The sequence below is a fragment of the Paenibacillus daejeonensis DSM 15491 genome, assembly GCF_000378385.1.
GTDB classification, from domain to species: Bacteria; Bacillota; Bacilli; order Paenibacillales; family Paenibacillaceae; genus Paenibacillus_D; species Paenibacillus_D daejeonensis.
Map to the genome: position 1 here is coordinate 329,774 of NZ_KB899663.1, position 110,912 is coordinate 440,685.

At 53.3% G+C, this 110,912-nt stretch carries 90 protein-coding genes; 63 read left to right on the forward strand and 27 right to left on the reverse strand.

The features are described 5' to 3' along the window. Window positions 1-248: 248 nt before the first annotated feature. Complete coding sequence (locus F556_RS0116555) at window positions 249-734, reverse strand: hypothetical protein (protein ID WP_020618098.1); 486 nt, start codon at window positions 732-734, stop codon at window positions 249-251. A 15-nt stretch (window positions 735-749) separates the two neighbouring features. Next, on the reverse strand, window positions 750-2,156 hold the full coding sequence (locus tag F556_RS0116560) for a PepSY domain-containing protein (protein ID WP_020618099.1): 1,407 nt from the start codon (window positions 2,154-2,156) through the stop codon (window positions 750-752). A 183-nt stretch (window positions 2,157-2,339) separates the two neighbouring features. Here F556_RS0116560 and F556_RS0116565 point away from each other — a divergent pair, with 183 nt between their 5' ends. The 13 genes from F556_RS0116565 (at window position 2,340) to F556_RS0116625 (ending at window position 19,711) form a co-directional block, all read left to right on the forward strand. Continuing rightward, a complete protein-coding gene (locus F556_RS0116565; protein ID WP_020618100.1) occupies window positions 2,340-4,103 on the forward strand; it encodes a sensor histidine kinase in 1,764 nt (587 codons plus the stop codon). Then, complete coding sequence (locus F556_RS0116570) at window positions 4,100-5,515, forward strand: response regulator (protein WP_020618101.1); 1,416 nt, start codon at window positions 4,100-4,102, stop codon at window positions 5,513-5,515. The genes F556_RS0116565 and F556_RS0116570 overlap by 4 nt, the downstream gene beginning before the upstream one ends. A 170-nt stretch (window positions 5,516-5,685) precedes the next feature. Then, complete coding sequence (locus F556_RS0116575) at window positions 5,686-6,663, forward strand: LacI family DNA-binding transcriptional regulator (protein WP_020618102.1); 978 nt, start codon at window positions 5,686-5,688, stop codon at window positions 6,661-6,663. Window positions 6,664-6,803: 140 nt separating this feature from the next. Continuing rightward, window positions 6,804-8,066, forward strand: a complete 1,263-nt coding sequence (locus tag F556_RS0116580; protein ID WP_020618103.1) for an ABC transporter substrate-binding protein — start codon at window positions 6,804-6,806, stop codon at window positions 8,064-8,066. Window positions 8,067-8,166: 100 nt separating this feature from the next. Then, window positions 8,167-9,042, forward strand: a complete 876-nt coding sequence (locus F556_RS0116585) for a carbohydrate ABC transporter permease (protein ID WP_020618104.1) — start codon at window positions 8,167-8,169, stop codon at window positions 9,040-9,042. Further along, entirely contained in the window at window positions 9,042-9,878 is an 837-nt protein-coding gene (locus tag F556_RS0116590) for a carbohydrate ABC transporter permease (protein WP_020618105.1), read from the forward strand. The genes F556_RS0116585 and F556_RS0116590 overlap by 1 nt, the downstream gene beginning before the upstream one ends. 19 nt (window positions 9,879-9,897) lie before the next feature. Beyond that, the gene (locus F556_RS0116595; protein WP_020618106.1) at window positions 9,898-11,586 is read left to right on the forward strand and encodes a glycoside hydrolase family 13 protein; all 1,689 of its coding nucleotides are present in this window, start codon (window positions 9,898-9,900) and stop codon (window positions 11,584-11,586) included. A gap of 763 nt (window positions 11,587-12,349) precedes the next feature. Continuing rightward, a complete protein-coding gene (locus F556_RS0116600) occupies window positions 12,350-13,345 on the forward strand; it encodes a Gfo/Idh/MocA family protein (protein ID WP_020618107.1) in 996 nt (331 codons plus the stop codon). A 189-nt stretch (window positions 13,346-13,534) separates the two neighbouring features. Beyond that, window positions 13,535-14,413 (forward strand): cell wall hydrolase, encoded by an 879-nt coding sequence (locus F556_RS36360; RefSeq protein WP_020618108.1) that lies wholly within the window; start codon window positions 13,535-13,537, stop codon window positions 14,411-14,413. A gap of 174 nt (window positions 14,414-14,587) precedes the next feature. After that, window positions 14,588-16,480: a molecular chaperone HtpG gene (gene htpG / locus F556_RS0116610; protein WP_020618109.1), complete on the forward strand. Its 1,893-nt coding sequence runs from the start codon at window positions 14,588-14,590 to the stop codon at window positions 16,478-16,480. A gap of 252 nt (window positions 16,481-16,732) precedes the next feature. Then, window positions 16,733-17,806 (forward strand): Delta(5) desaturase DesA, encoded by a 1,074-nt coding sequence (gene desA, locus F556_RS0116615; protein ID WP_020618110.1) that lies wholly within the window; start codon window positions 16,733-16,735, stop codon window positions 17,804-17,806. A gap of 127 nt (window positions 17,807-17,933) precedes the next feature. Beyond that, the gene (locus F556_RS0116620) at window positions 17,934-19,067 is read left to right on the forward strand and encodes a sensor histidine kinase (protein WP_020618111.1); all 1,134 of its coding nucleotides are present in this window, start codon (window positions 17,934-17,936) and stop codon (window positions 19,065-19,067) included. 44 nt (window positions 19,068-19,111) lie between these two features. Further along, complete coding sequence (locus F556_RS0116625; RefSeq protein WP_020618112.1) at window positions 19,112-19,711, forward strand: response regulator transcription factor; 600 nt, start codon at window positions 19,112-19,114, stop codon at window positions 19,709-19,711. A gap of 162 nt (window positions 19,712-19,873) precedes the next feature. Here F556_RS0116625 and F556_RS36365 read toward each other — a convergent pair whose 3' ends face one another. Beyond that, window positions 19,874-20,977 (reverse strand): copper amine oxidase N-terminal domain-containing protein, encoded by a 1,104-nt coding sequence (locus F556_RS36365; RefSeq protein ID WP_020618113.1) that lies wholly within the window; start codon window positions 20,975-20,977, stop codon window positions 19,874-19,876. A 436-nt stretch (window positions 20,978-21,413) separates the two neighbouring features. Between F556_RS36365 and F556_RS34290 the strand changes: the two genes are divergently transcribed. After that, on the forward strand, window positions 21,414-23,417 hold the full coding sequence (locus F556_RS34290) for a chitobiase/beta-hexosaminidase C-terminal domain-containing protein (RefSeq protein ID WP_169447604.1): 2,004 nt from the start codon (window positions 21,414-21,416) through the stop codon (window positions 23,415-23,417). Window positions 23,418-23,498: 81 nt separating this feature from the next. Beyond that, window positions 23,499-23,858, forward strand: a complete 360-nt coding sequence (locus F556_RS0116640) for a nucleotide excision repair endonuclease (RefSeq protein ID WP_020618115.1) — start codon at window positions 23,499-23,501, stop codon at window positions 23,856-23,858. Window positions 23,859-23,947: 89 nt separating this feature from the next. On the opposite strand, the gene bamE is transcribed toward F556_RS0116640, so the two are convergent. Then, window positions 23,948-25,129 (reverse strand): outer membrane protein assembly factor BamE domain-containing protein, encoded by a 1,182-nt coding sequence (gene bamE / locus F556_RS0116645; RefSeq protein ID WP_020618116.1) that lies wholly within the window; start codon window positions 25,127-25,129, stop codon window positions 23,948-23,950. Further along, window positions 25,122-25,676, reverse strand: a complete 555-nt coding sequence (locus F556_RS0116650; RefSeq protein WP_026297343.1) for an RNA polymerase sigma factor — start codon at window positions 25,674-25,676, stop codon at window positions 25,122-25,124. Before F556_RS0116650 ends, bamE begins: the two co-directional genes overlap by 8 nt. A gap of 173 nt (window positions 25,677-25,849) precedes the next feature. On the opposite strand from F556_RS0116650, the gene F556_RS0116655 reads away from it, so the two are divergent. Beyond that, window positions 25,850-26,257: a VanZ family protein gene (locus tag F556_RS0116655; RefSeq protein ID WP_020618118.1), complete on the forward strand. Its 408-nt coding sequence runs from the start codon at window positions 25,850-25,852 to the stop codon at window positions 26,255-26,257. Between the two features lie 388 nt (window positions 26,258-26,645). Here the strand turns inward: F556_RS0116655 and F556_RS0116660 are convergent, their stop codons facing one another. Next, window positions 26,646-27,806, reverse strand: coding sequence for a family 8 glycosyl hydrolase (locus tag F556_RS0116660; RefSeq protein ID WP_020618119.1), 1,161 nt, complete (start codon window positions 27,804-27,806; stop codon window positions 26,646-26,648). 458 nt (window positions 27,807-28,264) lie between these two features. Here F556_RS0116660 and F556_RS0116665 point away from each other — a divergent pair, with 458 nt between their 5' ends. The 10 genes from F556_RS0116665 to F556_RS0116710 all read left to right on the forward strand — a co-directional run bounded on the left by F556_RS0116665 (window position 28,265) and on the right by F556_RS0116710 (window position 38,808). Then, window positions 28,265-29,278 carry a LacI family DNA-binding transcriptional regulator gene (locus F556_RS0116665; RefSeq protein WP_040716870.1) on the forward strand — a complete coding sequence of 338 codons (1,014 nt, stop codon included), beginning with the start codon at window positions 28,265-28,267 and terminating at the stop codon, window positions 29,276-29,278. Between the two features lie 16 nt (window positions 29,279-29,294). Continuing rightward, window positions 29,295-30,242 (forward strand): ribokinase, encoded by a 948-nt coding sequence (rbsK, locus tag F556_RS34295; protein ID WP_020618121.1) that lies wholly within the window; start codon window positions 29,295-29,297, stop codon window positions 30,240-30,242. A 127-nt stretch (window positions 30,243-30,369) separates the two neighbouring features. Continuing rightward, window positions 30,370-31,881 (forward strand): sugar ABC transporter ATP-binding protein, encoded by a 1,512-nt coding sequence (locus F556_RS0116675; protein ID WP_020618122.1) that lies wholly within the window; start codon window positions 30,370-30,372, stop codon window positions 31,879-31,881. Beyond that, on the forward strand, window positions 31,878-32,840 hold the full coding sequence (locus F556_RS0116680) for an ABC transporter permease (protein ID WP_020618123.1): 963 nt from the start codon (window positions 31,878-31,880) through the stop codon (window positions 32,838-32,840). The genes F556_RS0116675 and F556_RS0116680 overlap by 4 nt, the downstream gene beginning before the upstream one ends. Beyond that, complete coding sequence (locus tag F556_RS0116685) at window positions 32,837-33,781, forward strand: ABC transporter permease (protein ID WP_020618124.1); 945 nt, start codon at window positions 32,837-32,839, stop codon at window positions 33,779-33,781. The genes F556_RS0116680 and F556_RS0116685 overlap by 4 nt, the downstream gene beginning before the upstream one ends. A gap of 5 nt (window positions 33,782-33,786) precedes the next feature. Continuing rightward, window positions 33,787-34,818, forward strand: coding sequence for an autoinducer 2 ABC transporter substrate-binding protein (locus tag F556_RS0116690; protein ID WP_020618125.1), 1,032 nt, complete (start codon window positions 33,787-33,789; stop codon window positions 34,816-34,818). Window positions 34,819-34,847: 29 nt separating this feature from the next. Beyond that, on the forward strand, window positions 34,848-35,360 hold the full coding sequence (locus tag F556_RS0116695) for an ureidoglycolate lyase (protein WP_020618126.1): 513 nt from the start codon (window positions 34,848-34,850) through the stop codon (window positions 35,358-35,360). 37 nt (window positions 35,361-35,397) lie between these two features. Beyond that, the gene (locus F556_RS0116700) at window positions 35,398-36,750 is read left to right on the forward strand and encodes an ArgE/DapE family deacylase (RefSeq protein ID WP_020618127.1); all 1,353 of its coding nucleotides are present in this window, start codon (window positions 35,398-35,400) and stop codon (window positions 36,748-36,750) included. A gap of 4 nt (window positions 36,751-36,754) precedes the next feature. After that, entirely contained in the window at window positions 36,755-37,492 is a 738-nt protein-coding gene (locus F556_RS0116705) for a glutamine amidotransferase (protein ID WP_020618128.1), read from the forward strand. A 236-nt stretch (window positions 37,493-37,728) separates the two neighbouring features. Continuing rightward, complete coding sequence (locus F556_RS0116710; protein WP_020618129.1) at window positions 37,729-38,808, forward strand: FtsW/RodA/SpoVE family cell cycle protein; 1,080 nt, start codon at window positions 37,729-37,731, stop codon at window positions 38,806-38,808. A 61-nt stretch (window positions 38,809-38,869) separates the two neighbouring features. Here the strand turns inward: F556_RS0116710 and F556_RS0116715 are convergent, their stop codons facing one another. Continuing rightward, window positions 38,870-39,919: a LacI family DNA-binding transcriptional regulator gene (locus tag F556_RS0116715; protein WP_020618130.1), complete on the reverse strand. Its 1,050-nt coding sequence runs from the start codon at window positions 39,917-39,919 to the stop codon at window positions 38,870-38,872. Between the two features lie 101 nt (window positions 39,920-40,020). Between F556_RS0116715 and F556_RS0116720 the strand changes: the two genes are divergently transcribed. After that, the gene (locus F556_RS0116720) at window positions 40,021-41,388 is read left to right on the forward strand and encodes an FAD-dependent oxidoreductase (protein WP_020618131.1); all 1,368 of its coding nucleotides are present in this window, start codon (window positions 40,021-40,023) and stop codon (window positions 41,386-41,388) included. A gap of 332 nt (window positions 41,389-41,720) precedes the next feature. Here F556_RS0116720 and F556_RS0116725 read toward each other — a convergent pair whose 3' ends face one another. After that, complete coding sequence (locus F556_RS0116725; protein ID WP_020618132.1) at window positions 41,721-42,518, reverse strand: Cof-type HAD-IIB family hydrolase; 798 nt, start codon at window positions 42,516-42,518, stop codon at window positions 41,721-41,723. A gap of 145 nt (window positions 42,519-42,663) precedes the next feature. On the opposite strand from F556_RS0116725, the gene F556_RS0116730 reads away from it, so the two are divergent. The 3 genes from F556_RS0116730 (at window position 42,664) to F556_RS0116745 (ending at window position 49,388) form a co-directional block, all read left to right on the forward strand. Further along, window positions 42,664-43,233: a hypothetical protein gene (locus F556_RS0116730; protein WP_020618133.1), complete on the forward strand. Its 570-nt coding sequence runs from the start codon at window positions 42,664-42,666 to the stop codon at window positions 43,231-43,233. 125 nt (window positions 43,234-43,358) lie between these two features. Then, the gene (locus F556_RS36370) at window positions 43,359-48,419 is read left to right on the forward strand and encodes an Ig-like domain-containing protein (RefSeq protein ID WP_051108724.1); all 5,061 of its coding nucleotides are present in this window, start codon (window positions 43,359-43,361) and stop codon (window positions 48,417-48,419) included. A gap of 384 nt (window positions 48,420-48,803) precedes the next feature. Then, a complete protein-coding gene (locus tag F556_RS0116745; protein ID WP_020618134.1) occupies window positions 48,804-49,388 on the forward strand; it encodes a P-loop nucleotide/nucleoside kinase family protein in 585 nt (194 codons plus the stop codon). 96 nt (window positions 49,389-49,484) lie between these two features. Here F556_RS0116745 and F556_RS0116750 read toward each other — a convergent pair whose 3' ends face one another. Further along, window positions 49,485-50,327: an Hsp33 family molecular chaperone HslO gene (locus F556_RS0116750; protein ID WP_020618135.1), complete on the reverse strand. Its 843-nt coding sequence runs from the start codon at window positions 50,325-50,327 to the stop codon at window positions 49,485-49,487. Between the two features lie 163 nt (window positions 50,328-50,490). Here F556_RS0116750 and F556_RS0116755 point away from each other — a divergent pair, with 163 nt between their 5' ends. After that, window positions 50,491-51,192, forward strand: a complete 702-nt coding sequence (locus F556_RS0116755) for a MerR family transcriptional regulator (protein WP_245583083.1) — start codon at window positions 50,491-50,493, stop codon at window positions 51,190-51,192. 1 nt (window position 51,193) lies between these two features. Here F556_RS0116755 and F556_RS0116760 read toward each other — a convergent pair whose 3' ends face one another. The 6 genes from F556_RS0116760 to F556_RS0116785 all read right to left on the reverse strand — a co-directional run bounded on the left by F556_RS0116760 (window position 51,194) and on the right by F556_RS0116785 (window position 59,225). After that, entirely contained in the window at window positions 51,194-52,795 is a 1,602-nt protein-coding gene (locus F556_RS0116760; RefSeq protein WP_020618137.1) for a response regulator, read from the reverse strand. Then, on the reverse strand, window positions 52,792-54,141 hold the full coding sequence (locus tag F556_RS0116765; protein WP_020618138.1) for an ABC transporter substrate-binding protein: 1,350 nt from the start codon (window positions 54,139-54,141) through the stop codon (window positions 52,792-52,794). The genes F556_RS0116760 and F556_RS0116765 overlap by 4 nt, the downstream gene beginning before the upstream one ends. 11 nt (window positions 54,142-54,152) lie before the next feature. Then, entirely contained in the window at window positions 54,153-55,856 is a 1,704-nt protein-coding gene (locus F556_RS0116770) for a sensor histidine kinase (protein WP_020618139.1), read from the reverse strand. Between the two features lie 118 nt (window positions 55,857-55,974). Next, entirely contained in the window at window positions 55,975-56,820 is an 846-nt protein-coding gene (locus F556_RS0116775) for a carbohydrate ABC transporter permease (protein ID WP_020618140.1), read from the reverse strand. Further along, complete coding sequence (locus tag F556_RS0116780) at window positions 56,817-57,779, reverse strand: carbohydrate ABC transporter permease (RefSeq protein WP_020618141.1); 963 nt, start codon at window positions 57,777-57,779, stop codon at window positions 56,817-56,819. Before F556_RS0116780 ends, F556_RS0116775 begins: the two co-directional genes overlap by 4 nt. Before the next feature lie 96 nt (window positions 57,780-57,875). Beyond that, a complete protein-coding gene (locus F556_RS0116785; RefSeq protein WP_026297348.1) occupies window positions 57,876-59,225 on the reverse strand; it encodes an ABC transporter substrate-binding protein in 1,350 nt (449 codons plus the stop codon). Between the two features lie 205 nt (window positions 59,226-59,430). On the opposite strand from F556_RS0116785, the gene F556_RS0116790 reads away from it, so the two are divergent. Together F556_RS0116790 and F556_RS0116795 are read left to right on the forward strand one after the other, a co-directional pair. Then, a complete protein-coding gene (locus F556_RS0116790) occupies window positions 59,431-59,871 on the forward strand; it encodes a VOC family protein (RefSeq protein WP_020618143.1) in 441 nt (146 codons plus the stop codon). Further along, on the forward strand, window positions 59,868-60,455 hold the full coding sequence (locus tag F556_RS0116795; protein WP_020618144.1) for a TetR/AcrR family transcriptional regulator: 588 nt from the start codon (window positions 59,868-59,870) through the stop codon (window positions 60,453-60,455). Before F556_RS0116790 ends, F556_RS0116795 begins: the two co-directional genes overlap by 4 nt. 467 nt (window positions 60,456-60,922) lie before the next feature. Here the strand turns inward: F556_RS0116795 and F556_RS0116800 are convergent, their stop codons facing one another. Then, window positions 60,923-61,690 carry a MerR family transcriptional regulator gene (locus tag F556_RS0116800; protein WP_020618145.1) on the reverse strand — a complete coding sequence of 256 codons (768 nt, stop codon included), beginning with the start codon at window positions 61,688-61,690 and terminating at the stop codon, window positions 60,923-60,925. A 223-nt stretch (window positions 61,691-61,913) separates the two neighbouring features. Between F556_RS0116800 and F556_RS0116805 the strand changes: the two genes are divergently transcribed. Next, complete coding sequence (locus tag F556_RS0116805; protein ID WP_020618146.1) at window positions 61,914-62,375, forward strand: hypothetical protein; 462 nt, start codon at window positions 61,914-61,916, stop codon at window positions 62,373-62,375. A 547-nt stretch (window positions 62,376-62,922) separates the two neighbouring features. Here F556_RS0116805 and katA read toward each other — a convergent pair. The 3 genes from katA to F556_RS0116825 form a co-directional block, all read right to left on the reverse strand. Further along, on the reverse strand, window positions 62,923-64,374 hold the full coding sequence (gene katA, locus F556_RS0116815) for a catalase KatA (protein WP_020618147.1): 1,452 nt from the start codon (window positions 64,372-64,374) through the stop codon (window positions 62,923-62,925). 195 nt (window positions 64,375-64,569) lie between these two features. Continuing rightward, window positions 64,570-65,682, reverse strand: a complete 1,113-nt coding sequence (locus F556_RS34320; RefSeq protein ID WP_020618148.1) for a PdaC/SigV domain-containing protein — start codon at window positions 65,680-65,682, stop codon at window positions 64,570-64,572. Window positions 65,683-65,725: 43 nt separating this feature from the next. Further along, window positions 65,726-66,946 (reverse strand): WD40/YVTN/BNR-like repeat-containing protein, encoded by a 1,221-nt coding sequence (locus F556_RS0116825; RefSeq protein WP_020618149.1) that lies wholly within the window; start codon window positions 66,944-66,946, stop codon window positions 65,726-65,728. 309 nt (window positions 66,947-67,255) lie between these two features. On the opposite strand from F556_RS0116825, the gene F556_RS34325 reads away from it, so the two are divergent. From F556_RS34325 to F556_RS0116855, 6 genes are all read left to right on the forward strand, one after another. After that, window positions 67,256-72,883 carry an S-layer homology domain-containing protein gene (locus F556_RS34325; RefSeq protein ID WP_211222602.1) on the forward strand — a complete coding sequence of 1,876 codons (5,628 nt, stop codon included), beginning with the start codon at window positions 67,256-67,258 and terminating at the stop codon, window positions 72,881-72,883. Between the two features lie 367 nt (window positions 72,884-73,250). Continuing rightward, window positions 73,251-74,045, forward strand: a complete 795-nt coding sequence (locus tag F556_RS0116835) for an ABC transporter permease (protein WP_020618151.1) — start codon at window positions 73,251-73,253, stop codon at window positions 74,043-74,045. Between the two features lie 15 nt (window positions 74,046-74,060). Next, entirely contained in the window at window positions 74,061-74,924 is an 864-nt protein-coding gene (locus F556_RS0116840; RefSeq protein ID WP_020618152.1) for an ABC transporter permease, read from the forward strand. A 44-nt stretch (window positions 74,925-74,968) separates the two neighbouring features. Continuing rightward, entirely contained in the window at window positions 74,969-76,777 is a 1,809-nt protein-coding gene (locus tag F556_RS0116845) for an FAD-dependent oxidoreductase (RefSeq protein WP_020618153.1), read from the forward strand. After that, a complete protein-coding gene (locus F556_RS0116850; protein WP_020618154.1) occupies window positions 76,774-77,109 on the forward strand; it encodes a 4Fe-4S dicluster domain-containing protein in 336 nt (111 codons plus the stop codon). The genes F556_RS0116845 and F556_RS0116850 overlap by 4 nt, the downstream gene beginning before the upstream one ends. 239 nt (window positions 77,110-77,348) lie before the next feature. Further along, the gene (locus F556_RS0116855; protein ID WP_020618155.1) at window positions 77,349-78,380 is read left to right on the forward strand and encodes an ABC transporter substrate-binding protein; all 1,032 of its coding nucleotides are present in this window, start codon (window positions 77,349-77,351) and stop codon (window positions 78,378-78,380) included. A gap of 934 nt (window positions 78,381-79,314) precedes the next feature. Here F556_RS0116855 and F556_RS0116860 read toward each other — a convergent pair. Together F556_RS0116860 and F556_RS0116865 are read right to left on the reverse strand one after the other, a co-directional pair. Then, entirely contained in the window at window positions 79,315-81,051 is a 1,737-nt protein-coding gene (locus F556_RS0116860; RefSeq protein ID WP_020618156.1) for a methyl-accepting chemotaxis protein, read from the reverse strand. Window positions 81,052-81,190: 139 nt separating this feature from the next. After that, entirely contained in the window at window positions 81,191-82,018 is an 828-nt protein-coding gene (locus F556_RS0116865; protein ID WP_020618157.1) for an AraC family transcriptional regulator, read from the reverse strand. Between the two features lie 157 nt (window positions 82,019-82,175). On the opposite strand from F556_RS0116865, the gene F556_RS0116870 reads away from it, so the two are divergent. Continuing rightward, window positions 82,176-83,588, forward strand: coding sequence for a family 4 glycosyl hydrolase (locus tag F556_RS0116870; RefSeq protein ID WP_020618158.1), 1,413 nt, complete (start codon window positions 82,176-82,178; stop codon window positions 83,586-83,588). A gap of 104 nt (window positions 83,589-83,692) precedes the next feature. On the opposite strand, the gene htpX is transcribed toward F556_RS0116870, so the two are convergent. Further along, window positions 83,693-84,577 carry a protease HtpX gene (gene htpX, locus F556_RS0116875; RefSeq protein WP_026297350.1) on the reverse strand — a complete coding sequence of 295 codons (885 nt, stop codon included), beginning with the start codon at window positions 84,575-84,577 and terminating at the stop codon, window positions 83,693-83,695. A 274-nt stretch (window positions 84,578-84,851) separates the two neighbouring features. On the opposite strand from htpX, the gene F556_RS0116880 reads away from it, so the two are divergent. The 9 genes from F556_RS0116880 to F556_RS0116920 all read left to right on the forward strand — a co-directional run bounded on the left by F556_RS0116880 (window position 84,852) and on the right by F556_RS0116920 (window position 94,093). Then, window positions 84,852-87,743 (forward strand): family 78 glycoside hydrolase catalytic domain, encoded by a 2,892-nt coding sequence (locus tag F556_RS0116880; RefSeq protein ID WP_020618160.1) that lies wholly within the window; start codon window positions 84,852-84,854, stop codon window positions 87,741-87,743. A 104-nt stretch (window positions 87,744-87,847) separates the two neighbouring features. Next, window positions 87,848-88,156 carry a hypothetical protein gene (locus F556_RS0116885; protein ID WP_020618161.1) on the forward strand — a complete coding sequence of 103 codons (309 nt, stop codon included), beginning with the start codon at window positions 87,848-87,850 and terminating at the stop codon, window positions 88,154-88,156. Between the two features lie 200 nt (window positions 88,157-88,356). Beyond that, the gene (locus F556_RS0116890; RefSeq protein ID WP_020618162.1) at window positions 88,357-89,154 is read left to right on the forward strand and encodes a Cof-type HAD-IIB family hydrolase; all 798 of its coding nucleotides are present in this window, start codon (window positions 88,357-88,359) and stop codon (window positions 89,152-89,154) included. Window positions 89,155-89,193: 39 nt separating this feature from the next. Further along, window positions 89,194-90,231 (forward strand): S1 family peptidase, encoded by a 1,038-nt coding sequence (locus F556_RS0116895; protein ID WP_020618163.1) that lies wholly within the window; start codon window positions 89,194-89,196, stop codon window positions 90,229-90,231. 162 nt (window positions 90,232-90,393) lie between these two features. Next, window positions 90,394-91,440 (forward strand): NAD(P)/FAD-dependent oxidoreductase, encoded by a 1,047-nt coding sequence (locus F556_RS0116900; protein WP_020618164.1) that lies wholly within the window; start codon window positions 90,394-90,396, stop codon window positions 91,438-91,440. Between the two features lie 150 nt (window positions 91,441-91,590). Beyond that, the gene (locus tag F556_RS34330; protein ID WP_020618165.1) at window positions 91,591-92,439 is read left to right on the forward strand and encodes a tetratricopeptide repeat protein; all 849 of its coding nucleotides are present in this window, start codon (window positions 91,591-91,593) and stop codon (window positions 92,437-92,439) included. Between the two features lie 73 nt (window positions 92,440-92,512). Next, window positions 92,513-92,887: a VOC family protein gene (locus F556_RS0116910; RefSeq protein ID WP_020618166.1), complete on the forward strand. Its 375-nt coding sequence runs from the start codon at window positions 92,513-92,515 to the stop codon at window positions 92,885-92,887. A 128-nt stretch (window positions 92,888-93,015) separates the two neighbouring features. Next, window positions 93,016-93,381: a DUF4180 domain-containing protein gene (locus F556_RS0116915; protein ID WP_020618167.1), complete on the forward strand. Its 366-nt coding sequence runs from the start codon at window positions 93,016-93,018 to the stop codon at window positions 93,379-93,381. Window positions 93,382-93,406: 25 nt separating this feature from the next. Beyond that, window positions 93,407-94,093: a formylglycine-generating enzyme family protein gene (locus tag F556_RS0116920; protein WP_020618168.1), complete on the forward strand. Its 687-nt coding sequence runs from the start codon at window positions 93,407-93,409 to the stop codon at window positions 94,091-94,093. A gap of 85 nt (window positions 94,094-94,178) precedes the next feature. Here F556_RS0116920 and F556_RS0116925 read toward each other — a convergent pair whose 3' ends face one another. The 3 genes from F556_RS0116925 to F556_RS0116935 all read right to left on the reverse strand — a co-directional run bounded on the left by F556_RS0116925 (window position 94,179) and on the right by F556_RS0116935 (window position 97,123). Continuing rightward, window positions 94,179-95,165 carry an aldo/keto reductase gene (locus F556_RS0116925; protein ID WP_020618169.1) on the reverse strand — a complete coding sequence of 329 codons (987 nt, stop codon included), beginning with the start codon at window positions 95,163-95,165 and terminating at the stop codon, window positions 94,179-94,181. Window positions 95,166-95,192: 27 nt separating this feature from the next. Next, the gene (locus F556_RS34335) at window positions 95,193-95,840 is read right to left on the reverse strand and encodes a hypothetical protein (RefSeq protein WP_020618170.1); all 648 of its coding nucleotides are present in this window, start codon (window positions 95,838-95,840) and stop codon (window positions 95,193-95,195) included. 596 nt (window positions 95,841-96,436) lie between these two features. Beyond that, window positions 96,437-97,123: a hypothetical protein gene (locus F556_RS0116935; protein ID WP_020618171.1), complete on the reverse strand. Its 687-nt coding sequence runs from the start codon at window positions 97,121-97,123 to the stop codon at window positions 96,437-96,439. A 543-nt stretch (window positions 97,124-97,666) separates the two neighbouring features. Here F556_RS0116935 and F556_RS37805 point away from each other — a divergent pair. Beyond that, the gene (locus F556_RS37805; RefSeq protein WP_157272791.1) at window positions 97,667-97,885 is read left to right on the forward strand and encodes a hypothetical protein; all 219 of its coding nucleotides are present in this window, start codon (window positions 97,667-97,669) and stop codon (window positions 97,883-97,885) included. A 125-nt stretch (window positions 97,886-98,010) separates the two neighbouring features. Here the strand turns inward: F556_RS37805 and F556_RS34340 are convergent, their stop codons facing one another. Further along, window positions 98,011-98,769 carry a hypothetical protein gene (locus F556_RS34340; RefSeq protein ID WP_020618172.1) on the reverse strand — a complete coding sequence of 253 codons (759 nt, stop codon included), beginning with the start codon at window positions 98,767-98,769 and terminating at the stop codon, window positions 98,011-98,013. A 239-nt stretch (window positions 98,770-99,008) separates the two neighbouring features. On the opposite strand from F556_RS34340, the gene F556_RS0116945 reads away from it, so the two are divergent. The 9 genes from F556_RS0116945 to F556_RS0116985 all read left to right on the forward strand — a co-directional run bounded on the left by F556_RS0116945 (window position 99,009) and on the right by F556_RS0116985 (window position 107,096). Then, a complete protein-coding gene (locus F556_RS0116945) occupies window positions 99,009-99,401 on the forward strand; it encodes a hypothetical protein (RefSeq protein WP_245583080.1) in 393 nt (130 codons plus the stop codon). 260 nt (window positions 99,402-99,661) lie between these two features. Then, window positions 99,662-100,225 carry an alkyl hydroperoxide reductase subunit C gene (gene ahpC, locus F556_RS0116950; protein WP_020618174.1) on the forward strand — a complete coding sequence of 188 codons (564 nt, stop codon included), beginning with the start codon at window positions 99,662-99,664 and terminating at the stop codon, window positions 100,223-100,225. Between the two features lie 265 nt (window positions 100,226-100,490). Beyond that, the gene (gene ahpF, locus F556_RS0116955) at window positions 100,491-102,020 is read left to right on the forward strand and encodes an alkyl hydroperoxide reductase subunit F (RefSeq protein ID WP_020618175.1); all 1,530 of its coding nucleotides are present in this window, start codon (window positions 100,491-100,493) and stop codon (window positions 102,018-102,020) included. Between the two features lie 218 nt (window positions 102,021-102,238). Beyond that, a complete protein-coding gene (locus F556_RS0116960; RefSeq protein ID WP_020618176.1) occupies window positions 102,239-103,186 on the forward strand; it encodes an ABC transporter ATP-binding protein in 948 nt (315 codons plus the stop codon). After that, complete coding sequence (locus F556_RS0116965) at window positions 103,183-103,914, forward strand: hypothetical protein (protein WP_020618177.1); 732 nt, start codon at window positions 103,183-103,185, stop codon at window positions 103,912-103,914. The genes F556_RS0116960 and F556_RS0116965 overlap by 4 nt, the downstream gene beginning before the upstream one ends. Continuing rightward, the gene (locus F556_RS0116970; protein WP_020618178.1) at window positions 103,911-104,597 is read left to right on the forward strand and encodes an ABC transporter permease; all 687 of its coding nucleotides are present in this window, start codon (window positions 103,911-103,913) and stop codon (window positions 104,595-104,597) included. Before F556_RS0116965 ends, F556_RS0116970 begins: the two co-directional genes overlap by 4 nt. A 27-nt stretch (window positions 104,598-104,624) precedes the next feature. Continuing rightward, a complete protein-coding gene (locus tag F556_RS0116975) occupies window positions 104,625-105,722 on the forward strand; it encodes a sensor histidine kinase (RefSeq protein ID WP_020618179.1) in 1,098 nt (365 codons plus the stop codon). Further along, window positions 105,700-106,305: a response regulator transcription factor gene (locus F556_RS0116980; RefSeq protein WP_020618180.1), complete on the forward strand. Its 606-nt coding sequence runs from the start codon at window positions 105,700-105,702 to the stop codon at window positions 106,303-106,305. Before F556_RS0116975 ends, F556_RS0116980 begins: the two co-directional genes overlap by 23 nt. A gap of 188 nt (window positions 106,306-106,493) precedes the next feature. Beyond that, window positions 106,494-107,096 carry a nitroreductase family protein gene (locus F556_RS0116985; RefSeq protein WP_020618181.1) on the forward strand — a complete coding sequence of 201 codons (603 nt, stop codon included), beginning with the start codon at window positions 106,494-106,496 and terminating at the stop codon, window positions 107,094-107,096. A gap of 72 nt (window positions 107,097-107,168) precedes the next feature. On the opposite strand, the gene F556_RS0116990 is transcribed toward F556_RS0116985, so the two are convergent. Further along, window positions 107,169-107,534 carry a winged helix-turn-helix transcriptional regulator gene (locus F556_RS0116990; protein ID WP_020618182.1) on the reverse strand — a complete coding sequence of 122 codons (366 nt, stop codon included), beginning with the start codon at window positions 107,532-107,534 and terminating at the stop codon, window positions 107,169-107,171. Between the two features lie 172 nt (window positions 107,535-107,706). Here F556_RS0116990 and speD point away from each other — a divergent pair, with 172 nt between their 5' ends. From speD to F556_RS0117005, 3 genes are all read left to right on the forward strand, one after another. Beyond that, window positions 107,707-108,513, forward strand: coding sequence for an adenosylmethionine decarboxylase (speD, locus tag F556_RS0116995; RefSeq protein WP_020618183.1), 807 nt, complete (start codon window positions 107,707-107,709; stop codon window positions 108,511-108,513). Window positions 108,514-108,530: 17 nt separating this feature from the next. Next, window positions 108,531-109,091 (forward strand): CYTH domain-containing protein, encoded by a 561-nt coding sequence (locus tag F556_RS0117000; RefSeq protein ID WP_342663311.1) that lies wholly within the window; start codon window positions 108,531-108,533, stop codon window positions 109,089-109,091. 305 nt (window positions 109,092-109,396) lie between these two features. Continuing rightward, window positions 109,397-110,218, forward strand: coding sequence for a hypothetical protein (locus F556_RS0117005; protein WP_020618185.1), 822 nt, complete (start codon window positions 109,397-109,399; stop codon window positions 110,216-110,218). The last annotated feature ends 694 nt before the right edge of the window (window positions 110,219-110,912 follow it).

The window sequence follows — 110,912 nt, forward strand, 5'->3', positions numbered from 1 at the left end:
CAGCGAAATAAGGTTGAAATTTCGTATTCGTTTCTAGTGGGGCCTTATCCGAAATGAAAAGGCTATCTAGTTACGGACGATGGGTCAGCTAGAGGAGGGAAGGCCGGAGGAGCAAAGGGTCCGTCTGAAAGGTTTTCGCAGAAAAGCTAGCTCCGAAAGCTTACGTTGTCTCAGGAATTCGGGACAACAGCGATCGTAGGCCCCTTTCCTCATAACAACAATACGATCGTTAGTTCAGGAGCGATCTCCTAGTGATGATGCCCGCCGCCCCCGGCGGCGGGCGCTTCTTGCGCCTGCGCGGCTTCAAGAACAGCCAGCTGCCTGACGGCATCCTCTCCGATTGCCAGCCACTTGGCAGGCATGACCTCCAATCCATCGGCTGCAACCTGAGCACGAACGACATAAATGCCTTCTTCCGGCAGTACCAAGTCGGTCTGATACCTTCCTTTGTCCTCGCTGCTAGCAGCAGCCTCCACGGCATTGCCCGGCTCACCCTCTGGCCAGTAAGCAAAGATTACCTCAGCCGTGATAGGATCACCAAGCAACGCCACATCCAAGGTTACTTGGCCGCTCTCACCTGGAGCTAGCTCGGCTGGCAGTTGCAGATCCACCGCCAGATGGGGCCTCAGACCCTGTTCATCCACCGTTCCCGTCTGGGCTGTACATCCACTTAGCAGCGCTGCCAAGCTCAACAGCAGGGCACCCGTCGTTCCAATCCATCGTTTTTTCTTCATGTTCTTCATCTCCCTCTATGCCGAGAACCAGTGCTTCAATCGGCCAATTCTGCGAATGACAAGCAGATCCAGCACCAACACCACAAGTAAGGACAATCCGACAAGCGGCATCAGGAGGCCGAAGACAATCATAATGGCTAGCACGCCCCAGGTTGCACGTGCATCCGCCGGTTTGCCGGGAGCGCCCAATTTGCCTGCGGGCTTGCGTTTCTTCCACATGACATAGGAGCTGAAGGCAATCAGAATAACGCCGAGGCAGGTGATCAATCCCAGCAGCTGGTTAGGCCACCCAAACAAACGTCCCTCATGCAGTGCAATGCCAAGGGTAATCGCCTTGGCCATAATCCCGTAGTCAGCGAACCGGACATCGGTCAGAACCGCGCCGCTATATTGATCGACATGCAGCGTCGCATTGTCTCCGGGTCTTGTGTGCGAGGTGGCGATGGTGTAGACGCCGCGCTCGCCCTGAGGCATGGAGATCGTGAACGGCATCGCGATCTGCTGACGTTCGGCAATCCCTGTCACTTCGTCCACTGTCAGTTTGACATAGCCGCCGGCAGCCGACTCCGGCACAGGCAGCTGTTCAGCCGCCCACGGTATATCCTCTGCCACGTCTTTGGTTACTGTCACGGACTCGGGTGTGCCTAGGAAGCTGAGGGCGTACGGCGGATAGTTCGTATGTGTGGCGTTGGCGACACGGTCGATTTGCGGACCCAGCACTCCTGACCAGGGCAGCCCGGTTGCAATCAGGATGACGATGCAGAGCGATAGCCAAAAAGCCGGCACAGCGTGGAGATCCCGCCAGAACTGTCGGCTGCCGGGTTTGCTCAGGCGGGGCAGCAGCGTGCCCCAGATCGCGGAGCGGTTGCGTGGCCACCACAGGTACAATCCGGTGATGACCAGAATGATGCCCCAGCAGGCGGCCAGCTCGACGAGACGGTTAGCCCACGTTCCGCCTACGACGAGTTCACTATGCATTTTTTTGAAAAACGCAGCAAAGGTCTTGTCGTTATCGAGCATGCCGCGAATGTTGCCGGTATAGGGATCTGCGTACATCGTCTGCGCAACGCCATTACGGACGGCCCCGAGCTTGACGGTAGCGCCAGGATCGTCCACAAACGTTACAGAGGAGACGCTGGTCCCTGGATAAGCCTGCATCGTACGCATGACGATTTCATCCGCTGGCAGTGCCTGCGTCCCGACCTCGCGCACCGTTAGCATATCCTTGTACAGGTACCCCTCAATTTGAGGCTTGAACAGATAGACCGATCCACTAAAGGCGAGAATGATTAGGAATGGGGCAAAGATAAGGCCAGCATAGAAGTGCCATCGCCATACCGAAGCGTACAAGGCGGACAGCAAACGGGATCCGGTGCTTTTTCGGGGGGCAGGGGCGGGATTTAGATTCGTCATTGGTTTCATTCCATTCTCCTAATTCATTCAAATTGCCTATCAGTTGCAAGTATATAGGGATTGGTCCTCCCGCGCCCATGGCTCTTTGGAGTTACATAGCTTCGGATTCGTGACCGTTTTGTGAGCAGGTGCCTGTTGCTTCTGGTATAATGGCAACTAACCTACTCTAGTTCAGCAGAGGTGTTTTTTTCCATGAGATCCTGGCTACATCGTCTGAAAGAATTGTTTTTTGAACAAATGACACTCCGCAAACGGATCATACTCATATTCGGTGCAGCCACACTGGTGCCATTTTTGTGTACCGTATTGTTGTCGCATCAGGCGATTACCACCATTATGAATAAGAACCTGACTTCCGGTGTACAAAGCAATCTGCACCAGGTCCAGTTATCCCTTGAGAACACCATCAGCAATTTGAATCATGTCTCACAGCAACTGGCTTACCCTGGCAGTGTCGGCAAACGGTTGGAGCAGTTTCTGATGGAGACCGAGCCCTATGAGCGGGCAAGTCTGGTAGAGGAGATCAAGACGGAATTGAATCTGGTTACGTTTACGAATCCCTCGACAGGTCTGGTTCTCTATTATTTCACCAATCAAGATCGTCATATGTTTGAAAATATGGGGTTGAGGCGTGATTTTTCTCTAAAAGATCTGCCTCGTCTGGCCGGGTACCACCGGATTACGTACTATGGACCGCACGTCAGCAACACGCTCTACAATGATCAGTTCGTGCTCTCTGCTATGCGTCAGGTCGATCTTCCCGATCAGAACAGCGTGTTTGTCTATATTGAATCCGATTTCAAGCTGACCCAGAACATCCTGGCAAGTGACCGGATCGCCAAGCATTCGCATCACCTGATTCTCGATAACGACCAGCGGATCGCTTACAGTGAAGCGAATGAGGCGTTCCCGCAGAATTCGTACTTTGGCGGAGAGCCGGACGTCGGGGGATACGGGGGGGAGATGATCTCCGGTCAGCTCAAAGGCTATTATTGGTTCAAGTCCGTCAGTAATCAGGGGTGGAGTATTGTCTCTCTGATTCCGTCTGCAGAGTACAATGAGGAACGCAATCGTTGGCTCCTGCAGATGGGCGGCTTGTTCCTGTTGTTTACGGTCATGGCCTTGCTCATCTCCTGGCTGCTGTGGAAGATGGTGTATAAGCCGCTGAATCAATTCAGTCTGGAAATGAAAAATGTGGTCGGCACCCGTGTCCTGTCGAAGCCTGCCAAGACGACGATTCCGGAATTTGTCCATCTCATTCATCAGTTCCACAATATGAAGGGGCAGATTGCCGCTTTATTCCAGGAAGTTGAGCAAAAGGAGAAGCGGCGGGCCGATCTGGAGGTAGAGAAACTGCGTCACCAGATCAATCCGCACTTCCTGATGAATACGCTCGACACAGCACACTGGCTGGCTGTGATGAACGGGCAGAAGGAAATTGACAAGCTCGTTCTCTCGCTAAATAAATTACTGCACTATAACCTTGGCAAGCTTGGCGAGAGCTCCACCATCCGCGAGGAAATTGATTCGCTTCGCCAATATCTCATTCTTCAGCAGATCCGTTACGATTTTGAGTTCGATGTCCGAATCGATGTCAATGATGCGGTATTGGATGTTGAGGTGCCGCGCTTCATTCTGCAGCCGCTGGTGGAGAATGCTCTCTACCATGGACTTGATGACGGCGGGCAGATTGTCGTACGGGTGGAGCTGGGTGAGGAAATCGAGATCAGCATTGAGGATAACGGCGCAGGCATCTCTGAAGATAAGATTATGGAGCTGCTCGATGAGAATCAGCGGGACAAAGATAAGGTTGGCATGGGCATCGGCATGAGCTATGTCAAACGCATCATTCAGTCCCATTATGAAGGGCAGGCAAGACTATTAATCCACAGCAAGGTCGGCGAAGGCACACTCATCCGTCTGCTGCTCCCTTACCGAAAGGAGGAACAAGCATGAATGTATTAGTCGTAGATGACGACAAGCTCGTCCGCAAAGGCTTGATCTCAGCCATGCCGTGGGACAAGTATGGGCTGCATGTGGTAGGGGAAGCCAAAAATGGCGAGAAAGCGCTGGAGCAGCTGGAGACGCTCCAAGTTGATCTGCTTCTGACGGATCTTGCCATGCCGGTCATGTCGGGCATGGAGCTGATGCGTGCGGTACGCAAGCAATATCCGCACATCTTTATTGTGGTGCTGACCTTGCATCAGGACTTCGAGTACATTCAAGAGGCGCTGCGTCTGGGAGCCATCGATTATATTGCCAAGGTGCAGCTGGAAGAGGAACAGTTCGACGAGGTACTGGCGCGCATCTGTGGGCGCATCGCAGAGGAGCAGCGTCGATATGTCGCGCCTGCAGCGGCTGTTGAATTAACTCCTACACTGGATACGCCCGATCGCGGACTGGCCGTCATTGACTGGGAAGAAAGTGGAGGGAACGGCGATAGCAGGTTGCAAAGCATGCTGGCAACTTGGTCCGCAGTCGCATCCGGTTTATATATGACGCTGGAGAAGAATGAGGAGGAGAGGCGGCAGGTGACGGCGCAGTTGAAGGCGTCAGGTGGACGGTCATCGGGGCTGGCCTTCTTAAGGCTGAGTAACATGAGCGGATTGGAGCCCGGACAACTGGAGCGTCGACTGATCGCTTACCGGTCACACGACTTCTTCTATGAATGGGACCCGCAGCAAGCCTGGTACGATGTCAACCTGGCTCAAGTGGCGGAGCAAGCCGAGTCGCTCTCCAAGCCGGAGCTGCTGGCGCTGCGCGAGCGCTGGCAATCGCTAGCCTGGCTGCACCTGGAGGAGCGGTTTGAGAAGCTGCTCAGCGAGCTGAAGGCTGTGCGAATGCCCCCGGCACAGCTCCTATCCGAGCTGGAGCTCTGGGTGATGGCATGGCATCGCTTCTATGCCCCGGATCGACTGGAGCTGCCCGATCGGCTGACGGCTTGGACAGACGTGTCATCGTGGCTTCGCGATGCCCGCGACCGGCTGGCCGCACGGCTTAGCAAGCCGCTCTATTCGCCAGAGGTGCGGGAAGTTATTCTTCAGGCGGCCTGGCGAGTGCACGAGCGCCTCGCAGAGCCTCTGCAGGCGACGACGATTGCGCGTGAGTCGCATATGAGCCGCAGTTATTTTAGCCAATGCTTCAAGGATATTCTGGGGATGCCCTTCAACGAATATGTTCGTTACCATCGGATGGAGCAGGCCAAGGCCTATCTGCGCGAAACGAACCACACCGTGCTTTGGGTAGCTGAGCAGATTGGTTATACCGATGAGAAATATTTTAGCCGCCGTTTTCGCGAACAGACGGGGGTGCTCCCCAGCGAGTACCGTCAGCAGTGCAAGCGGGAATCGGAGATGACCGACATTTAGTCATATGGAACCTCAGGCCGAAGGAATATGGGCAGCCGTCTTTTTGACGGCTGTCTTTTCTGTTTGAATTCGGTTTGATTTGTACAATAGGTAAATGAAGCTTTGTAAAACATACGAATTTTTACGTAAAATAAATCACTTTGGTTTTACTGAAAGAGGAGGAGCTTAGCATGGTCAGAATGGAGACAATCGCCAATCTGGCAGGCGTGTCGGTATCTACCGTCTCTAATGTCCTGAACGGGCGGTCCAATGTCGGGCAGGCAACGCGGGAGCGGGTCTTGCGGATTTGCGAAGAGCAGGGCTACCAGTTAAATACCCCTACCCGCAAGGAGCGTTCGAGCAAGTCTAACCGCATCCTGTTCGTATTCCAGGATTTCGATCGCGATTTTTACCTGAAGATCATTCATGGCATCAGTGATTATTTGACGGAGAACGGCTATGACCTGGTGATTTGTACGAACCGCTCGAGCGGGAGCTTCATGCGCAGCAGCTTTGCAGGAGGCGCGATCTGCCTCGACGGCAGCATGACCGACGAAGCGGTGCTTGCCGCCTCGACGCCCGAATTTCCAATTGTGGTGATGGACCGCATCATCCACGACGATTCAACCAATGTAAAAAGCGTGGTGGTGAACAACTATCCGGTGATGTGCGAGATGGTTCAAGCGCTGGTGGAGTCGGGCGTGAAGAAATTCGGATTTCTGGGTGGGCAAGAGTTTACGCTGGATAACAAAGAACGATTTGAAGGACTTGCGGACACCTTGGCTAAGAATAATCTGCCTTTTGACCGCAAATATTATTACCATGGCAATTACCGGGAACAAAGTGGCTACCAGGCCGCCAAAATTATGGCTCTCAGTCACGATCTCCCCGAAGCCTTGATTTGTGCAAATGACAATATGGCGATTGGTGCGATCAAGGCATTTGAAGAGAGCGGGATCCGGGTTCCGGAGCAAATTGCCGTAACGGGCTTTGATGATTCCGAGACCTCGGACATGGCGGGGCTGACGACCGTCACGATTCCCAGATACGAAAGCGGCTATCTGGCAGCCAAGGAGCTGCTGGAGATGATTCATGGCCAGGCAGACCGGACACCTTTCAAACTCAATGCATCCGTTACGTGGCGAAGCACGACACCAAGGGATGAATAATGGGATTGTAAGTAAAATTTTACTTGAAATATTTTTGTTTTACTATGAATAATATAATTTTTTATCTATGGAAGTGTTTACAATCGAAGAAAAGATGGTAATAAGAACTGAATATTATGATGACTAAGGGGGCGCGTACATTGAAAAAAGTAAAATCTATTTCCGGTTTACTGAGCGTAGTCATGCTATCTGCTGTTGTAGCGGCGTGTGGGGGCAACGGGGGCAATAACCCCGCACCGGGCACCAATAATCCTGATAACGCTGGGAACGGCGGCATGGAGCCGATCTCGATCTTCCAATCCAAGGTCGAAATTGCTGGTGAGCTGGAGGCCCTGGCTCGGACGTACACCGAGGAAACCGGCAACCAGATCGAAGTATGGGGCTCAGCTGGCGATGCTTATATTACGCAGCTGCAGGCTCGCTTGACTGCGAATGAAGGGCCGACAATTTTCAGCGTCCAGCCTGGAGAAGAAGCGGAGCGCTTCAAGTCTTATTTCTATGACATGTCCGGCGAGTCGTACATCGAGAACCTGGCACCGGATATGGGGCTGGAGATCGACGGCAAAATTGTAGGCATGCCCATCGGCGTCGAAGGCTTCGGACTCGTCTACAATGCGGACATGGTAGATCCTGCAGACGTAACGGACTTGGCGAGCTTCACCCAGACCCTGCAGCGTCTCAAAGCAGAGGGCGTGAACGGCCTGAGCCTCTCCGAGGAAGCTTACTTCCTGATCGGACATATTATCAACACGCCATTTGCTCTGCAGGAGGATCCGCAAGCGTATCTGACGCAGCTGGCAGCTGGCGAAGTGAAAACGGCAGAAACCCCGGAATTCCAAGAGTTTGCCGAGTTTCTTGAGGTAATCCGTGCGGAGACCACTAATCCGCTGGAGGTTACGTATGACAGACAAATGGGCGACTTCGCTACCGACCGCAATGCGATGGTTCACCAGGGCAACTGGAGCTACAGCATGCTGGAGGATTTCGGTGAATTGAACATTGGCATGATGCCATTCCCGCTGATGGGCAATGACAAGCTTGCCGTAGATATTCCTGCCGGCTGGGTGATTAACAATTCGGCCAGCGAAGGCCAGATTCAGGCAGCCAACGCGTTCATTGATTGGGTGTACAACAGTGAAACCGGACAAAATGCAATCGTGAATGAATTCAAATTCATTCCGGCCGTGACCAACATTGAAGCGACCGATATGGACCCGCTCTCCCAAGCGGTTTACGACGCTACACAAAGCGGAGATACCATCCCTTGGGCACTGACCTACTTCCCGCCGGGCATCATCGTCAATGACCTGGCACCGCTCGCACAGGAATTTTTCCTGACCCCATCCATGACGGGTGAGCAGTTCCTGGAGCGTTTGGACCAGGTGTGGGCGAACGCCGGATAAGCAATGATTGTATAGAAAACATGCGAAAGCCTGACTTGCCAGACATGTTAGGCTTTCGCTTTGTCTGAAGTTTAAAACACGGTGGAAAAGAGGCGCACGGATGAAAAAAAATAGAGACCGGGCATGGTATGCCCTATTTACCGTCCCGCTGCTGATTATTTTTTCGATTGTGGTCATTATTCCGTTTCTGATCGGGATCTATTATTCCTTCATCAGCTGGGACGGGATTGCCGCTAACCCCAAGGTGTTCGTGGGACTGGATAACTATGTACGGCTATTCCAGGATCAGCGGTTTATTCAATCGGGATGGGTCACCTTGCAATTTACGTTGCTTGCGCTGATCATCGTCAATTTGTTTGGTTTGGTTTTCTCCATGTTAGTTACCAGCAAGCTGCGGGTGCGCAATGTGGCCCGGACGATGCTATTCATGCCGAACCTGATTGGCGGCCTGATTCTGGGTTACATCTGGAAGTTTATTTTCACAGACGCCTTCCGCAATGTTGGTGAGGCTACGGGATGGACCGGGTTCTTCTTTAACTGGCTGCTTGATCCTCAGTATGCGCTGTTCGCACTGGTCGTTGTTTTTGCATGGCAGATGGCTGGTTATACGATGATTATTTATATTGCAGGCATTCAGGGCATCCCCGATGATGTGATGGAAGCGGCTCGAGTGGATGGAGCCAACCTCTGGCAACGGACGACGCGCATTGTGTTCCCGCTGCTGATGCCCTCCTTCACAATCTGTCTGTTCCTGACTCTGTCCGGGGCATTCAAGATCTTTGATGTCAACCTCTCGCTGACAGGCGGCGGACCGATTAACTCCACCGAGCTGCTGGCGATGAATATCTTTAATGAAATCTTTGGCTATAACCGGTACGGTCTCGGCCAGGCCAAGGCGATCATCTTCTTCATCCTCGTCGCCGCAGTCACCATCACTCAGGTGATTATCACGAAGCGAAGAGAGGTGCAGATGTAATGAACAAATCGGTCAAATGGCTGTTGGAAGTGCTGTTGCTTCTGGCAGCGGTGGTCTTCCTGTCACCGATCTACATTATGTTGGTCAATTCGTTCAAGAATCGCGCCGAGCTCTATGAGAACGTGTTGTCACTACCTTCTTCCTTCAGCTTCCAGTATTACAGTGAAGCCATTGATCGGATGAACTTTTTGACAGCCTTCGGCAACTCGTTGTATGTCACCATCACCTCTGTGGTCTTTATCGTCGTGCTTGCATCGATGACCGCGTGGATGCTGGTTCGCACAGACAATCGGCTTAGCCGTATCATTTTCCTGGTGTTCGTATCCACCATGCTGATCCCGTTCCAGACGCTGATGATGCCGCTGATGCAAGTCATGGACTGGATTCGTTCGAACACGGGCATTCCCATGCTTAATACGCATGAAGGCTTGATCTTCATGAACATTGGCTTTCATGCCAGTATGGCCGTCTTCCTCTACCACGGCTTCATCAAGTCGGTGCCGATTGCACTGGAGGAGGCGGCTACGATTGATGGCTGTACCAAGTTCGGTGTATTCTGGCGCATCGTCTTCCCGATGCTGAAGACCATCACGGTCACGGTGGCCATTCTCGATGTCATCATGATGTGGAACGACTATCTGCTGCCCTCGCTGGTCCTCTCGTCGACAGGTCTGCGGACAATCCCGCTGGCGACCTTCTACTTCTTCGGGGAGTTCACCATCGTGTGGAACCTGGCGATGGCTGGTCTGACGCTGACCATCATCCCGGTTGTCATCTTCTACGCGTTCGCGCAGAAGTACATTATCAAGGGCATTGCTGCCGGGGCGGTAAAATAAGGATGGAAGGGAGAGAAGCATGACAATTAAACATGAAACGCAGCAAGGCAATCCGTCTGCTACGCCAACCAAGGCCTGGTGGAAGGAAGCTGTGGTCTATCAGGTGTACTGGCGCAGCTTCTATGACTCGGATGGGGACGGATTTGGCGATATGGAAGGACTGATCGAGAAGCTGGATTATATTCAGGGCCTCGGTATCGACATCATCTGGCTTAACCCCGTGTTCGAATCTCCTGATCTGGACAACGGATATGATATTTCCGACTATGAGTCGGTCATGCCCAAGGCTGGAACGATGGAGATTTGGGAGAAGCTGCTGGCTGAGGTTCATGCTCGCGGAATGAAGCTGATTATGGATCTGGTCGTCAACCATACGTCAATGGCCCACCCGTGGTTTCTTGAATCTCGTTCCTCCCGTGATAATCCCAAGCGGGACTGGTATATCTGGCGGGACGGGCAAGATCTGCATCCGCCCAACAACTGGCGTTCCTATTTTACGCCTTCCACCTGGGAGTGGGACGTCGAGACCGAGCAATTTTATTTCCACTCCTTTGCCACAGAGCAGCCGGATCTGAATTGGGAGAACCCGGAGCTGCGGCAGGAGATCTACCGGATGATGCGGTTCTGGCTGGACAAAGGCATTGACGGTTTCCGTCTGGATGCGATTGCCTTGCTCGCCAAGCCGGAGTCCTTCGAAGATGCGCAGAACCCGGAGGATATTGCTTATCTGACCAATAATCCGGGACTGCATGATTACCTGCAAGAGATGCACCGTGAGGTATTCAGCCGTTATGATGTGGTGACGGTTGGGGAAACGGCCTTTGTCTCTCCAGAGGATGGGCTGAAGTTTGTCGATGAGGAGCGGGGCGAGCTCAACATGCTGTTCCACTTCGAGGTTTGCGACGAGATGCCCACTTGGGATATGCTCCGGTTCAAGCAGGTGCAGCGCCGCTGGTATGATGGGCTCTGGGGACGTGGCTGGGGCTCGCAATTTCTCAACAATCATGACCACACGCGGCAAGTGACCCGATACGGCAACGACGGAGCATTCCGTGTCCAATCCGCCAAGCTGTTGGCGACGATGCTTCATACATTGCCGGGCACGCCTTATGTGTATCAAGGCGAGGAGATCGGAATGACCGGGGTGCGCTTCCCCTCGATTAATCATTACAATGACATTGCGATGCGCAACCGGTATGAGGAGGAAGTGAGCAAGGGTCGTGATCCGCAAGAGGTGTTGGAGGAGCTGCAGCCGCTGAGCCGGGACAACTCGCGTACGCCCATGCAGTGGAATGATTCGGAGCACGGCGGTTTCTCCAGTGGCCCACCATGGATCTACCCGAATCCCAACTACAAGGACATTAATGTGGAAAAGGATGGGGCGAGTCCGGATTCGGTTTACCGTTACTATCAACGCCTCATCGCCCTGCGCAAGCAGTATGAAGTCATGGTGTACGGCAATTTCGAGGAGCTGGAGCCGTGGCGCGAGGATGAGCATTTGTACGTCTACACTCGGACGCTTGGTGAGGAGACGTGGCTGATTGTGCTGAATCATGCGGATCAGCCGGCCATTCTGGAGCTGCCTGAATCTTGGCGGAATCAGGAGCGTGTGCTGCTGCTGGACAATTATGCCGGAGCCGACGACGAGATCGGCGGTCCGTTGCAGCTCGGTCCGCATGAGGCGCGTATCTATCGGATGAATGGATAGGCGAGATTCCTGTTTATTAATGTGCAAAAGGAGCCTACGGTCACGGATCGATCTTACGATCGCTGTTGTCCCCGAATTTCTTGATTTACTAAACGCTCCAGCGGTTGAAATCCGGGGACAAAGGCGAACGCTTCGCAGCATATGCTCCCGAAGTCGCTTTCTTTCAGAAAGCGTTGACCAGATTCGATTCCGTGCCTCTTCGGCACTTTTATTACGTTAAATGGCGGAATCCCGGCGAGTGGTGCAATTCAAGTGACATTGTGCACCTAAATCGGTGGAATCCCGCCGAGTGGTGCAATCCAAGTAACATTGTGCACCTAAATCGGTGGAATCCGGCCAGTGGTGCAATCCAAGTAACATTTTGCACTTAAATCGACGGAATCCCGCCGAATGGTGCAATTCAAGTAACATTGTGCACCTGAATCGGCGGAAACCTACCGAGTGGCGCAATCCAAGTAACAAAGTGCACCTAAATCGGCGGAAACCTACCGAGTTGTGCGATTCAAGTAACATTGTGCACTTAAATCGGCGGAATCCCGTCGAGTGGTGCAATCGAAGTAACATTTTGCACTTAAATTGGCAGAATCCCGCCGAGTGGCGCAATCCAAGTAACATTTTGCACTTAAATCGGTGGAATCCCGCCGAGTTGTGCAATTCAAGTGACATTGTGCACCTGCATCCCGATACCCAGTCTCTGTCTGGTATTGCGTAACCGCTTCCTTTACAATGGAGGTGGAGCTTATTTGAAGGGAGCGGAGGGTGAATGAGCAAGCATCGAATCATCTTGATCGGCCATGGTACCATCAGTGAGCGCTACATCGTCGCCTTGGGGAAATTGCCTCACGCCGAGATTGTGGGTGTCGTTGGCCGCAACGAGGAGCGTGTGCGGACCTTTGCAGAAGCGCGGCACCTTGGCACATGGGGTACGAATCTTGCCGAAGTCGCGGCACGCTCAGGAGCTACGGCGGCGGTCATTTGTACGCCGAATGCGGCGCACGCTGAAGGCGTGCTGGCTGCCGCCGCGCAGGGACTGCATATTTTGTGTGAGAAGCCGCTGCACATTGATCCGGCTACGAGCCAGCGCATGATTCAGGCCTGTGAGCAGCAGGGGGTGAAGCTGGCGGTGTCCTACATGCGCCGCTTTACGCCACATATTCAGGCAGTCAAAGCATTCATCGATTCGGGAGGGCTCGGACGGTTAAAGGTGCTGGATGTGGTCCTGAAGCATTATCGCGACGCCACGTATTATGATTCATGGCATGGCACCTGGGCGGAGGACGGTGGCGGGCCATTCATGCAGCAGGGTAGCCATATGATTGACCTGGCCAATTGGCTGGGTGGCGGCTATGATGAAGTGCTTGGTGCGCATATGTTCCGGATTGCTCATAAGATCGAGACGGAGGACCACGGGTATGCCATCATTCGTTACCGCAGCGGGGCGGTCGGCATGATTGAAGCTTCCACAGGCTGCCCGGGCACGAGCAGTGATCGGATTGAGCTCTCGGGAGAACGAGGCAGCATTGCACTGGACTTCGACGGCATACTTAGCTGGGAGGTACCAGGTGTGGAACCGCCGTCGTCAGCCGATGCGCTTGACGAGATCCCAGCCGCATTATTTGAACGGCTGTGCGCCGATTTTCTGGAGAGTATCCAGGAAGGCCGATCCCCTTATGTGGATGGGAGAGAGGCTGCAGCTGCAACTGAGCTCATCGCTGCCATTTATGCCAAGGCAGGTGCGCCTCAGGACTTAGTAAATTAAGGTAAATAATTGGAAGAGGGATGCGGGAGCAACCCTTCTTTTTTATTGCTATATCGGGCATTTCGCCCAATCGATTCTCCCATTCATGACTTTACTTGGCTTAAGAAGGGAACCCCAGAGGTTAGATTTTCCATGGTTTCTATGAAACTATCTGTAGTAGAGTAGTCTACGGATAGGAGGAATCGATGGATGAAGTTTACAGGTAAGATGCTAGGCTGGTGTGTTTTGATGGCAAGTATGGTTGTCGCACCTGTCGCCGCAAGCGCGGCGCCGGTAACAGTCACGAAGATCACCGTAGACGGGACCGAGATTTCGACGCCTGCGGCGCTTCGTCATGACCGGATGATGGTGCCGGCGGTTCTGTTCAACCAATTGGGCGCTCAAGTGTCCTGGAACACGCAATACCGCTCCGCTGTGGTACGTCAAGGCTCCTTGACGCTCGCTTTTTCGGTGCATCGAAGCTACTCTAATTTCGTTCGGGGCCAAGGACAGTGGCAGAGCGATCCACTAGGTGCGCCAGCTTTCCTGCAGGGTGGACGGGCCTTTGTTCCGTTAGCGTATACGGCAGAGAAACTGGGCATGACTGCAACATACGATGCGGGCAGTCGGACCGTGTCGCTGCGGACAAGCAGCGGCAACTACAAGCCCCAATCGATAGCCAATATTAACCGCGTGTCCGCTACCGCAGAGGATATGAAGTGGCTGTATCGAATTACGGAGGCTGAAGCGGGCGGTGAGAGCTACACCGGCAAGGTGGCGGTAGCAGCTTCGATTATTAACCGTGTGCTGGATACGACAGGCTATTGGCCAGATACGCTCAAAGATACTATTTTTCACGTAACAACTTATAATGGCAAATCTTATTATCAATACTCGCCAGTGCTGGACAAACGGATTTATGACGCCGTACCGTCCGCTGAGACGATTCGCGCCGTGGATGAAGCGATGACTGGCAGTGACCCTTCCAAGGGGGCACTCGTTTTCTTCAACCCTGATAAAACCGACAATCAATGGGTGCGCAGCCGCCCGGTTACGATCGTCATTGGCAATCATGTATTTACAAAATAATATCGTTTGGACACGGGTCTCCACGCTGTTTTGCGTAGGAGGCCTGTTTTGCTTGGGACGGTTTGCCGAAAATGCAAAAAACCACTTGGCACTCATCTGCCAAGAGTGCTAAAATAACCATAGTCCAACCTTAACAACCATTGTTTTTTATTTGGGAAGGGAGAGAATGTGCAAGTGGAAAAGAAGCAATTCCAAGCAGAATCGAAACGTTTGCTGGAGATGATGATTAATTCGATCTATACCCAGCGGGAGATCTTCCTGCGTGAGCTGATCTCGAATGCCAGCGACGCCATTGACAAAATCTACTACAAGGCCTTGACCGACGATTCGCTCGTTTATGACAAGGACAGCTACTATATCAAAGTAACGGCGAACAAGGATGCCCGGCTCCTGACGATCTCCGATACCGGAATCGGCATGACCCAGGAGGAGCTGGAGAGCAACCTCGGCGTTATTGCCAAGAGTGGCTCGCTGGCCTTCAAGAAAGAGACGGAAATCAAGGATGGCCACGATATCATCGGTCAATTCGGTGTTGGTTTCTACTCCGCCTTTATGGTTGCCGACAGCGTGACAGTTGTCAGTAAAGCGATCGGCAGCGACACCGCTTATAAGTGGGAATCGGACGGTGCCGACGGCTACACCATCGAGCCGACATCCAAGGAGACCGTAGGAACCGAGATCACACTGAAGATCAAAGAGAACGGCGAAGAGGATAACTACGATGAGTTCCTGGAGCCTTACCGGCTGCGGGCCATCATTAAGAAATACTCCGACTTCATCCGTCATCCGATCAAGATGGAGATTCCGTCGTCCAGACTGCAAGAGGGCAGCGAAACGGAATACGAAGAGTACATCGAGGAGCAGGTCGTCAACAGCATGGTGCCGATCTGGAAGAAGAACAAAAGCGAGCTGACAGACGCCGACTACGAAGCGTTCTATCAAGAGAAGCGTTATGGCTTCGACAAGCCGCTCAAGCATATCCATATTAGTGCTGATGGCGCGGTCGTGTACAATGCGATTCTCTTCATTCCAGAGAACACACCATTTGATTACTACACCAAGGAATATGAGAAAGGGCTTGAGCTCTATTCGGCTGGCGTCCTGATCATGGATAAATGCGGCGACCTGCTGCCAGACTATTTCAGCTTCGTCAAAGGAATGGTCGACTCTGAGGATCTCTCGCTCAACATCTCACGGGAGATGCTGCAGCATGACCGTCAGCTCAAGCTGATTGCCAAGAACATCAAGAACAAGATCAAAAGCCAGCTGCAAACTCTGTTGAAGGACGAGCGCGAGCGTTACGAGACCTTCTACAAAGCGTTTGGCCGCCAACTGAAGTTCGGCGTGTACAATGAATACGGCCGCGACAAGGATCTGCTGCAGGATCTGTTGCTCTTCCACTCCTCGACGGAGAAGAAGCTTGTGACGCTCGACGAGTATATCGGCCGTATGCCAGAGGATCAGAAGTATATCTACTACGCTTCCGGTTCATCGATCGACCGGATCGAGAAGCTCCCGCAGGCAGAGATGGTTGCGGACAAAGGCTATGAGATTCTCTACTTCACGGACGACATTGACGAGTTCGCGATCAAGATCCTGACCAGCTATAAGGAGAAAGAGTTCAAGAACGTCTCCAGCGGTGATCTGGGTCTGGATGAGAACGAGCAGGAGAATAAGGACGAAGCCACCGAAAACGAGCACAAGGATCTCTTTGAAGAGATGAAGAGCATCCTGGGTGACAAGGTGAAGAGCGTCCGTATCTCTAAGCGTCTGCGCAGCCATCCGGTGTGTCTTACTACGGAAGGTGAGCTGACGATTGAGATGGAGAAAATCCTCGCAGCGATGCCGAACAACGAGAACGTCAAAGCCGACAAGGTGCTGGAGATCAACAGCAACCACGAGGTATTCGCTTCGCTCAAGAATAGCTACGAGAACGACAAAGAAAAATTGGGACTCTACACCAATCTTCTGTATCATCAGGCCCTGCTCATTGAAGGGCTGCCGATTGAAGACCCGGTACAGTTCACCAATGACATCTGTAAAGTCATGGTCACGCCGAGCGCGTAATAAGCCGCTGACCACTACATCAAAGCCCCCAGCAGCTTCCATTAGGAACTGGCTGGGGGCTTTTACTGTCATCAGGGACGGTTTGATCAGTATCAGCGACACATCTCAGACACAACCATGACAATTGTCATGGTGAGGAGATGACGTTTATGACTACGAGGGGATGACACTTTTCTTTATAATAAGGGAAGAAGATATTCGGGTGCTAATCGCGGCAGCCGCATAAGTTACCCCGAGGAGGCAAACGCTTAAATGAATTCATCCGAATCTATTAAGGAACTCAAGAAAACGGTCAAGCCTTATGAGAAAACCAACACGAAAGCAAGTCTGTTTCAGATGGCGAATACGCTAATCCCGTTGGTGCTGTTATGGTACCTTACGTATCTTAGTCTCTCGGTATCTTATTTTTTGACCTTGCCTTTAGCTCTGGTTACTGCAGGGTTTGTCATACGTACATTCATTATCTTTCATGATTGCTGTCATGGCTCGTTCTTCAAGAACAAGCGCGCTAATGATATCATCGGCACTATTACAGGTGTATTGACACTTGTGCCCTACCAGCAATGGAAGAATACCCATAACATTCACCATGCCACTAGCAGCAATCTTGATAAGCGCGGGATTGGCGACCTGTGGATTATGACGACAGACGAATATCGCGCCGCTTCGTTCTGGGGCAAAGCCTTTTACCGTCTGTACCGTTTTCCTTTGTTCATGTTTACTGTGGGACCTGTATTCGTCTTTCTCCTTCAGTATCGATTTAACCGTAAGGGTGCGCGCCGCAAAGAGCGTCTGCATACGTATTTGACCAATGTCCTGTTGGTTGTTCTGTATGGCTTGTTAATCTGGGCAATCGGTTGGCAGAGCTTCCTGCTCGTGCAGGGACCGGTATTCTTCCTCTCCGGCTTGCTCGGCATCTGGCTGTTCTATGTACAACATCAGTTCGAAGAATCGTATTTTGAGCACGACGATGAGTGGAGTTACGTCAAAGCTGCTGTTGAAGGCAGTTCCTATTATAAACTGCCGAAGGTACTGCAATGGATGACCGGCAACATCGGCTTTCACCATGTGCATCATCTGAGCCCTAAAGTGCCCAATTATTATTTGGAGCAGGCGCATAACGAGACGCCACCGCTGCACAAAGCGACAACAATTACATTGCTGACCAGTCTGAAGTCGCTTCGCTTCCACCTATGGGATGAAGAGCGCAAGAACTTCGTCACCTTTGGCAGCCTGAAGCGTGTGGCAGTTGCTGGAGACCGTGTCACCGACAAGCTCAAGATGGCCAGCGAACCGCTCCGTAAAAAGAGCACAGTCCGTCCTTAATCTTTGGTATAATGACAATTAAATATGTAAACAAACAATAAATAAGAGTGTGAAGATGCCGTAATGGACAGTTCGTTTCCGTGAAGGCTCTTCATCACTCTTTTATTGGGCAGAGGGGGACGACCGATTGAAATGGTATCAAATCTTGCAACGCAATACGGGACTCAGCCCGTATGTATGGGTCGTCTTCTACATTCTGCCTTTTTATTTTGTCTTCAGCTCGACCTCGATGTACCAAACCATCGTCGGCGGCATTATGATCGTCGGCTTTTTTATCTGTTATGTACTTTCCTTCATTTCCAGGGGATGGCTCGTTTACGTATGGACGACCATGCAGCTGATCATTTCCGTTACCATGACGCTGTGGTTCGGTTATGTTTACTTTGCAATATTCCTCGCCTTTTTCATTGGCAACATCAAGCATCGGGTAGGCTTCTACACGTTGTACTCGTTGCATCTGATGACAACACTGGCAACCATCAACTTCGGCTTGCTGGAGCGTAATCCCGTGATCATATCGCAATTGCCCTTCGTCTTGGTCAGTCTGATCGCCGTTATCCTGCTGCCGGTCACAACGTACCACCGCAACAAGAGCGATCAGTTGGAAGGCCAACTCCAGCACGCCAACAAGCGGATTTCGGAGCTGGTGAAGATGGAGGAACGGCAGCGGATCGCCCGGGATCTGCATGATACACTGGGGCAGAAGCTATCACTGATTGGACTGAAGAGCGATCTGGCCGGCAAGCTCGTGCACCGTCAGCCCAGCCGCGCCATGGCGGAGATGGCGGATGTAAGCCAGACCGCGCGCAGCGCGCTCAAAGAGGTGCGTAAGCTGGTGACGGAAATGCGCGGTGTCCGGCTGGAAGAAGAGGTCCATCGGATTCGCCAGATTCTGCTGGCCGCCGGCATCTCGTTCGAGCTGGAGGGAGATCCACGGCTCGGTGAGACTTCGCTGTTAAACGAGAATGTGGTTACGATGTGCCTGAAGGAAGCGGTCACCAATGTTGTCCGCCATAGTGAGGCGACGGCTTGCAAGGTGCGGATAGAGCAGTCGCCAACAGAGGTGGAAGTTGAGGTCCATGACAATGGCAGAGGCATAGAGCTAGGCGTTGACGACTATCGCGGTCACGGCTTGCAAGGCATGCGAGAGCGTCTGGAGTTCGTAAACGGACGACTGGATATTCGTTCAGAGGAAGGTACGAGCATTACCTTTACAGTACCGAATATTTTACAAGGGCAAAAAACGATTTCATCGTCCTAAGTGTATGCTGAGGATAGATGAGGGGAAAAAGGAGGCGTGAGCGGATGCTGCGCATCGTCATCGCAGAGGATCAGCGGATGCTATTGGGTGCCCTGGCATCGCTGCTGGACCTGGAGGAAGATATGGAAGTGGTCGGCAAGGCGGGTAACGGCGAAGAAGCCGTACAGCTGGTGCGGGAGCTGCAGCCAGATGTCCTGATCATGGATATCGAGATGCCGCTGAAATCGGGTCTTGATGCAGCGGAGGAGCTCAAGGGAGCGGGGTGCAAGATCGTCATTCTGACCACCTTTGCCCGCAGCGGTTACTTCGAGCGTGCTGTCAAAGCGGATGTCCATGGCTATCTGCTCAAGGACAGCCCCAGCGAGGAGCTGGCGGCTTCCATCCGCAACATTATGGCGGGCCGGCGCATCTATGCCTCCGAGCTGGTGGACGAAGGGTTCAGCGAAGAGAATCCGCTCACCTCGCGTGAGATTGAAGTGCTGGCACTAATCGCTGGCGGCAAGAATACCAAGGAAATCGCCAGCGAAATGCTTATCACTACAGGCACGGTCCGCAACTACATCTCCGTCATCCTCGACAAGCTGAACGTCACTAATCGAATTGAAGCTATCACACGTTTCAAGGAGAAAGGCTGGTTCAAGTAGCAGTTACATGGTGCGCAAAGACGCGCTGCGAGGAAGAGGGGGCTTCCGATCGCTGTTGGCCTCCCTCTTCCTCTCCGCTATCTGTGCATGAAACGCGAAATCCATGTAAAACGCCTGCCGTCCCCGAGGGACGGCAGGCGTTTTGTAGTGCAAAGAGCGAGTTTATTCAATCGGCTCGTTGTTGTCGATGACGATTTGGCTTTCGAAGACATAGGCGTTGTTCAGACCAACGACGTCTTTAAAGAAAGCAAGCGGCACATACGTGTTGCCTTCTACCAGCGAAGGTGCTGCGCCGAGGTCGATCGCATCATTGTCTGCGTTGGCATACAGATCTTTGCCGATAGCCAGTGTAATGTCCTCGTCGATGATAATGCCTTTCTCTGCAGCTACCCATTTGAGCTCCAGGTCGAGGGCTTCAACGATCGCACGCAGCGGCACCATGACATGATCTTCGTCAGACAAGTAAGCAGCCGGCGCATCGATGATCAAGTCGTTCACGACCAGATCCTTCTCGCCTACGTTACCGATGATATCAGAGATCGGTACGACTGGCTCGTCTGTATCGAGATCTTCACTTTCAGGCAGCTCAGGGTCGCCATAGACAGGAAGTCCCGGGTCATCCTCCAGTGCGACAATCTTCACAGGAGGCGTTTGTGGAGGCAAGCTTCTCGTCGTTATCGTATAGGATACGACAAGGACGTAGTCGCTGAGCTCGCCTTCAAATGGCGTACCATCGGCAAACGTAATATCTGTTTCGTCGGAGACGTTCAGAATCAAGTTGCCGTCTGCACTAAGCAGATTCTCGTCGAACCGGTCGACTTTGTAGTTGATGTCGTCACTGACTTCAGCAACAACTTCTGCCGTATATTGCGGCGGGTAGATCATAAGCATCGGCTTACCGGTATCATAGAAAATCACGAGCTTCTGGCCAACGGCCGGCTCCACATCGTCAATGAAATACGTGTCTTTGGTAATAACAGGATTGGCGATCTCGCCACCCTCCAGTTCGAGCGTGAGCATCTTCAGCTCGCCATCTGCCCCATGATCTTGAATCTGGGTCACAACTCCGGTGACGGCTGCATAAGGAGCCACCTCATCCTGAATTGGCGCGCTGATTGGCACGACGTCCTGCTGCGCTGGAGCCGAGATGGGTGCGCTGATGGGCACAACATTCGCAGGGCTCGCTGAGATGATGGATGCTGCGGAGAGAGAGAGTACGCTGACGGACAACAGACTGGTCAAGCCTTTTTTTACATTGCGTTTCATAATTGATGAATCTCCTTTCTGCTTTTGTCTTGCACCCTCTCTGACGCACGGGTCAGTGGAAAGGTTGCAGAGATTACAAAGTCACGGATAAAAAAGTTAAGATTGATGAATCTCACTTTACAATAATCCATATTCTTCCTATAATGACTTATAACCCATTTTCCCTCACTGAAACATTGATTTATGTTATAAAGTGATGGACTGGGCATCTGATAGTGGAGGAATAGACGTGAAGGTTAAGTCACCAGTGGTTTACCTGCTTCTCCTGTTGTGCATGCTGACTTTAACGGTCACTGGTTGTACAGCCGTAAGTAATGCATACGCAACGCCCGAGTCGATGACACCCATCTCAGAGACACACCCGCACAACGCGGCTCCGGACATTGAGCAAGAAAGGTGGAACCCTGAACATGCAGCTCTTCTTACACACACGAGTATGACTCATCCAGTTGATTTCAACAGGAATATGTACAAGCTTCAGCCGAAGTACCTCATTAACAATTTCTCCTTCGATATGATGGCGGCTACGGTTACCGAGGGCCACGACGTCGTTACGACTGGCAATTTTCGAACCACGCATGATTTGAGTGGATTGAGCTGGGAGACGGAGGACCTGCATAGCCACGCTGATTTCAAATACCCCACGAACCCTGACTTTTCCAATGTTCAGTTAAGCTATACCTACCAATTGTCGGGAGATGTCCCGGACATGAATGCTGGACAAGCTCCTGCACTAACGATCGAGACTCTCGATGGCGGCATTCATTATGTACGTTTGTGGAACTATGTTGTCAATCGTCCTGTGGATGATTGGGAGGCCGGCTCCAAGCAGGTCTATCCTGCCAATCGGACACCGGGTGAGGCAACCGGCAAAAGGGGACAAGTCGTGCTCTCCTTTAATAACCTATATGCAGGGTGGCAGCCTTACGTCTATGATAATAGCGGGCGGTGGGTGAGCAATCCGGATTGGGTAAAAATCCCCGTGCATAATATTAAGCGAATCGTGTGGCCCTTTGTATCCCAATCTTATGATGCATCCACCCCCAAGAAGTTTCTGCCGGGGTCTAACCGTTTTGAAATCCGTATGTCCAATTGGACGGTAACCGGAGATACATTCCTGCGCAGCGAGCCCTCCAGTCACCGCAAACATAACGTTCGTATGACAGATGACTATGACGACATCTATCATCTGACGCCGGAGCGGGTCGTCTCGGAATATATCAAGCTGGGTTATTCGGGCAGCGTCAACATGTATGTCGGCGCGTCTCATTTCTATGATAAGCAAGGGATCGACGGAACCATGACGCTGATTGACGAAGAGCCATTTAACGATGCCTTTACCCAGTGGTATTCCAACTATATCAAGCGGCTCAAGACCCATCACTTCACCTTAATTCATTCCATCTCCATGGAAAATGTGGATGCACCAGCGTCCTGGTGGCAGCGCTCATGGGATGGTACGCCAGCAACGAGCGGATGGATGCCCACGCCGCATTTCTTAAGCTTCACGCATTCGGAAGTTCAGGCGTACTACAAGAAATATACGCTCGGTTTGGCTCAAATGTCAGTGGATCATGGACTAAAACCTGTCGTACAACTGGGCGAGCCCTGGTGGTGGTTCATGGAGGGGACGACAGGACAGCCGCCGACCTTCTACGACGAGGCGACCAAGGCACTGTACAAGAAAGAGAAGGGCAAGGACATGCATGTATTCAAGTCGAGTCATGATTCTATTGAAGAACATGAAGACTTGATCCATTGGCTGCAGGATAAAAACGGGGATTTTGCCTTGATGCTGAGAGACGCACTCAAGCAAGCTTATCCGCAAGCGGAGTTCACGGTATTGTTCTTTACGCCTTCCGTTATTGATAAGGACCGGGTGCCGCACATGATGAGTATTGTGAATTTCCCGCAAAAGCAATGGGCCTATCCGAATTTGGATTTCTTCATGTTGGAGGATTACGACTATCTCATTGATGACCAGATGGAGAAGCATGCTGAATCCTTACGCTTTGTCCAGGCACAGTTGGGTTATCCCGAAAAACGAATTCATTACTTTGCTGGCTTTGTACCTGAACAGGACCAACGATGGATATGGAACAACATCAATCGAGCCATTAATAATGGATTCAATCAGCGGTTTCAAGAGGTGTATGTCTGGGCTTACGCCCAAATCAAGCGGGACAGCTGGACACCGCCTGATTTTGTCCTGGCGAACCGTCCTTCCGGACCTTATGTAGAGCTCTTCGATCTGACGCTGTCCAGTACAGCGGATCGGCTCGTCTACACCATAGACGAATCCACACCTACGTTGACCCACGGCACCGTATACCGTCAGCCCATCCCGATCAACCAGTCTACGCGTCTGCGGGTCGCAGCGATTTCAGGTGGTTCAGTTACTGAGGTGTATGATTTTAGCTATAAGATTGAGGTCGAATAGAGGGGCTGGTGTCCAGACTGTTCATCACCTCATAATTATGGTACAGTGAATCGGTATATTGAGAAGAGGAAGTGAGCATCAGTGATTCAGATCACCGTTCCAACACCGGACGTTACGATAACCAAGCAGCAGTCCCCAACCTTGAGCCATATCTACGGTTTTACGGATTTTCATCTGATCTCCCGCGAGAAGGGCGGGATCTTCATGTTCTATGATGCCAATGATCAACTATTATTCGTCGGCAAGGCCAGGAAGCTGCGCCCACGGATCAAGAAGCATTTTGAGGATAGCGTATCGGTTATGAAAAACCACCGCGAGGAAGTAGCTAAGATTGAGGTGTGTATCGTAGAAGATCCGGTACACAGAGAAATCTACGAAACGCACATTATCAATGAAGGCCGAGCAAAGTATAATGTAGAGAAGGCTTTCTTCAGAGGCTAACCGAAATATATGTAGTATAAGCAAAGAAAGTTGGAACGAAAACATGATGTTTTCGCGCCAACTTTTTTTTGTAGAATCATTCGGCTAAATTAATCTGCCGTCGTCATCACCACATACTGCACGACATCCCCGTCAAAATACAAATCGAGATCATCCCAATTGTCGACGTCGTACTTCCAGTTGAGGCTGGTTTGGATATGCGGCGTGCCCAAGAGCTCTTGTACCTCATCCTTGGTCATGCCGACACGGATGCCGTCACTGGTCTGGTATTCATCGGTTGTGAAGGCGACGAGCAGGTCCCAACTGATGATGGCTCCTTCATTATACGAGCGGACACTGTCCAGTCTGGACGTCTCCGTGTAGTAAGGGAGATCGACCTCTGCGGGCATCTCGGCCAGCTCCTCTGTCCAGCGATAGTAGGTTTTGCCGTCCACGGCGAGACGCTCGGCCTCATAGCTGTTGGAGCGGTCTTCGTCTCCAGTCTCTGAATTGGATAACACCGCATTGCGGGCCTGCACGAATTGAGCAATTGCAGAATCCGGGTAGATGGCGGAATAGACTGCCCTGGCTGTATTGCCATTCGCATAGACTTGGCCAGCACCAAGATCCATCACATTGGCCTGCGACGCATAAGGAATCGCGTAGAGGGTATCACCGGCCTGAAATCTCAGCATGGCATCCAACTGCGGTTCGTCACCCGTTGACGTCTCGTCGATGAGGCTCTCCGGCAAGAAGACCTGGCCCAGCAGAGTCAACAGGTTGTTGGGACCCTCCTGAGGCACTTCAAGCTCCTGTCCGTCTTCCGTGCGCACCGATACCTCAGTCACATCATCCATGGAGAAAGGCAAGGCTTCACTTAGCATCACATCATCAATGGAGGCCAGCTCTACCAACGTTTCGCTGTCGAGTGGCTCGATATCTGGCAGCGGTGGCGGGCCTTCAGGTGTCGGATCTGTTGGCGGCTCCACGGGGTCATTGGTGCCGACCGGTGGATCTACCGGATTGGTCACGCCGGGACCGGCGTTGCCTTCACTAGGACCCGGCCCGATTATCCCGGGAAGCCGGTCGAAGGTCAGAGTGATGCCGAGCAGCAGTACGATAGCGGTGGTGCTGAGCGCAGCGATTGGGAGCCAGCGTTTGCGCTTGGTTTTATTATCCTTGCGCGCCAGTTTCCGTTCAATCCGTGTCATGTTCTCGGTGGTGAACGTCTTTTTACGGTGCGGTCCGGTCTGGAGGTTTTTGTACCAATCCGGCTTGACGTCCTTAGTCATATTGCGCACTCCCCTTCCAATAGGTGTTCATTTTCTGTCTTGCCCGCGATAATCTGGATTTGACGGTGCCTTCGGGTAGCTGCAGTACGTCCGCAATCTCCTTGGTATTCAGATCGAACTTGGCATGCAGGATCAGAACCTCCCGCAGCTTGAGTGGCAGCTTCAGGACGACCGTCCAGATTTCATGCGTGAACTGATTCTCCATCGCTTCTTTCTCGGCCGAGGACGTATCGCCTTCCACCGTCACCCGGTCCATGAGCGTCACCCGACGGAGGAACGCGGACCGAAGATGGTTAATTGACATGTTGCGGGTGATCGAGAGCAGCCATGTCTTGATCGAAGACTTCCCGCGAAACGTATGGATGGAATGATATACTTTCAGGAAGACATCCTGTGACACATCATCCGCCAGGTCATGCTTTTTGGTTATCGTAAAGGCCAGGTTCCACACATCTTGACCGTAGAGTTCCATCAGGTGGCGGAAGCTGTCCGCATCCATTCGCTCGAGGTAGTTCCAGTTGATTTCCCCCACATTGTTCACCTCCATAAATTAGACAGCGCAGTTGCGAGATCCGTTCCATTCGCCGCAGTTAATGTTAAGTTAACCCAAAACCTGGATGTGTAAAAGCAAAAAAGGCCTGGAGAATGTGGAACAGAGGTCCGTGGTTGGACGTATAGCATAGGACGAGGTCTGTTTGGTGAGAAAGGAGGGGGTGCGAAATGACCACTCTGGCCCGGCTGGCGCTAGCCAGCTATACCTTGCTCTTGGCCTATTGGATGCTCATTGGATTCGGGCGAACGGCGGGCACGGAATATATGTACAATCTGCGACCGTTCGCGACGATCTCGCATTTTATGGATGTGGGCAGCATCAATACCCGAACATGGGCCATTAATTTGATTGGTAACATTGGCGTGTTCGTCCCTTTCGGTCTGCTGATTCCCGCCGCTGTTCGGACCGGATTCGGCAAATCGCTGGCGATCTTCCTCGCGGGACTGACGATATTGGAGCTGTCGCAGCTGCTTAGTCGCCGCGGCAGTCTGGATGTGGACGATTTTATTCTTAACTCGTTCGGGTTTGTGATGGGTTATGGTCTGCTGATGCTGTGGCGGCGGGTAGCGAGGTGAGCGAGTGGATGCGTGTGTGTGGGGCGCGAGTAGGAGCACGAATGTTGGGGAGCATTTTTTCCGCTAAACTGTCTGTATTGCGCATGAGATCAAAAATATGGCTTCTATTTTCCGCTATGTGCTGCTATTCATCAGATAATCAATGGTTAGTTAGCCAATAACGGAAAATATGCTCCACAATTCCGGCAGAACCCCCATTATGAAGCGGATAACGGAACATATGCACCCTATCATGAGCCATATTCATCCTAATCGCTCATCCTCTCTGATACTTCGCTAGTAGAATTGAGATTCGAGCGCTCCATCCACCACGACGCCCCCGCACAGAAAAAGAAGCTCCCCCGCCATAGGTACAATAGCGGGGGAGCTTTTTGCTGTTTCTAATGGGTTACGCCTCTTCGCGCGGGAGATAGATCCGGAAGCGTCCGCTGAGGGCGAGTAAGCTGAAGAAGTAGAGGCAATTGTCATAGTAGCGGCGCACGCCCTTGCGCAGCGGCGTGTCCCAGAACAGCCGGACGAAATGCTCCGCATCCGGTCCATCGGCTGCCAGAGAGGCCATGGCGTTGGTCGCAAGCAGGCCGACCGGGTGCAATGATGGCTCATCGAAGGGTTGGCCGTCGATGGTGTACCGGCGGTAATCCTCCACATCAATGGGACGGAAAAACTGCTGCAGCCGGTTAGATTGCTCGACCTGCCACGGGTCGGCACGGAACCATTCCCAGTCCAGGCCGATATTGGCGGCCGTGCGGTAAGCGTCGCTGAAGAAGTGGCGGAAATCCCCGTGTCGCTGCGGTTCAGCAGGCGTGCCATCGTAATTGGCGTATTCCGGAGACAATCCGGTCACCGGATGACAAGCCGTCTGCAGATAGGCACGACTTGCAGCAGCTGCTTCCCGCCAGAACGGACGGTCCTGCTCATCAGCCTGCAGGGCGAACAGCTCGTAGAAGTGTGGCAGGTGGTACGATGGATCGCTGAACGGGGATTCAGGGATGAACTTGATGAGCCGCGTCTCGTGATCCCACATCGGATCGCCCTCGCCGTCCTCACCCTGATGCAGACAGGCACGGAGAATGATGCGGGCCTGATCCGCATAGTCATACGGCGCTGGCCCGTCGCCCCAGCGGGCAGAGGCAAAAAACAATGCCATCGCGAAGAACTCTTCCCCATCAGGAGCCGGTCCCTGCGAAATTCGCGTCCCATCCGGTTTGCAGTGCCAGGCGAAATAATCCTTGTAGCGTCCTTCCGTGTGCTGCATATACGTTTTGGCGAACGTCCACAGCCGGTCGAACACCTCCTGGTCGTCCATCTGAACCGCCATCATCATGCCATAGCTCATGCCTTCTGTACGCACATCCAGATTCCCGGTGTCGAGGAAATAACCTTTGTCATCGCCAACCGGATAGTAGATCCGGACATCCTCATCTCCCGTCAGCAGATCAGACCAGGCTTGTTCGAGCCGCGCTGCAATCTCCTGCTCCGAGTACCCCAGTTCCTTGAAGCAATTGCGATAGTGTCCTGTATAAAAAGCGTCTTGCGTAGAAGTTGTCATCGATTGGCCGCCTCCATAGATTGGTTTCTCTCCTATCTTACCATCGGCGGCTTGCATGCGAGTTTAGGTTCTTCTTTGAAAACTATAGGACTTGCCCGCTAGTCCTGCGACATTCGGATGGCATCGGCTGGCGAGACTGTACTGATCCGCCGTGGGCAGGGGAGTAGTGCTCAGATTATTTGCGTAAACGTTTTTACAAGTTTTCGCAGGAGGTTAGACGGCGACGACTCAACAACAAATCAATTAGTGTTAGTTTAGATGACGCAAACATGAATAATTTTCCACTTTACTATTGGTTTTTTGAGATAAACCTAACACAAACGCGTTATATAATTAAAATGCAAGCGTTTTATCTTTGATTTTTTTGAAAAATGCTATTGTAATCTTTTAAATCGTGTAATAGAATAAAAACAGAAATTGCGTAAACGTTATGACAAAGAGTAAACGGCGGGGTGATTATGGCCAATAAGGAAATTACAATTAAAGATGTTGCCAAGCAGGCAGGCGTGTCTGTGGCAACGGTATCCCGGGTATTAAACGGACGCGACCGCGTGAGTGACGATACTCGTAAGAAGATCCTCAAAATTATTGAAGACATGAACTTTGTACCCAATACGATGGCGGCTTCCATGGTTAACAAGAAGACACGAATGCTGTCCGTCGTCGTACCAGAGATTCAGAATCCATTCTATACCGCAGTCATTAGCGGGACAGTGGAAGTAGCCAAAAAGGCGGGATTCGTAACGCTGGTCGTTTCGACCAACAATGAAGAAGCCGAGGAGGAAGAGTTCTTCGAAAGCTTCCTTGGCAAGAATGTGGATGGCATTGTACTAATCGGCACGCATCGACGTCCAGAGTTCTATCGCAGTATTCGGAAGCCGACGATTCTTGTGGACCGATACATTAACAATTGTGGTCATGACGGCGTTATGATTGATAATTTCCGCGGGGCGTACGAAGCGACCAGACACTTCCTTGATTATGGACACGAGCGTATAGCTATCATCGATGGCGATCATTACTTTAATGACGGCAAGGATCGCTACTGGGGCTACCATCAAGCCATGCATGAGAGCGGGTTATCGCCAGAAGCAAGGTATCACAAGCAGGGCACCTGGACAGAAGAGGATGGATACCGCTTTACTCGCGAGTTGCTACAGTCCGAGGAGCCGCCGACAGCGATTTTTGCTGCCAACAATGTGATCTGCACAGGGGCAATCAAGGCGATCCGTGATTTGAATTTGCGCATGGGCGAGGATATCTCGCTCGTCGGGTTCGACGACAACGAGCTTGCCCAGTTTGTCCAGCCCCGGGTAACGGTCGTTAGCAGACCGACCAAGGAAATGGGTGTGCAGGCAGCCGAAATGCTGATTCAGAAAATTACAGAAGAACCCAAGGAGCAAGCCAAGCTGAAAAAAACCATTTTGGATGTTGAACTGCTGATCTTTGGTTCTGTCAAAAAACTCAACTAGCTTCGGAGGAATCCTCATGGCTAACATCTTGGTCGTAGGCAGCATGAATATGGATATTGTTACTCAGGTGGCGCATCATCCGCTCCCAGGCGAGACCGTGCAGGGACTGGGAACCGCGTTCCATGCAGGAGGCAAGGGAGCTAATCAAGCTGTAGCCGCTGCTCGCTCGGGAGCTGCTGTGGCTATGGCCGGAGGCCTGGGCGCAGATGTGTTCGGCCAGGATCTAAGACAGCGGCTGATGGACGAAGGGATGGAACTCTCAGGCATTATCGAAATGTCCGATGCCGCTACCGGTGTAGCGCTGATTACGATTGAACGCGCTGGCGAGAATCGTATTATCCTCTCTCCCGGAGCCAACGGTGAATATGGACCGGCGGAGGCAGATGCCCTGGAGCTGAACAGCTATGAGGCTATCCTGTTGCAGAACGAGATTCCGCTCGCCACGTGTCGCCGTGTGATGGAGAGGGCAGCAGCGGAAGGCATTCCGGTATTTCTGAATCCGGCCCCGATTGCTGGATTTGATCCTGCGCTTATGGCACATGCCGATTACCTCGTCCTGAATGAGGTCGAGGCGGAGGTACTGAGCGGCTTGGCTATCCACGATGCGGATGCAGCAGCGCGTGCCGCCCGCAAGCTTCTTGAATCTGGGGTGTCCAGACTCATCTTGACGCTCGGCAGCCAGGGCTCGTTGTACAAGGATCAGGAAGGATTGCAGATTCGAATGCCTGCCTTCCGCGTCGAAGCTGTGGATACGACAGCCGCCGGTGATACCTTCATTGGCGCTTTCGCGGCAAGGAGAACGAATGGAGCTACTGTGGAGGAGGCGTTGCATTACGCAACCGCTGCTTCGGCCTTGGCGGTCACAGCGCGTGGGGCACAAAGCTCGATTCCCACCGAAGCTCAGGTAGCCTCTTTTCTCGCTGAGATTGGCCAATCGTTGGATCGCAGTGGACCTCGCCCCTGAATCGAACAAGAGCAGACTAGTCAATTAATAGGAATAGGAAAGACGGGCCCCCGTAGGGGAGGGACCCGTGTAGCTTCGCGCTTTTGTGATTTAACGCTGAGTCTTGTTAAAGATTGGAGGATAAGCCATGAGTCAGCCTGTATTGACAATGGAAGGCATCAGCAAAGAGTTTCCGGGCGTCAAGGCGCTCTCCGATGTCAACTTCGAGCTGTATCCCGGTGAAGTTCATGCGCTGATGGGGGAGAATGGCGCGGGCAAGTCGACTCTGATGAAAGTTCTCTCCGGCGTATACGAGCCGACGGCGGGTACGATTCGCTTGAAGGGTCAGGAGGTAGCGTTTGGAAATCCGCTGGAAGCCCAGCGCCAAGGGGTATCCATCATTCATCAAGAATTTAATCTCTTCACGAACCTCTCGGCTGCGGAGAACATCTATATCGATCGTCCAGAGATGGTTGGGAGATTCGGACGTATCCAGTGGTCCAAGATGTATGAAGAGGCGCAGCAACTGGTCGACTCAATCGGGGGCAGCGGCATCGATGTCAGGCAAGAGGTGCGTCATCTGGGGGTTCACAGCCAGCAGGTAGTGGAGATTGCCAAGGCGTTGTCTTTCCGTGCGGATGTCCTCATCATGGACGAACCCTCGGCTGCTCTGCCCGAGAATGAAGTGAAGAAGATGTTCGATGTGGTGAAGCGTCTGCGTGATCAAGGCGTAGCCATTGTGTACGTCTCCCACCGGATGAAGGAAATCTTCGAAATCGCAGACAAGGTTACGGTGCTACGGGACGGTGCCTGGATCGATACGCGTCCGATCGGTGAGGTCACCGAGCAGCAGCTGATCTACATGATGGTTGGTAAAGAGGTGAGCAAGCTCTATCCGGACCGGGATCATAAACCGGGCGGCGAGGTTATGCTGGAGGTTCAATCGCTCTCGCTTGATGCGACCCATGAGGTATCCTTTCAACTGCACAAAGGAGAGATTCTCGGCTTGTTCGGCATCCCTGGCTCCGGTACCCATACAATCGCTGAACGTCTGTTTGGCCTAAAAGGCGGTGCTGGCGACATTATTGTCGGTGGGATGCCTGCGGTGATTCGCAATCCCGGCGATGCCAAGGCGAGACGGATCGCTTATGTACCCCCAGATCGTCATCGCCAAGGCATTATCAAGCCGATGTCGATCCGGCAGAATCTGTCACTGCCGATCCTGCCCCGGCTCTCCAAGGGCGTCGTCATTGACGAATCGCGGGTCCGGGAGATGAGCAGCGAGTATATGGAGAGTTTGCGCATCAAGGCGCCAAACGACAGGCAAAGCGTCGATTACCTCAGCGGCGGCAACCAGCAGAAGGTTGTCATCGGCAAATGGCTGGCCACTCACCCGGACATTCTGATCTTGGAAGAGCCGACCCGTGGCGTAGATGTCGGGGCCAAGGCAGAGATCTACGCGATTATCAATCGGCTCGCACAGGAGGGGTTAAGCATCTTGTTGATTTCCTCCGAGATGCCAGAAGTGATCGGCCTGAGCGACCGGATCCTCGTGCTGCACAAGGGTGAGATTGTTCATGAATTTGCGCATGGCGAAGCAGATCAGGAACAACTGCTGCAGCGAGCTTCGCATCCGCTGACGGAAGGAGGCCGACTATGAAACGCCTATTGAATATGCATGAAGCGCCTATCATCATCTTTACCATTATTGTCACGCTGGCGTTTTCCTTATATTCTTCCGGTTTTTTCGGAATCGACAACCTGCAGATGATTCTGGATCAGAACATCTCCATGTTTATTGTGGCGATTGGTATGACCATGGTGATCTTGCTGGGTGGCATCGATCTATCGGTTGGCTCGGTACTCGCCGTGACCGCCACCTCTGTCGGGTTATTTCTTAGCCATGGCATCCACCCTTGGGTCGCTGCCTTGATGGGCATCGGTATTGGCGTTCTGTGCGGTATGGTCAACGGGTTCTTTATCGCCTATGTGAAAATTCCAGATATCATCGTTACGCTGGCGACCATGTACATTTTTCGTGGCATCGCAGTCGGGATTAGCGGCGGCACCTGGATGACCAATTTTCCTGCAGGATTCCGCTTTTTTGGACAAGGCACGCTGTTCGGACTATCGTTCCCTCTGCTTGTTGCCATTGTGCTTATCGCTATCTTCATCTATGGGCTGAAGTTTAGCCGGTTTGGCAGGCGCATCTATGCAATTGGAGGCAATGGGCCGGCTGCCAAGCTCGCAGGGATCAGCGTAGCCAAATCCAAATTCAAAGTTTATGTGCTCTCGGGCTTGCTAGTTGGTATCGCTGCTGTCATCTTTGCCTCCAAGGTAGGTAGTGTACAAGCTTCTACAGCAGGCAACAGTCTGGCGTTTGAAGTGATGGCAGCCGTCTTGATCGGCGGGGGCAGCATCTTCGGCGGCATAGGGACGATAGCAGGTACGATGCTCGGCGTGTTGTTTATGGGCATCATCAAAAACGGCTTGATTATCTCCAAGGTCTCTCCGTTCTGGGTAGATGCTACGACCGGTTTTCTGATTATTCTGGCTATTTCCATTAACACGTTGCAGCGATACCGCCAAAACAAAGGCAAAGAAGGTGATCTGGTATGAATGCCTGGACAAGCCGACTGTCGCTCCGATCCAATACGCTGCTCGTTCAACTGATTGTGCTGTTCTTTATTCTCGTCTTGTTCAGCATCCTGTCGCCCTATTTCCTGTCCGTGTCCAACTTCATGAATGTGTTCAATCAGATGGTCGAGATCGGACTGATTGCGATTCCGATGACGATGATCATCATCTCGGGCGCAATGGATCTCTCGGTTGGCTCGATGCTTGCTTTCTCCGCTGTCTGTATGGGCGTTGCCTTTGAGCAGGGTCTTAACATCTGGATCTGCGTGGCTATCGGCCTCATCGCGGGCATGCTCTGTGGAGCTTTGAACGGCTATCTGATTGCGAGGCACAGGATGCAGGCGATCGTGGTCACCATAGGGATGCTGGTCATGCTGCGGGGACTGGTCTATGTCATCAATGAAGGGCGCCCGATCAGCGGCTTCCCGGACGGATTTTATTTCCTGGGCCAGCAGTATATCGGTGTCGTTCCCTTCAATGCGATCGTGCTGATGATTATGTTTTTGCTGGCCCATTTCTTTATGAAGAAAACGAGGTTCAGCACCTACATTTACGGAATCGGCAACAATGAAGAGGTGGTCCGTTACTCCGGAATTTCCGTCGTCCGCGTCCGTTTTATTCTCTTCGTGCTTAGTGGTTTTTTCTCGGCATTAGCGGGTGTATTCCTGGTGTCTCGTCTGGCAAGTGCAGAGGCGACCTCAGGTACCAATATAGAGCTCGACGTCATCACGGCAACGCTAATTGGCGGTACGCATATTTTCGGAGGGAGGGGAAGTCTTGCCGGCACATTCGTCGGCTTGCTAATCATCGTGTTTTTACGCAATGGATTGAATCTGATGGGTGTCTCGGTATTGTATCAAGCCGTCATTTTGGGTGCTTTGCTACTGCTTGCTGTAGGGAATCAAAAATTTAATGGAGCGTGAGAACAATGAAAAAAATGATGACGACAGTAATTACTGGTGTGCTGGCACTGAGTCTGGCGGCGTGCGGAAACGCAGGTCCGGCTCCTGCAAACGGTGGAACGGAGGGCGGCGCGTCCGATCCGAATGCAAGAACCTACTTTATTAATCCCAAGTCCATTGGTCCAGCTTACTGGGCTGCAGCCGAGAAAGGCGCGGTCCAAGCGGGAGAGGACCTCGGCGTCAACATCTTGTACAATGCGCCGACGGAGGCCGATTCTTCCAAACAAATTAACATGATTCAGGATATGCTGACACGTCAAGTCGATGGTATCGGCATCTCGCCTAACGATTCCAAGGCGGTTGGGCCGGTATTCCGCAAAGCAATTGGCGAGGATGTCCAGGTCGTCACCTGGGACAGTGACGCGCCAGAGACGGAACGCCAATATTATGTAGCCCCGGCTACGGATGAGGAGATCGGCGAGCTGCTGGCCCAAACGATTGGCGAGGAGATCGGCGGTGAAGGCGAGGTGGCCTTTATGGTAGCCGGTCTGGGCTCGCAAAACCAGATTGCCAAGTCTGATGCGGCCAAAGCCTATTTTGCCGAGCATTATCCAGACATTGAGATTGTAACGACGGTCTCCAGCGATGACGATCAGCAAAAGGCGTACGCTAACGCACAAAACCTGATTCGTACGTATCCAGACCTCAAGGGTATCATCGGTTTTGCAGGCGGGGAGCCGCCGGCAGCGGCAGAGGTAGTGGAGCAAGCGATTCAGGCGGGTACGCTGGAAGCCGGCCAAATTGCAATCACGGGTATCGCCGTTCCGAGCGTCGTGAAGAACTACATCAAGAACGGTACGATCAATACGGATATTATCTGGGATCCAGGCAAGCTGGCTTATGCAACGGTCTACATTCTGGATCAGCTGGCGCAAGGCAACGAGATCACAGATGGGATGGAAATTCCGACGGTCGGGACAGTGACGGTGGACGGTCAGAGCGTATTTATCGGCATGCTGGAAGTGACCAATGACAATGTAGACAGCTTTGATTTCTAAGGTTGGTACAGGATAGGAGGCAATTTTAAATGGAACGCAATGTACACATCGAGGAGTTGACGGCGGAAGCTTTTGCTCCTTTTGGTAAAGTGGTTGATCTGCCAGCCGGCGAGCCTTCAAAGGAAGGAGAGGGTTGGGATTGCTGGAGCTACGTACAAATGCTGGATGTCTATGAGCCGATCGGGTTTGGACTCGTCATTACAAGACCACGGGAGTTCGTCGTCACTGCCATGGAACGGCATGTGAGCCGGGAAGAGCTGCTGATGACTTTTGACCGGGAGATCATCCAACCTGTCGCAGTATGCACGAACATCGAGGACCCGGATGAAGCACCGGATGCAACCACTGTAAGGTGTTTTCGCATCAAGCCTGGCCAAGCTATCGTCATCCACAGGGGAATCTGGCACAGTCCGGCTTACCCGGCTGCCGAAGAAGCACGTTATATGTTTGCTATTGAGAAGAAGAAGGACAAGTTCGGGGACGAGATGTTCAATCCTTGGGTTGATTTTGCAGAGGGTTATACGGTCCGGTTCCAATCATGATTGTGCAAGTACTGCAGCTAAAAAGGAGCAAACAGCTATGAATTCTGAACAGCAAGTGATGGCATGGATTGACGAGCATCAAGACGATATTATTGGATTTCTGCGGGAGCTCATTGAGATTCCGAGCGTGAATCCCTGGTTCTTCGAGGAGCCGGGACCGTCCAAGGAAAAGGATATCCAGGACTTCATCGCCCGCAAGCTCGAAGGACTGGGCGCGGAGATTGAGATGTGGGAGCCCGATGCAGACGAGTTGAAGCAATATGAAGGTATGGCCGGGTATTACCCCGGCCGGGACTTCACTGGCCGTCCCAACCTGGGAGCTACGTTTGGCAAGGGAGAGGAGGGCAAGTCTCTGCTCCTGTTCGGCCATATCGATGTGGTGATGGCTGGCTCCAAATGGACAGTCGATCCGTTCGAGGGCATGATCATAGACGGCAAGATGTATGGCCGGGGCACGGTCGATATGAAGGGCGGCGTCGCAGCGATGATCATGGCGGTCGAGGCGATTCTCAAGAGTGGCCTCAAGCTCAAAGGACCTGTCATCGTAGGCACTGTTGTGGACGAGGAAGCTGGCGGCATGGGCGCGCTCGACTTCATCCATCACGGCTACCGGGCGGATGCGTGCATTCTGACAGAGCCGACCTCACTGACGATTGCACCGCTCTGCCGGGGCATTCTCTGGGGCAAGATCAAAATTCAAGGTCGCAGCGGTCATATTGAGATGCCGCAAGCTGACTGGCAGGACGGGGGGGCCGTCGATGCAGTTAAGAAAGCAAGATACATTCTGGATCAGATTGATGAGCTGAATGAGGATTGGGCTGAGCGCAAAACGCACCCGTATCTGGCGATCCCATGCCAGGTTCATGTCGCGCAACTCAATGCGGGAGAGTATCCAACCTCTTTTGCCAATGAAGCGGAGATCGTCTTCAATGCGCAATACCTGCCGTCCGAGCGGGACGACAAGCTGGTTGGAGGCAATGTGAAGAAGGAATTGATAGAATTCTTGCGTCAAGCGGCTGAACAGGACCCTTGGCTGCGCGAGCATCCGCCGGAGATTGAGTGGATGGTGGACGCCGACTGCGCCGAGACGGAGGTTTCGCACCCCTTTGTACAGACCTGCGTGGCCTCATTGCAAGCCATTGGAGAGAGCGGCAAGATTGAAGGACTCGGATTCCATACCGATATGGGCTGGCCGGTTAATGTCGGCATCCCGACGGTTAACTTCGGTCCTGGCGACCCCAGCCTGGCTCACCACAGCGACGAATTTACACCAGTAGATGAAGTCATTCAAGCGGTTAAAATGATCGCCAAGACGATTATGGACTGGAGCGAGGTCGAAGAAGGCGAGCCTGCCACAGCACAAGCTACATCAACTAAAGGAGGTCTTTAGAATAATGAAAATTTTATTTGTAGGCGAATCCTGGGTCGTGCACATGATTCATACCAAGGGCTATGACAGCTTCACTTCAACGAAGTATGAGGAGGGCGCAACCTATCTGTTGTCCTGTCTGCGCGAGCAAGGCATCGATGTCACGTATATGCCAGCGCATGAGGTGCAGGTGCGCTTCCCGCAATCCCTTGAAGAGCTAAAGGCTTATGACGCGATCGTCATCAGCGATGTTGGGGCCAACACGTTCCTCCTGCAAAATCCGACGTTCTATCAAATGCAGATTATCCCGAACAGCCTGGATTTGATCAAACAGTATGTGGAGGAGGGCGGCGGACTGCTGATGGTTGGCGGTTATCTCACCTTCATGGGCATAGAGGGCAAGGCCAACTACAAGAATACGGTACTGGCGGATGTCCTGCCGGTGGTCATGATGGATGGCGATGACCGGGTAGAAATGCCAAGCGGGATATCGCCTGTAGCTGCAGGCTCCCACCCGTTGGTGGACAAGCTGGGCGAATGGCCGCGATTGCTGGGCTACAACAAGCTGTCGGTCAAGCCTGAGGCTGAGCTGCTGCTCCACAATGGGGAGGATGCCATTCTGGCAGTCGGTACGTATGGAAAGGGAAAGACGGCAGCCTTCGCGAGCGATTGCTCGCCGCACTGGGGCTCACTGGAATTCATGGAATGGGAGCATTACGCTTCCTTCTGGTCAGAGCTTGTCAAGTATCTCAAGCAAGCCTAATTTAAGTTTGTCGGCCCGGACCTTTCGTCCGGGCCGATTTTTTTGTTATTCGGGGCCCCCGCAAAGTTTCTGGCTCAGCTTCGTAGAAAAGTCTCCACTTTGTGGGTTTATTTTAGTATAGTAGAGTCTTACGGGTTGAGATTGAACTTCAACAGAGGCAATAACGTTCCATTTATAGGAAGAATAATGGGAAGGAGGAAGAGCTGATTGTACAAAAACTAGGTCGAATTGACTTCATGCTATTAGCAGTGTTATGCGCTCTCATTGCATTCGGAACAGGTGCGGTGTATCTGGCTACCACGGAATCGAACTTGGAGGGCCTTCACTATAGCAATCTGAAAATGTTTGCTGCGTTTTGCTTCCCAATGCTGCTGCTTGCTCTGATGGATTATCGCTTTCTTACAGGCAAATTGGCTTATATCGCCTACGGACTTGGCCTGGTGTCCCTCATCGTGGTCAAGCTGCAAGGCGTTGTCATCAACGGGGCTTCCCGGTGGCTAGTGATTGGCGGGGCCCAGTTCCAGCCGTCCGAGCTGGTGAAGCTGTCCACGATTATGATGGCTGCCCATCTCCTGGCACGAAGAGGCGGGGAAAAGCTTCGGATATTCAAGGACGTGCTGCCGTTAAGTCTGGTTTTTCTGGTGCCGACTTATCTGGTTTATGATCAGCCGGATCTGGGGACAGCGCTGGTATTTATCGGGATCTTCATCGGCATGCTGTGGATGGGGAATATTCGTACCCTCTATGTTCTTGCCGGAGCAGCGATTACGACGGCAGTCGTCTGGCTGGGGTACTGGATGATCCAGACCGAGAATGCCTTGTTGAATCTGGTTATCAAGAAGCATCAGATGGACCGGATTCAGACCTTTCTGGACCCGACTAGCGGCGGCGATTGGCATGTGGCCAATGCGATGCGGGCGATCGCTGTCGGAGGCAGTTTCGGGGATGAAGGGTATTACCTCAGGAATGGATTTATCCCATATGCCTATTCGGATTCCATTTACGTGGCGATTGCTGAGAATTATGGGTTCATGGCCTCGGCCGTGCTGCTGCTGCTCTTTTATCTGATGGTGTACCGGATGGTCATCACGGTGCACGAAAGCCGGGATTTGGCAGGCTCCTATCTGGTGGTGGGCATCATCTGCATGCTGGTGTTCCAGGTGTTCGTCAATATTGGTATGCACATCGGCCTGTTGCCGCTGACCGGACTGTCCTTGCCGTTTATCAGTTATGGCGGCAGCTCATTATTTACGAATATGATTGCCGTTGGCATTGCGCTGAGCGTTGGGATTCATCGGGCAAAAGCTAGACCTTGAGGTTCACTACCTCGAGGTCTTTTTTTTTATATTAAGCTTCGAAGAAAAGGCTCCACCTTCGCTACAGCCGATTCACCGTTGCGCCAGCGTGGAGGTCGCCCTGGAGGAGAATGGACTCGAAGGGCGCGGCGGGATTGGCGATCCGCCACAGCATCCGCTCGACGGCACGGTACCCGGTGGCTTGAACGGGCAGCAGGGGGCGGGCCAGATCGGGCATCAGACCGTGTAGTGCAGGCTCAGGCTCCAGCGCAACTAATGAATAGTCGTCCGGAATCCGCTGTCCTGTAGCCCCGCATGCTGTATATAACCGGACGACCGCATGCTGGGTGGCGCAGACGAAGGCTGTAGGACGCATGCGTTCCACCTTCTCTAACCAACGCCGCTGCCAGTCTTCGGCTTCGCCGTCCAGCTCCAGCATGCAGTGCTCCGGTTCAGCCTGCAGTCCCGCCGCTTCCAGGGCAGTGAGATAGGAGTGCCAGCGCACAGTGAAGCCCCGCACCGTATCGGTGGGCCCAATATACATGATGCGCTGGTGGCCAGACTGAACGAGCAGCCGGATGCACTGCTGCATGCTATCTGCAATATTCCAGATGACGCTGTCGAGATTGGCGCCGACTGGCGGGAAATTCAGCATCACTGCCGGGACGGGCAATTCAATCAGCCTCCGCTCCACTGCCTCTTTCAGATTAGGGCTCAGGAAAAGGCCGTCGGCATACACCAATTCATGCTTGGCCGCCCATGGCTCCCAGCCTGCTGCTCCGTCCAGCTCCTCCGGAACGAATAAGAGCTCAACCTTGTGCCCTGCATCCGTCAGACGGTGCTGTACACTCTCTAGCAGTGCCTGGTGCAGGGCGGAGTTCAAACCGATCTGGGATGGCAGCAGAAACAAAAAGCGGCGGGAACGGTTGGCATAGAGCGGCGTCCGTTCGAATAACATGCTGTTCTCCTGCTCCTTGGTACGATAGCCGCGGCGCATCGCCAGCTCTTGCACCCTATGACGGGTATCCTCAGACATCCCTGGCAGCCCCCGCAGTGCCTTGGAGACGGTATGCGCTGATAACCCAAGCTCGGCGGCCAGGTGGTGCAGCGTCACTTTTTTGGGCATTGGCATCGACATTCTCTCCTTCCAAAACGAAACAAAAACGAAACTAAACCCAAGCTTCGCTACATTATATACTAAGGAAAATGAGACGTAAATGGAGGCGAAGGAAGATGAAGACGATCACGATGCCGGCGCGTGAGGTGCCGGTCCGCCATGAAGTGGAAGTACTCGTTGTAGGCGGGGGGCCAACTGGGATTGCTGCCGCTGTGGCGGCTGCCCGTAATGGGGCGAGGACGCTTATCGTGGAGCAACGGGGGTTTCTTGGGGGGATGGGAACCGTGTCGCTTGTACCGGCTTTTTGCCCCTACACCGATCTGGAGAAGCCGGTCATTCGCGGCATTGGCTTGGAGCTGCTGGAGAAGATGAAGCAACGTGGCAGCGAGGCCTACCGGGCCCGATATGAGAAGCAGTTGGACTGGGTGCCGATTGATGCGGAAGCGCTAAAGCTGGTCTATGATGATGCGTTGCAGGAGAGCGGAGCGCAGGTGCTCTATCATACGTTTGTCAGCGAGGTAGCGATGGACGAGGCGGGCAAGCGCGTCAAGGGCGTCTTCGTGAGCAACAAGTCGGGCACCTCGTTTATCGCCTGTGACTACGTCATTGATGCGACAGGTGACGGAGATATTGCGGTGCGCGCAGGGGCCCGCTACCAGCAGGGCGGCGAACATGGCGAGCTGCAGCCGGGAACCATGTGTTATTTGCTGACCAACGTGGACCGGGGGCGCTTCAAGGCTTATCTGGAAGCCAGCGGCGACACGCATCAGATTCCACAGGCGGTCCAGAAGGCGCAGCAGGCCGGGGATTTGCCGGAAGGACGCAAGGAAGTATCCGGTTTTGCCTGGGTAGCCGATTATCTGGTAGGCGTCAACTTCGGCCATGTCTTCGGCATCGACGGCACCAAGGCGGAGGATCTGACACGCGGGGCCATCGACGGCCGGCGTGGCGTGCAGGTGCAGGTAGCCTTCCTCCGCAAGTATGTTCCCGGGTTTGAAGAGGCCCATGTGGTCACGACGGGAGAGCAGATCGGGATTCGTGAGACCCGTCGGATCGAGGGAGATTATACGCTGGTACAGGATGATTTTCTATCCATGCGCAGCTTCGCGGATGACATTGCCCGCAACAGCTACTTCATCGATATTCACATGGCCACCTCCAAAGACGAGGTAACGATCCGCCACCTGCCGCGCGGGGAATCGCATGGCGTACCTTATCGCTGTCTGCTGCCGATCGGGCTCGATAATGTCTGGGTAGCAGGGCGTGCCGCTTCCTCCGATCGTGTGGTCCAGGGCTCGCTGCGCGTCATGCCCAACTGCTTTGCCATGGGGCAAGCCGCAGGCACCGCCGCCTACCTGGCCAGCCGCAGCCGCCAGGGAATCAGCACCCGCGAGGTGCCGATTCGGGAGCTGCAGTCGCTGCTGGTGCAGCAAGATGCCTGGCTCGGGGAAGCTGTGCACAACGAGCTTCAAGCCGGGGTGTGAGGGTATTAGGCTGGTAGCAGTAAGGCGTGTGTGGCCAGTAAGTTACAATTTGTTCTAAAAGTGCGTGTTCAAAAAGGTCACAATTCAGCACCGAGAAGGTTGCGAGAACCTGCAGAAGGAGGAGCGGAGTGTAGGCAAACCTACATGAGCACCGGACTTCAAGGGTGAACGCAAGATTCGATGTCGATTAAGCTTCCTGATTTTCTTCGTGATCAATTGGGGGCTTTTTGAACAACCTCTAAAAGAAGGGCCTCTATCTTCACTTTGGTGTAAAGATAGAGGCCCTTTGGCGTGGAAGGGACGGTTGTGTTGCCCTTCCGAACGTGCAAACGCTACTTACCAGTGAGACTTCCATTCAAAATCTGCTCGACGACAGCTGCGACACTCGGCGTAGTGTAAGCGGCTTGGGCCTGCACATCTGGATGGCTGCCTTCAACAGCATAGCTGTTAGGCGTAATTTCGAACAAAGGGAGATCATTGAACGAGTCGCCAATGCAGACCACTTCGCCGACGGTGAGGCCCAGTTCAGCCAGCAAGGCATGGGCGCCAATTCCTTTGGAGATGCCGCTAGGCATAATGTCCAGACAATCAATGTCCGCAATATAGGCATCGATGGCGTCGCCAAACTTTTCTTTGACCAAGGGCAGATACTCCCGAAGCGCCTCCACATCGCCGAAGAACGACATTTTGCTGCTCAGAATCTCGGTTCCCAGCTTGTCCTCCAGATCAGGTACAATCTTCAGCGAAGCTTTCAGCCGGGGCTCCAGCTTGCGGGCGTGCTCGGTATCTTGCTCAATGACATAATATTCGGGTGCGCATAGCAGCATCTGGTACGGCGTGTTGCGTCCATGACGGATAATCTCCAACTGCAGCTCCCGGGGAAAATAGTCAGCTTTAATCCGTGTCCCATCTGCCAGATGCGCATAAGCCCCATTTTGGGATACCGCATGTACTTGCATGCCAATGGAGTTGGCCACCTCCTGAATCTCCGGGTACATCCGTCCAGAGGCAAAGGCCACCGCTACCCCATGCTCCTGTGCGCGGCGCAACGCTTGGATATCTGTATCATGTATTGTGGCATGATCGTGGAGCAGCGTACCGTCCAGATCACTAATGATGAGCTTTATCATGCGTCATGCTCCTTTGCTTCGTGTTGTATAGTGGTCGTATCCATACTAATGCTTATGGACGCCAGGTTCAAGGTCAGATTCTGGAGGATAACGGGTATATAATGTAAAGCGTACATAACAAGTAGTTATTTCAAGGAGGATATGAATGTCAGGAATCGGAGCTTATTCCGCGTGGTTGTACCGTCGGATGAACGGTTGGGCAGTGGTAGCGGGGATTATTGTGTTTGCACTTTTCATTGGCTGGGTCTTGCCTAGTGAGGCTGAACGGTCAAGTGCGGCAACTGGGGGCGGTGAATCCCCGGATTCTTCGTTCTATTATAGCGCTGGGGATTTGTACGAAATGGCAGAATCCTACGGGGAAGAAGGGCGTGCCTATTATATCCGGGCGCGGTTTACCTTTGACCTTATCTGGCCGTTGGCGTATGGCTTGTTTCTGACCGCTGCGCTGACACAACTGTACCGGTTCTTGAGGCCGGAGAGCAAAGGACGCCTGATCAATCTACTGCCGACTGCGGCAGTGGGATTTGATTATGCTGAGAATGTAGCGGCCTCTTGGGTCATGTATCGTTATCCCGACAGGACGTCGATTGTCGCTGATCTGTCCACCGTATTTACGATGCTGAAGTGGAGCTTACTCTATGCCAGTTTTGCGCTGCTTGTGCTTGGAATCTTGCTGCTGGGGTGGCGGTCGTTGAGACGTTGGCGGGCATCTTAGGTCCTGGGACCAAAGATCGATTTCTGTCGTAATTTGTCCAGAATTTGTTCAGAACGACCTGATATGCTTGGGACAGAGGGCGTATTCTGCCCAAAATACTACGTTTATCAGAACAGGAGACTGCAATGAACGGACAATTCAAGAAAACGATGAAGGTTCAAGCACGCAAGGGACTGTTACTTATGCTCTGTTTTCTCTTGCTGCCCGTCGTATCACTTGTCGCACCTGGTGGAGTAGCGCAGGCGGAGCCTGATCTCATTCCTCCTTCAGCTGTAACCACTGTTTTTACGGGGGATCATTATGGTTTCGATATACACGATGGGTATCTGTATATGGCTAGTCGGGATACGGGGAAGATTACCCGGATCAAAATTGATGCAGAAGGCAATGTAGAGGCTGGTGCCCAACTAGAAGATTTCATTACGGATTTAAGCTATGCAATGTCAGTAGCTTTTGATAGTGAGGGCAATCTGTATTATACAAAGGATGCTTCCGGTATAAACAAGGTTAGTGCAGACAAACTGCCAACAAATGGTCAGTCGATCAGTGCGTCAACCCCTAATTTTAGTCAAAGAGTTGCTGTACATGGTGGATACAATCATAATATGGCGTTTGATTCACAAGACAACTTATACTTTACGAACATGGCTTTTGAACCGAGAAGGATGGGCGTTTATCGAGTCAAAAAACAAAATTTGGGTACCAATTTGCCGGCTGAACAAGTTTTTGAATATGTAGATTCAATTGAAATTCAACAACTTACGTTCGATGTAGAAGATAATCTTTATTTCGCGATTGGTAGAAAAATATACACTGTTAATAATGAAGTAGTCTCGGGCACCTCTATCTCAACAAATGAAGTGCAAGAGTTCCAAGAGCTTCAGACGGGACAAATAGCATATGGATTACGAGTATTCCAAAACAAGTTCTATTATTCTGATATGAGTACAGTCAAACGAATTGAAGCAGTCGATCTGACACCAGTCCAACCCGAACCTGAAAAATGGGTGACAGTGAATACTGGATCGACGGACACACTCTCCAAAATCATCTATGCAAACGGAAGATACATGGCCGTTGGTGATAATGGAGTCATTGCTTATTCTGTAGATGGTGACCAATGGTCGAGTGTGAAACCATATACTATCGATTCTCTAATGGCGTTAATGTACCAAAATGGTCATTATTTTGCTGCAGGTAGTGACGGTATCGTTCTAAGAAGTGCAGCGAATCTGACTTCCTGGGAACGGATGCAAGTGAACATTACCGAGCCTCAGCCGAAGGTCGATCCTCCCTATGATTATTATGATTTCGTTCCTTCCGGTGAATCCGGATTCCTCCTCGTCGGATCTCAAGATGCAATGGTGGTATACGACGAATATGAAGATGAGATCGGACACGAAATTGAATGGATGGACTTTTCGCCAGACAACGGCACGGCTGTTATTCGCAAAGTAGACAATACCAGTTCCGTGCAAGTGGCCGTTGGTCAAAACATGCTGCTCCGGTTCATGGAATCCCCTGACGACAATCGTGAGGGGGAGGCTGAGCCAACAGAGGCGGTATGGACAACGTGGACATTTACTGGAGAAGATCCTGATCTCCATTTAAATGGCGTTGCCTCGTTCAGTAAAGAAATCAGCGAAACGCTGAAAGAAGAAAGATATGTCGTTGTTGGAGATGACGGTCTTATCTTCACCTCTACAACCGGCAAGACGTGGACTAAAGTTATCTCTCCAACAGAGGAATCGCTGTTTAGTGTACGCTGGATCGATGGTCGGTTCTATGCTGTAGGCGGTGGAGGCACGTTGATCTCTTCCGAAGACGGAGAAGAATGGAAAACACATCTTCTTGCAGGCGAGCCTGAATTCGATTTCTATGACATCGCCAAAGGTCCGGCAGGTCTGATAATCGTTGGCGCTAATGGACAAGCGGTTCGTCAAGAAATTGTGCGTGTGGCAGGTGTTGTATTAAGCGGCGAAGACCTTATTCTGGAAGGCAACGAAGACATCCATACATTGACGCTGATTGAAGGCCGACCGGCTGTCACGTTGGAAGCTATTGTTCATCCTGAAGATGCAGTTAACAAGGATGTTGTCTGGAGCCTTACCGGGCAATCGGAAGAGGGAGTAGCTACGTTAGAGGACGGTGTAGTCACGCCTTTGAAAGAAGGTACAGCCCTGATTACGGTCACGACTGTAGACGGTGGCTTTACGTCCAGTGCGAAGCTGGTAGTGAAGTCGAGCTTGATTCCAGTAACAGGTGTCACGCTTGTTGAACTGGAAGAAGAACAATATACCCTGACCGAAGGGGGCTTTGTGTCCCTCGTAGCCAACGTTCTACCTTCGGATGCTACTGATCCAGAAGTGGAATGGTCCAGCAGCAATGAAAATGTGGTTAAAGTCAGTGATAACGGAACTGTAACAGCAATTGGACTGGGACAGGCGACAATTACGGTTAAAACGCTGGACGGTGGATTTGAAGCGTCGGCTGACTTCACAGTTGTTCGTCCGGCTACGGGCGTGACTGTATCACCAGAGATGGAAACCTTGGCTGTTGGCGGACCGAGCGTAACTTTGACTGCTACAGTCACCCCTACTGGTTCGACTAACGGTGCAGTGACCTGGACCAGTAACGATAGCACAATAGCTACTGTGAACAGCGCTGGTGTTGTGACTCCAGTCAGTCAGGGCACCGCGACAATTACAGCTACTACGCAAGGCGGGCTTACAGCTACGGCACAGATCACAGTTGTTCAACTGGTGAGCGGTATTGTCGTGAATCCGTCGACATTAAGTCTTGATGAACAGGCAAGCGACTTGCTAACTGCGACCGTTGCGCCAGTTAATGCAACCAATCCAGCGGTAACTTGGACGACTAGTGATCCTGAAGTAGCCACAGTAGATTCGAACGGCTTGGTTACTGCGGTGAACAAAGGTACGGCTACAATTACCGCGACATCAGCAGATGGTGTTCATAAAAACAGCTCGACTGTAACAGTTATCCGTCGTGCAGCGAGCGTAAGTATCAACCCATCATCGCTGAATTTACATGAAAATGGGGCCACTGCGGTTCTAACCGCAACGGTAGCTCCTGTAGGTACTAATAATACGAATGTGACGTGGAGAAGTGCCGATACCAGCATCGCAGAAGTGAATGCGAACGGTGTAGTGACTCCCAAGAACATTGGCAGCACGACGATTACAGTTAGAACTGTGGATGGCGGTCATGAACAGTCGATTCCAGTCACTGTAGGACCAAACGTAGCCTCAGATGTTCATTTGAACCTATATCTTCTGAATATGAAGCAGGGCGGTAAGACGGAACAATTAATTGCAACGGTCACGCCTTCCAACGCTTCAAACAAGAATGTAACCTGGAAAAGTGAAGACCCTTCCGTAGCCACAGTGGTTAATGGCTTAGTGACGGCTGTTGGCGGTGGGTCGACCTACATTACTGTAACGACCGAAGACGGCGGGTTTACCAAGCAAGCGAGAGTTATTGTCGAACAGACCATCTGGCCTGTGACAGGTGTAAGCACGAACAAGTCCTCACTTGAGCTGACCGTGGGTCAGCCTGGAGAGAAGTTGATTGCAACAGTTGCTCCTGCAAACGCGACGAATAAAGCCGTAACGTGGAGTAGCAGCGATTCGGCCATAGCTACAGTGAATGCAGATGGCTTGGTTGCGCCAGTTGCTGCAGGCAAGACCACCGTAAAGGTAACGACTGTAGATGGAAATAACTCTGCATCTGTAGATGTGGAAGTAAAAGCGGCTCCTCAGCCACCGGCTAACGGTGGTGGCGGTGGCGGTGGTGCTGTCATCGTGGCCCCTCCAGCCAACCCGACGGAGGAAATTACAGGTGTGGTTGATGGTGGTGCAGCAAGTGGAGCTGGCCTGTCCTCCTTTGTTATCAAACGTACGTCTGGGTCGAACGGTGCCAAGCAAGATGCGATCGCGCTAGAAGCGAACAAGACCAAAGAAGCGGCTGACAAAGCGAAAGCTGCCGGTCTGCCGATCATCCGCGTGGTCATCCCTGATGCCAAGGATGAAGTGAGTGATACGACAGTAACCCTGCCGTTGAGCGCTCTTCAACATCTCAAAAATGATGAGATTGGTCTTGAGCTTTCGACAGCTAATGCTAGAATCGTCATCGGCAGCGAATCGCTGGCTGGGCAGAATCAAGAGCTGTATTTCCGTTTGACGCCGCTGAAAACAGCTGGTGAGCAAGCGCAGGTTGAGTCCCGCGCTGGTGCGCAAGCGGTTGTGCAGCAAACGGTAGGTGAAGGCAGCTTCGATCTGGTTGGACGTCCGGTTACAATCGAGACGAACATGAAGGGTCAACCAGTCGAGATTATTCTTCCACTCGCAGCTACCCAACTGCCTAGTAATGCTGCAGAGCGTGAGGCTTGGCTCTCTCGTCTCGTGATCTTCATTGAGCATAGCGACGGCGAGCGTGTGGTTGTACAACCGCAAGTCGTGACAGATGCTTCGGGGCAAGTAGGCTTGTCGTTTGAAATCAACAAATTCAGTACCTTCTCGATTCTGGAAATTCAGCCTGCAGCTGAAACCGAGCCAGAAGTGGGTGGTCGTCATGAGGCTTATATGAGCGGTTATGAAGACGGCACCTTCCGTCCATCCCGCCAAGTGACGCGTGCCGAACTGGCTGCGATTCTGGCGAGACTTTATGCGGCAGCTGCTGCTGAGCCTGTCTCGACTGAGCTGACCGATATCGACTCGCATTGGGCGGAAGCTTCCATTCGCGCAGTCGTTGCAGGTGGTTACATGCAAGGCTATCCCGACGGAACCTTCCAGCCGAACCGTGTCTTGAGCCGCGCCGAGATTGCTGCGATCCTGGCACGCGTGCAAGGACTGACGCACACAGGCGTAGCAACCTTTGGTGATGTAGCGAGCGGTCACTGGGCAGAAGGCTACATCGGAGCTGTTCAGCAAGCAGGTCTGATGACTGGCTACGAAGGTAATGAGTTCAGACCAGGGCAAGGTGTAACCCGTGCTGAAGTCGTGGTTATTGTCAACCGGGTGCTGCGCAGAGGCCCGCTCACGGATGTTACCGAGCCGAGCTGGTCGGACGTAAGTGTGAGTCACTGGGCATTCGGACATATCGAGGAAGCCTCGCGGACTCACGACTACATCGTCGTGGACGGCGTAGAAGCATCAGTCCAATAAAAACAGTGTAAAAATGCCTGACGGCTGGACCGTCAGGCATTTTTGCGTCTGTAGTTGGGTCAACTTCGTGCGTAATTGCGTAATGGGCTCGTGCTAACGAAACTACAGAACGCTATTTAGTCCAAAACACAGGTTTTGAAAACCTAACGAAACTGGGGATTCTTATTTGGCAACAAAAAGCGAAAAGGCTTCACCTTATGTGGTATAAGAATCGGTAGTTTCGTTAGAATTGTGAATCGCAGATATAACGCGTAATACCGCTATGAGGTTTCGTTAGAGAGGGAGAAGGACGCCATGAAAGCTTTTGACAAAGCGCTACCGCTCTTTTACGATTGGAAGACAACCTACGGATGAAATTTCATATCCATGATGAAGGAGACGGTTATGGCTAAACTAATTTTCATTGTCGGCAGCGCAGGGGCGGGTAAGACCTCGGTGGCCCGAGCGTTGGTTGCTCGCCGCCCAGCGGCCTTTTTGGATATGGACACCCTATTGCGCCCAGCAGCAGAGACCATTATGACCATGGCGGGGCTCGATCCGACAGACCGGGATTCACCATTATATAAGGAACGCTGCCGCAATCTGGGCTATCGCATCACGATGGATGCTGCTTTGGAGAATGTCCAACTGGGACTGGATGCGGTTGTCATTGGTCCATTCACCCGTGAAACCTCCGATCCGGCTTGGCTCGATCACGAGCTTGCCCGAATTGGTGCCGCGCGCGACATCGTTCGGGTCATTGTCGTCTCGCTGCCGGATACCGACCAATATTACACTCGTATTCGGGACCGCGGTTCTGAATTGGATGTGTGGAAGCTGGAGCATTGGGAGACCTTCAAGAGCTCACTGGCCGATCGGGATATCCATTGGCAGCTGCCACCCTCAGCCATCCTTAAGCATGATAATTCAGGCCCCCTCGATTCAGCAGTTGTTGACCGGCTAGAGCAATTTGTGTGGGGACGAATGTAAATCTGGAGTTTATGGCGCTATAATCAATCCAAAAAGAAGATGCCCGGTCCTTTACGAAGGAAACCGGGCGTTTTCATGTTTCTATCAGTTCACCAGTCATTCCAGACAACCCGCAATCTCATCAGCAGTGAAAGCGTAACACGTTCCACATCGATGACAGACAAATTCGATGGATGTTGAGTCATGTATGGCTTGCTCCAGCTCGGTTCGGTCCAGGGTGTAGAGCATGGGGGAGAATAGTTCACGGGAGCAGTCGCAGTGCCATTGCACTCCCGCTTGCGTAACCATTTCTGTGATACCAAAAAGATGATGAGGCAGCCTGGACAATGGCAGGTTTGGATCTGCGACTTGTCGTTCATGCGCTTCTAGCTGCCCCATCAGATCCTGTAGGAGAGCTGCAGGTGCGCCGGGTAACAATTGAATAGCAACCCCTCTTCCGAAAAGTTGCGCATCCGACGTCCATTGCTCCGTAGTCCAAAAGCGGGTGGGGGTCTGCTCGCTCTGCGTATAGAAATGGGCGGCATCGTCCGTTACCGTCCCGTAAGGCATGTCCGCAATTCCGGTGAATCGTACAGGCATACCAATATCGCGAATGACTTGCAGATAGGCCTTGGGTCCAATCAACATTTCAAGCTCGTGTTCACCCAGTACTAATGCTCTGCAAGCCTCATTGGCATAACCGCTAACGCGGCCCATATCGTCTGCTTCTGCAATCAGGGCGAGCTCTCGCTGGCTGCCTCGTATCGTATAGGTTACGCGCTCCTTATCCTTCATGAAGCCAGTCGTCAATCCCGCGATAGTCAGCAGGCGGGCCAGTGCAATGGCGACCCCGGCGGACAGTTCGCGGTTAGCGATTCCAGAACTCAGAAGATCAGAGGTATCCGCGAATACAAGTCGGGCTTGCTTGCACGATGTCATGCATTTTATTAATGTGTTCATCAGTAACTCTCCTTCTGCGGCCGAGGGTATACATTGTCAGGACTCGCAAGAAACAGTATAATTCCTCACGTAACGTTAGGTTCAAGTGTGGAATTCTACAAGAGTGCAGGGGAGGGAGAATCTGATGTCAGAAGGTCCGTGGAAAGTGGGAGCTCTTGCATCGATGAGTGGAGTGACCGTGAGGACTCTGCACTATTATGGAGAAATTGGGCTGTTGTGTCCCTCCATGCAAACTGAAGCAGGTCACCGACTATATTCACAAGACGATGTGAGTAGGCTCTATCAGATTCTCATGCTTAAACGATTGGGGCTGCCGCTTGAGAATATCCAAGACATACTGGACGACCCGGCGCACCGCTCGGAGGAGGTCTTGCAGATGCAGGCTGAGCGGCTGGAGCAGCAGATCCAGACGGCGACCCAGTTACTGAGCGAGATCAATCAGCTAGTAGAGCTGGTTCAAGGTGGGGAAGGCATGCAGGGCGAGGAAGTCCTGAAAGCGATGCAACTGATGAAGATGTTAGATAGTTCATACTTCAAGCCGCTTCATCCCGAATTATACAAACAGCGGTTACAGCAAGGGTACCACGTACTCACGCCTTCTGAGGAGGAGGCAGCAGATTTAATGGATGAATTTGAACAGGCCAGGAGACAGGGGATTCCCCCGGAGGAAGACACGGTACAAAAGCTTGCCCGGCGGTGGGTGGACGCGCTGCAAGCTCACGAGCCAGATCATCACGCGCTGACAGAAGCCGCGGAGCAGTACTACGCCGCCTATCCAGGAGAGGCGGCGCAATACGGTATGACCACAGAGCTCTATGCGTACATCCGTCAAAGTGTTAACCAATTGGAGCGGGATAAGTCATAGGCTAGCCCATCGCCTGCGTGCGATACTCAGAAGGGGTCATACCGGTAATTTTCTTAAACACCTGAGTGAAGTAACGTGGGTCCTGATAACCGACGAGCGGGGCCAACTGGTATACTTTGACCTCGGTATTGGCCAGGATGTAGCGGGCTTTCTCGATCCGGCACCGGGTCAGATACTCGAGGAAGGTCAGTCCCGAGACCTGCTTGAAGAGGGCGCAGAAATGACTGGTGCTGAGACCCACAAAGTCGGATACCTCGTCGATACCCAGATCATTGCGATAGTGGTTGTCGATGTAGCGCTGGGCTTTGGCTATCAACGAGGCGCCATCCTCTTGCTCGCTGGAGCCCAAGAGCAGCTCGGTCCAGTCGCGATAGGCTTCCTTCAGGGAGGTAATGGCGGCGTCCAGGGTGTCCGCCTCTTCCATGTGCAGCAGGAGTCCGTCGATTGGCAGCTCACTTGTCATCTGCAGCTGACTAAATTCCCGGTGGGAAATGATCGCGATCTCGGTCATGAAGCGCAGCAGCGCCTCACGGCTCATGCCACCGCTCTCCAGCTCCGTTTGCAGCTGGTCCAGCAGACCCAGTAGACGAAACAGGTCAAGGGCGCGGATGGCTTGCATCAGCTCATCCTCAATCCATCTCGGATAAGGCCAGCCTTCCAGTCCGTCTGGTGTCGGAGCGTGTCCTGCGCGGTCGGCAAATACAGTTTGCTGGCCGGCAAAAAAACGCTGATAAAGGGCATTCTGCGCGCTGCGGTAAGCGGTATTGAGCTGTTCCAGCCCGCGCACTTGCTTGCTGAAGCCGACCGAGCAGGACAGCTTGGCGTAAGTGGCGATATGGCTCACAATTTCTTGTCCAAGATGCTCCTTGCGCTGGTCTGCCTCGGCGGGAAAGAGCAGAATCCACTCGCCGCTGTGAAAGGGGAACATCGCCAGAGCTTCATTGTGAGTGGACCATTCCTCTAATATATTGCGAACGGCGAAGAACCACAGTCTTTTTTCATCGGACGTCCACTGCTTGTTCACGGAAGCAAACCGATCAAGTTGGACGATTGCCATCAAATAGGACTGCTCCAGCAGACTCATCTCCAACCACTTCAAATGCTGCAACGGTCTGGAGTTGCCCTCCGTCAGCTCCGCAAGCAGACGCTCGCGGGCGAGCAGCGACAACGCCTGTACGGAGTGCATCAACTGATCGCTCTCTTCGCGTGCCCGTCGATCTGCCTCCAGTTTGGCTACCGATTTGCGGATGATTCCAGTCAATTCATCGTGGTCGATGGGCTTCAGAAGATAGTCCGACGCCCCTTCGCGTATGGCCCGCCGCGCGTACTCGAAGTCGCCATAGCCACTAATAACGATAAAGATAAGCCGGGCATCGCAGCTGCGTACCTCGGACATGAGGGCGATGCCATCAATGGACGGCATACGGATATCGCTGATGATCATATCCGGCTTGCGCTCGTGGTACAACCGCAGCGCTTCCTCGCCGTTGCGGGCCTTGCCGACAATGCGGACGCCAAGCTCTTCCCACGGCACCGCGACTTCCAGAGATCGCAGAATGATCGGCTCGTCATCCACAAGCAAGGCGGTATAGGTGTGATTCATCTTGGCTCTCCCCCTGTATTGTTTCTTAGTTGCCAGTAGGCTGCCGCGGCGGCATCGAGCTGCTGCAGCGCCTCCTCCGGACTGATCTCGAGACTCATCAATTGATCATTAAGCGCAAGAAAGGCCCGTCTCACCTCAGGAGAGAGAACATTGTCGTAAGCAATGAAGGTCTGCGGGCTGCTCTCCATGAGGCGGTGCAACTGGGCGAACACGGGCCCAGTGCGCGCGGGATCAAAATCGATCGGCATGGATGGCAGCCGCAGCCCTTCGTAAACGATGCGTTGCTGCACTTCTTTGGTATACAGTCTGCGCATGAGCTCCAGCGCCAGTTCCTTGCGCGGACCGCTCAGCTCGGCCGACAGACCAATGCCGATGGAGTATCCCCCAGCCATGCTATGCGACTGGTCTGCCTCGAGCGTAGGGAAGGGCAGAACGCCGATATCTGCCGCTTGGACGACAGCCCCAGGGGCACTGAGCAGTGTAATGTCCCAGTTGCCGTTAAGATACATAGCTGCCTGACCGCTCGTGAACAGCTCAATGGCTTCTTCGGTCGAAACCCCGGAGGGCCGGGAATTAAAGGCACCGTCTTGCGCCCACTGTTGCAGCTTGGTTAGTGCAGCGAGGTAGGGTTCATTGGCAAAGGCAACCTCCGGTTTGCCTTCTGCCAAATCCAGAATGACTTGCGGGCCTGCCAATCGATCCATCAGATAATGGGTGTAGATCGCCCCAGGCCATTGCTCCTCATTGCCCAGCGCAAAAGGGAGAATGCCCTCTGCCAGCAAGGTGTCCATCACCGCATCCAGCTCGGTCAGGGTGGATGGCGGTGCCAGTCCCAGCCCGTCGAACAGCGCACGATTATAGAAGATCGGCTCGGCATGACCTTCAAAAGGCAAGCCATAAATACGGTCCTCTAGCGTCCACAAGCTAAGATCGCGGAAGACCAGCCCCTGCTCGGCAACAAAATCTGTCAGCTCCATTAGGCGCTGGCTTCTGGCATACGGCTCGAATTCCGCCCCACCAAATAATACGAACAGGTCGGGTGGTGTGCCGGTGACCATTTCACTCTTTAGCTTTTGTTCCCGATGAATCGTTTGATCGATGCCTTCGAAATTTACTTTAACATTGCCATGCTCCTGTTCGAACGAGCGAACCGCATCTTCAAAAATGGCCAGGATGGGGCGGTCATGCTCTTTGGTCCAAAAGTGCCGAAACGTCAGTGTGACCTTCTCTGGATCAGCAACCACGGGTTGCTCCGTGCCGTCCGAGAAGCTGTAGAGGATGACACTGACCAGTGTAAGAATATAGAGGGCGAACAGGGTTATTTTTTTTCTCGTGTTAGCTGCCATGGTCTTCCTCCTCACGGACTGATCTTCGGCACGCGGATCCGAATCGTCGACCCTTCGCCAGGAGAAGAGCAGACCATCATGCCATAGGGAGCGCCGAATCGAATCCGAACGCGTTCATGGACATTGCGGATGCCAACGCCACTATCCTTGTCCTTGGCATCCGACTGCTGATTACGTTGCCCCAGCTGCAGGAGCACTGAGCTGTCAAACCCAGGGCCGTTGTCTGTTACCTCAATCCAGATCTCATCCGGCCCCTCGTAGGCCCGTATATGGATGAAGCCTTGCTCTGTCATGGGTTCAATGGCATGGTAGAGGGCGTTTTCGACGAGCGGCTGTACGATCAGCTTTTGGGTCAAATAGTGCTCCAGATGCTCTGGCAGCTCCAGCTTATAGTCGAACTGGTCCTCGAAGCGGAATTTCTGGATGTTCAAATAATGCTTCACATGCTCAAACTCCGTGCAGAGTGGAATTAACTCCTTGTTCTCGCTAATACTGATTCGCAGCAGTCTGCCAAGGGAGATAACCATTCGGCTAATGTCCTTGTTGCCTTGCAGCACGGCCATGGAGTTAATGGATTCCAGCGAGTTGTAGATAAAATGCGGGTTAATCTGCGCGACCAGCGCCTGCAGTTCGGCCTCTTTTTTGAGCTGCTGCTCGGCTTCCACCTGGGCCAACAGATCACGTATCTGTCCGCTCATCCGATTGAAGCCATGAACGAGCAAGTCCGATTCGTCACTGGGCGCTCCTGCGCTACGGATCGGTTTGAAGCTGCGCTGCTCGACCCGGGCCATCCCGCTCACCGTGTCACTGATACTGCGCACGAGCCGGCGGACGAAGAAGCGGTCGAACATGAGGGCCGTGAGCAGGGAGAATGCTCCGAGTAATAGGGCCGTGTTGCGAATGGGAACGGATTCGGCCTGTAGGGCAGTCGTCGGTGTAATTGCAATCAGATACCACTGGGGATGATGAGAGGGCAGGTACGTGATGAGTGACCGTACGCCTTGATATTCATCGATGTAATAGCTTTTGGTACCATCCGCGGCATCTCGCAAGAAAGGGAAATCTACGGTCTCCCCGATATGGCCGCCAGACTTGTCGTACACGATGGCGCCGTCGCGGCTCACGAGCAAGACATCGCCTTGATCTAGCGTCGCTGTCTCCCAGAATACCTGGTCCAGCAGCTCCGGCTTGATCGTAAGCACGAGGGAGCCTATGTTTTCCAAGGAATAATAGTCTTTGATGACTCGCGCATGCACCAGTACAGGCCGCCCCACAGCCGCGGAACCGTTCTCTCCGGGTCCCGACCAGACGGGGCGGCCCGCCTCGCGATTCATTTCGTCATACCAGGGCTGCAGCGGGAACGGCAGCCGTTCGTCCTGAACATTGTAGCTGTACACCAGCTCATCCTTGGCATACAGCGCGTAGGATTGAATCATCGGATGATGGATGAACAAATTGTTAATCTCTTGGCGTCTGTCGTAATCAGGCGGTGCGTCGGGGGCCTTCAGCGTCTGCTGGATGACGGGCTGAGTCATGGCCGAGCTGGTAATTGTGGTCACCTCGCTTAGCGCGAACTTCAGCTTGCGGTCCGTCTCAAGAAGCGAGATCGAGTAGAAGTGACTGGACTTGGTCTCGATGACATCGGAGAACTTGAAGTACGAGATGGCCCCCATGACAATGACCGGAATGAATACAAGCAGGATATTGGCCAGCATGATATTATGCCGAAGTTTCAGAACCCTTCAACTCCTTCAAAGAAAGCGCTTCTTCTACTATTCCTCCAATAACGCTGCTTGTCAATACATTCCTGAATTGGTTTTGATCATCCTGGGATTAGCTTTTGACTGCTCCAGAGGTCAGGCCGGCGATGAACCAGCGGCTGAATCCGAGGAAGACGAGCAAGAGCGGCAGCGTCGCCATGAAGGTGGCGGACATGATCATGCCGTAGTCGAGTCCATCGCGGGTGGTGAAGAGCTGCTGCAGCGCGATCTGAATCGTGTAGTTGCTGCGGTCCTTCAAGATAACGAGCGGCCAGAAGAAATCATTCCAGATATTCATAAACGTGAAAATGCCGAGTGTCGCCAGTGCCGGTGTAATGATGGGAACGACAACGGTCGTAAAGATCCGCAGATGACCTGCGCCGTCGATCCGTCCCGCCTCCAATAGCTCGGCATGCACCGAGGTGGCGATATATTGCCGCATCCAGAAGATGCCGAAGGCATTGACCATCGCCGGTACGATGAGGGCCTTGAAGGTGTTGATCCACTCCAGTTTGGTCATGATGACGTAGGTCGGCAGAATGCTCAATTGCTGCGGTACGAAGAGCGTACAGAGCACGAAGAAGAACAGGAAGTGCTTGTACGGGAAGTCGTACTTGGCAAAGGCATAACCGGCCAGAGAGCAAAAGAACAGCACGGACAAGGTTACGGCCGTGGATACGAACAACGAGTTGCCCAAGGCTGTCCAGAAATCCATCATCCCTGTCGCACGGGTGAAGTTAGACATGAACTGATCACTGATGGTCACAGTCGGTGGCAGGGTCGAAGCCGCGCCCCGCGGGTTGGAGGCAATAACAAACATCCAGTAAAATGGAAAGACTGAGATAAAGGCGCCGATGCCTAAGAACAAGTAATACCCAATTTTACTGGGCAGGCCGGGCTGATCGCCGATATTTTTCATACTGCACCTCCACCCGTGTCACCGCTCATGCGCCGCGAAGCCCACATGTTAATTAATGAGAATACGATAGTAAAAATAAGCAAGAGTACGGCAGTGGCTGCGGCGGTACCGAAGAAACTGTTGCCGAAGGCTTCTGTATACAGGTAGACAACCATGGTCAGCCCTTCCTCACGGGTGGAGCTGGTGCCGCCCTGACCGAGGTACACAAAGGGCTCGGTGAACAACTGCAACGAACCGATTGTCGACATGAGCACAGTGAAGACGATGAACGGCTTCAGCAGCGGAAGGGTGATAGTGAGGAGCTGTTGGAAGCGGCTGGCACCGTCGATCCGGGCAGCTTCATACAGATCGGTAGGTATACTTTGAAGGCCTGAGAGGTAGATGATGGTGTTATAGCCGGTCCAGCGCCACATCACCATGGTCGCGATCGCGATCTTGACCCCCCACCAGTCGGAGCCCCAAGCCAGCGGATCGATCCCCAGCAGGCCAAGCAGCCAGTTGGCCATCCCGCCGTTGCTGAAGAAGGCGCTGAAGACGAGCGTAACGGCAACGATCGACGTAATGTTGGGCATAAAATAAAGCACGCGGAACGTCTTCTTGAACTTGGTAATCGACGAGTTCAAGAAGACGGCGAGTAGCAGCGCAAGAATCAATTGCGGAATCGTACCCATAGCGCTGATAAGCAACGTATTGGTAAAGGAGGTCCAGAACAGCGGATCCTCGGTAACAAAACGATAGTTCTGCAAACCGACGAAGGTCATCGGTCCAAGGGCGTCCCACTTGTAGAAGGACAGATATAATGTGAATACGATGGGATATAGACCGAAAATCGCAAACAGCAAAAAGAACGGCGAGATGAATAAATAGGCCATCAGACTGCTGCGTTTGCGTTCGGTGAGCCACCCCTGCTTGCGGACCATGGTCTCGCGGGCGGGGGCTGTCGGTTGGGACTGGGGCATGAGGCACCTCCATACGATTTCAATGCGGCGAGTCCGCAGGAGAAACTCCCGCGAACTCGCGCTTGTGTTGCTATACAGTGGACAAAGAAATTAGAGCTAGCTGCGGGCGACAAGGCGTTCGATTTTCTCGATCGCTTTTTGCCATTCTTCCTCAGGATCGGCATTTTGCTCTTGGACATTCTGCAGCGCTTCCTTGATCATGGCATCCGTTTGGTCATGCAACGGACCGTAGTAAACGGGTTGTACACGACCGGCTGCAACAGCGAACGCGGCTGCGGAGGCCTGCCCGCCCAGGAATTCGTCCGTGAACTCGGTGAAGGTCGGGTCTTCGAACAGGGCCGGAGTGGATGGCATCAAGCCTTTCTCCTCAAAGGACTTCAACTGGCTATCCTGGTTCAACATCCAGCTTATGAAAGCGAACGCTTCCTCCGGATGCTTGCCTTCCTTCGGCAGCGACAGGAACGATCCGCCCCACGTGCCAGCACCTTCAGGCAGCTGGGCGATCCGCCATTGGCCTGCGGAGTCCGGTCCGTTACTCTTGATATTGCCTAACATCCAAGCAGGTCCTGGAAGGACGGCGAAGCCTCCGTCATTGATGGCCTGTGTCCAGTCCGGCTGCCACAGTTGGTTCGGAGCAACCCAACCTTCCTGAATGCCTTTAACCGTAAAGTCGTAGGCTTTTCTTACCTGCGGGTTTTCAGCTCCGATGAAAGAACCATCATTTTTGTCAAAATAGATCTGGCCGTCCGACTGATCGCGAAGCGCGTTGTAGATCAGGTCACGCGAGTCGACGAACGGTTTGCCTGTTTTGTTTTTGAAGTCTTTGGCGACAACAGCGAATTTGTCCCAGGAGTCAATAGCCGTAGTAAAGGCGTCCGGTTCGGTCGGAAGGCCTGCTTCTTCGGCCAGGTCAACACGGTAGTAAGCGACTGTAGGTGCAATGTCTGTCGGCAGACCGATCTGGAATGCGCCATCGGTTGAGGTGGCTTGCTGCCATTTCCACTCCAGGTACATATCCTTCAGGTCAGCGGCACCAAGATCGTTAAGATTGTGGAATTTGTCCTGGGCGTTAATGAACCTCTCCATGAAGCCAATCTCCAGTTGGAAGATGTCTGGTGCGCCGGAATTGGCAGAGAGGGCAGTAGTCAGATTGTTATGGTGAGCCGTTTGGTCACCGGTGTTCTGAATCGAAATTTTGACATTCGGATGCTCAGCCATATATTCCTTGGCCAGCTCTTCGTAATTGACGTTGCCCAGCGTCCAGAAGGACAGCTCAATCGTTTCTTCACTGCCGGCAGCAGGCGGATCGTTCTGTGTTGTCGGTTCGTTGGCGCCGCCTTCGGTAGGCGTCGTGCCGGTCTCTGGGGTGTTGTTGCCGCTGCTGCAGGCGACGAGGACAAAGATTAGCATCGCGCAGAGCGCGAGCAGCAGCCATGGTTTGGACATGCGGTTGGACATTGTGATAAGACCCCTTTCAATTCGGTAAATGGTTACATCTCCCACTATAAGAGAACAAAGGGAAAATGAAGAGGCGGCATATGGCCGATTTGAGGTTGAAATTATTATGATGTCACTCGGATTATTTACATACATACAGTATGTATGTTAAAATCAGTGCATAGCTTGATAATCTAATTTGGAGGCGATCAAGATGTTGCAGGTGAACAGCTTTTATCCCGTGCTGATGACGGACAAAGTGGCGGAGACGGCAGACTTTTACAAGCGGTACTTTGGATTTGAAACGACGTTCGAGGCGGATTGGTATGTCAGTTTAAGTCTGAAGGGGGCTTCAGCTTCCTATGAGCTAGCTATATTGGATGGCAGCCATCCAACAGTTCCGCGGGCATTTCAGGGGACAGTGGGTGGACTGCTGTTGAATTTCGAAGTGGATGATGCAGAACAGGAATATAACCGTTTGATTCGTGATGCGGGTCTGCCATTACACCTAGAGCTGCGGGATGAAGCGTTTGGACAACGCCACTTTATTACCAGTGATCCGAGCGGAGTCCTGATCGATATGATTCAGGTTATCCCACCAAGTGAGGAATTCCTGGCGCAATATGCCGGGGCAGAGGCTGCGGAATCGCAATGAGGCGAACCAAGGAGGATGCATCGGAGACGAACCGACAGTTGTTAGACCTTGGCAGGACGTATTTTGGAGAAAAAGGATATGCGGATGCTTCAATGGAGGAACTGGTCAAAGAAGCAGGCTTGACTCGTGGCGCGTTGTATCATCACTTCGGTAGCAAACAAGGACTATTCGAAGCGGTGCTGGCATCGGTACAGCAGACGATCGGTGAGCGGGTGGCAAGGGAAGCGGAGGCTGGCACTGATCCGTGGGATGAGCTGATGCGCGGGTGCCGCGCCTTCATGACGGCAGCCGTAGAGCCGGTTCATCGGCGGATTCTGCTAATCGACGGACCGGCAGTCCTCGGCTGGGAGGTCTGGCGGCGCATGGACGAAGAGCATGCGATGCGCCATTTGAAGGAGCAACTGCAGCAGATGCAGGAGGCGGGATGGCTGCTTCCCATACCCGTGGAGGCGATGGCGCATCTGCTCTCCGGGGCGATGAACGAAGCGGTGCTGTGGCTGGCCGCACTGCCGGAGTATGAACAGGAGCTGGAACAGACGATGGTGGCGCTCGAGCAGTTAATGTCGGGTATCAGGGTCCGCTAGGAATAGCTAAGAACAGCGATACAGAAAAGCCCGCTCCATTCTCATCCCGGAGCGGGCTGTTTCGTCCATGTGTCCGCCAACGGTCGGCTGTAGCGCACTTTTGTTCCTCTATTTTCCTGGGAACCCATTACTGGTCAGCTGTAGCGCACATTTGTTCCTCTATTTGCCTGGGAACCCGCTGGTGGTCAGCAGTAGCGCACTTTTGTTCCTTTATTTGATCGGCAACCCGTCGGTTGTCAGCTGTAGCGCACCTTAGTTCCTCTATTTGCTCGGCATCCCAATGGTTATCAGCTGTAGCACACCTTTGTTCCTTTATTTGCTCGGCATCCCAATGGTTGTCAGCTGTAGCACACCTTTGTTCCTTTATTTGCTCGGCAGTCCGCTGGTTGTCAGCTGCAGCACTCCATAGCGACCGTCAGAGGACGGCGTTAGCCGTTGGTCACCTTGTTCGCCGCTTACTATGCCTCTTATTCGCCGTCAACCCCAGTATAGATGCGGATCGCATCGCGCAGGAAGACGGCGGTACCTGGCTGGTCCTTGTCATAATGGGCGGTGAAACGTTCGTCATCGACATACATCTGAGCCAGGCCGGCATGAGCTTCCTTGTTGTACTTTCCCCAGTAGAAGCTCAGCCACTGCCGGTGCAAATCGGCGGCTTGCTGTGCCAGCTCAGAGGCAGGGTCCCCAGTTGCAACAGCCCGGGCCAACACATCATACAACTCAGCGGTTAGCTGTTCATGGGCTTGATGCTGCTCAGGAGTAGAGCTCATGATTGCCTGGTTTGCGTGATCTACTTGCTCATCTCCGTATTTTGCTCGAATTTCTTTGCCATAGGCCTGCTCGTTTTCAGCAATCAATTCTTTTTTGAATCCTTCAAATTTTTGACGGTCATTCATCGTTATCATCCCTTCTTGGTCAGCTATGGTCTGCTCCACTGTGCGGATGAGAAGGTCCAGCTGCTTCCTTTTCTCCAACAATTGATGATGATGGGCTTGCAGGGCCTGACGACTATTGAAGGAGGGGGAGGTGACAATAGCCTTGATCTCATCCAGTGGAACCCCCAACTCGCGGTAAAATAAAATTTGCTGCAAAAGATCGACCTCAGCTTGGCCGTAGATCCGGTAGCCCGAGGAGTTGATACGCAGCGGCTTTAACAAATCGATTTCGTCGTAATAACGCAGGGTCCGTGTACTGATCCCTGCCAGCCGCCCCAGCTTTTGAACGGTATATTCCATGCGGCTCGCCTCCTTGTCTGCTGTGCACAGCAGCTTATTTCCGGCTGCAGATTCATTCTACAGGTTTACGTTGCGTCAATGTCAAGCCGTGAAATTCTGCAATGTAAATGAAAATGCATTGACTTTCATGGTTACAGTCTGTAGAGTTTGGGTAATTGCAAATTGGGAGAACAGATGCAATAGAAAATACTCCCAAGTCGTTACATAGAGGAGGAGCAGGGTCATGGAAGAAGAAAACAAAATTGTCATGCCACTATTGGGTGCACTGGTTGCCGCGATTGTGGGGGGAGCCTTGTGGGCTGCGGTAGTGGTTCTGACAGAGTATGAATTGGGATTGATTGCTTGGGCAATCGGCGGTATGACGGGCTTTGCCGTTGGATTCCTATCTGACCGACGGGCAACGCAAATCCATCAAATCATTGCGGTAATCGCAAGCTTGCTGGGTATTTTATTGGGCAAATTCTTTGCCTTCAGCTATATTATTAATGACGGACTGACAGATTTTTTTCATTCCTTCGTCATCCAGCTGTTTATGGAGGTCTTTCCCGAACTGTTCAGCATGTTCGATATCCTCTTCGTACTGTTTGCTGTCGTAACCGCGTGGCGCTTGCCAGCAGCGATGTCGGCCAAGCCGCAGCAGCCTGATCAACAGCAACCCACTGCTCCGGCAGAGCCTAATAATTAACCATATCGCCCCTCTCTGACCTAGCTGAGCGCAAGCCCAGCCGCCGCAGAGAGGGTCGTTTACAATACCTTCTAACTCATTGTCCATCCCACTCCGTTGCTCACCAAATACTCGCCAATTCTCACCAATGCCATAATAAATCCTTCGTTCATGCTACCTCTCCTCGACAATTGCTCGCTAACGAAACGTGATATCGCTACTCCACACTAATAGCCGCCATTGCAAAGCTAACGAAACCACACATTCTTATTTTTCCCAAAAGCGTGGTTTTTGATGGTTTGGGAGCAAATAAGGTGATGTAGTTTCTTTAGAATTCAAAATCGCCGTTTTTTGGCTAAATAAGACGCTGTAGTTTCCTTAGAAGAAGTAGCTTTTGAAGCGTCACAACCGGTGTAGGTGAAGAGGGACAATACGAACGGATTAGCATGAGAGCGAATGAGGCGACACTCAAACAGCACAAAAAAAGCGATGCAGAAAACACCTGCACCGCTTTTTTAATATAGCCTAAGGCCATTGAAAAATGACCGTAGGTATTTTTTTCAACGGCCTATTCCGACGGAACTGGCAGCCCGAGTCCCTCGGCGACCAGGCAGCCGTATTCGGGATCTGCTTTGTAGAAATGTCCAATCTGGCGCAGCTTGATCTCGTCGTGCTCGACAGGTGCCATCGCGCCGACAATGTTGCGCACCAGGCGCTGCCGCTCCTCTGTGCTCATCAGTCGGTACAGATCCCCAGCCTGCGTGTAGTGATCATCAGCATCGTAAGCGACACTATCGGCAACACCACTTACCGCAAAGGCAGAGGTGCGGTCGGCTGGCGACTCCTGTGGTCCGCCAAAGCTGTTGGGCTCGTAGTAGACCGAACCGCCGCCATTGCCATCCGAGCGCATCTGGCCGTCCCGCTGATAATGATTCACCGGGCTTTGCGGACGGTTGATCGGCAAGGTGTTGTGATTGGCACCTACCCGATAGCGATGGGCATCCGAGTAAGCGAACAGACGCCCTTGCAGCATTTTGTCAGGCGAAGCCTCGATCCCCGGAACGAACGAGCCTGGCGAGAATGTCGCTTGCTCGACTTCTGCAAAGTAGTTCTCGGGATTGCGATTCAATACCATCCGGCCAACCTCAATGAGGGGGTAATCCTTTTGCGACCAAACCTTGGTCACATCGAATGGATCGAACCGGTACGTATCCGCATCGGCCTCTGGCATAATCTGCACATAGAGCTTCCAGGCCGGGAAGTCCCCCGTATCAATTGCCTTGAACAGATCCTCAATGTGATAATCGGGCTGCTCGCCAGCCAGCTTGGCGGCCAGATCGACATCCAGGTTGCGTACGCCCTGCTCCGTCTTGAAGTGATATTTGACCCAGACAATTTGCCCTTGTGCGTTAACCCACTTGAACGTATGGCTGCCAAAACCGTGCATGTGGCGCAGCGTCGCGGGAATGCCGCGGTCAGACATCAGGATGGTCACCTGGTGTAGTGACTCGGGAGAGAGCGACCAGAAATCCCACACGGCATTTGGGTTTTTCAGATGAGTCTGGGGATGGCGCTTCTGGGTATGGATAAAGTCCGGGAATTTAATAGCGTCGCGGATGAAGAAGACAGGTGTGTTGTTGCCAACCAGATCGTAGTTACCCTCATCTGTATAAAACTTAACTGCAAAACCGCGTGGATCACGCACGGTGTCTGCCGAGCCGAGCTCGCCCGCCACGGTGGAAAACCGGATGAACATGGGGGTGCGCTTGCCGACTTCGGAGAGAAAATCAGCTTTGGTGTAGTGCTTCAGGTCTTGCGTGACTTCAAAGTAGCCATGCGCGCCTGCTCCCTTGGCATGAACGACACGCTCAGGCACACGCTCTCGGTTGAAATGAGCCAGCTTCTCCAGCAGGTGCACATCCTGAATCAGCGTCGGTCCGCGTCGACCGGCGGTCATGGAATGCTGGTTATCGCCAACCGGGGCGCCCCAGCTTGTTGTCAATTTGTTCGTGTTGGTCATCGTTTTTTCCACCTCGTTATCGTGTTGTTTGTCTATATCAACTATAATTTAATCTCAATTGAAAATCAATACTAAATTATAATTATTATAATCTGGATAAAAGAAAAAGAACCAAGAGGAAGAAAAACCAGCACGCACAAAAAAAACGCACCGTCATCCAGGATGACGGTGCGGGGCAACTGTATGAAGATTGTGTTATTGGAATGCTGTGAACGGAACCGGGAATTCAGGAATTCCCTCCGCATAGGCTGTGTATTCGTAAACGCCGAAGTAGACAACGACCGCATCATGCTTCAGGAAGAAGTCTTGCTCAGCGGTGTCGATCGACTCGAACGGCTCCATGAAATTGTAGGCACCGGCATCGAGCTGACGCTGAATGGAATCGTTAATGATATCGACGTAGTTGGCATTGCCTTCAGCTGCTTCCTGGAGGGAGAGCTGTTCGCCTGTTGCCAGGTCGAAGGTGTAGCCAACCCGGTCGGTAATCCCGTGTGCACCACCAGTATAGATATAGTAGTCCACATAGAGGCTCAGCTTATCTTGTTCGTTATAAGTAACGAGGAATGTGCCATCAAAGCTGGCCGGCGGGATTGTCAGGTCGGGATTGGAAGCTTCAGCGTCGGCATTATCGGCTTCGGCCTGTGCGATTTCCTCTGCACCAGATGCTGCGCGCTGTTCCGCTTCTTCCTTCAGGAAGGCGTTAATGCGATCTTGGGCCTCTTGGTTGGCATAGCCTGCAATCTGTGGATAATGCACCAGCAAGTGCGGCTCATCCTCGGCAGATTCGATCTTGGCGGTCTCAATCGTCAGATCGTTCTCGGCAATCTTGGTAATGCCTACCGTGCGGGACGCTGCATCATAAGCGATGCCATAGCCCATCCGCTCCAGCAGGAATCGAACAGGTATATAGGTCGTACCATCCTGAATGATGGAGGAATTACCATAGATTCGTTGCCCATTGAGCGTATATTCGGTCAGATTGGTATCTGTAAAGTTAACCGTCATCGTCCGGTTGTTGCCGTCTACAGTAGCTTCACGTGCAGTCGGGCTCCAGTTGGTGGTCAGGCCAAGCTCAGTATTAAGCGAACGAAGACCGATATAAGTCGAGCCATCCACATTGATCGTAGGCAGCTCTACTTGAGTTCCGTCAATGGAATACGTCTGCGTCTGGACTTGATATTGTGTTTGTTGAGCGGCGGCTTGAGGAACCGGCGCAGCGACTACAGGAACGGAGAGTGCAATGGCTGCGGCCAAGGCAATCACCGGGGTCTTTTTGTTACGTTTAGTTACAGGTTTAAGTTTCTTCATCGTTCGAATCATCCTTTCATTGTTGTTCTCACTTGAAGCAGTGTCACTCAAACGTGTAGATGTTCTTCCAGCTAGAGCCTCCGTCATCGGAGGTATAAAGAGCGGAAGCTTCCTCATGGTCGGTCGTCACCAACCAGATATGCTCTTCATCCAGTGCGGCCAGCAACTGCGGGCCATAACCGGGCCAAGCGGCTTCCAATTCACTCCAAGTGGCGCCGCCGTCGGTTGTCTTGCCCAGTGTATTGGCGTCCTCGCAGGCCATGCATTGCCCGCCCATGAACGCAATCTCCGGGTTAACTACATACAAGGCGCCAGGCGACGTGCCAGCTCCTCTCGGAACACCGGTCTCTTCCTGTATCGCAAATCCTGGGGCAGGCCCTGAGCCAGCTCCATCATGAGCGAGTACAGGTATCCACTTGCCATCGCTGCCAAGATGGAAGAGTGAGTAAGAGGTTTGCGACATACCACTGTCACCAATCATCTGAACCCAAGCGTCATCTTGCCCGGTTGAACGGATGACAGCTCCATGGACCGGAGCATCGGTATCGCGGGAATATACCACATGCCAGGTTTGGCCTCCATCCGTCGTGCGGACGAAATCGAAGCTGCCTTCATGCGCGGTGGTTACAGCCCAGCCATGATCCTTATCATGAAAATAAGGGGGAAAGGCAACGGATTGCGGCACATTGATTCTGGTCCACGTCTTGCCACCATCCAAGGTATGGGCATTCTCGCTGAAGCCCTCCTTGGCAGAAGTAAAGTGGAAGAATCCGCTGTGCGGCAAGGTGCCAGTCTCCGACCAGTTGTCCCCGCCATCCTTCGTGTGCATCAGCTTGAGCGGCTGATTATCACCCGTACGCAGTGATGCCCAGGCAACCTTGTCGTTCAAGGCAAAGATTTGATCGACTGTGAACCCGTGCTCCAGCTGCGTGGTCCAGGTGGCTCCGCCATCACTCGTCCGAGCGATCCATCCTTCACCGCCAATCCAAGCGGTTTGATCATCGGCCAGCCGCAAAGCTGTTACGGTGCCGCTGATCCGCTCAGTAATCGGCGCCTCCGGCGGATTGGTCACTTCCTCGTCTACAGCTTCGCCAGAGGGCTGTTCCTCGCTGTCTGATCCTTGCCCGATAGCCGGAGGATCTGACGAACTCCCGGCGGCACTGGTATAGTCGGCACCGGGGCCGCTGTTAGTGCATCCCGCCGCCACTAAGGCCACCAGAATCAGTAGCAGCATCGAGGTCCAGATGGATTGATGCTTGCGCATATACAACACTTCCTCTCACTAGATAAGACGATGCTCGGACGAATTGGGTTGAGTTCCGAAGGACAGTCTCTATTTCTATTTCACCATTTTTGGGGGAATTCAAGCAAAAAAACAGGGTATTCGTTCCAAAAGCACATGACCGAAATGAGTAGCCTGGATCTTTTGACATCAACAAAATCTTCATAAAAAATGCCATCAGAATTTACATTCTGTCTCTATACTTCGGGAGTCAATGTCTTTTATCTATTCCATGAAGGAAATCCAAGGAGTGAGATTTAGGTGAAGAGAAGAAACAGAATGGTGCAACTTATGAAAAAAAGCTTTGGCGGGCAAGCCCGTCTATTGGCGCTTGTACTGGCCCTCAGTATGCTGTTCAGCACCGTACTGCCAGTTGCAGGAGCACAAGATGTGCAACCGCGTCAAAGTATAGAGCAAGCGCCAGAGCTTATCGTTACAGAGATTCATCCGAACAATACGGGCGCAGATGAATATGAATTTTTTGAGTTGTATAACAATTCGACGAAAGCTCTGAACCTTGGAGATTATACGTTTCTTTATCGTTACACGAACAGCAGCACAGCTGACGTACCGCTGCTGGTTCCGGCAGTAACCCTGGACCCCCAGCAGCTGCTGGTGGTCTGGTACAAAAACGTGGACAGCCACATACATGCCAACTTTCATGCCAAATATGGGGTAGACCTCGCAGCGGAACAACTGGTCGTGTTGGAGAAGAACAGCTTTGCCGGTTTTGCCAACGGCGGCAACCGCGCCATCGCCATTCGCAACCCGGCTGGCGTAGAAATCGCAGTGGCCGACTATCTGGCCGGTGACGTGGGCGATGGCCAAGGCGTCAATTACGGCGTGCCGCTTGCCGGAACGGAGCAGGTGAAGCACAGTATCCAGGCTGGACCAACACCAGGCAAGGCGGTTGATGGCCAGCTCCCTACCGAGCCTGTTGAAACACCAGAGCATCTCAATCTGCAGCCGCGGATTGAGCATACGCCGGTTACACAAACGGCTGCCGGCGAACCCCTATTCATTACGGCAACAGTCACCAATCCAGACGCTACGATTCCAGGCTCGCCTTATGCGAATGAGCCGATAAGTGCCAAGCTGTATTACAAGCTGAAATCGGGCGAGAGCTTCACCAGTCTGGATATGACGGCTGCCAGCGACCAGTTTGAAGGCGCTATTCCCGGCGGCATCCTGACTGGATTCGCACAGGTCGACTACTACGTGGAAGCAGCGGACAGTGAACATACAGTTCAAACGTCAGTCCATACGGTAACCGTGCTGGGCGGGAGCGGGGACCCGGCCAAAGCACCGGCCCTGCTCATCACCGAGCTGATGCCGGATACGACGAATGTCGACGGTGCGGATGGTTATGAATACATCGAGGTATATAACAACACCGATGAAGAGATCGATCTTCGGGACTATATGATTAAATATCGCTATACCTCGAATGGTCCTGGTGCAGATGTTATTTGGCCGACAGACCGGGAAGATATCCGCATTCCTTCCGGCGAAGCGGTTGTCTTCTGGATCATAAACGACAAGAACACTGGCGTAACCGTCGACGCGTTTAACTCTTTGTTCGGGACTGCGCTGGTAGAAGGGGACAATCTCTTCAAGATGTATAGCGGGGGCATGGCCAACGGCGGCGACCGAGGCATTGTCATTACGACGCGTGCGAATCGAGAAATCGCAGCAGCCTATTATGATGCTGGGGATGCCAAGCCGGACAATGGTATTTTCTACGCTGCGCCGCAGGACGGCTCAATCAACATGATCAAGTACAGCGCGGGACTGATCAAGGGTACGCCAGGTACGGTCGATCCGATCCAGGTGCCGTCTGTCCGTGTTACGCTTCCTGCGGATACAACGCCTCCGGTGATCCGCAACGTGACAAGCGTAACGGAGCAGGACCAGTCTCTTGATCTGACTGTGCAGGCCGATGTGCAGGATGAGCGCCAGTTGAACGCTGTGGCGGTATACTACAAGACCGATCAAGACAATGCTTTTACCAAACGCTACGTGCAGTCCGATTACAACGATCTATTGTACAAAGGCACGATTAGCTCTGCCGATCTGATCGGCAAGGCGTATGTCGAGTATTACTTTGAAGCTTCGGATGGACGCAATCGGACGACGACGGATGTCTACCGCGTCCGGATTACCGGTGGCCTGGACAAGTCGCCACTGCGTCTGAATGTCCATGACGGAGATATTGTGGCAGGAACCCATACGATTAAAGCCGCTGCACAGGAGGCAGCGCCGGAGACGGTTGTCCTCGAGCTGGATGGCGAAGCACCGGAGCTGTACCGTGCGCTGGAGCACGATGCGTACTTCGTTTTTGATGCCGACGATGTCAATTACTATTTCAAAAATGCGGTCACCATAAACACAGAAATTCTGTACACGTTCATGGACACGATCAATGATTATACCACGCTGACCTTCCCGATTGAGGCCTGGCGCCTGAAGCAAGGCGACAATGCCATCCAGATCCGTTCGGGCACTAAGGCCGGTCCGTTCGACGACCGTCCGGAAGAGAACAAGGATGACTTCCAGGTCAAGAATGTCCGGCTGATTCTGGCGGACGGAACGACGCTGTATGATCCGACTTACGGTGCCCGCGAGTTGCGAATGGGAGACAGTGCCGGCAAGCTGGAGGATGCGGAATTCCGATTTAACCTGCCGCTGGAGCTGCTGAAGGCCCAAGCAACAGATTGGGATACGACCAAGGTAGCAGACGGCAAGCATATCGTCTCGGCGAGCACTGAGGGAGCTGTCGTCTCCGCTGAAGTCATCGTGGACAACACGCCGCCTGTCATTACAGCTTCGGTTGATGATGGTGCGGAGCTTCGCAACATCATCACCTTGGATGCACAAGTAACGGATGCGCTGGCAGGTGTGGAAGAAGTAACAGCTGAGTTGGATGGCACGATTATCGAGCTTCCGCATCTCACATCTTCGGGCAAGCTCGCTCCTGGCGAGCACAAACTGACCATTACAGCAACGGATAAGGTAGGCAATAAGGGAGAGCAGGTCATCACCTTCTCGGTGCCTGACGAGAATCCGCTCCAGCCCGAGCTGGTTGCGCCCACGCAGGGCTCCAGTGGCGTCAGTCTGAATCCGCAGCTGCGCGTAGCTGTCCAGGATCCGACGGAGGATCTGCTGACGGTCAGCTTCTTCCGGGGCTTCAAGTACGATGCGAACCGCCCGGCAGGCTTCCAGGTCATGCAGGGTGCCGCAGCTATTGAACCGCCAGCGGAGATGATTCCGGGCGGGGAGCAGCTGCTTACGGCTTCGGAGCTGGATCTGATTCGCGCCAAGGACGGTCAATATCTGGTGAACGATGCCACGGATCAGTTCCCGTATCACCGGTTCGAGATCGAGTTGGATGCTTCCGTCAAGGCAACCGATCGGGTGGACATCCTGTGGTCGGGCCGGTCGCTGGACGGACGCAAGGTGAGCTTGTACGCATGGCAGCCTGAAGCAGGCAAATGGTCGCTTTTGGATGTCCATGTGGCATCTGGTGAGACGGATTTTGAGCTAGGCGCTACTGTAAGAGCAGGCGACTACAACACGGATGGCAAAATCCAGGTGATGGTGCAGGATGAGTTGCCGGCTGCCGAGGAGAAAGTCGAGGAACAGTATGATTTTACATTTGTCTGGATGTCCGATACGCAGTATTACTCCGAGAGCTACCCGGATATCTACGATGCGAACGTAAATTGGATTGCCGAACAGAAGGATGCCATGAACATCAAGTATGTCATCCATACCGGCGATATTGTGGACAAAGCACATCAGGAATTTCAGTGGGAAAATGCTGATCGCTCCATGAAGGTGCTGGAGGACAACAACATTCCTTATGGCGTGCTGGCGGGCAACCATGATGTGCTGTTGAACGATGAGGTGCCTTATCAGGAGTATTGGAAATGGTTCGGCGAAGAGCGGTTCAACAAACAGCCGCACTACGGCGGATCGTACCAGAACAACCGCGGCCACTACGATCTGATCTCGGCTGGCGGCGTCGATTTCATTATCGTGTACATGGGCTGGCTGATCGGCGACGAGGAGATCCAGTGGATGAATGATATCATCGCTGCCCATCCCGATCGCAAGGCGATCATTAGCTTGCACGAGTATCTCCTGGTGTCCAATAACCGGGCGCCGATTGCAGACGAGATCTATGAGCGCGTCGTCGTACCGAATCCGAATGTGTTCGCAGTACTGTGCGGCCATTATCACGATGCGGAGACGCTGATCGATGAGATCGATGATGATGGTGACGGCGTGCCGGACCGCAAAGTGTATCAAATGCTGGCGGACTACCAGGGGGGACCAAACGGTGGTGATGGCTATATCCGCCTGATGCGTTTTAATCTCGAAGGCAACGCCATTCATATGAAGACGTACTCTCCGTATCGGGATGAGTACAATTATTACAAGCCCGAAGAGTATCCGGGTAAGGATGAATTCGATATTCCAATCGATCTGACCCCGATGGTGAAGCGGGTCGCCACCGATTATTTCACAGCGAACGTGTACACCGATCAACAGATCGGAACACAACAGGAGGTGGCAAGTGGAAAAGATGCTGTCGTCACATGGAGCGCTCTGTCGGGGAATACCTCGTATGAGTGGTACGCGCTGGCGGAAGATGCCCATAGCGGCAGCACCCTGTCGGATATCTGGCGGTTTACGACACGCTCGGGGGAGCCGGGAATCCCAGTAGACAATCCGCCTGTCCTACCGACGCCGCAAGAGCCGGAGCAGCCGGGCGAGCCTGAGGAACCAGGCACAACAGAGCCGGAGAACGGCATGGTTAAGCCTGAACTGCAGGGCGACCGGTATCAGGTGACCGCGGATCAACTGCAGGAAGCCATTTCTCAGCATCAAGCTGCCGTCCGCATTGTGATCGATGAGCTTTCTGCCGCCGGAGTGAAGGTCGAACTGGAAGGTTCCGGACTGCAGGCGGTGCGGGCAGCCGGACGGGTGCTGCAGATCGAAGCGGGAGCACTAAAACTGGAGGTTCCTGCTGAGGCTTGGGGACAAGCTTCAGCTGCCGACAGCGTCACGCTGCATCTGCAGGCAGGTGCGAAATCAGCGCAGGTCGGAAGCGCAGGGACTTATGTGGATAAAGGACTGGTACTCACACTGGGGCTTATTGTCAGCCGTAATGGTGCGGAAATGGATGTCAGTGAGTTTGAAGCTCCGCTTACTGTAACCTATGCCTGGTCCGCAGCGCAGCGCGCTAGTGTCGATGCTGACTATGCAGGCATCTATTACCTTAGCGAGCAAGGACCGTTGTATATGGGCGGTCAGTTCGGTCCGGAAACCTTGAGCTTCGAGACCGACCATTTCTCGGATTTTGCGCTGCTGGAGTATCGCAAGTCCTTCAGTGACATGACCGGCCACTGGGCACAGAGCTACGTTGGCAAGCTTGCAGCGAAGCACATTGTGACCGGCGTCAGCGACAACCTGTATGCGCCTGATCGCTCGGTAACGCGTGCAGACTTTGCTGTACTGGCTGTTCGTTTGCTGGGCGAGGCACCTGTAGCCGCAAGTCCAGCATTTGCAGATGTGCCAGCGAACAAATACTATGCCGCTTACGTAACCAAGGCGGCCGAGCTGGGCCTGATTCAAGGCTACCAGGGCAGCTTCCGTCCGGAGCAGACGATTACCCGTGAGGAAGCGGCAGCCGTCCTCATGAAGCTGTACCGCCTGCAAGGCGGCACGCCAGCTGCGACGACACCAGCTACTGACTTCGCGGATCTTGGCCAAGCAGGCCGCTGGGCCGTAGCGGATATCCGCGAGGCGCAGGCGCTGCAGCTCATCTCCGGGCGCGGCGACAACCGCTTTGCACCGAAGGCTCAGGTGACACGCGCCGAAGCAGCCAAGCTGATGGCTGTGCTGCTGCCTTAGTCGGGACGAACGAGTGCGCCATCCCTGTAGGACTGTGGGGGTGGCGTTATTAGTTCCGAATGACCAGTTACCCGGTGGGTTTACAAGATATAATATTCGCCCGGACACTGCTTTGAGGAGGATGACCTACACTACCGGAGATGCCAGGCCAAAAAAAACAATTGACAGCCGGTACAATGCATGATAATCTCAGTCATACAAAACCAACTAAACTTATAGGAATATAAGAAAAATGAATCGGTGCATGTACACTGACCCGGTTCTGTCGACCGTTCGAACGGAGGCATTCTCATCTGAGGATGCCTCTTTCTGATGTTTCGGAGAGCTCGCGAGCGGGTGCAGCCGAAGACAGAAGGAGATATCGCTAATGAGCACAGAGGCTGTAAGAATCAAGAAGAAAACAAAGTGGACGGTAGCCGCACTGGGCTCCATCCTTCCTTTAGGTGTGGTGGCGGGATGGCAGATCCTTGGTGATCTGGAACTGATCTCGACCTTGTTGTTTCCCACCCCGCTAACGATTGCAGAGACTTTCGTGCGATTATCCTCGACAGGCGAGATCTGGGAACATCTTCGTGTCAGTCTGACTCGGATGCTGGCCGGCTTCGTCATTGGTGGAGGCGCTGGACTCTTGCTGGGCATTCTCGTGGGCTTGTTCCGCCAGACGGAACGGGCGCTTGATCCCTCCATCCAGATGTTCCGGATGATTCCGCATCTAGCGGTGGTTCCATTGTTCGTTCTATGGTTCGGGATCGGGGAGGAGTCGAAGATTCTGCTCATTGCCAAAGGTGCCTTTTTCCCGATGTACATCAATACCTTCCTCGGCATTCGGGGCGTCGATAATCGTCTCTTCGATGTTGCACGAGTGCTCGGCTTCAGTCGCCTCAAGCAGGTCGTCCGGCTAGTCATTCCCGGCGCGCTGCCCAACATTCTGCTGGGTATGCGGATCTCGCTAGGAGTTGCCTGGCTCAGTCTGGTTGTAGCGGAACTGATCGCATCCACCTCAGGCATCGGCTACATGATGTCGGATGCACGGCAGTTCAGCAAGACACCCATTGTGTTTGTCGGAATTATTATCTTCGCGCTCGTCGGCAAACTGACCGATTCGCTGGTACGAATGGCCGAACGTCGGCTCTTGCGGTGGCAGGACAACTATCAAGGGTAGAAGGGAGCATATGTCATGCCTGAACGTGTGGAAGTGCTGAGAGAACGGTCAGAAACCGTGCGGAGCGTGCCCGCCGCCAAGACGCCGGTCAGGCGGAGCAGGATCTCCCGGCGACCGGCCTGGTTGTCCGATTTTGCAGTAGGTGCTGCGTTGCCACTGTTGGTGCTGATTGTGTGGGAAACCGCGGGTGCGCTTGGCTATCTTTCGTCCGATTTCCTGCCAACGCCACTTGTCATCGCAGAGGCGCTGCGGGAGCTGGCAGTCTCGGGACAGTTGGCGCATCATCTGGGTATCAGTGTCTGGCGGGCAGCGCTAGGCTTTGTCATTGGTGGCGGGCTCGGCCTCTTGTTTGGCTTGTGGGCAGGCTTCTCACGCCGGACGGAGCATGTGGTCGATCCCAGCATCCAGATGCTGCGCCTTGTCCCCCATCTGGCCATTGCGCCGCTGATTATCCTCTGGTTTGGTTTTGGGGAAGTGTCCAAGGTGCTGATTATTGCCAAAGGCGCGTTTTTCCCACTCTATATTCACACGCTGATGGGGATTCGCGGCGTGGACAACAAGCTGTTTGAGGTGACGCGTGTACTGGGCTTCAGCCGATCCAAGCAAATTGTTCGATTGGTTATCCCTGCTGCGATGCCGGGGATTCTGCTTGGTTTGCGCTTGTCGCTTGCCTTGTCCTGGCTTGGATTGGTCGTCGCCGAGCTACTTGGTTCACAAGCCGGAATTGGCTTCCTCATTAATGTGGCCAAGCAAAATTCAGTGACGGAAAACATTTTCGTCGGGGTCATTATCTTTGCGGTTGTAGGCAAACTGGTGGATTCCCTCGTACGTTTGCTGGAGCGCAGGCTGCTCCGGTGGCGGGACGGTTATCTCGGCTAGATAGGTACTGGATTGGATTTCTCAATACAAAGGAGGAATTGGATATGAATGTTGTAACAATTGAGTCGGCGGGAATCGAACTGGAGGCGGATGTGTTAGTCATTGGCGGCGGGCCTGCAGGGACATGGGCAGCGATCTCGGCGGCGGCAGAAGGCGCCAAAGTTGTCTTGGCGGACAAAGGCTTCTGCGGCTCTAGCGGAGCCACTGCGCCATCGGGAACCGGCGTCTGGTACGTCAAGCCGGAGGACCGGCTTCGGCAAGAGGCCAAGGACAGCCGCTATACGCTGGGCGGTCAACTGGCGGACAACGATTGGATGAACCGGGTGCTGGACCGCACCTATGACAATATGAACAAGCTGGGAGCCTGGGGCTACCCGTTCCCGCTCAATGACTCCGGAGACCAGCATCGGCGTTCACTGCAAGGGCCGGAGTATATGAAGCTGATGCGCAAGCTAGTGCTAAAAGCGGGCGTCAAAATTCTCGATCACAGTCCCGCGCTGGAGTTGTTGGCCGATGAGCATGGCGTCGGCGGCGCAGCAGGCGTGCGTACCCAGAAAGGCGGGACCTGGCGCGTCCGGGCCGGCGCTGTTGTAATCGCAACTGGCGGATGCGCGTTTCTGAGCAAGGCGCTTGGTTGCAATGTCCTTACCGGTGATGGCTACCTGATGGCGGCCGAAGCGGGGGCTGAGCTGTCGGGCATGGAATTCTCCAATGCCTATGCCATCTCGCCAACCTTCTCGTCCGTAACGAAGACCGCGTACTATCGTTACGCGAGCTTCTACTATGAAGACGGCTCAATTGTCGAGGGAGCCGGCTCACAGCGCGGCCGTTCCGTCATTGCGCGCAACCTGCTGCAGGGCAGGCAGGTCTTTGCCTCGCTGGACCAGGCACCGGCAGAGATCCAGCCCATGCTACGGGTTGCACAGACGAACTTCTTCCTGCCGTTCGACCGCTTCGGCATCGATCCGTTCAAGGACCGCTTCCCTGTGACGCTGCGTCTGGAAGGTACAGTACGCGGGACTGGCGGTATCCATATTACCGATACGGATTGCAGCACGAAGGTGCCAGGTCTGTATGCGGCAGGGGACGCTGCGACTCGCGAGTTGATCTGCGGCGGTTTCACAGGCGGCGGCAGCCACAATGCGGCCTGGGCCATGTCCTCCGGATCATTCGCGGGTGAAGGCGCGGCTCGCTATGCCCGCAGGCTGGGCTTGCTCAAAGGAACGCGCCGGCTGCAAGGACTCGCCTCCTCGCCACTGGCGGGCAGCACCGACGCATCGACGGCAGGCCGGACGGAAGAGGCGGTACGGGCGGTGCAGGCGGAGGTCATGCCGTATAACCGCAACTTGTTCCGCACCGAAGCCGGGCTGGACGACTCGCTGGGCCGGCTCGACACACTGTGGCAAGAGCGGCGAGAGGGAGCTGTCGGCCGGGATATTGGTGGCGTCAAGGCACGCGAGGCTACGGCAATGACAGCGACTGCCCGGTGGATGTACCGCACCGCACGGCTGCGTACGGAGACGCGGGGCATGCACAAGCGCGAGGACTTCCCGCGGCTGGACGAGAGTCAGCGCTACCGTCTGGTCAGCAGCGGACTGGATGATATCCGGGTCCGCGTCGAACGGCTGGCGGCTCAGCCAGCGACTAACTCGGGCTCTGCTGCGGGTACACGCACCGAGACTAACGATCCTGTGACTGTTGCTGGCCTGCACGCCGAAGCCACTTTTCCTGGGTCGGATATTGCACGCTATGAGACTACCACTGCTGGGTTAACTGGTGTAGGCCAAGAGAATCCCGTTCCCTCCGCCTCAGCATCGGCTGATCAGCCAGCCAAGGAGGCGGCGCGGTCATGATCGAGATTATCAGCGAGAGCAAGTGCATTTCCTGCAACCTGTGCGTGTCCGTCTGCCCGACCAACGTATTTGACCGAACCTCCGGCGGCATTCCCGTCATAGCCCGGCAGAGTGAGTGCCAGACCTGCTTCATGTGCGAGCTGTATTGCCCAGTCGATGCCATGTATGTATCCCCCGATGCCGAGTCCGCCCAAGTGGTGGACGAGAACGAATTGGAACAGGCAGGCCTGCTCGGCGGCTATCGCGAGAAGGTCGGCTGGGGCCCTGGCCGCACACCGGTTGCCAAGCATCCGTATATGTACGAACTCACCACCAAAGGCGCCATCTCATAAGGTTCGCTTTTTTTCACGAAGCATTACAGGGAGCGTATTCGACATCGAATATTGAATGCAGTTAGATAAAAGTTTCCGAGGAAACTCGCTTCGTAAGCCGTTGCTTCGGTGCTCACGTAGACCCATTGCTTACGAGGTCGTTTTCTACGAAAACGTGTACGCTCCTCAGTTCCTCCTGCCTCCAATCTACTCGGTGCAAATAACCGAATTTTTGATCATACATTTAAGGAGAGACTATCATGACATCAACCAACGAATTACGGAAGCATCGGCATCGCCGCAAAAAGAGCCTGGGTCTGGCCATCGCAATCCTGCTGACCGCCCTACTGCTGCAAGGCTGCGGGAGTGACGCCACAACCTCTGCAGACGGGGACGCGGAAGAAGGCACCGTGCCGACGGTATTCAATTACGGCTATATCGGCGTCAATGAGCTTAATCTGCCGACCGGCGCCGAAGGATGGGGCTTTCACAAAGGCATCATTCAGGAGGAGCTCGCCAAGTATGGCATTACCGAGATTAATCTGACTGGCTTCCCGAATGGGCCGGATCAGAGCGAATCGCTGATTAGCGGACGGCTGGATGCCGGTAGTCTGGGTGACACGCCAGCCATCCTGGCCCGCTCAACGGGAGCGAAGACCCGGCTCATCGCCCAGGCCCATATCGAGAACATCGGCTATCTGATTGGCAAAAAGGATGGTCCGACCACAGTTGAGGAGCTTCAGGGCAAGACCATTGCCATTCAAAAAGGCTCGTATATGCATCGCTACGTGGCGGGTCTGTTGAACGAAGCGGGTGTCACTGATGTGAAGCTGGTCCATATGCTGCGTCCCGACGGGGAAGCCGCGCTTGCTCGGGGAGAAGTAGATGCGATGACCAACAGTGGCGTCTATGCGCTCAAGCAAATTGAAGAAGGCTATCCGCACATAGACGACTCCACCAAGCATCCACATCTGCTTGGTACCAATGCGACGGTCGTCTCGGAAGCCTATCTGGAGAAATTCCCCGATTTCCCGAAGGTCTGGAACGAGATTCGCCTTAAAGCGCTGGAGGATCTGAAGCAGCACGAGGACGAATATTACGAGCTGGTGGCGCAGATCCAGAACACGACGCCGGAGAAAGTGAAGCAGGTTAGTCCAATTAGCACAATCAAGGACACACCGTTCACGGAGGAAGGGATCTCGCGCATCACCGGCACCAAAGATTTTCTGGTAGAGGAGAAGCTGGCGGACCAAGACTTCGATATCGAAGCTTGGATCCTGCGTGTCGAGTAGCAAAGGCGGCAGTTGGAGCTCCCGAGTCGCTGTAAGGCAAGAAACTTTCGTTGGAGGCGCCAGTCGGAGCTTTTGAGTCGCAGTAAGGCAAGAAACTTTCGTTGGAGGGACCAGACGGAGCTCCTGAGTCGCAGTAAGGCAAGAAACTTTCGTTGGAGGGACCAGTCGGAGCTCCCGAGTCGCTGTAAGGCAAAAAACTTTCGCTGGAGGCGCCAGTCGGAGCTTTTGAGCAGCTGTAAGGCAAGAAACTTTCGTTGGAGGCGCCAGTCGGAGCTCCCGAGTCGCTGTAAGGCAAGAAACTTTCGTTGGAGGCACCATGCGGCGCTCGATTGGGTCTGCAAGGCAAGAAACTTTCGTTGGAGCGTCGCTCACCGCGTCGTAGTCACCTCTAAGTAAACTTTCTAGACTTGCAGCCACCGCCGAGATGGTCGCAGCAGCCTCTAAGTAAACTATCTAGACTTGCAGCCGTCGCCGAGATGGTCTCAGCGCCTCCAAGTAAAGTTTCTAGACTTACAGCCACCGCCGAGATGGTCTCAGCCGCCTCCAAGTAAACTTTCTAGACTTGCAGCCAGCGCCGAGACGGTCGCAGCCGCCTTTAAGTAAGCTTTCTAGACTTGCGGCCAGCGCCGAGACGGTCACAGCCGCTTCTAAGTAAACTTTCTAGACTTACAGCCACCGCCGAGACGGTCACAGCCGCCTCCAAGTAAACTTTCTAGACTTACAGCCACCGCCGAGACGGTCACAGCCGCTTCTTAGTAAACTTTCTAGACTTGCAGCCAGCGCCGGGGCCTTCCTCAGCCGTTCTAGCGACACTAGCGACTGTCGGAGCTCGCGGGTTGCTGTATACAAAGTTCGTGAGCACACAAATAGGGCGTCCAGCAGCTCAGTGAAACCTGACTGCTGGACGCCCTATTTCATCACCCTACGGCCTACATTACATCTTGAACTTGCCGGCCAATTCCTTCATGCTCGCGGCCATGTCGTCCAGCCGTCCGGCGGAAGTGGCGATGTCCTCCATCACCGCAAGCTGCTCCTCGCTGGCAGCCGAGACCGACTGGGCTGCACCGGAGGTATGAGAGGCCAGTCGCTCCATCTCCTGCAGCGAAGCCGCCACTTGCTGGGAGCTGGCGGACATTTCCTCGGCTGCAGCGGAGGCTTCTTCAACCTGCCGGACTACACTGCGCGTAGCTTCGAGAATTCGGGCAAATGAGGCCCCCGTCTCATCAATCGAGGACACGCTGCGCGCAACCTCTTCCTTGCCCTGATCCATCGAGACGACCGCCTGCGCAATATCCTGACGGATTCGCTCAAGCAACCCCGCGATCTGTCCAGACTGTTCGGCTGATTGCTCGGAGAGCTTGCGAATCTCTGCCGCCACGACGGCAAATCCGCGGCCATGCTCACCGGCCCGCGAGGCTTCGATGGCGGCGTTGAGCGCCAGCAGATTGGTTTGTTTGGCGATGCCTCTAATGGCTTCTACAATTTGACCGATCGAGACCGAGCGCTCGTTCAGTTGGTTGACGACATTCCCTAGCTCGCCGACAGTCCGGCTGACCGTGTCGATCCGCTCCGTCGACTCGCGAATCAAGTCCCCGCCAAGCTCCGCTTCACGCAGTGTGTCGGAGGAAGACTCGAACGCCTGCGCCGAAGTGCTGGCAATCCGCTGAATGCCACTCGCCATTTCCTCCATCGCCCGGGAGCTCTCCTCAATACTGCCCGCTTGCGTCTCCGCATTGACGGAGACTTCCGCTACGGCCTGGGAGGTCTGTTGAATCGCTGAGGTGGTCTCACCGATAATGCCGGAGAGATTGCGCGAGGAGGCAGACAACGCATTCGCACTCAGCAGCTGATTTCCGGCCAGATCTCTCAAGTTGCGCAGCAGGTGGTTGAAGGAGCTCGCCAATACGCCCAGCTCGTCTTTACGCCCCTCTGGCACTTCGTCCCCCGAAAGATCACCATCCGCCATTCGCTCGGCATGCCGCGCAACCCGGATGATTGGCTTGGCGATATGATTGGCAAACAGGTAGACGGCAATCAATCCCACGACCACACAGATGATAAGCGTCCACATCATGATGGCAAGCAGCCGCGACTGGCCGCTGTTGAAATCCTGCATGTAAGAACTGGAGGTCAGGACCCAGCCCCAGACAGGGGCCTGCTTGGCGTATGCAATTTTCAAGAACTGTTTGTCCTCATCAGCGCCCGGGAGGGAAGCGTCATAATACACTAATCCGCCCTCGGGTCCTTTGTTAATCATGTCTTGTATGTAATAAGTCCCATTCGACTCCGTATCCCATAGGTTTGCTCCTTCTGCCGTGGGATGAGCAAGCAGCGTACCGGAAGCGTCGAGCGCAAAGAAGTAGCCGTTCTCTCCCAGATCAAGGGCCGGATTAATCGGACGCGTCCCATCCGCATTCTTCTCTCCGAGCAGCATCACACGGAACGTCTCCTGGGCTTCCTCCAGGGTCAGCGAGCCGTCCTGCACTGACCGGTCTAAGGTAACCATCGTTTCGATGGCCATATTGACGGTGGCACTCAGACTGTTTTCAATCAGGTTGTCGGTCTCCTCGAGAGCCGTCCGATAGCTGACGAGTCCCATGGCGACCACAGGAACAATGAGCAGAAAAACAGACATCCACATCAACTTTTTGCGAATCGTTAGCTTTAACATTCATATCCCGCCTTTCGACATGGTTCGATGTAATTGTATCTATAAGACTAATACTTTTGAACCATAAAATCAAAAAAGCTGACCGGGTTGAGTTAGGTCTTAAGGTTTAATGTGTCGAAAATGTGAACGCCCTCCCGGTTTAATAAAACTGGGAAGGCGCTACATGATAATGCTTTTTGAAGGCTTTGGAGAAGGTGGAGGCATCCGGGTAGCCAAGCAGAAGAGCGATCTGTTTCACAGACAACCCGCCTTGCTGCAAATAATCACGCGCCCGGTTCATGCGCAGTTGATTGATGTAACGCCCAGGGGTCAAGCCGACGGCCCGGCGGAAATACGCGATAAAATACTTCTCCGACATCGCAGCGAGGTCTGCCAGCTCAGGGATGGTCACAGGACGGTCCAAATGGTCATGAATATGCGCAATCACCGGCCGCAGAGCAGCCAGACGAAGGCTGCTGGAATCGCCCCTATGCTGAAACCGCACCCCCTCCGAGCCTTGATCGCGCTGCCGGATCACCCGGAAGAGCAGCAGATGGAGTGCGCCCTTGAGCTGCAAGGAGGCGACAGGCTCACCTGCTTCATAAGCTTGATAGGCTTGCAGCAGCAGTTCTGATTCCTTAGCAGCGCTGTCTGCCGGGAGAATGCCGGAGAAATTGAACTCTCCCAGAATCCGAAAATGCTCGCCGATGCCGAATTCAAAATGAATGTACAGAAACCGGCAGCCGGCTGCGTCGGTCGAAGCGGAATAGGGGGCATTGGGATAGAAAAAGATCACGTCTCCCGGGCGGGCGGTATAGCTGCCCGTCTCCGCCTGAATGAGCACAGAACCGTCCAGAATGAGCCAGAAATCGTAATCCGGATGCAGCTTGCTTTCGGTCCACTCCCGGCCGTGGGCTTCAATTTTGCAGGAATGAATGCGCAGCTGGATATGCTCCGACAGTTCATTAAATATCGTTAGATCGCTCATAGAGCCCTCCCGTAGACTGCAAGTGTGCTTGTTTTTTAGTATACCATGCGGACGGCTGACTTTTTGACATGGACTGCATACCGTATTCTATTTCAACTGCTGCTGAAGTCCCTATAATTAAGCATGTAAGCGAGACCAGAACAGGAGGAAGATCGAAATGAAGCAAACGGTGAAGCAACCGAAGGTAGTCGTGGTAGGTGCGGGAAGCTTGTTTTTTGGACGGCAATCGATCTGGCAGATGGTGCACTCCGAGCATTTGAACAGCGGTACGCTCGCACTGGTGGATACGGATGAGAAGCGGCTGGCCAAGCTTCTGAAGCTCGCACAGATGGTTGTGGAGGAGACAGGCGTGTCCCTGACCATTGAAGGCTCGACCGATTGGAAGGATGTGCTGCCGGGCGCAGACTTTGTTGTGCTCAGCTTCGCCAATCAGACGGTCCGTTATCGTGGCATTGACTGTGAGGTGTCGGAAAAGTACGGCATCCGCATGTGTTCCGGTGATACGATCGGGCCAGGCGGGATCTTCCGGGCGATGCGCGAGCTGCCGCAGATTATGGCGTGTGCGAGAGATATTGAGGCGCTCTGCCCGGATGCCTGGGTCATCAACTATATCAACCCTTCAGCGATTCATGGCATCGCCCTGGGCCGATATGCGCCGAAGCTGAAAAGCTTCGCGCTGTGCGACGGCCTGCATATGCCCCATGTGAAGCGGCGGTATGCGCAGCGTGCGGGCATTATCACCAAGGAAGCTGACTATACGCCGGAGGTTGAGCAGGCGTTTGACTTCCGGATTGCGGGCGTCAACCATTTTACATGGCTGCTGAAGGCGGAGTATGAGGGTCGCGATGTGGCTGGGGATATCGCGGCATCACTCAAGCGCGCGGCTGAAACGGGCACGGATGGCGGGGATCAGGGCGCCAAGGCGCTGCACAATGATGCGATTAGCTACGAGCTGTACCGAGGCTTCGGCTATGTGCCAACCTGCGTGGCTCATACCAAGGAGTATGTGCGGTTCTGGCAGGGCAAGAATGTCGCGGAGGAAGCCTTGCCGCAGCTCTCGCTCTGGGAAACCGAGGAGCGGTATCGCCGCCATGACGAGATGTGGGAAGAGATCGACGCCTTTGTGAGCGGCCAACGTCCGATTAGCGAGTATATGACGGCTTATGGTCCGGACCACGCAACCGATATCATTGAGAATATGGTCGGTGGACTGGGCAAGCCATTCTACATTAATACCTGGAATAACGGAGCAGTGACCAACATGCGAGACGACGCCTTCCTGGAGCTGCTCTGCGATATCGATATGGAGGGCTTGCGGCCCCGGCCCGTCGGGGAAATGCCGCGCGGTTTGAGGGGCATGCAAGAGCTGGTGCTGGATACGCACGAGCTGACAGCCGAGGCGGTCGTAGAGGGGAGCATGGATAAGCTGCTGCGGGCGATGCTGACCGATCCGCTTACCCAATCCATTGCTGATTCCGAAGCCATTATCGCCGAGCTGTTGGAGCGGGAGCGGGAGGCGTTGCCCGAGCATTGGCAGCAGCAGCGCACCCCGGCAGCAGCGCAATCGTAAGGCAGAACTGAATCCCACGGATCATCCGGTCCACAAAAAAAAGCGACCGATGCACATACGCATCGGTCGCTCGCTTTGTATTCTTGTAGAAACACAAGTACGTTTTACGACTGGCTCAGACGGTTGATCCGGTCATCGAGATCAGGGTGAGAGGAGAACAGACGCATCGCCTTAGGCGTGTTGCTGATCTTCATCGTGTTGAGCGAAGCCTGACGGTTGTCAACCTGATTCAAAGTCTGCTTAAGCGACTGCAGCGCGTGAATCATCTTGTCTTTGCCAGCATAAGCTGCAGCACCTGCATCCGCATGGTACTCCCGATAACGCGAGAAGGCCATGACGACCAGACTGCCCAGAATCGAGAAGACGATCTGGAAGACAATGATACAGGCAAAATGCACGATCACACGAGCCCCATCATTCTTGACGAGATTGGAGACAATGTATGCGGCAATCCGGGCGAGGAAGATGACAAACGTGTTGACAACCCCTTGTAGCAAAGCCATCGTTACCATGTCGCCATTGGCAATGTGAGCGACCTCGTGCGCAATAACGCCTTCCACGGCATCCTCATCCATCTGCTGGAGCAGGCCCTCAGACAGCGCGACCAGCGAGCGCTTCTTGCTCGGACCGGTGGCAAAGGCATTCACTTCTGGCGATGGATAGATCCCGACTTCGGGCATATGAGTCAGACCGGCATTACGGCTCAGTCGATGTACCATCTCAACGATACGTTGTTCTGTTGCATTCAGTGGACCATTCGGGTCAAGGACATGCACATTCATGGCTTTTTTGGCCATCCAGCGGGACATTGCCAGTGAAATCAGTGCACCGGTAAAACCGATAATGGCACTGAATATGAGCAGTGCCGCGAAATCGATACCGCCTTCTTCCTTGATATAGCCCTGAATACCGAATACCGAGAAGATGATCGTAATGGTAGTAATAACCAGCACATTCGTCAGGACAAACAGCATAATTCTCTTAAACAATGGATAATTCCCCTCCTTAATATACGTGTTCATAAAGCCGTGCATCCGCAACAGGCTTCATGATTACCACTTCCTGTATCTATAGCTTAGCATCCCGAGGCCCTCACGTCCAACCCGGCCGTATATAATTTGAAGACACATCACATTGGAAATTCTGCATCGAATTAGAAATGTCGTCTTAAACCTATAAATTGGTCGGGTTTGACCCCTAAATCATTCGATGTTTCCGTTTACAATGGAGAAAACGGAGTAGGATGACAAGGGAGATGAAAATATGAGTAAAGCATGGCAGGCAGAGTGGATCTGGGGAGGCGACGAGGCGAGTCCCCGCAACGAATGGCGGTGCTTCCGCCAGACGGTGGAGGTGGCTGAAGAAGGATGGCGGGAAGCAGAGTTTGCGATAACCGCAGATTCGCGATATGTCTTGACTGTCAATGGCGAATTTGTCGGACGAGGACCGGTCCGCTCCTGGCCGGCTGAGCTAGCCTACGACACTTACCAGGTCGGCCATCTGCTGGAGCGGGGCAAGACCAACTCGATTGCCGTGTTTGTGAATCATTTTGGCGTGTCTAACTTCTATTATTTGAGGGGACGCGGGGGTCTGCTGGGCCAGCTCGATTTGCTCGATGAACAGGGAGGGCGGGAGACACGCTTGTGTACCGATGCCCTGTGGCGCACGTCCCGGCACCTTGGCTACCATCGTCGCTCGCCTCGCATGTCCTGCCAGCAGGGCTTCGCAGAGTATATTGACGCATCGGCTTGGGACGGGGCATGGACGCAGCCGGATTATGATGATTCGTCATGGCAGCAAGCGCTCTCTATCGGCCCGGCAGGCATGGAGCCCTGGAGCCGGATGCAGCCACGGGATATTCCGCCGCTGACGGAGGAACCGGTTAGTCCCGTCCGTGTCGAATCGCTCAAGCAGGTGCGTAGCTTCATTTGGTCAACCGCGCTGGACATCCGTACCATTATGGACCCATCGAGTGTGAGTCATGCCAACCCCACCGGTCATACCGGCTATGTCGCTACCGTGCTGCACGTGCCCCAGGCGACCGAAGCCATCTTGGTTTTCACACATGCTTCGGAATGTTTTCGGGCTTGCTCGCTGAACGGCAAGCGCATCGAAGCTTCGTCATATCGCGGTGTTCAGCCGGAGAAGCATGTCCAGATAGAATTGCAAGCCGGGGACAATCTGCTGCTCGTTGATACGACCGGATCGGTCCATACGGGCAAATTTCACTTCGGCATCGATTGCGGATCGACGATTGAGGTGAGAAGTCCATTGGACGGGAATACGCTGTCTCCTTTTGTAGCGGTCGGTCCGTTTGATACGACAGAATATATCGATCATCAGCCGCGGCCGACGCTCAACGTAGAGGACCCCGAGTACCTGCAAATCATGTCGCAGGTTCGTGAAGCTGCAGATCTGTCTGCTCTTGGTGATCGGGTTCGGCCGATTGATCCTTTGCTTGCAAGCGAAATTGATGTGCTCGGCCTCTGCATCTACCGTTCCGCGGAGCAGGAGCTCCCGGTGCCGACCCAATTGCAGCGAATGGCAATGCCGCATGCGCCGGCGGCGGAACTGCCTCGCTTCGAAGGGTGGGATACGGAGGTTGTTGTGGATTTTGGCAAGGAGTGGTCGGGGTATCTCGTGTTTGAGGTAGAGGCTGCAGCCGGCACGGTGATTGACTTATACGGCTACGAATATGCTCGTGATGAATACCGCCAGGACACCTACGGACTGGACAATACCATCCGTTATGTGTGCAAGGAAGGCAGACAGCGATATGAATCACCGATCCGGCGCGGATTCCGCTATTTGATGATTACCGTGCGGGGGGCGGCACGGCCGCTGAACTTTTATCACGTGCAAGTCATACAGAGCAACTACCCCGTAGCGGAGGTTGGCACCTTCCAATGCTCAGATGCGCTTCTGGATGAAATCTGGCGGATCAGCCAGCATACAACAAGATTGTGCATGGAGGATACGTTCGTAGATTGTCCAGCCTATGAGCAGGTCTTCTGGGTCGGTGACAGCCGTAATGAGGCGCTCGTCAGCAATTACCTGTATGGCGTGAATGAGATCGTCAAGCGCTGCCTGCGTCTTGTTCCCGGATCCCGTGATCAAACACCGCTCTACGCCGACCAAGTGCCTAGCGGCTGGAGCAGCGTGATTCCGAACTGGACCTTCTTCTGGGCGATTGCTTGTCACGAATATTATGAGCAAACGGACGACCTGGCCTTCGCGCAGGAGATGTACCCGCACATCGCCTATACCTTGGAGCACTATCTGCAGCATCTTAACGAGGATGGCCTGTTAGAAATCACTGGCTGGAATCTGCTGGACTGGTCGCCCATGGATCAACCTGGAGACGGTGTCGTAACCCATCAGAATCTGTTCCTGACCAAAACGCTGCGCGTGGCGGCCGTCATGGCCCGGCTGGCAGAGCAAACTGATGACGCCGAGCGCTGGGAAACGGCAGCTGAAGCCCTGCAGCAGGCGATCAACCAGCATCTGTGGGATGAAGCCAAGCAAGCGTATGTGGACTGTATCCACAAGGATGGACGGCGCTCGGACATCTACAGCATGCAGACGCAGGTTGTTGCCCAACTGACCGATGTTGCGGAGCAATCGCGCAAGGAGCGGATTTCCTCCTATCTGCTGGCGCCACCAAGCGACTTCGTGCAGATTGGTTCGCCGTTCATGTCGTTCTTCTATTATGAGACGCTTGCGGCAGCAGGAGAAGCGGGGCGTATCATTGAAGACATCCGCCATAACTATGGGCAGATGGTGCGCTATGGAGCGACGACGTGTTGGGAGATGTATCCGAACTTCAAGGAAAACCGCGCCAATCCCAACATGCTGACACGCAGCCACTGTCACGCCTGGTCGGCGGCACCCGCTTATTTTCTGGGTACGCAAGTGCTGGGAGTGCGGCGGACGGCGCCGGGCTGGCAGACGGTCGAGGTGGCACCACAGCCGTGTGGGTTGTCCTGGGCCAGAGGCTCGGTACCGCTGCCGGAGCGGGGACGCATTGACGTGGATTGGCAGCTGGGTGAGGGCTCGGGTACCATCCGAATTCGTGTCAAGCATCCCGCCGATATTCAGGTGAATGTGGAGATTCCGGATGGCTATTCAGGTGAGGTAGAGACGATATCGATCTAAGGAGTGCTCCTGGTCACTGCTGCATTCCACTTCCCTTTTTGCTATACTAAGCTTCTAATAGTGGCGAGGCGGGGCAGATTTGAAGAGGCGAGGAGGTTCGCAATATGCCACAAGAGCTCAAGCTAAGCGACAAGGAAGCTCGGTTTGTTGACCGCTGGTCGGCCGTTCGCAATAAGGGAAAAATGCGCTATATCATCATGCGTGGGATTATAGGCGGGCTTCTGCTGTTTGCGATTTGGTTCGTTGTTACGCTGATTGAGATCCGTTTCTCAGAATTTCAATCCGCTCTCTTCACTTGGCCTGATTTTATGAGACGGAGCCTGATTTGGCTGGTCGTTTATCAATTAATTGGATTTACATTGGCTGCCAGCGCCTGGAAGGGCCAGGAACGCAAGTACGATTATCTGACCTGATCCGATGATAGCTTCTTAAGATTTCTTACCGTGAAGGCCCTTGCTGCTGCAAGGGTCTTCACCTTGTGTGCCGTGCGCGACAGTAATGGATAACCTGAGTTTCGGGTGAACGGTTTTCTTTCGGGCCAGGATTCTTTATACTAAATAAAAAGCACCGGGCGCCCGATCGCCTGGGCAGAAGAACAGGAGTGGACAGCAGGATGAGCTACAAAATTGTGTTCTTTGATATCGACGGTACGTTGGTCAATGAGGAAAAAGTCATTCCTGAGGATGCCAAGCAGGCAGTAGCCGAGCTGAAGGCCAGTGGCATCGAACCGGTCATCGCTACCGGGCGGGCCCCATATTTCATCAAGCCGATTACCGAGGAGCTAGGGATCGATTCGTATATTTGCCTTAACGGCGCCTATGTTGTGTACAAAGGAGAAGCGCTGCTTAAACGCGAGATCAGCAAGAACAGTCTGGAGGCGCTGGTGCGCGCGGCTACGGAGCATGGTCACAGCTTGGTATTCCAGGGGGAGCACGGTTACTATGCAACCCATGAAGATCATCCGTTCGTGAACAACGCTGTGACCTCGCTCAAGGTAGAACTGCCCGGCTTCGATCCGGCATTCTGGGAGAAGGAAGGCGTATACCAGGCTTTCTTGCATTGCGAGAGCGGGGACGAGCATTTGTATCAAGGCAAGCTGGGTGACCTCAAGCTCATCCGCTGGCATGAACATGCGATGGACGTACTGCCGGAGGGCGGATCCAAGGCGCTTGGCATTGCTGCGCTGCTCGAGAAGCTGGATCTGACACCTGAGGATGCCGTTGCATTCGGCGATAACCTGAATGATAAAGAAATGCTGGAGCTGGTTGGTCTGGGAGTCGCCATGGGCAACTCACATCCGGAGCTGCTGCCGTATGCGGATTATGTAACGGCTCATGTAGATGAAGGCGGCATTCGCCAGGGGCTCGTGCATGCCGGGCTGCTGAAGGGAGAGGCTGCACTCTCAGGCTAAGCCTTGCCAACAAAGCGTAGGAAGGGGAGGTGATGATGGATGAAGGATGAGGATTCGAACGAGAAGTCCAAAGACGAGAAAGCGACGGGCGAGCCGGAGCATGATGACAGGCCGAGGGAGCGCTCGGGCAAGGTGGTACAGATGCACCGCAATGGTCAGAAGGAACGTCCGTCTTCCGCGTCCACCTCTCCAAAAAGTGAAAGCTCTGGGGACGAGAAGCCCGGCGGCAAGGTGGTGCAGATGCGCCCGAGAACCGTGGAAGCCTCCGAGGGACAGAAGGACGAGGAGGCGCCTGAGGATCCGCTTGATCCGAATTCCGACGCATTCTGGGAAGAGGACGATGAGGAAGAGCTGACCGAAGCGCAGGAGAAGCGACGCAAGCGGATAAAAAGCTTCGTGCTCAGCCTGTTGGCCCTGGCACTGGTAGGTAATATCATCGCCTTCTGGCCTCAGATCTACAATCGAGAAACGCTACCCTTCCTCTTCACATCCCGTGAGCTGTCCCGGGACGAGCAGATTCAGCAGTACAAGGAATCTATTGCTCTGGTCAGCACGGACCGCGGGCGGGGCACCGGATTTTATATTCCGGAGGGATACATCGTAACCAATCACCATGTGGTCAAAGACCGGGTGTATCAGCAAGTCCAATTCCCGACGAAAAGCCAGTCGACGTATCCGGCGACAGTCGTCGCCTCCGATCCGTCGGTCGATCTAGCCATTCTCCGTATCGATGGCGATCATCCGGATGACTGGCCGTCCCTGCCGCTCGACGAGGGAGGCTGGACACCGGATATGCCGGTTCACGTGGTGGGCAATCCGCGCGGCTTCACCCTGATTGTCGGACAGGGCACGGTAATTGGTGAGATGCAGCTGCGCGACTGGCAGCATCCCGTGCTGGCACTGGATGCGCCGATCTTCGAAGGCAATAGCGGCAGTCCTGTTATTAATGAAGAGGGGCGCGTCTCTGCCGTCGTCTTTGCTACAACCGAGCGGGTCGTAGAAGACCAGACCAAGAAGATCGGTCTGGCCGTACCGGTCGAACGTGTGCACCGGCTGCTGGCTCAGCTTCCGAATTGATCGAACGAACAATAGCCTGAACAGAAAATGTCCTGTTGCAGTTGGTGCGGCAGGGCATTTTTTTGTCTGTGTTTAGTTGATAATAATTATCATTATCGATATACTAGAGACAATTGATCATCACCTTATGTTTATATCATGAGAGAAAATGAGGGATATAGAATGAATGAAGAAATCATGGATGTTACGATCATCGGGGGCGGGCCTGCAGGCTTGTTCGCTGCTTTTTATAGCGGGTTGCGGGAGATGAAGACGAAGATTATTGAGTTTCAGCCCCGGCTTGGCGGCAAGGTCCATGTCTATCCGGAGAAGATGATTTGGGATGTCGGCGGCTTGACGCCCGTTCCTGGCGCGCAACTGATCGACCAGCTTGTCGCGCAGGCGATGACATTTCAACCGGAGGTTGTACTGGGGGAGAAGGTCACTTCCATTGCCAAGGACGAGGAGGGCTTGTTCCTGCTACATACGAATACCGGCAGGGTACATCGCTCCAAAACCGTCATTCTGGCTGTGGGAGGCGGTATCTTGAAGCCGATCAAGCTGGCGATTGAGGGCGCAGAGCGCTTTGAAGTGACCAACCTGCATTATACTGTGAAATCACTGGCCCGCTTCAAAGGCAAAACCGTACTGATCTCCGGCGGTGGCAACTCAGCGGTCGATTGGGCCAATGAGCTGGCTCCGATCGCGGAGAAGGTCTACCTGACGTATCGCAGCGAATCGCTGAAGGGACATGAAGCGGAAATCTCCAAGCTGGGCAGCAGCTCCGTGCATGTTTTGCTCAATACGACGATTTCCAAGCTGGTGGCGGACGCGGATCAGGGCCAGATTGAGACCGTGGTGCTGGAGCGTGCAGAGGACGGGGCGGTTCTGGAACTGGCGGTGGACGAGATTATTATTAATCATGGCTATGAACGAGATAAAGAATTGCTGGCCAACAGTGAAGTACAAATTGACATGAAGGATTACCGGGTTGCAGGTACGCCGATGAGTGCGACGTCGATCCCTGGCATCTATGCTGCAGGCGATGTCCTGTACCATGAGGGCAAGCTGCACCTGATTGCAGGCGCCTTCCAGGATGCGGCCAATGCTGTCAATGAGGCCAAGCAGTTCGTCATCCCAGAGGCCAATTCCTACGGAATGGTCTCTTCTCACAACGAGTTGTTTGCCCAGAAAAACCGCGAGCTGATGAAGCATCTGTATACAAAATAGCATATCATGCGAAGCTCTCAAGGAGAGTTGGCTTCCTGGCTGCAGCCGGCCGAAGTCAGCTCTCCTTTTTGCGTCCAGGGAATGGTATAATCGACATAGACATTGAAAGATTGCCGTTGGCGGCAATGGAGAAGGGGAGCGGAAAGAAACATGCCGAAGCTGCTTGTAACCATTTTGACATTTGTGGCTGTCGTTATCATAGTCGGTGCTGCGTTCATCACGCACTGGCTGCTGGGAATTGCAGTCATTCTGCTGCTAGTGGGAGTTGTATACTATCGCAACCGGTTCATGCTGTATTCCATGAAGGCCAATATGGCCTATACGCAAGGACGGGAGGAGCAGGCACTGGCGTTACTGGAGAAGACAACCGGGCTGGATGGAGCCGGCGCCCGAGAGTTCATGCATTATGGCTACCTGCTCATGAAAAAAGGCGACCTGGCCCGTGCGGAGCAAGTGTTCCGGGACGGACTATCCCGCTCCAAGCGACGTGAGGACGAGATGCAGATTAAGATTAATCTCGCGACGGTAGGATGGCTGCAGGGCAACCGTTCCGAAGCCGTAGCATTGCTCGAAGGCGTCTATGATTCATTTAAAACCACGATGGTGTACGGCAATCTGGGCTATTTGAAGCTGCTCCATGGGGATGCGGAGGAGGCGCTTGCCTTCAATCTGGAGGCCTATGATTACAATGGCGAAGACCAGACGATTCGGGACAATCTGGCGCAAACGTACTACACGCTGGGCCGCTACGAAGAAGCCGAGGAGATGTATAAGCTGGTGATGGCCAAGTCGCCACGGTTTGCGGAGCCCTATTACTATTATGCGCTCACCCTAAGGCAGCTGGGGCGGACGGATGAGGCGAGGGAGCAGAGCGCGGCCGCACTGGAGCGTCAGCCAGCGCTTATCCCGGCTGTGACAAGGGCGGAGCTAGAGCAGTTGGCTGAGGAGCTTGGCGTCGTCCGGGAGCAAGAAGAAGAGCAAGAACAGCAGCAAGTTTAACATCGGTTTCCAAATTATGCTATACTGATGTCAGCTTGACCATTACGCGCCAGCGCGAAGGAGTGGATGAAGCATGATCAGCAAGATCGGTCAAATCATGTTGTACGTTGACGATCAAGATACGGCACGCGCGTTCTGGACGGAGAAGCTGGGTTTTGAGGTTGTCTCCGAAGAAGATAGCGAGGGCATGCGGTGGATCGAGGTAGCCCCCAAAGGCGCAGCCACGTCCATCGTTCTCCATAATAAAGCAGTCGTTGCAGCGATGTCACCCGAGCTTAACCTGGACACGCCATCACTTATGTTTTTCTCCAATGATCTGGACGGCTTGTATCAGCGTCTCACGGAGCAAGGCGTGACCGTCGGTGATCTGGTGACTCTGCCTTCCGGACGAGTCTTCAACTTTGCAGATGATGAAGCCCATTATTTCGCGGTGATGGAGTCGAAGTAGATTTCTGTTATACACACGCGCAATTGTATGACGGCTGATCCCTAAGATCGGCCGTCATTTTAGGATGAGCTGGTACAGAACGGACAACATTTATCTTATAAACACTAGTGCTAAAGGGGGAGCGAATGATGGAGGTAATTAAGGTAGAAACAGAGGGGCAACCGGTCGCGGTGGTCCGCAGCTGGCCGGATATCATCGATGATGTGCAGACAGCTCTGGACTTGATGGCGACGGTACAATACGAAACGGGCTGCGACCGGATAGTGATTCCGCAGGCTTTGTTCAGTGCGCGTTTTTATGATTTGTCCACTAAGCTGGCAGGCGACATTTTGCAGAAGTACACCAACTATGGGACCAAGCTGGCGATCGTCGGGGACTTCTCGCAGCTGACGAGCAAGAGCCTGCGGGATTTTATCTATGAATGTAACCACGGGCGGCAGTTCGCATTCTTGCCGACCGAACAAGATGCAATACACAAGCTCGGTGCGCTCTAGCTCCGAATCCACGGGAGGAAGATCAATGCCGAGTACACAGCATACCGATGAAGCCTATCCCATGGTCAGCATCCAGGCTGGCGAGATCCAGATGAGGGATGACCGTAAAAAGACGCAGTGGACCGAGCGTATAAATTCCTTTTTGCTGGCCCCGCTCCCTGTCACCAATGAACTCTATGATTCGATCATGCAGACGGCTGCCGCACCTCAGGCCCATGCCCCTGCGCTGGCTCCGGTCGTTGAAGTGTCTTGGCAAGACGCCATTGCCTTTTGCAATCTTCTCTCTAGCAGGGCAGGTCTACAGCCAAGTTATTCGATAGGAGATGAAGGCAGAGGCGTCGAGTGCAACTGGACGGCTAACGGTTATCGTCTGCCTACTGAAGCGGAATGGCAATATGCCTGTAGAGCGGGGACGAAGCGATATCAATATGGCGAGCTCGATGAGATTGCATGGTACCGGGACAACGCAGGCGGTCGCATTCAACCGACAGGACGCAAGCAGCCGAATGCGTGGGGACTCTATGATATGCTCGGTAATGTGTGGGAATGGTGCTGGGATCTGTATGATGTCGAAGTGTATGGCTCGTACCGAGTGTTCCGGGGCGGAAGTTGGGCAGAGGAGGCCAGAGGCTGCGGAGCGACCTGCAGGCGCCGTAGTCACCCGACGTTTCGCATCGACGATCTCGGGTTTCGTCTGGCTCGATCCTGTTAGATCGTTGAACGGACATTCTGAACGAATGAATCCATCGTAAGCGAGCGAAGCCGCCCTCCAATACCGGTAGGGCGGCTTCTGCATGCTAGGTATTCAATCCGCCAAGCACGGGATGGGGCACGTATGGCTCTTCCAGCCGGGCAATCTCCTCAGGCGTCAGCTGGAGCTCGACGGCAGCTACAGCATCCTCTAAATGATGCAGCTTGGTTGCACCAACGATTGGCGAGGTGATGCCCTCCTTCTGGAGCACCCAGGCGAGAGCAACCTGAGCTCTGGGGACATCCCGCTCTGCCGCGACTTCGGCCACGGTCTGGACGACCTTGCGGTCGGCCTCGATGGTATGCGCGTAGAGCGTTTTACCGAATTCGTCGGTCTCGGACCGGCTTGTAGTCTCGTCCCAGTCACGGGTCAGACGGCCTCTGGCGAGCGGACTCCATGGGATGACGCCAATGCCTTCGGATTTGCAGAGCGGCAGCATCTCGCGCTCCTCCTCCCGGTAGAGGAGATTCACATAGTTCTGCATGGAGACGAACCGGGTCCAGCCATGCTGCTCGGCGACGTGTTGCATCTTCAGGAACTGCCAGGCGTACATGGAGGAGGCCCCAATATAGCGGGCTTTGCCTGCCTTGACGACCTCATGTAGCGCTTCCATGGTTTCTTCGATGGGGGTATGCGGATCGAATCGATGGATCTGATACAAGTCGATATAATCGGTACCCAGCCGCTGCAGGCTATGGTCAACCTCGCTCAAAATGGCCTTGCGGGACAAACCGGCGCCGTTCGGTCCGGGACGCATCCGTCCATTCACCTTGGTAGCAATGACGATCTCATCCCGGCTGGCGTAATCCCGCAGCGCGCGGCCAACGATCTCTTCGCTTGTCCCGTCGGAATAAACATTGGCGGTGTCGAAGAAATTAATCCCCTTCTCCAGCGCCTGCTTGATGAACGGGCGGCTGCGCTCCTCATCGATTGTCCAGGAGTGGGTACCCCGTTCGGATACGCCATAGCTCATGCAGCCCAGGCAGATCCGGGAGACCTCCAGCCCTGTGCGGCCCAACTTGATGTACTTCATACGTGCGACAACCCCTTCCTTCAGGAATTAGGCTTGCTTGGCTTCGTATTCGTCTTGAATCTTGTATAGTCCATTGATGAGTGCTTCTGCCGGATCGCGATTCATCAGGTGCAGAGTCATCAGATATTGGAGCGGCATCGCACAAGCATTATTGCCATCCTTGAGCTGCGGAAATCCAGCTTCGAGCACGGGACCGGCTTGTTTGTGCATATTGAAGCCTACCTTAACTTTGTCATCTCCGAATTCTTCTCTTACGGAGTTCGCGCAGTGCGGTACAATTTGCTCGTCCAGCAGCTTCTTGGCCGCATCCTTGTCCGGAGGTGGTGCCAGTAATGGCCGGCTTACGCCAGCATCAATCATATCAATATAGAAGGAAGCGAGCCATTGGCCGGCTCGGCCGGCTTCCTGATGCTTCTTCAGCATTTCATTCATGAAAAATCCACATGCGTATTCCTTGTCGCCTTCCTTCTCCTTCAGCCGATAGATGAACATGGGTCCGAAGTTGGGATGATTGACGATCTGACCTTCGACCGCATAGGTGTCGTCAAAATCGCCCTGCAGCATCTGAAGCGAGCGGGAGTGCACGGCCACAATGATCTTTTTGGCTTCCTCTTCGCGTTTCTTTTCTTCTTCAGTTTTCTCTTTTACGTTGCTGTTGTTGTTTTCCATGGTCATTGCTGACCTCCTTCCCTTATCCATTCTACCACGTTAGGACAAGATTGGGAGCCATCAATTGAACGAAAATCTAGCCCATCAATCGAAAGGTGTCGAGTAGTAGGACTCCGACGATGTTATACGGGCAACGAGCGGTTTATTGTCAGCCATATCACAGTTCCCCCAATGTACGCCACCTGGTGCAAGCCCTGTACAAGCCCCGCGTGCTATTCCCCCTGCGAATGCCAATGCAAGCACAGCACAAGCCCTCCCATACTAGTCCGGGTGGAAGCGCCTATGTAGCCCTGAGCAAGCCCCCGAGCAAGCCCCTGTACTAGTTCCCAAGTAAGCCCCCAAGTAAGCCCCCAAGTAAGCCCCCAAGTAAGCCCCCAAGTAAGCCCCCATACTAGTTCCCAGCCTAACGGCCATATAGACGCTTATTCGTGCCAAAAAAGAGTCTGATTTTCTCTAACGGCCATATAGTCACTTATTACGTTCAAAGTGACCTCCTAGAACCCGAAAACCCTATAATAACTGCGCTGGTGGCCGTTAGAATTTGGACTGTGACGATTTAGGTGAAATAGCTGCGCTGGTGGCCGTTAGATGTCGAGACTGCCTCATAAGTCAGCAACTGGAGGGACAGGGACAACCTCAGCAATATCAGCTAACATAAAGCTCCGATACCGCTGTTTTCCACCGACCACTGTTAAGTGGCGCTTATCCACTAAGCTGTGCAGCGTTCTCCGGATATGCCGATCAGATATTTTGAGATGTTCTCCAAGCTCAAGCGGCGAAAAGGGACGCATCAGTCTTCTTCCAAATCGCAGGGTCTCCGTTTCTGCCCAATTTAATGAGTTGGCTTCTGTCGTATTCAGAAATTTACCAATGAACGCAAGCACCAGCTTTTTGCAGAGCTCTGGATCCTCTTTTATCGAAAGGTAGGCCACAGGGAGGAAGGTCCAGTCCGCCAGTACCAGCAACGCTTGTTTCATACACAAGTCCTTGAATCGTCCGGCTTCGACATCTCTGGCGTGAGAGCGGTAGCCATGAATTTCGATGCAGGCTTTGACCTTTCCAGGTATGTATACTAGGTCGAGGTAACGATACCCGTTGTTTAGATCTCTTACTTCCCATTCCGCATACAAGTGGTCGAAATTGCCGACGGCGGGGAACCAGATGTATCGGAGAAAAGCAATCGTCCCGTAACCGAGCCCACGTCGGAGCAGCTCCAGCCTCCGGGGATTTGTTTCCTCAGCAATCTGCTTCTCTATCCAAGCGTTGTAACACTGTTCGAACAAACTCATCTAGCCACTCCTCCATTTCATAAATAAAAAATGCCGCCTTAATCAGCGCAACCCCATCAGAGGCTGGCGAATCAAAGCGGCATGTGCTTCACACCGTATGTATTAAACAAACTATATCATAAAATGGCAGCGCCTTACAATAGCGGATGTTCCTAATTTGTCTATCTCAACCAGACCCGGTCAACCAGACCCGGTAACCCCAGGGACCCACAGACCCAGTAACCCAGTAACCCAGTAACCCAGTAACCCAGTAACCCAGTAACCCAGTAACCCAGTAACCCAGTAACCCAAAGGAAACCCCGGCGAACTTCGGTAACGGCGCCAACCGAGGCTATACTACTACCAGCGAGCATCTCTAACGGCCATATGAGCGCTTATTCGTGCCCAAAACGAGTCTCAGTTTTTCTAACGGCCATATATGCACTTATTGCGATCAGAATGAGCTCCCAGCGCTCGAAAACCTCATAATAACTGCGCTGGTGGCCGTTAGATTTGAAAATGTCCCTATTAGGTCGAAATAAGTGCTGTGGTGGCCGTTAGAGAATGAACGGGGAGGGTGAGAAGAGGAGGGAGGAGGCGGGAGGCGAGAGACGGGAGGCAGGAGACGGAACAGCCGATGACTATCCAACCAGGCGGCCCAGCCAACGGAATCACCAAGCCAGCCGAGCCCAACCGCCAACGGAGTCACCAAGCCAGCCCAGCCCAACCGCCAACGGAGTCACCAAGCCAGCCGAGCCCAACCCGCCAACGGAGTCACCATAGCCTCCCAGTGACCCCAGCCGCAACAGCGAACCTAGGCAACCCCAGAGACTTCAGCCTTTTCTAACCAACCCAGCCATATCGGTTACGGACCGCAGCAGACATTCAGTGCAAGGGCTGCACGCCGGTTACTCCTCGATAATAAAGTTGCTGTCACCGATCTGGATGCTGTCATCGTCTTCGTGGAGGAAGAACAACGCGCGCGAGGTCTCGCCATTTGTGTCGGTGAGGGTGATGGTGTTGCCGCTGATTTCGTACGTGCCGCTGGAATCGCCACCGGCCGCGCCTGTGGTCGGTGCTCCTCCTTCTACGGAACCGATCATCAGATCGCTGCTCTCGTATGTGCCATCAGACCTTAACACGAGGTCTTCCTGCCAGGAGGTAGAGCCGCTAGAGATCCCGACCAGGCCGCTGAACCCTCTGTGCAAATACTCCTGATCCAGTGTCAGACCCTCTCCAACAGGTTGCACCGGAGCCAATTCGACCTCATCGATAATCAGCGTGTCGCCACTAACCTCGATGCTGCGTGTCTCGCCATCCTCAAGCACCAATTCCCCATTCTCTATGGTGTAGGACTGACAATAGCCCTCCGCGCAATCGATCGTCTCAGGACCGCCCGAAGGAGGAGCATCCAAGACAAGCTGCCCGCCCGGCAGGAAAGTAACGATGTTCCAGCACATGCCGCCGCATTCCGAGCCGTCGAAGTCTGGACTAAAGCCGTAATACATTCCGTGAAGCTGATCGAGGTCCACCTTGCCTGGCTCAGCAGGCTGATAGGCTGCTGCCCCGCCACCGCTGCTGCTTCCATCAAATGAATTCGAACAGCCCGCTGCCACAAGTGAGAGCGCGAGTAATAACACAAATCCAATGCGCCATTTGCCGGCCAAAGCCCTTACATTTATACTTTTCAAGTGAGTCATCCTCTCCATAACCTTCCATTTTAGAACAATCGGTTATTTATACCCAATTCTCCTGGCAGCTAAACGATGTCATTTACACCTAACCATATATGGTATATATTAGAATTTATAGAAATGATAACGTTATACAGAGAGGCAAGCTTCAACCTATCGCTAGAGCATCGCCCAGTCTAATATGGCCCATTCCCAGATGAAAGGAAGATCTAATGATGAGAAACCTGTACGTCAAGCTGTCCTTGCTAGTCGTTGTATTCTCCCTTACGTTCTGCCTTACTGCCTCGGCCAATCCCTCTATAGTAAGTTACGGCAGCTCTTACTCCCACTCACTCAGTCCCGGCGAAGGCTATGCTTACATTCTCCCGAATGCCAGGACTTCGGGCACCGGCGTAAAGATTAACACAGCCGTACCGAACTCGTTGCAGGTCAAGTATTATTGGTCCTATAATGGGACGCAATTGAGTGTGGGACCAACGGTCATTAGCGGCACCAGCTACAATGGCGGTTTCGGGTATTATGAGCCAGGAACATTGATTACGGTGGTGGAGCGGGTACCAGGATCCACAGCGGGGCCGGTTTCCTACTCCATCTCTTTCAATTAAGCTTCGTTGTATTCCTGCATTAAAATTCAGCTAGGCAAGCCAGCTTTTCTCAATGGAGGGGAGGCGGGCTTGCTGTTTTTTTAATGACGAGATTTGTGCGCTATGTCATGTGCAATTATGGAAGCATTCGTGTAAAATAGAGCGAGATAAACTCATTTGGACAACCGTTATTCTCAAAGGCTTGACATTCGAGCGGAGAATAATTAATATTAGTTTAGAATGAGTTTAATAATCAATTACCTTTAGGAGGGAACCATCACATGTCTCTGATTGGAAAAGAAGTCGCCCCGTTTAAAGCTCAAGCGTATCAAAATGGTCAATTTATCGAAGTCACAGAAGCTAACCTTAAAGGCAAATGGAGCATTGTATGCTTCTATCCAGCGGATTTCACATTCGTATGCCCGACTGAGCTCGGCGATCTGCAAGATCAATATGACGCCCTGCAAGCTCTGGGTGTAGAAGTTTACTCTGTTTCGACAGATACACACTTCACGCACAAAGCATGGCATGACAGCTCCGAGACCATCGGTAAAATCAAATATATTATGATCGGCGATCCTTCGCACACGATCTCCCGCAACTTCGACGTTCTGATCGAAGAGGACGGCCTGGCTGACCGCGGAACATTCATCATTGATCCAGACGGTATCGTTCAAGCTGTTGAAATCAATGCTGGCGGCATCGGCCGTGACGCAAGCACGCTGGTAGGCAAAGTAAAAGCTGCTCAATACGTGCGCAACAACCCAGGCGAAGTATGCCCTGCAAAATGGCAAGAAGGCGGAGAAACACTGAAGCCAGGTCTTGACCTCGTAGGCAAAATCTAAGTGTCGGTGTTGATCACGAAGTAATTACAAGAAGCGGATTCGACATCGAATTTTGAAGGCAGTCGAAACTTCCGGTGCTCACGTAGGTTCGCCTACGCTCCGCTCCTCATTTCCTCCTGTCTTCAAACTTCTCGGTGCTGAACACCGACTTGGAGAAAGACTTTATGTGTTTCATATACGAGCCGGAGAGGTCAAGCGGACTGAGTGTCATACCGCTTGAGCCGCTCCGGCCGTTTTAAAAAAATCTATCCTATGAGGTGATCCTATGGCTTTGGATGCGGACATCAAACAACAACTAAACCAATATTTGCAGATGCTCGAAAGCGACCTGGTGCTGCGCGTCAGCACGGGCGAGGGTAAGGCCTCGGACGAGATGAAGGAGCTTGTGGATGAGTTGAGCGGGATGACGTCCCGGATCACCGTAGAACAAGCGGATCTCCCACGGACGCCAAGCTTCAGTGTGAACAAAGTCGGCGAGGAATCGGGTATTGTCTTTGCAGGCACCCCGCTCGGTCATGAGTTCACGTCCCTCGTCCTGGCGCTGCTGCAAGTGAGCGGCAGGGCGCCAAAGGTGGACCAAAGCGTCATCGATCAAATTAAAGCGATCAAAGGCGAGTATAAATTTGAGACCTATGTCAGCCTGAGCTGTCATAACTGTCCGGATGTGGTTCAGGCGCTCAACGTGATGAGCGTACTGAACCCTGGCATCTCGAACACGATGATTGACGGTGCTGTCTTCAAGGAAGAAGTCGAGAGCAAGGAAGTTATGGCTGTGCCTTCCGTCTTCCTGAACGGCGAATTCTTCGGTGGCGGCCGCATGAGTATCGAAGAGATCGTGGCCAAAATCGGCGGCGGACCAGATGCCTCCGAATTCGAGAACAAAGAGCCGTATGACGTCTTGGTTGTAGGCGGCGGACCGGCCGGTGCTAGCGCCGCAGTCTATGCTGCACGCAAAGGCATTCGTACAGGTATCGTAGCCGACCGCTTTGGCGGCCAGGTCATGGATACAATGGGCATCGAGAACTTCATCAGCGTGAAGTATACCGAAGGTCCAAAGCTGGCGGCAAGCCTGGAGGAGCACGTCAAGGAGTACAACGTCGATATTATGAAGCTGCAGCGCGCCAAGCGTCTGGAGAAGAAAGAGTTGATCGAGGTTGAGCTGGAGAATGGCGCGGTCCTCAAGAGTAAAACGGTCATCCTCTCCACAGGTGCGCGCTGGCGTAATGTAGGTGTCCCTGGGGAACAGGAATTCAAAAACAAAGGCGTGGCTTACTGTCCACACTGTGATGGCCCGTTATTTGAAGGCAAGCATGTCGCAGTTATCGGTGGAGGCAACTCCGGGGTCGAAGCGGCTATTGACCTGGCTGGAATCGCTAGCCATGTCACCCTGCTGGAGTTCGCGCCTGAATTGAAGGCCGACTCCGTTCTGCAGGATCGTCTGAACAGTCTGTCGAACTCGACTGTACTGAAGAACGTACAGACCAAGGAGATCACTGGAACCGACAAGGTCAATGGTATTACCTACGTGGACCGTGACAGCGGCGAAGAGCATCATGTGGAGCTGGAGGGTGTATTCGTGCAGATCGGCCTGGTACCTAACACGGACTGGCTCGGCGATGTCATCGAGCGCAACCGGATTGGCGAAGTTGTTATCGACAACCACGGCGCGACCAGCATGCCTGGCTTGTTCGCAGCAGGCGACTGTACGAACAATCCTTACAAACAAATCATCATCTCGATGGGCTCGGGTGCAAATGCCGCGCTGGGCGCATTTGATTATCTGATTCGCAACTAAGTTCTTATCTATCGAAAAGCCTTCCCTCCGGCAGTGCCGGAATTAGGGGAGGCTTTTTATATTGCCAGATAAGCTGGCGAACGGCTAGAGGCGCTTAGTGGCGGCCGTTAGCGAGTATGAGGCTGTGGGGAGCAGACGATTTCATGACAAATGTAACTATAAAGGGGTCGCCAAAACGTTCATAGTAAGGGTATCCTATGAAGCGGAGGGGATTCTCGATGACTATTGCATCCCTGCAAGGCGTGGTGAAACGCTATGGAACCCAGCTTGTGCTGGACGGAGTAGACTTGGATCTTCACGAGGGCGAAATATTGGGCCTGTTGGGACCCAATGGGGCGGGCAAGACGACCCTGATCCAAACCCTCACGGGAATGACACCCGTGGATCGGGGGACCATCAATTTATTCGGTGATGATCGACATCCCTTCTCTCACGCGAACCGGGAGAAGCTGGGGCTGGTCACTCAGGAAATTACGGTATTCGACGAGCTGACAGCGCGGGAGAATGTGTTGTTTTTTGCGGGCGTGTACGGGATTAAAGGGGAGGAGAAAAAGCGCCGGGCGGCTGAGGCATTGGCTTTTGTCGGTTTGGAGGACCGTGCGGACAAGCGGCCCGCCAAATTCTCGGGCGGCATGAAGCGACGGCTTAATATCGCCTGTGCGCTAACCCACCGGCCGCGGCTGCTGATTATGGATGAGCCGACGGTGGGCATTGATCCGCAATCGCGCAATCATATCCTGGAGGCCGTGACCCGGCTCCGGGATCGCGGGACGACGATTCTGTACACGACGCATTATATGGAGGAAGTTCAAGCCATCGCCTCTCGTGTCGTCATTATGGACCAGGGACAAATCATTCAGGAGGGGACCGTCGACGAACTCGTGCGGACCATCCAGCATGAAGAGAAGGTGTCCATTGATGTCACCGATGCGAGTCTGGTTGATCGCGGGCGTCTGGAGCAGATTGCGGGCATCAAGCAGGTAACAGTGCACGGCAATAAATTGACGGTTATTTCAGCTGCCGGGGCAGGCAATCTGGACCGAATCATTACGATCATCAAAGAGCAGACAGGACTCGTCGGCATTCAGGCGGACAAACCGAACCTGGAAGACGTATTCCTCACGCTGACGGGCAAGCAGCTCAGGGACAAGGAGGAAGGGTCATGAGAGTGCTGTCGACGGTTCCCTGGACACTGCGCCGGATGTCTCGTGATTATCTCGTGCTGCTGCTTCTGCTTGGTGTGCCAATCGTGCTGCTCAGCCTATTTTCCTATCTGATGGGGAATGCCATGGCGGAATCGGGTAGACTACTCTTCCATGACACGGCGCAACAGATGATTATGAGTTTTCAGCTTTTTTCCGGTTCTGTGGTCATGTCCTATTTGTATTATGATCTGTTTACCGAAAAACGGATGCGAATCTTCACACTGCCCTTCAATAAATCGCTGTACGCGTTTTCCATCATGCTGTGCGGAACGGTCTACTCGCTCGTGCTGGGCGTATTGCTCATGACCTACGCTCAGCTTGTACTTGGCGTGGTATGGGAGCACTGGGTATGGATGAGCTATAATTTGCTCCTGTTGTCCGTGGTATCTAGTATTGTTAGTCTGATTTTGATGTTCTCCGTCCGCAGCTTCAAAACGGCTGAACGGCTGACCGAAATTTATGGCGTAGGATTCATCGTATTGGCGGGCTTGTTTTTTCCGATGCCGGATAACGCGGTGATGAATTTCCTGGGCTCATACGGCAATCCGCTTACGCTCAGTGATGGGGCTGTGACCGCCATGGCCAACGGCGAGGCAGGGGAAGCCTGGCTTCAAGCCAACGTGCTGGCTGCCGCAAGCCTGGTCTTGTTTCCGCTGATGCTGCTGCTGGGGAGGAGGAAAATGCGGTGACCATCTTCGAGTTTGCGTTGAAACGGAGCTTTGGCAATCCCACGAATCTCATTTTCCTCAGTCTGTTCCCGCTGGCAGCCATCTTCCTGCCTCAGAGTGAGCTATGGCCTGCTTTGCCTTATGGATACCATTATTTCGGGATTCTGCTCCTATTCGTGGCCATCCGTCTGACAGCCATTCTTATCGAAGACCGTACCAGCGGCATCGTCAAGCGGCTGGCTGTGGCACCGATTACCCATTTCAGCTACCTGAGTCAGAACCTGCTTGCCTTTGCCTGTATCCTCGTGCTCCAGTGTACGGTCGTAGTGGCAGGAGGCGTGCTCTACGGGCAGGAGCTGGGACAGCCGCTCATGCTGCTGGTGCTCTATGTGTCCTTCGCGTTTACTGCACTGGCTATGGCGGTGGCCTGGGTCGCGCTGTATCGGAGCAAAGAGATCGCCTTTCTGGTGTATATGACCATTATCGTCCTCTTGTCGCTTCTGGGTGGCATGCTCTTCCCGGTCGAGATGATACCCGAGCCCCTGAGCCGTGTCATCATGGTACTGCCGACGTATTGGCTGACAGATGGGATGGCGTGGGTAACATCTGGCGGAGACCTCCTCGATTTTTGGCTGGCAAATGGCGTATTATGGTTGTATACGATCATTTTTTTGACGCTTGGCAGCGTCCGCAAGATTCACTGAGGCTGTAAAAGGAAGGAGGGACGCGGCATGAGTCCGGTTCCATACGTACAGGGCTGGCGGTTTCTGCAGATTGTAGCGCTCATCCATCTGTGGATCGCCGGGGATGCCCGGCCCTCCTTGTTTTTGCTCATTCTACTACTGCTCATCTTGGTTTGTCTGCGGTGGCGATTTCCGCTGCCCCCATGGACCGCAGCGCTGGATATCGGCGCAGCGGCCTTATTCATGCCATTCACGCCGCTGGCGGGATATGCGCTGGCTCTGCCCATATTTGAGCTGGCCCTGGCTGGTAGATGGCTACTGGCCCTGCCCCTTGCGGCTGGACTGCTGCTGGCGCAGGGCGATCCGGCCGTTGGACTCTGGTTCTTCGCCGCGTCCCTGTTCTTCGGTGGATTCGCACGTGTCAGCCTGCGGAATGAGCGATTGTACCAACAGGAGGTGGACGAGCAGCGCAAGGCCCGACAGGAGCTGGAGCGGTTCAGGACGGAGCTGCTGGCTGCGGGGCGGGCTTCGGCCCATCAGGCTGAGCTGATGGAACGGTACCGAATTGCCAGGCAGCTGCATGATCATCTGGGGCATGATCTGACAGGTGCCTCGCTGGCCTTGCAGGCCTATGACTATGTGAAAGAGCCTGAAGAAGCAGCCAAGCTGCTGGCGGAGGTGAGACGCCGAATCGAGCGGAGCACCGACAGTTTGCGGGAGACCGTACATAATGCTACGCCGGTTGCCCGGATCGGGATAGAACGTCTGGAACAGGTCGTACAGGGGTATGGAGAGCTCGGGCTGCACTTCGTGAAGACAGGGGATATGCAGCGGATTCAGGCGTATCAGTGGGACCTGCTGGAGTCGTGTCTGAAGGAAGCATTGACCAATGTCGCCCGTCACAGCAACGCTACCGAAGTCCGTATCGAGCTCCAGACCGGCGAAGCCATTGTGCGTCTGCTCGTACAAGATAATGGGACCCTTCCGGATACGGGACAGCCCGGTACGGGATTGAAGAACCTGCAGCTGCGGGCGCGGGCGCTCGGGGGCAGTTTGTCCATCAGCCGGGGGCAAGGAGTTCTGCTGGTATGCGTCATTCCATTGGAGGAAAGGGGAGAGCCGGATGAGGCTGCTGATCGCGGATGACGATCCTTTAGTTGGCCAGAGCTTGAAACTGCTGCTGGGCCGCGAGGCGGACCTAGTGGTCGTGGGCGTTGCAGCCAACGGTGAAGAAGCAATCGAGCTCTGCCGGAGTGAACAGCCCGATATCGTCCTCATGGATATCCGCATGCCCGTCATGGACGGCATCGCCAGCACCAAGACCATTAAATCGATGTGGCCACACATTCAGGTGCTTATGCTCACTACTTTCCGGGACGAGAGTAACATCCGCCTGGCCTTGGGGGCCGGAGCGGCCGGGTATCTGCTCAAGTCGGCCTCCATTGACAATATGGCTGCCCAACTGAGAGCCTTGGCTTCCGGTGCGACGGTATTGGATCAGGATGTATTGAAAATAATTATGACACCGGTGCACGAACCGATTGGCGGTTTGACAGCTCGTGAAGAGGAGATCGTAGAAGGTGTGGCGCAGGGATTGTCCAATAAGGAGATCAGTGAGCAGCTGCATTTGAGTCAAGGTACGGTTCGCAATATGTTAACCATCATTCTGGACAAGCTAGAACTCAGGGACCGGACGCAGCTGGCGATTTTTTATTGGCAACGTAAATAGGCTAAGTGGTATCCTTTTTTATACTAGCTCACATTTATGTGCCTACTTACATTAAAAAGGTTTATCGCTCATAATTAGAAAGTAGCATTGCTACGGCATTCGTTCATGTGTGTAATTCCTGACAACCGGAGATACTAATCATCGGATACCGGCAGTGCCGCGACTAAAGATGAGAAGGAGTGGAATTTGTGAGTAATACATTTCTGGAATTGATCAAAGAAAGACGCAGCTATTATGCAATCAGCCCTGAATCTGTCATCAGCGACGAGAAATTGGAGCAATTGATCGGCGAAGCCATCAACCATACCCCGTCTTCGTTTAATTCGCAAAGCTCCCGGGTAGTGATCCTGCTCGGCGAGAACCATAACAAACTGTGGGACGGCATTGTGAAGGAAACTCTGCGTGCCATCGTACCAGCAGACAGCTTTGCTTCGACAGAAGAGCGTCTGGCTGGATTTAACAACGGTTACGGTACGATCCTGTTCTTCGAGGACGAGCAAGTCATTAATGGTCTGCAAGAGCAGTTCCCACTGTACTCGGACAACTTCCCAATCTGGTCGAACCAGTCGAGCGGCATGCTGCAATTCGTCGTATGGACCGCGTTGACTACAGAAGGCTATGGCGCTTCGCTGCAGCATTACAACCCGCTCATCGACGAGCAGGTCAAAGCTGAGTGGAACATTCCAGCACACTGGAAGCTGCTTGCTCAAATGCCATTTGGCAAACAGGCTGCACAGCCTGGTGAAAAAGAGTTTGCACCTCTCGAAACTCGTTTGAAAGTCGTCAAGTAAGCTATTCCCGTTCTCGGGCAATAGCTCAAATAAGCGACACCGTCCATCTTGGGCAGGTGTCGCTTTTTTATGTTATTTTTCGCTAACTTGCTCTTCAGCAACTTGCTTGCTGCGCTTCTCCATATGCTCCATATGCTTGGCTCCCCATTCATGCATCGCCTCCAGCAGTGGAATCATACTCTTGCCGTATTCGGTCAGGGAATATTCGACCTTCGGTGGTACCTGAGGATAGATTACCCGCTTCACCAGATCCTGCTCCTCCAGCTCACGCAGCTGCAAGGTCAGCATTCGCTGTGTAATATCCGGCATGAGCCGTCGCAGTTCATTGAACCGCTTGGTGCCCTCGAACTCCAGCTGCATCAGTATAATAGGCTTCCACTTTCCTACGATGGTGTCCAGGGCAACGACAATTTTGCAATGCTCCGCTTTTTTTTCCATCATGACACTCCTTTGCCTCCGGCTTTACAGTATCTTTAGAGTAACTATACCACATAATCGTACCAGGGCGCATGAGACCGGCAGCAGGGGGTTGTGGGATTCGTCTGATTTTGTTAGGGTACAGTTGGGTAAATTAATCTAATACTACATATCTGGCAGGAGGCGATGACTGATGAAACTAACCAAGGAGCAGCGAATCACGCTGCATGGCTTCAATAATCTTACCAAATCGCTGAGCTTTAACATGTACGACATCTGTTATACGCGAACCAAGGAGGAGCGGCAAGCGTATATCGAATATATCGATGAACAATATAATGCCGATCGGCTCACAAAAATCCTCAAAGCTGTCTCGGACATCATTGGTGCTCATGTCCTGAATATCGCCAAGCAGGATTACGATCCGCAAGGCGCGAGCGTGACCCTGCTGGTATCGGAAGGGCCCGTTGCCGGAGCACCCAATGAATCGTTCGACGAATCGCCGGGACCGCTCCCGGAGACTGTGCTGATGCATCTGGATAAAAGCCATATTACCGTGCACACGTACCCGGAATATCATCCGGACGAAGGAATCAGTACCTTCCGCGCGGATATTGATGTCTCGACCTGTGGTGAAATATCGCCACTCAAGGCACTCAACTATATGATTCATTCCTTCGATACCGATATTATGACGATGGATTACCGGGTGCGGGGCTTCACGCGGGACATCAGCGGTCATAAGCTGTTCATTGATCATGAGATCAGCTCGATTCAGAGCTATATTCCTGACAATATCATCGAGCAATACGATATGATTGACGTCAACGTCTATCAGGAGAATATCTTCCATACGAAGTGTAAGCTGAAGAAATTCGAGCTGAACGACTATCTTTTCGGGTACACCAAGGATACGCTGAGCCAGCAGGAGCAGGCGGAGATCACAGAGTCGCTGAAGGCCGAGATGGACGAGATTTTTTACGGTAAAAATATGTACTGAGCCCCGGGGTCCGGTGTATGATGATAGTAGGACTAGGACAAGAGAGGGGCACAACGGGCAACATGGCACAGGAAATTGAACGCAAATGGCTGCTGGATCGCCTGCCGGGCGATCTGGCCGCCTCTGGTGCATTGACGGTAATCGGTGAGCAGCGAATTGCCCAGACCTATCTGGCGATTCACGACGGCGAGGAGTTGCGAATCCGTGCCATCACCGATCTGCACTCGGGTGAGATCATTCATACGCATACCTTCAAGCGGGGGCTGGGGATCTCGCGGGAGGAAATCGAGTACACGATTGCCGAGGGCATCTATGAGCAGATGATGCGGATGTCGGGGACTACCCCGCTGATCAAGGTTCGCACCACCGCAGACGCAGGACCCTTCCAACTGGAGATTGACCGCTACGAGCAGCTCGATCTGACGGTTGTCGAGGTGGAATTCGACAGTGTGGCGGAAGCTGAACGCTTCGAGCCGCCGGCGTGGTTCGGCCAGGAGATCAGCACCGACCGCCGCTACAGCAACAAGAAGGTATGGCAGGACCTGAATCCTGGCCAGACTCAAGAAAGTTCCAGATAGGGCTGCGTTAATTAACGTGTTGCCCATGTCAAAGAAGAGCCCTGTCATCGTATTGATGACGGGGCTTTTTTTCGATGCACGATCACATTGAATACATTGGTTAATGAATAGTTTTAAAGAACTAAAAGCATGTGAAGATTGTTGAAAAAAACCGGATAAAGTCGTTTTGAATATATAAATTTAGTAAAATAGGATTATAAAACAAAGAGATATTGGTCAATAATACCTAAACAAATTGTTGTGTCTAATCCTGATTACTGATATGATGGAACTATCTTACTATACATAAATTGGAGGTTAACGTTTTGGCAGGCGCAAAGAAAAAATTAATGGTGGGTTGTTTGGCAGTGCCCGCTGCCTTGTTTGGGCTTATGGTTATAATAGTTGTTGTGGGATCAATACTAGGCGGAGATGATTCTGAGGTTGCAACAACGACAGGAGGAGCTGCGTCCGGGAATTCGACGACTGAACAAACTGCAGCTGCTACCGGAGATAAAAGCAATGAGCATGAGGCGTTTTTTACCGACGCTCAAGCTTTGAACGCGGAAGGTAAGTATATTGCTGCCATGGCTACAATCGATAAAGCGATTGCCGCAGAAAGCAAAGAAGAATACACCACGCTGAGAACTGAACTGGAAGGTAAAATTGCATCCCGCAAATCAGAGTTAGAATCATCGCTTGAAATTAAAGAAGATAAGGTTGAAAATATAACCTTTATCAGCCCTAAGTCACCTATCAACCAAGGTTTGATCTTCTATCCTTATATCGGCATTAAAGACTCCAAGAAGTATATGCTGCTTCGGGTTGGGTTCCAAGAAGATCCTTCAAAAGCATTGTTTGTCTTTACAGGTATAAAAGTTAGAGCTGGAGATACGCTGGAAGAACTAAAATTTTCTCCGCTTGATAAGATGAATAACGTTGATTTCTTCGGTTCGGGTATGACAGAAGCAGTAGATATTCAGGTGAGAGACAAAGAAGAGTCTTTGCTTGCTTCTACGATCCCGGGTGTAGAGGAAGTTATAGTAAGATTCGAGGACATTTCTAATAAGTCCAATGATTACACGTTAACTGATGGGCACCGGAAGAATATCGCTGACATCTTGGAATATTACAGTTACTTGGAATAGAAGATTGTTTACTACCTGTGTCTTGGATGACACAGGCTTTTTTTATTGTATGCGTGCCCAGAGGCACGCATCTTCTAGCCGGTGAAAGTCCGGTCGCGGGAGGGGCCAAGCCCCCGCGTAGCTAGGATACTTGCGTAAGGCGAAATCCTTGCGTAAAAGCGTATCGACAAAAGTACCTGTCGGAGACAGGGCGAGCGACAGACCAGGCCGTAACATAAAGTGAATCTTGCCGCGTCGTCAAAAAGGCCTCGCAAGAGGGAAAAGAGGAAGTCGAGTCCCGATACAATGGACGAAGACCATGGAAGTTGCTAAGAACTTGGAGCAGCAACGAAGAATCCTCCGGCGTATGGAGAACGGCATGGGTTGAAAGAGGGTGCAGTGAACTGGGGAGGCCCTCCCCTGCACGAAAAAAAAATCGTAAAGAGGTACTCTATAAACTTGAAAAGTGAAGGGAGTGGCCTGCAGGAAGGGAGTCCGAGGGGCTCGTAGTACTGATGAACGCAGGACAACACAACCTGCGGGAGGAAAGGGGCCCTGCTTTGTTCACGTTTCTTAAGGAGGTACGAATCAGTGAATGCCAAACGGCTAATAACACCAAAGGAAAACGTTCAACAACTCCAAGAGAAACTAGGTCATGCGGCCAAGGAAAACAAGAAGCGTAGATTTCACGCCTTATATGACAAGGTCTACCGGA

What these genes read in the sequence shown, in the direction of transcription:
- F556_RS0116555 (WP_020618098.1), bottom strand. Translation starts at nt 734, where the DNA reads ATGAAGAAAAAACGATGGATTGGAACGACGGGTGCCCTGCTGTTGAGC.
- F556_RS0116560 (WP_020618099.1), bottom strand. Translation starts at nt 2,156, where the DNA reads ATGAAACCAATGACGAATCTAAATCCCGCCCCTGCCCCCCGAAAAAGC.
- F556_RS0116565 (WP_020618100.1), top strand. Translation starts at nt 2,340, where the DNA reads ATGAGATCCTGGCTACATCGTCTGAAAGAATTGTTTTTTGAACAAATG.
- F556_RS0116570 (WP_020618101.1), top strand. Translation starts at nt 4,100, where the DNA reads ATGAATGTATTAGTCGTAGATGACGACAAGCTCGTCCGCAAAGGCTTG.
- F556_RS0116575 (WP_020618102.1), top strand. Translation starts at nt 5,686, where the DNA reads ATGGTCAGAATGGAGACAATCGCCAATCTGGCAGGCGTGTCGGTATCT.
- F556_RS0116585 (WP_020618104.1), top strand. Translation starts at nt 8,167, where the DNA reads ATGAAAAAAAATAGAGACCGGGCATGGTATGCCCTATTTACCGTCCCG.
- F556_RS0116590 (WP_020618105.1), top strand. Translation starts at nt 9,042, where the DNA reads ATGAACAAATCGGTCAAATGGCTGTTGGAAGTGCTGTTGCTTCTGGCA.
- F556_RS0116595 (WP_020618106.1), top strand. Translation starts at nt 9,898, where the DNA reads ATGACAATTAAACATGAAACGCAGCAAGGCAATCCGTCTGCTACGCCA.
- F556_RS0116600 (WP_020618107.1), top strand. Translation starts at nt 12,350, where the DNA reads ATGAGCAAGCATCGAATCATCTTGATCGGCCATGGTACCATCAGTGAG.
- F556_RS36360 (WP_020618108.1), top strand. Translation starts at nt 13,535, where the DNA reads ATGAAGTTTACAGGTAAGATGCTAGGCTGGTGTGTTTTGATGGCAAGT.
- desA (WP_020618110.1), top strand. Translation starts at nt 16,733, where the DNA reads ATGAATTCATCCGAATCTATTAAGGAACTCAAGAAAACGGTCAAGCCT.
- F556_RS0116625 (WP_020618112.1), top strand. Translation starts at nt 19,112, where the DNA reads ATGCTGCGCATCGTCATCGCAGAGGATCAGCGGATGCTATTGGGTGCC.
- F556_RS36365 (WP_020618113.1), bottom strand. Translation starts at nt 20,977, where the DNA reads ATGAAACGCAATGTAAAAAAAGGCTTGACCAGTCTGTTGTCCGTCAGC.
- F556_RS34290 (WP_169447604.1), top strand. Translation starts at nt 21,414, where the DNA reads ATGACTCATCCAGTTGATTTCAACAGGAATATGTACAAGCTTCAGCCG.
- bamE (WP_020618116.1), bottom strand. Translation starts at nt 25,129, where the DNA reads ATGACTAAGGACGTCAAGCCGGATTGGTACAAAAACCTCCAGACCGGA.
- F556_RS0116650 (WP_026297343.1), bottom strand. Translation starts at nt 25,676, where the DNA reads ATGGAGGTGAACAATGTGGGGGAAATCAACTGGAACTACCTCGAGCGA.
- F556_RS0116655 (WP_020618118.1), top strand. Translation starts at nt 25,850, where the DNA reads ATGACCACTCTGGCCCGGCTGGCGCTAGCCAGCTATACCTTGCTCTTG.
- F556_RS0116660 (WP_020618119.1), bottom strand. Translation starts at nt 27,806, where the DNA reads ATGACAACTTCTACGCAAGACGCTTTTTATACAGGACACTATCGCAAT.
- F556_RS0116665 (WP_040716870.1), top strand. Translation starts at nt 28,265, where the DNA reads ATGGCCAATAAGGAAATTACAATTAAAGATGTTGCCAAGCAGGCAGGC.
- rbsK (WP_020618121.1), top strand. Translation starts at nt 29,295, where the DNA reads ATGGCTAACATCTTGGTCGTAGGCAGCATGAATATGGATATTGTTACT.
- F556_RS0116675 (WP_020618122.1), top strand. Translation starts at nt 30,370, where the DNA reads ATGAGTCAGCCTGTATTGACAATGGAAGGCATCAGCAAAGAGTTTCCG.
- F556_RS0116680 (WP_020618123.1), top strand. Translation starts at nt 31,878, where the DNA reads ATGAAACGCCTATTGAATATGCATGAAGCGCCTATCATCATCTTTACC.
- F556_RS0116685 (WP_020618124.1), top strand. Translation starts at nt 32,837, where the DNA reads ATGAATGCCTGGACAAGCCGACTGTCGCTCCGATCCAATACGCTGCTC.
- F556_RS0116690 (WP_020618125.1), top strand. Translation starts at nt 33,787, where the DNA reads ATGAAAAAAATGATGACGACAGTAATTACTGGTGTGCTGGCACTGAGT.
- F556_RS0116695 (WP_020618126.1), top strand. Translation starts at nt 34,848, where the DNA reads ATGGAACGCAATGTACACATCGAGGAGTTGACGGCGGAAGCTTTTGCT.
- F556_RS0116700 (WP_020618127.1), top strand. Translation starts at nt 35,398, where the DNA reads ATGAATTCTGAACAGCAAGTGATGGCATGGATTGACGAGCATCAAGAC.
- F556_RS0116705 (WP_020618128.1), top strand. Translation starts at nt 36,755, where the DNA reads ATGAAAATTTTATTTGTAGGCGAATCCTGGGTCGTGCACATGATTCAT.
- F556_RS0116710 (WP_020618129.1), top strand. Translation starts at nt 37,729, where the DNA reads ATGCTATTAGCAGTGTTATGCGCTCTCATTGCATTCGGAACAGGTGCG.
- F556_RS0116715 (WP_020618130.1), bottom strand. Translation starts at nt 39,919, where the DNA reads ATGCCAATGCCCAAAAAAGTGACGCTGCACCACCTGGCCGCCGAGCTT.
- F556_RS0116720 (WP_020618131.1), top strand. Translation starts at nt 40,021, where the DNA reads ATGAAGACGATCACGATGCCGGCGCGTGAGGTGCCGGTCCGCCATGAA.
- F556_RS0116725 (WP_020618132.1), bottom strand. Translation starts at nt 42,518, where the DNA reads ATGATAAAGCTCATCATTAGTGATCTGGACGGTACGCTGCTCCACGAT.
- F556_RS0116730 (WP_020618133.1), top strand. Translation starts at nt 42,664, where the DNA reads ATGTCAGGAATCGGAGCTTATTCCGCGTGGTTGTACCGTCGGATGAAC.
- F556_RS36370 (WP_051108724.1), top strand. Translation starts at nt 43,359, where the DNA reads ATGAACGGACAATTCAAGAAAACGATGAAGGTTCAAGCACGCAAGGGA.
- F556_RS0116745 (WP_020618134.1), top strand. Translation starts at nt 48,804, where the DNA reads ATGGCTAAACTAATTTTCATTGTCGGCAGCGCAGGGGCGGGTAAGACC.
- F556_RS0116750 (WP_020618135.1), bottom strand. Translation starts at nt 50,327, where the DNA reads ATGAACACATTAATAAAATGCATGACATCGTGCAAGCAAGCCCGACTT.
- F556_RS0116755 (WP_245583083.1), top strand. Translation starts at nt 50,491, where the DNA reads ATGAGTGGAGTGACCGTGAGGACTCTGCACTATTATGGAGAAATTGGG.
- F556_RS0116760 (WP_020618137.1), bottom strand. Translation starts at nt 52,795, where the DNA reads ATGAATCACACCTATACCGCCTTGCTTGTGGATGACGAGCCGATCATT.
- F556_RS0116765 (WP_020618138.1), bottom strand. Translation starts at nt 54,141, where the DNA reads ATGGCAGCTAACACGAGAAAAAAAATAACCCTGTTCGCCCTCTATATT.
- F556_RS0116770 (WP_020618139.1), bottom strand. Translation starts at nt 55,856, where the DNA reads ATGCTGGCCAATATCCTGCTTGTATTCATTCCGGTCATTGTCATGGGG.
- F556_RS0116775 (WP_020618140.1), bottom strand. Translation starts at nt 56,820, where the DNA reads ATGAAAAATATCGGCGATCAGCCCGGCCTGCCCAGTAAAATTGGGTAT.
- F556_RS0116780 (WP_020618141.1), bottom strand. Translation starts at nt 57,779, where the DNA reads ATGCCCCAGTCCCAACCGACAGCCCCCGCCCGCGAGACCATGGTCCGC.
- F556_RS0116785 (WP_026297348.1), bottom strand. Translation starts at nt 59,225, where the DNA reads ATGTCCAAACCATGGCTGCTGCTCGCGCTCTGCGCGATGCTAATCTTT.
- F556_RS0116790 (WP_020618143.1), top strand. Translation starts at nt 59,431, where the DNA reads ATGTTGCAGGTGAACAGCTTTTATCCCGTGCTGATGACGGACAAAGTG.
- F556_RS0116795 (WP_020618144.1), top strand. Translation starts at nt 59,868, where the DNA reads ATGAGGCGAACCAAGGAGGATGCATCGGAGACGAACCGACAGTTGTTA.
- F556_RS0116800 (WP_020618145.1), bottom strand. Translation starts at nt 61,690, where the DNA reads ATGGAATATACCGTTCAAAAGCTGGGGCGGCTGGCAGGGATCAGTACA.
- F556_RS0116805 (WP_020618146.1), top strand. Translation starts at nt 61,914, where the DNA reads ATGGAAGAAGAAAACAAAATTGTCATGCCACTATTGGGTGCACTGGTT.
- katA (WP_020618147.1), bottom strand. Translation starts at nt 64,374, where the DNA reads ATGACCAACACGAACAAATTGACAACAAGCTGGGGCGCCCCGGTTGGC.
- F556_RS34320 (WP_020618148.1), bottom strand. Translation starts at nt 65,682, where the DNA reads ATGAAGAAACTTAAACCTGTAACTAAACGTAACAAAAAGACCCCGGTG.
- F556_RS0116825 (WP_020618149.1), bottom strand. Translation starts at nt 66,946, where the DNA reads ATGCGCAAGCATCAATCCATCTGGACCTCGATGCTGCTACTGATTCTG.
- F556_RS34325 (WP_211222602.1), top strand. Translation starts at nt 67,256, where the DNA reads ATGAAAAAAAGCTTTGGCGGGCAAGCCCGTCTATTGGCGCTTGTACTG.
- F556_RS0116835 (WP_020618151.1), top strand. Translation starts at nt 73,251, where the DNA reads ATGAGCACAGAGGCTGTAAGAATCAAGAAGAAAACAAAGTGGACGGTA.
- F556_RS0116840 (WP_020618152.1), top strand. Translation starts at nt 74,061, where the DNA reads ATGCCTGAACGTGTGGAAGTGCTGAGAGAACGGTCAGAAACCGTGCGG.
- F556_RS0116845 (WP_020618153.1), top strand. Translation starts at nt 74,969, where the DNA reads ATGAATGTTGTAACAATTGAGTCGGCGGGAATCGAACTGGAGGCGGAT.
- F556_RS0116850 (WP_020618154.1), top strand. Translation starts at nt 76,774, where the DNA reads ATGATCGAGATTATCAGCGAGAGCAAGTGCATTTCCTGCAACCTGTGC.
- F556_RS0116855 (WP_020618155.1), top strand. Translation starts at nt 77,349, where the DNA reads ATGACATCAACCAACGAATTACGGAAGCATCGGCATCGCCGCAAAAAG.
- F556_RS0116860 (WP_020618156.1), bottom strand. Translation starts at nt 81,051, where the DNA reads ATGTTAAAGCTAACGATTCGCAAAAAGTTGATGTGGATGTCTGTTTTT.
- F556_RS0116865 (WP_020618157.1), bottom strand. Translation starts at nt 82,018, where the DNA reads ATGAGCGATCTAACGATATTTAATGAACTGTCGGAGCATATCCAGCTG.
- F556_RS0116870 (WP_020618158.1), top strand. Translation starts at nt 82,176, where the DNA reads ATGAAGCAAACGGTGAAGCAACCGAAGGTAGTCGTGGTAGGTGCGGGA.
- F556_RS0116880 (WP_020618160.1), top strand. Translation starts at nt 84,852, where the DNA reads ATGAGTAAAGCATGGCAGGCAGAGTGGATCTGGGGAGGCGACGAGGCG.
- F556_RS0116885 (WP_020618161.1), top strand. Translation starts at nt 87,848, where the DNA reads ATGCCACAAGAGCTCAAGCTAAGCGACAAGGAAGCTCGGTTTGTTGAC.
- F556_RS0116890 (WP_020618162.1), top strand. Translation starts at nt 88,357, where the DNA reads ATGAGCTACAAAATTGTGTTCTTTGATATCGACGGTACGTTGGTCAAT.
- F556_RS0116895 (WP_020618163.1), top strand. Translation starts at nt 89,194, where the DNA reads ATGAAGGATGAGGATTCGAACGAGAAGTCCAAAGACGAGAAAGCGACG.
- F556_RS0116900 (WP_020618164.1), top strand. Translation starts at nt 90,394, where the DNA reads ATGAATGAAGAAATCATGGATGTTACGATCATCGGGGGCGGGCCTGCA.
- F556_RS34330 (WP_020618165.1), top strand. Translation starts at nt 91,591, where the DNA reads ATGCCGAAGCTGCTTGTAACCATTTTGACATTTGTGGCTGTCGTTATC.
- F556_RS0116910 (WP_020618166.1), top strand. Translation starts at nt 92,513, where the DNA reads ATGATCAGCAAGATCGGTCAAATCATGTTGTACGTTGACGATCAAGAT.
- F556_RS0116915 (WP_020618167.1), top strand. Translation starts at nt 93,016, where the DNA reads ATGGAGGTAATTAAGGTAGAAACAGAGGGGCAACCGGTCGCGGTGGTC.
- F556_RS0116920 (WP_020618168.1), top strand. Translation starts at nt 93,407, where the DNA reads ATGCCGAGTACACAGCATACCGATGAAGCCTATCCCATGGTCAGCATC.
- F556_RS0116925 (WP_020618169.1), bottom strand. Translation starts at nt 95,165, where the DNA reads ATGAAGTACATCAAGTTGGGCCGCACAGGGCTGGAGGTCTCCCGGATC.
- F556_RS34335 (WP_020618170.1), bottom strand. Translation starts at nt 95,840, where the DNA reads ATGACCATGGAAAACAACAACAGCAACGTAAAAGAGAAAACTGAAGAA.
- F556_RS0116935 (WP_020618171.1), bottom strand. Translation starts at nt 97,123, where the DNA reads ATGAGTTTGTTCGAACAGTGTTACAACGCTTGGATAGAGAAGCAGATT.
- F556_RS37805 (WP_157272791.1), top strand. Translation starts at nt 97,667, where the DNA reads ATGAACGGGGAGGGTGAGAAGAGGAGGGAGGAGGCGGGAGGCGAGAGA.
- F556_RS0116945 (WP_245583080.1), top strand. Translation starts at nt 99,009, where the DNA reads ATGATGAGAAACCTGTACGTCAAGCTGTCCTTGCTAGTCGTTGTATTC.
- ahpC (WP_020618174.1), top strand. Translation starts at nt 99,662, where the DNA reads ATGTCTCTGATTGGAAAAGAAGTCGCCCCGTTTAAAGCTCAAGCGTAT.
- ahpF (WP_020618175.1), top strand. Translation starts at nt 100,491, where the DNA reads ATGGCTTTGGATGCGGACATCAAACAACAACTAAACCAATATTTGCAG.
- F556_RS0116960 (WP_020618176.1), top strand. Translation starts at nt 102,239, where the DNA reads ATGACTATTGCATCCCTGCAAGGCGTGGTGAAACGCTATGGAACCCAG.
- F556_RS0116965 (WP_020618177.1), top strand. Translation starts at nt 103,183, where the DNA reads ATGAGAGTGCTGTCGACGGTTCCCTGGACACTGCGCCGGATGTCTCGT.
- F556_RS0116975 (WP_020618179.1), top strand. Translation starts at nt 104,625, where the DNA reads ATGAGTCCGGTTCCATACGTACAGGGCTGGCGGTTTCTGCAGATTGTA.
- F556_RS0116980 (WP_020618180.1), top strand. Translation starts at nt 105,700, where the DNA reads ATGAGGCTGCTGATCGCGGATGACGATCCTTTAGTTGGCCAGAGCTTG.
- F556_RS0116990 (WP_020618182.1), bottom strand. Translation starts at nt 107,534, where the DNA reads ATGGAAAAAAAAGCGGAGCATTGCAAAATTGTCGTTGCCCTGGACACC.
- speD (WP_020618183.1), top strand. Translation starts at nt 107,707, where the DNA reads ATGAAACTAACCAAGGAGCAGCGAATCACGCTGCATGGCTTCAATAAT.
- F556_RS0117000 (WP_342663311.1), top strand. Translation starts at nt 108,531, where the DNA reads ATGATGATAGTAGGACTAGGACAAGAGAGGGGCACAACGGGCAACATG.